Genomic DNA, 115,343 nt, shown 5'->3' with positions numbered 1-115,343 from the left:
TTTGCAGTTTCGCTTTCACTTCGTTTAATTCAGTTCGCAATCGTTTACTATCTAACATCAACCACGCCTCCTTAATGTCTCATAAAAAAAGGCACCACAATCCTACCATCGTAAGGGACGGTAGGTCCGTGGTGCCACCCTTGTTGGTTTGTTTCTACAAACCCACTTTCACAGAATAACGGCCTGGTACCGGTAATCGCTTAAACAAGTTACACTTGTTGTACGCGCACAGCTCCGAGGTGGATTCACTCTAGATACGGGACGGTTCACACTAGCCACCGCCTCTCTGCTATCCGTACTCTACAGTTACTATGCCTCTTCCATCGCTTTTCTCATGTGAGAGACGATGACATCCTTATCGTCATCGCTTCTTTTACCATCTTAAGAAAATAGGTGTGAATTCGATTATCATCGGTTAATTCAGGATGAAAAGATGCTCCTAGTACAAACCCTTCCCGCACAGCTACAATCCGATCTCCTACTTGTGACAACGGCGTAACCGTATCGTCAATACCCGTGATAATCGGGGCACGAATAAACACAGCGGGAAACTCCTCAGCGATTCCAGTCACTTCTAGATCCATCTCGAAACTTTCCCGTTGTCGCCCAAATGCATTACGCTCCACCGAAATATTTAAGAGACCCAGGTGTGCTTGCTCATGTCCCTCAATGCGTGCGGCTAATAATATTAATCCCGCACACGTTCCGAAAAGGGGCTTTTGTTGCTTATACATCTCTAAGATAGGAACAAACAGATCATACTTATGCATTAATTTACTTATGGTTGTTGACTCCCCACCTGGGATCACAAGACCATCTAAGTCTTCTAGTTCATGTGGGCGTTTTACAGCAACAGCATCTGCTCCCGCTTGCTGTAGCAAGCGTACATGCTCAGCTACTGCCCCTTGCAAAGCAAGCACTCCAATTTTCATTACAGTGCCTCCTACCAACCACGCTCTTGCATGCGTTCGCTTTCTTTCAGCGTAGAAATTTCAATTCCTTTCATCGCTGTACCTAGCTCTTTCGAGAGCTCTGCGATGAGCGCATAATCTTGATAATGAGTCGTTGCTTCCACAATCGCACGCGCAAACTTAGCTGGATTATCTGATTTAAAGATACCAGAACCAACAAACACACCGTCAGATCCCAGCTCCATCATCAGTGCTGCATCAGCAGGAGTGGCAACGCCACCTGCTGCAAAGTTAACCACAGGTAATTTGCCGTTCTCCTTCACAAAGAGGAGCAACTCGTACGGAGCACCTAAGTTTTTCGCTTCCGTCATCAATTCATCTTTCGACATCGCACCCACTTTGCGAATCTGACTCATCATCTCTCGCATATGACGAACAGCTTCCACAATATTTCCTGTGCCTGGTTCTCCCTTGGTACGTAACATCGAGGCACCTTCCCCCACTCGACGCAAAGCTTCCCCTAGATTACGGGCACCACATACAAATGGTACTGTATAAGCTTGCTTATCGATATGATAAACTTCATCAGCTGGAGTAAGTACTTCACTCTCGTCGATATAGTCTACACCCATCGCTTCTAATATACGAGCCTCGACAATATGTCCAATACGTGCTTTAGCCATAACAGGAATACTGACGGCATTCATCACTTCTTCCATAATGCGTGGATCTGCCATGCGAGCAACACCGCCCGCAGCGCGAATATCGGAAGGCACTCGCTCCAGTGCCATCACGGCAACTGCACCTGCTTCTTCTGCAATTTTAGCTTGCTCTGCATTGACGACATCCATGATCACGCCGCCTTTTTGCATTTCTGCCATACCCCGCTTCACGCGATCCGTACCGATTTGTTGTTGGTAGTCTGCCATGTATATCCTCCCACTCTATCCTTGATACTTTCATTCAAGGTAAGCATCCTAGTTTTATGCTTATTGTAAACGATTGCGCTACAGGTTGGCAACAAAGCAGAAAAAGGGTTTTTCCTACTACAACACAAGATTATATATGATAGTTAGGTGCTTCCTTTGTAATTTGCACATCGTGGGGATGACTTTCCTTCAACGAGGCACCCGTAATTTGAATAAATTGAGCATCACTTTTAAGCGAAGGTAGCGTTGGGGTTCCACAGTAGCCCATTCCAGCACGAATGCCCCCCACCAGCTGATGCACCGTATCAGCTAAAGGGCCTTTATACGCAACCCGACCTTCTATCCCTTCTGGTACTAATTTTTGTTGATTCTCCTGGAAATAACGATCCTTACTGCCTGCTTTCATCGCTCCCATCGAACCCATGCCCCGATATACTTTAAAGCGTCTACCTTGATAAATTTCCGATTCTCCTGGTGATTCTTCCGTTCCGGCAAATAAACTTCCCATCATCACGGCATCGGCCCCTGCTGCCAATGCTTTTACTACGTCGCCAGAATAACGAACCCCTCCATCAGCTATGATCGGTATACCATATTGATGTGCTACCTGAGCACAATCGTATATTGCAGTCACCTGCGGAACGCCAATACCGGCCACCACCCGTGTGGTACAGATGGAACCAGGTCCAATTCCAACTTTAACCACACTTGCGCCCGCCTCAATCAAATCACGTGTCCCTTCCCGGGTCGCTACATTTCCCGCCACGATTGTAAGCTCTGGATATCGCCCACGTAACTGCGCAACGGTCTCCAATACACCCTTAGAATGACCATGAGCCGTATCGACCACTAACAAATCTACTTCTGCTTCTACCAGCATCTGTACTCGCTCATAAGTATCTTTACTTACTCCAACTGCCGCCCCAGCCAACAAGCGTCCCTTATCATCTTTGGCTGAGTGAGGGAATTGTGTTGCTTTCTCAATATCTTTAATCGTTATTAATCCCTTCAATAAACCCTGTTGATCGACTAGAGGAAGCTTCTCAATCTTCTTCTGTTGCAATATTTCTTGTGCCTCTAGCAATGTTGTTCCCACTGGGGCTGTAACTAAGTTTTCCTTTGTCATCACTTGATGAATGGGGATTTGAAAATTATCGATGAAGCGCAAATCTCTGTTTGTTATAATCCCAACCAATTTCATAGCATGATCCACAATCGGTACGCCGGAGATTCGATATTTTGCCATCAACGCTTCCGCTTCCAACACTTCTTGTTGGGGATGAAGGTAAAAAGGATTGGTGATCACACCACTTTCGGATCGCTTCACGCGATCCACTTCCTCTGCCTGTGCACTGATACTCATATTCTTATGAATAATACCTACCCCACCCTGACGAGCAATCGCAATCGCCATCGGTGCCTCCGTTACAGTATCCATACCTGCACTTATAAGAGGAATCTGAAGTCGAACCCTGTCACTTAGCCGCGTCGAAACATCCACATCACGTGGTAACACTTCTGACTTGGCAGGTACGAGTAACACATCATCAAATGTAAGACCTTGTTTTGAAAACTTATCTTCCCTCATGAACCGCCCCTTCTTTCTTCGTTGACACCAATGTTTTCGGAAAGTTTATCAAACGCCTTTTTTACTGTCAAGGCTGTACTTTTACCGTTCATAGTGCATAACACATTTGTACAAACTAGTAAGGGAAAGAGTGTAAGTATGATTACTCTCAAAAAGGCATATTTACCTTTCTCTTAGAGCACCCTTTCATAACCAACAAACACACTTCCTTTTCTGCATCACATCATCATCAATGCATAGTAATTGTATACAATCACTACATCTCCTTTGAGAATAAGAAAAATATGAGAATCCCTACATTTATATTGTCTATGAGAAAATTATCCCTCCACAAATAAAGGAGAATTTGGTTATGTCCAGTTTGTATCCATTCTTACGCCGTATTCCGTGCGAAGAACCACGAAATAAAATGTGGGATCTCTATCTATTACTGGAGAGCGAACCGCAAGTGATTTCCTTCTTATGCCAAAGATATACTGCCTTAGGAGAAAAAGAAGCGAAAAAGTTAGCCTACCGTGCAGCAGAGCCTCTCATTCACTATATCAAACAAGCAAGACAAACCTATCTTGCCTGTTATCAAGCGGATGTAGCCGTTAAACCTCTGCTTAGTTACTATGGCATGACGTATTTATGTAAAGCATTCCTCCTCCAACATGATCCTTATTATCCACGAAAAGCGGATGTATTGCGCCATGGCTTGACCACTCGCAAACGGAAGAAACGAAATTTCCGCTTCTATGAAGATGAGGTGAAAATACAGCGGGAAGGGCTTTTTCCCTTATTGACACAGGCGCTTCATGCACCTTCATTAGAAGCTGAGTTTATACATATGCGCAGCTGCTACGCGTTGTTACCAGAGCTTCAAGATAGTTATCGTCAAGTATTTGGTGAGAGTACCCTTGCACCTATCCTTGAACTTTCCCCTTCTACACAAGTCGGAACTGGCATGTCCTTTTGTGTGGAGGAATCCATTTTAGACAACCTACACCTTACAAAAAAAGCTTTTCTTCAACGACTTAATCATCACCGTATAAGTAATGATTATCGCTTTACATTGGATCAACCAGCTGTGCGTGGAGGCCGCCTTCACTTGCTCTGGCAACACAATGATATTCCCCATGTCAATCGATGGGCTCATGGGTTTCATCATCCCTTTTTCCGTGAAGATACACAAGGCGGCTACTCCTTGTATACCGGAGATAGCCGCCTTGTGCACGTATCTGAAATCTTGATTCACTTAATCCTGCTGTTTGCGCTAAGCATGGTGTGTCGTTATGAAACCCCACTCTGGGGGGAGATCATAGGTGGGTCTGCTGCTGAAGATCGCATCTTTATCCACGAATTTCTCCGTCTGACAGAGCGGAAGTTCCCCCAGCTGATGCTTCATGCATTTTTTCAAGAGAAAGTATTGTTTACAACTTCCTAACCTTACTCGGTTTCGTTACCTGCTTGTTCCCCATTCACTTCCGTTTCCTCTTCTCCATTGGCAGCCGCGCGAATGGAGCCTTCCTCTAGTTCGTCTTCTTCGGTAAACTGTACGCGCGCTACGGTGGCTACTTCACCCTCGTCTTTCAAAGAGATCAGTTTCACACCTTGAGCGTAACGACCATAACTGGAGATTCCAGCTATGTTCATCCGGATAACTACGCCTTCGGTCGACACAATCATCAAGTCTTCTTCATGGGAGACCACTTTTAGACCTACAATGGGACCATTTTTTTCGGTGATGCTGAGGGTTTTTATCCCTTTACCACCACGGGATTGAACACGGTATTCAGTTAGAGGGGTGCGTTTACCGTACCCTTTAGTCGTAACGATCATAGCATCTTTTGTAGGATCTACAATATCCATTCCAATCACCTGGTCGCCTTCAGCCAAAGTCATTCCCTTTACCCCAGTAGCGGTACGCCCCATCTTGCGTACATCTTCTTCAGAGAATCGGATCGACATCCCTAAACTGGTTCCAAGTAGGATTTCTTGCTCTCCGCTTGTTCTGTATACTCCTACCAATTCATCCCCATCACGTAACTTGATAGCAAATAAACCGTTGCGACGGATGTTTCCGTACTCTTCCAACCCAGTCCGCTTGACGATACCATGCTTCGTGGCAAAGAAAAGGTAGCAATCAGGTGTAAATTCTTTTACTGGGATGATGGTTTGGATATATTCACCTGGTTCAATCTGAATAATGTTAATAACGGGAGTCCCACGAGCACTACGTCCCAAATCAGGTACCTCATATGCCTTCAAGCGATAGACACGTCCTGTATTTGTAAAGAAGAGGAGGTAGTGATGCGAATTGGTGACGAATAGATGTTGAACAAAGTCATCATCACGCGTTCCCATCCCTGCAACTCCTCGTCCACCACGTTTTTGTGCACGGTAGGTAGATAGCGGCATCCGTTTGATATAACCACGATGGGTCATCAAAATAACCACTTCATCTTCTGGAATGAGGTCTTCGTCTTGAATCCCGTCTTCCCCTAATTTAATCCGTGTACGCCGTTCATCGGCAAATTGTTGACGAACTTCTATAATTTCATCACGTACGACAGCACGAATTTTGTTTTCATCAGCAAGAATCGCTCTTAATTCTGCAATTAAGGTTTGTAACTCTTGATACTCCCCTTCAATCTTTTCCCGCTCAAGTCCAGTTAAGCGTTGCAGACGCATTTCTAAGATCGCTTGTGACTGTATCTCTGATAGCTTAAACCGTTCCATCAAGCCTGTACGTGCTTCGGCCGTCGTCTTAGAAGCACGAATCAATTCAATCACTTCATCGATATGATCGAGGGCAATACGAAGACCTTCTAGGATATGTGCGCGTTCTTCTGCCTTGTTCAGATCAAATTGCGTACGCCGACGTACCACTTCGATTTGATGATTGATGTAGTGATAGAGAACTTCTTTCAAATTAAGAACCTTCGGTTGCCCATCTACTAGAGCGAGCATATTCACACCGAAGCTGGTTTGCAATGATGTTTGTTTGTACAGATTATTAAGCGTCACTTTAGGATTTACATCGCGCCGAAGTTCAATGACAACACGCATTCCGTTACGGTCTGATTCATCGCGCAAATCCGTAATGCCATCAATCTTTTTATCACGAACAAGGTCAGCGATCTTCTCCACCAAGCGCGCTTTATTTACTTGGTACGGGAGTTCATCCACAATGATTCGCATCTTGCCGTTGCCCGCTTCTTCAATTCGCGTTTTCGCTCGCATCGGAATCGAACCGCGACCTGTACGGTATGCTTTCTTAATTCCATCTCGCCCAAGGATACTAGCACCTGTAGGAAAGTCCGGTCCTTTAATAATTTGCATCAAATCATCAATCGAGATCTCCGGATCTTCTAGCATTTTTAAAATGCCCTCAGTCACTTCACCTAAGTTATGAGGAGGAATATTGGTCGCCATTCCAACCGCGATTCCCGCCGCTCCATTGACGAGCAAATTTGGAAAACGTGCAGGCATAACAACCGGTTCCATCTGCTGACCATCGTAGTTAGGAACAAAATCAATCGTATCCTTTTGAATGTCGCGAAGCATTTCCGCTGTAATCGCTGCCATCCGCGATTCAGTATAACGCATGGCAGCTGGGGAATCCCCGTCTATTGATCCGAAGTTTCCATGTCCATCAACAAGCATATAACGATAAGAGAAATCTTGTGCCATCCGTACCATCGCTTCATACACAGCTACATCCCCGTGAGGGTGATACTGCGCTGTTACGTTACCGACTACCCGTGAAGACTTCTTATACGGTTTGTCAGACGTCATGCCCAGCTCATGCATCGTATACAAGATACGGCGATGAACAGGCTTTAATCCATCACGCACATCAGGCAATGCACGGCTCACAATCACACTCATCGCATAGTCAAGAAACGCGGTTCGCATCTCATCACTAATATTTACTTCTTGAATCCGCTCCGTATCGTGCGCCATTACTTACCCCCCGCTCTTAAACATCTAGATTCTGAACTTGTTTCGCGTACTCTTGAATAAATTCCCTTCTTGGCCCCACCTTGTCTCCCATCAATGTCTCAAAGACTTGATCTGCATCGATCGCATCTTGTAGTGAAACTTGTAACAAGGTACGGCTTTCCGGATCCATTGTTGTTTCCCACAGTTGGGTCGCATTCATCTCACCCAAACCTTTGTAGCGTTGTATATCAATCTTTCCTTTGCCGTTCATCTCTGCCATTACGACACCTTTTTGTCGATCATTATAGGCATAGCGAATCGTTTTTCCTTGTGTTAACTTGTAGAGTGGAGGCTGTGCGATATAAACATACCCTTCTTCTATCAATGAACGCATATAACGGAAAAAGAAGGTGAGGAGCAGTGTACGAATATGGGCACCGTCTACATCAGCATCCGTCATAATGATGATTTTATGATAACGAGCCTTGTCGATCTGAAAATCTTCGCCTACACCTGTGCCGAGCGCTGTAATAATCGTGCGTACCTCTTCGTTAGAGAGTGCTTTATCTAAACGAGATTTTTCCACGTTAATAATTTTACCCCGCAACGGTAAGATCGCTTGAAACATCCGATCGCGCCCTTGTTTCGCTGTCCCGCCAGCAGAATCACCCTCTACCAGATACAATTCGCTCGAACTTGCATTGCGAGATGTACAATCTGCCAACTTCCCTGGTAAAGAACTTACTTCCAAAGCATTTTTGCGGCGGGTTAGTTCACGTGCCTTTCGCGCAGCTTCACGAGCTCGTGCTGCAGTTAACCCCTTTTGAATCACTTTTTTCGCTTCCTGTGGATGTTCTTCTAAGAAGGTAGAGAAATGTTCGTTAAAGAGAGATTCAGTCACGGTACGCGCTTCACTGTTGCCCAGCTTCGTTTTTGTTTGTCCTTCAAACTGTGGGTCAGGTAATTTCACGCTGATAATCGCCGTCAATCCTTCACGTACATCGTCACCTGTAAGGTTGCTATCTTGCTCTTTTAACAAGTTGTTACGACGAGCATAATCATTGATCACCCGCGTTAGAGCAGATTTAAATCCAGATTCATGCGTTCCACCTTCATGGGTATGAATGTTATTTGCATAGGAGTAGATATGGCTAGAAAAACTGTCGTTGTATTGCATCGCAATCTCAACATTAAGACCTTCACGACTGCCCTCGATGTATACGGGTTGATCGTGCATAACTTCACGATTGCGATTTAAATGCTCGACATAAGAGCGAATTCCACCTTCAAATTTAAAGTGATCCGACTTTCCGTCTGCGCGCTCATCCGTAATATTAATCTGTACGCCACTGTTCAAGAAGGAAAGTTCGCGCAACCGTTTCTGTAAAATACCGTAATCATACTCTGTCGTCTCTGTAAACACCGTTGGATCTGGTTTAAAGTGGATAGCGGTTCCTGTCTCTTCTGTTTTACCGATCACTTTCAAATCTGCTTGTGGAACACCGCGTTCATAGCGTTGAAAGTGAATTTGTCCTTCTCGTCGAACCGTTACTTCCACCCACTCCGAAAGGGCATTTACAACTGAAACCCCTACCCCGTGTAATCCGCCAGAGAAGGTATACCCTTCCCCACCAAATTTACCACCAGCATGGAGCACTGTCATAACTACTTCTACTGCAGGTCGCCCCAATTTGGAATGAATGCCCACGGGAATACCACTTCCGTTGTCCACGACGGTAACAGAGTTATCTTCGTGAATCGTGACGTCTATGACATCACATCGTCCAGCCAATGCCTCATCTATACTGTTATCCACAACTTCCCACACTAAGTGATGAAGTCCGCGACTACTTGTAGAGCCAATATACATACCTGGGCGCTTGCGGACAGCTTCTAATCCTTCCAACACCTGAATCTGTGACTCATCGTATAATTGACGATCCTGTTCTGACATTCGTCGTTTCACCTACTTTCTCGATGCTAGCCTATTAACTGGAGAACAGGGAGACTTTCCCTTGCACCACCTGATAAATCTGGGCGTGCGCGAGGGTCTCCCTGTCAATTCCTTCTGTAGACGTACTTGTGACGAAGGTTTGCACTTTCCCGCGAATAGCCTCGAGCAAATGCGTCCTTCGTAAATCATCCAACTCTGATAATACATCATCCAATAAAAGAATGGGATATGAGCCCGTCTGTTCATGAATTAACTCTAATTCTGCCAATTTGAGTGAGAGAGCGGCTGTTCGTTGCTGCCCTTGTGATCCATAGTGATGTAAATTTGTCCCATTGGAAAACAGACACAAGTCATCACGATGGGGTCCAAAGGAAGTGCTCCCTTTTCTCACTTCATGCGCTCGTACACGGTTCAATTCAGCCATCACTTTATCATACCATGAAGATGGCTCTTCTGCTTTGAGAAGAAATGAGGGTTGATACACTATTTCAAGCTGCTCTTTCCCCTGCGTGATTAAATAATGAATCTCCTCTGCCCAGCTCGCTAATTTATCCACAAAAAGATAGCGCTTTTTCCACAAGCGCACAGCTAATTCCGCCATTTGTTGATCCAAAACATCTAAGAGTGTTGTCTCTGTCTTACCCTTAAATGCTAACTCTTTCAGCAAACTATTACGTTGTATAATCACTTTGTTATACTGCGTCAGATCGTAAACATAACTAGGACTAATCTGTCCTAACTCCATATCGAGAAAACGACGGCGTACCTGCGGACTCCCTTTTACAATCGCTAAATCTTCTGGGGCAAACATAACCGCGGTCAAGGTGCCGATGTAGTCGCTCATCCGCTTCTGTTCGATCCCGTTCTTGATTACTTTTTTTCCCTTAGCATTAAACTGAACCTCTAGTCGTTGTATATAATCCTGTTGTACAATCCGGGACGAAATCTTGGCAAAAGGTTGTTCCCACTGAATCAATTCTTTATGTGAACGTGTACGGTGTGATTTTCCCAGTGCTAACAGATATAACGACTCTAAAATATTGGTCTTCCCTTGCGCATTCTCACCGATAAACAGGTGCAGATCCGCAAAGTTATCCAATTTTAAATAGGGGAGATTGCGATAGTGGACCAGTTCCAGTTCCTTGACGTGCAAACCTTCCCCTCCCATCACTCGTTGTGGATAACGTGAATCACACCAAACTCTTCCACTTCCACTTTATCTCGCGGGACAATTTTTCGACCACGACGTTGATCTTGTTCTCCATTTATCCACACCGCGTACTCCGCTAAAAAGGGTTTGGCTTCTCCCCCTGATGCAATCACATCCGCTCGTTTTAATAACTGACCCAGCGTGATATACGGGGTTGAAATGGATATGGTTACCGTTTGCACACGTCTCCTCCTCTACTTAAAAACAGATCTACTTTCTGCTCTATATAATTTATGTTACCGGGTACGAATGGGAACGATCAGATGAAGCGCATCATCACGATCTGCGGGTTGGATTAAAAATGGTGTCATCATCCCTGTACATAATATACGAATCGAATCACTTTCGATCGTTCGCAGTGATTCCATCATATAGTAAGCGTTAAAGGCAATCGTCATCTCTTCCCCTGTCACCGTAGCCGGAACTTCCTCCGAAACGCTTCCAATCTCTTTATCGTCTGATTGAACTTGAATAGACCCATTCTCTTTTATCGTCCATTTTATCACATTATCGCGCCCATCACGGCTGATAAGTGCCGCCCGTTCAACAGAATGTAATAGCTCTTTGGTAGCAGCAGTAACTTCTGTTTTTCCACCACTAGGAATCACTCGGTTGGTATCAGGATAGTTACCTTCTAACAGACGAGAAAAGAATAAGATGGTCCCAGCTTTAAGTAAGATTTGATTCTCTGAAACAATCACATCCACCCAACCTTCTTGATCAGCTAAGATTTTAGCCAATTCGGTCATGCTTTTACCCGGAACAACGACATTGGATAAAGTAAGCTCTGCTGGTGACTCCACTTGAGCATTTCGTTTAGACAGGCGATGGCTATCCGTTGCGACAAAGGTAAGGTTTCCCTCGCTCAACTGCCACAAAACGCCGGTTAAAATTCCACGTGCTTCTGAGGTTGCCGCAGCAAAACCTGTTTGTCGAATCATCGTTTTGAGGAGATCAGCTGGGAAGCTAAACATTTGATCATCATGTAGTTCTGGTAGATGAGGATATTCGTCCGCATCTAGACCCTTTAGTTGAAATTGAGATTGTTGGGATCTGATCGAGGTAAGGAAGCGCTCTCCTACTTCCACCTCAACTTCTTCTCCAGGTAGCTTTCGTATAATATCGCCAAATATTTTCCCCGGCAATACCACATTACCTATTTTATCCACAAGTACCTGTTCTTTATCATCTTTTCTTTTTTTGATAAATACTTGGATGGTTAGATCCGAATTACTTCCAGTTAAAGTAAGGCCGCTTTCATCAGCGGTAATTTTAATCCCTGTCAAAATGGGGATGGTTGTTTTTTGCGAAACAGCTTTTGATACTTGAGAAACGGCTTCCATGAAGGTTGACCGTGCTATACGAAATTTCATCGAGATCCTCCCTTATTGACGAAAAATTATTCTATCACTTGTGGAGAAAAAGATCTATGTTTTTTATTTGTCCACAGGTAAGTAAAAGTTAAATTGAATGGATGTGAAAGTGAGAAAAATAAATAAGATTGACGAATAATCCTAGCATACCGTGTACGCTCGTATTTTTCTAGCGTGGATTGGTGAAAGTTAAATCATATGTAGGGGGAGATGGGGAGTAAAAAAAATTAGAATGAATAAGCATATATGCAAAACGGCTCTCATATATTATTACTTTAATCTTTTTCGTCGTCATAGTAATAGGGACTGTGGATATGTGTATAAATGTGTCGAACGCTGATTATATAGGAGGAAAGTGATGTGGACAAAGGTGTGCATAAGTGGGTATACCTTATCCACACCATCCACAACTGCTGGGGATTAACCGGTGAGTTGCTTTTTTATATCTTGGATAGTTTGTTGAAGTTCACGGTCTTCTTTCTGTCGTTTGGATATTTTTTCATGTGCATGAATCACAGTTGTATGATCACGTCCCCCAAACTCATGGCCAATCTTGGGTAGAGAGTGTCCTGTCATTTCTCGCGATAGGTACATCGCAATCTGTCGAGGATAGGCGACACTTTTGGTTCGCTTTTTTGATTTTAAATCCTCAATGCGTAGCTTAAAGGTATGGCATACTGCACGTTGGATATCGAGAATGCCGATTTGTTTAGGCCCTGAGTCAGCCACAATATCTTTTAGTGCTTCACGGGCTAAATCGGTTGAAATCGGTTGATTCATAAGAGCGGAATAAGCGACTACTCGAATGAGAGCTCCTTCAAGTTCGCGAATATTGGTATCGATACGGGTGGCGATGTAAGCCATCACATCACTTGGGGTATCCAAATTATCAGCAATTGCTTTTTTGCGCAGAATAGCGATCCGGGTTTCCAAATCAGGTGGTTGAATATCTGTGATTAAGCCCCACTCAAAGCGGGAGCGTAGCCGATCCTCCAAGGTAGGAATCTCCTTAGGCGGTCGGTCGCTTGATATGATGATCTGTTTGCGCTCTTCATGTAAGGCGTTAAAAGTATGGAAAAATTCCTCTTGTGTTTGTTCTTTTCCTGCTAAGAACTGAATGTCGTCGATCAATAAGATATCCACATTGCGATATTTATTGCGAAAGTCGACCGTTTTATTATCTCGAATCGAGTTAATAAATTCATTTGTAAATTTTTCAGATGACAAGTAGACCACCCGTGAGCTAGGTGTGTGCTGCTCTACATAATGTCCGATCGCATGCATTAAGTGCGTTTTTCCCAGTCCTACGCCGCCATATATAAAGAAAGGATTATATGCTTTGGCTGGAGATTCCGCTACAGCTAGCGATGCAGCATGGGCAAAGCGGTTGCCAGACCCGATTACAAATGTATCAAAGGTATAGCGTTCATTGAGCAAACTTGAAACTTGCTCTTCCTCTTTATGGACTGGGGGGGACGGGGGCTTAGGGGCTTCAACTACCTCTTCTTCTTCTGCCTGCGTCATGGTAATAAAATGAACACCGATGACCGAACCGGTCGCTTCTTGTAACGTTTCACGAAAAAGATCCGCATAGTTATTGCTGAGCCAGTTGCGCACAAAATCATTTGGTGCGGCGATTGTTAGGGTTTGATCGCGATATTCAATCGCTTCAGTAGCTTTTACCCATGTTTCGTAACTAGGTTTACTCAGCTTTTTTTGGATCCGTTTTAATACTTGGGACCACAATTCTTGGTAATGCATGTTCATTTCAAACCCCCCTTCAAGATAATCATTTATTTATCCTCTTTTTCATCCACAGAATGTAGACGGACTAGAGTACAGTTTCTCGGATAGTAAAGAAGTTATCCACAGTATCCACAACCAATAAGGAAAAAACCCGTACACAGCTGTGCATAAGCCAGGTTAGACTTATCCACAAGCTGTGGATAAGTCTAACCTGCCTCACCAGTTATTCACATGGAAAAGCATCAATAGGATATCAGATTCTCGTGCTGTTGACAATGGGAACGCATAGACTTATCCACAGTTCACATGGGTGTGGATGAAAGAATCCACAGGGGGATAATATGTGGATAACATCTGAATAGGATGTGGATGAGTAAAAACCGGGTTTTTTCCACATGTGGATAAGTTGGAAATCAAGCTTCCTTGACAATCCCTTTTTAGGGTCGATATAATGGTCTGTAGTCTAATTGTTAAAGGCAGAAGTTTGTCGGGATAGAAAGGAGGAACCCTGGCACCGTTCCACAATGGAGAGGCCAGGTACCGCGAAATGAAACGTACATTCCAACCGAGTAATCGTAAGCGCAAAAACGTACACGGTTTCCGCAAGCGGATGAGCACCAAAAATGGTCGCAAAGTCCTCAGCAACCGTCGTCGTAAAGGCAGAAAAGTATTGTCTGCATAAGATAAGGCCACACTGTTTCAGGTGGCCTTTTTTTCCTATTGAGAAGAAAAAATGGCCCGTTTAAAAAGAGTGTTGATTGTCCTATACTGGAAGGGATCAAGGTGTGGCTGGAAGGGGGCAGTAACAGGTGCAAACGGAGTATCGTTTAAAAAGGCGCAATGACTTTCGCAAGGTATTCCGTACGGGGTCATCTGTTGCCAATCGTCAGTTTGTGGTATATCGGGCGAAGCGGAGTGAAGTAGGAACCATTCGTGTTGGGATTTCCGTAAGCCGCAAAGTGGGAAATGCAGTGACGCGTAATCGCATTAAGCGCTTGGTAAAAGAGGTTGTGCGGGATTGGGCACCTGATTTGCCCAAGAATACTGATATCGTTATTATTGCTCGTAATCCCGCTGCTTCTATGGACTATAAAGAGGTTCAAGCAAGCTTGCGTCATGTTTTCCGTAAAGCTGGGATGTGGTCGAAGAAGGAGAATTCTATCTTATGAAGCGACTCTCTCTCCTGCTCATACATTTTTATCGCACCTTCCTTTCTCCTTTAACCCCTCCTACCTGTCGTTTTTATCCTACCTGTTCGCAATACGGAATCGATGCGATCACGCGTTACGGATTTCTCCATGGGGGATGGTTGACGGTGAAGCGCATCTTAAAGTGTCATCCCTTTCATCCAGGTGGGCATGATCCAGTCCCTTAATCTTTTATGTAGTAAATAGATTTGATGTTTGAAATAAAAAGGAGGCGTCTTCTTGTGCACCGTCGACGCTTAATCGTAATCCTCATGCTCATTGTGGGCGTGCTGATGGTTACCGGATGTAGTCCTGGGACTGTAAGCCCAATCGATGCTGATAATAGTTTTTGGGACAAGTATTTTGTTGCCCCTCTTTCTGACGCGCTCGATTGGTTTAAAGAGTTTCTAGGCAATTATGGTTACTCTATTATTGTGTTAACCATTATTATTCGTTTCTTCCTCTTACCACTGACGTTGAAACAGATGAAGAGTTCAAAGGCGATGCAAAAAATCCAGCCTGAGATGCAGAAGCTAAGAGAGAAGTATAAGAATGATCAACAGAAAATGCAGCAAGAAACGATGAAGTTGTTCCAAAAACATAATGTAAACCCAATGGCAGGGTGTTTGCCTCTCTTGGTGCAAATGCCGATTTTAATTGCTTTCTATCAGGCTATCATGCGGAACGAGCATATTTTTGAAGCCAATTTTCTTTGGTTGGAGTTAGGAAGCGCAGATCCTTATTATATCTTCCCTTTGCTTGCAGCGGTGACAACGTTCTTACAGTCGATTGTTATGGGAATGGGAGATAATCCACAGACACGTCTCTTTTTGTGGATCATGCCAATTATGATTTTTGTTCTCGCTTTCAATTTCCCATCTGCCCTTTCCGTGTACTGGGTGATTAGTAACCTGTTTACCATGGTTCAATATGCAATCTTGGGGGACAAGTTTAAGGCAAAGAAAAGCGAGGCACCAGCGAAATAATAGCTGCTCAGTAAAGAACCAGAGAGATTGAAAGTGAAAAGAATGGATGAAAAAACTCTCCTTAGGGGAGTTTTTCGTTTATATAAGGGTTTATGATAAAATAAAGCGATCGAGATCGAACGTGGATGGAGGTGACGGTATGGAACAAGATACGATTGTAGCAGTGGCAACAGCGATGGGTGAAGCAGGGATCGCGGTGATTCGGATTAGTGGACCAGAAGCGATACCGTTTGCCGATCGTGTCTTCCGCGGACGGACTCCGCTGGCTGAAAGCAAGACGCATACCGTTCATTATGGTTATATACATCATCCGGAGCGAGGAGAGCGGATCGATGAAGTGTTGGTAACTGTGATGCGGGCTCCACGTACTTTTACACGAGAGGATGTAGTGGAGGTAAGTTGTCATGGAGGAACGATTCCCACACAAAAAACACTGGAGGCTTTATTAGCTGCTGGGATTCGTTTAGCGGAACCAGGTGAATTTACCAAACGTGCTTTTCTTAATGGACGTATCGACTTATCCCAAGCAGAAGCAGTTATTGATCTGATTCGCTCAAAAACAGATCGTGCGGCACGTGTAGCTCTGCGGCAAGCGGAAGGACGATTATCGCAAAAGATTCAACAGTTGCGCAACAAAATTGTAGAGACACTTGCTCACCTAGCAGTGAATGTAGATTATCCCGAATATGATGCTGAGGAGATGACAAGTCAGCTTTTGCAACAAAACCTACAAGAAGTGCAGCGGGAGGTAAAAAGCTTACTTACGAGTGCACGTCAAGGAAAAATATTGCGTGAAGGAATTTCTACTGCGATTGTCGGTAGGCCCAATGTAGGAAAATCCTCATTACTAAATGCTTTAATTCATGAAAATAAAGCGATAGTAACAGATATTCCAGGTACGACGCGCGATGTGATTGAGGAGTATGTAAATATTCGAGGGATCCCGCTACGTCTAGTTGATACAGCTGGAATACGTGATACTGAGGACGTGGTGGAGCGAATTGGAGTAGAGCGCTCTCATAAGGCATTGGCAGAGGCAGATCTGATGCTGCTTGTGTTAAATATGGCAGAACCGTTGGCAGAAGAAGATCGCCAGCTCTTACGCCAGATCGATGATCGTACAGCGATAGTGATTGTTAATAAAGCTGATCTTTCACCCGTATTAAACTTGACTGAGGTGCAAAAATTGATAGGTGATACTCCCCTTATCACTACTTCTCTTAAAGCGGAACAGGGGATTGACCAGTTGGAAGAAGCGATCGCATTGCTCTTTTTCCAAGGAAGTGTGGATGCGCCTGATTTGGCTGATGTGAGCAATACACGTCATATTCATTTATTGGAGCAAGCAGATAAGCAATTGAATGAAGCATTGGAGGGCATCTCGTTACAAGTCCCCTTAGATATGGTGGAGATTGACCTAAAAGATGCATGGCAGTCTTTAGGTGAAATCATTGGTGAGGCTGTATCAGAGGATTTGATCGATCAAATCTTTTCCCAATTTTGTCTAGGGAAGTGAGAGGAGGAAGTAAGATGGAAACAAAATACGATGTGATTGTAATTGGTGCGGGTCATGCAGGTTGTGAGGCTGCCTTGGCTTCCGCCCGTATGGGTTCTTCTACACTATTGCTCACTCTGAGTTTAGACATGATTGCTTTTATGCCGTGTAATCCTTCTGTGGGTGGACCTGCTAAAGGACATGTTGTGCGTGAAATAGATGCGTTAGGCGGACAGATGGCCCGTACGATTGATAAAACTCATATCCAGATGCGGATGCTAAATACTGGAAAAGGACCTGCTGTATATGCACTGCGAGCGCAGGCGGATAAAGTGTTATATCAACAAGAGATGAAACGCGCTTTGGAACAAGAGCCTAATGTCATCATGCAACAAAACATGGTGGAAGAGTTGATTGTGGAAAACGGAGAGTGCCGTGGAGTAGTGACACGCACAGGTACTCGCTATGAGTCGAAAGCGGTCATCTTAACGACGGGCACCTATTTGCGAGGCAAGGTGATTATTGGGGACTTGGCATATGAAAGCGGGCCTAATAACCAACAGCCTTCGATCCGTTTATCTGAGCATCTGGAAACTCTCGGCTTTGACTTGGTTCGTTTTAAAACAGGAACTCCGCCGCGTGTACATGCACATACTATAGATACGAGTGAGATGGAAATTCAACCGGGTGATGAGGTGCCACGCGCTTTTTCCTATGAAACGACGGAATATATTACAGATCAACTTCCGTGTTGGCTTACCTATACCAATGAACAAACCCATGAAACCATTCAGGCCAATCTCCATCGTGCCCCTATGTATTCAGGGGTAATCGAGGGAACAGGACCGCGTTACTGTCCATCTATTGAAGATAAAATTGTTCGTTTTGCCGATAAAAATCGCCACCAGGTCTTCTTGGAGCCTGAGGGTAGAAATACGGATGAAATTTATGTACAAGGATTGTCGACAAGTTTGCCAGAAGATGTGCAGTTGATGATGCTTCGGTCTATGAAAGGAATGGAAGAGGTACAAATGATGCGTACTGGTTATGCGATTGAGTACGATGCGGTTGTACCAACGCAGTTATGGCCGAGCTTAGAGACAAAACATCTACCCAACTTATTTACTGCTGGACAAATCAATGGTACCTCTGGATACGAAGAAGCTGCTGGTCAAGGCTTAATGGCAGGGATTAATGCCGTCCGGAAAGTACAAGGGAAAGATCCAGTTATCTTAGATCGTTCACAAGGGTATATTGGGGTAATGATCGACGATTTGGTTACGAAGGGAACGAATGAACCATATCGTCTTCTTACCTCGAGAGCAGAATATCGACTCTTGTTACGCCACGATAATGCAGATATGAGACTAACGGATATTGGATATGAGATAGGTTTGATTCCACAAGCACGTCATCAGAGGTTTACTAAAAAGCGTGCCCAGGTAGAGATGGAGATCGAGCGCTTACGGCGTACAATTATCAAACCGAGTACGGAAGTGAACCGATTACTAGAAGATCGAGGCTCCAGTCCGATTTCGCAAGCGACTGAACTAGCCAATCTCTTACGGCGACCGGAGTTACACTATGAAAATATTGCTACTTTGTCTCCAGCTCCAGAAAAGATGGACGCAGAGGTAGCTGAGCAAGTGGAGATTCAATTAAAGTATGAGGGCTATATAAAGAAATCGCTACAACAAGTGGAGAAAATGAAAAGGATGGAAGAAAAGCGCATTCCCGCATGGGTTGATTATCACAATATCCATGGTATCTCCTCTGAAGCACGCGAAAAGTTGGAGCAGGTACGTCCATTATCTTTTGGACAGGCGGCGCGTATTTCAGGTGTAAACCCTGCTGATATCTCGATTCTCTTGGTTCACATCGAACAAGGTGGAAAATCATTTGCGAAAAATTGAGAGGAGGGCGGTCGATGGCAGAGCATCAACACTGGTTAGCGGAGTCGACCTCGTCAGCACTCGGACTCACTCTGACGGAAGAACAACTTCAACAATTTCATCTCTATTATCAACTACTGGTAGAAACGAATAAGCACTTTAATTTAACTGCTATCACAGAAGAAGCTGAAGTATATCTGAAGCATTTTTATGATTCGCTAGCACTGGCTAACGTTGTGTCCCTCCCTTCTTTGACTTCATTGATCGATATAGGTACAGGCGCGGGCTTTCCAGGGATTCCGCTCAAAATTGCTTTCCCCCATCTCCGCTTATGTCTGGTGGATTCACTAAACAAGCGGATTGGTTTTCTGCAAACCGTGGTGGATGAATTGGGTTTAGAGCAGGTGGAATGTGTTCATGGACGTGCGGAAGACTTAGGGCGTGCCCCTCACTTGCGTTCACAATTTGATGTAGCTACTGCACGGGCAGTCGCCAAGCTAAATGTGCTTGCTGAGTATTGTCTTCCTTTTGTAAGACCGGGAGGAAAGTTTGTGGCATTAAAAGGCCCTAAAGGGGAGGAAGAGCTACAGTCATCCACAGAGGCTGTGGAAAAGTTAGGCGGGGGAAAACCGGAATTAGTGTCATTATCGCTTCCGCAGGATCAAGGTTTACGATACTTTGTGATTGTGGATAAAAAAAGGACGACGCCGAGAAAATATCCTCGCCGTCCAGGTATTCCAGCAAAACAGCCGTTGTAAATAGAAACGATGGAGTAATTAGCTCCATCGTTTCTATTTTTTGTTTGAGATTAACCCAAATTATTGATCAGACTGTGCAGTCCACGTAAGGCAACTTTCCGTTTTTCTTGACTCATAGAAGATTCGCGGTCAAAGGGATCACTATAATCTTCGTGTGCGTTGTACCCGAATGGATCTTCAACTTCGATCGAATCCCGTTTAAGAGAGCTCTCTTGCGCTTTTTTTAGCGGTGGAGGCTTCCTGATACTCTCTTGTCTGGGTTCTCTTTGGATAGGGGGAGGATTCTCCTTTGACCGTCTTGCCTTTTTTGCAGATTTGTTCTCCGCCTCGCTTCTACCCTCTTCCCACACCACTTTTCCACGCTGTCCTTCCCTCTTAGGAAGGATAGATTCTGATAGTGGGGTAGGTGATGTTGGGGAGACAGGAGGGGACTCCTCATGCTGCCTGCGATGTGATCGCTTTTCATCCATATGAATAACAGAAGAATGCTGACGGTGACGTAAGGAGTTTGTGTGCTGTAGCTCTTCTGCATGGGAAGAAGGCTCTTCCTTTGACTTATGTTTAAACTGCTCGAGTGGATCGTGATTTTTTAAGCGAGCGGGTGGTTTTCTTGTTTGACTGCGTGTTAGTTTTTTACGCAACTCCATTTCGCGTTTGCGGAAAGAAGGTGTATTATCTTGTTCCACCTCAACGGTTTCCTCTACTCGTTTGATCCGCGGACGCAAATTTCGTTTTAACATGCGGGAGCGCATATGAAGTTCACGTTCTAAATGCGGGTGAGAGTGATCAGGTTCTTCCAATGAAAGCAGCAGAGGAGCTTTTTCTGTAAGCGCTGTAATGGTATATAAGGCTTGGACACTATTAGCACTCGTACTCTCGTCAGGCAAAGTAAGTTGCAGTCTGGTACGTTCGTAAGTAGGGAGGCTATCATTTTCATCTGGAAAAAAAGCGTGATGAGACAAATCTTTACCAGAATGAATGAGGGAAGCCACTTCTTCCGGACGAATATTAAGCATAAGCACACTCTTTCCATTGTGTACCTGCTCCGTTGCTAGCTGAGTACCCTCTTCCTGATTAGGGCTGATAAGAATCATATCAAATGTCTCAGGTTGAAGTTTCACGGCTATTTCCCTCCTTCTATTAGGATCTTTTCTACGGTACCGTATTTATACAAAACGCAACGTGAAGTCCATACAAGCTAAACGTGCAATGTTCTCTTTTAGTTTCCTATTTATCCCGTTTTTTATTGTTGGATGATTTCCCATTGGTACGTGAAGTAGGAGCTTGAAACTCTTGTTGAATTGAAGCGGCCACTTCTTGATGGTTTGGTGATGGGATAGCCGATTTGTATTTCGATTGAGTAAATTTGCATAACCCAAACGCATTGGCAAATTGAGCATCAATTCCATAATCCTCTGCAAAGATTAATTTATCTTTGAAGCGGTCATGGTAGAAAGGCTTAAAGGGAATGGATGATCCGCCTGTTAAGATGATGTAGGTGATATCATCGCCATAATCAAGTCGGTTCCACACTTCGTCAACAAGAGAGTGACCAATTTCGTTGATACATTCTTCTACGATTTCGGAGACATTATACACTCTGCCCTTAAAGCTGATCTCTTTTGCTTGTACCACCCGATTTAAGCTCCAGATCGGATATTCTTTACCTTGTCCTTCTGGATCGAGCTCACGTGTATATTCATTTAATCGTTTCGATAATAGATTATATACATTAAGCATGGCAAAGCGCGAAGTAAAGCTTTGACGCTTGATAATCGTTTCACCGTGAAGGGTTTCTACATCTGAAGTACCAAAGCCAAGATCGTTAATGCTTACTTTGCGGATAAAAAGATCCTCATTAAGCAATTGACCTTCGCGGTCAAGAGCGATTTGGAAGAGTGTTGCCATCGGTTGACTGATCACATAAAGGTTTTCCGGTTTGATTTCAAATTCTACGCGCCGATAAGGAAGATTTCCTTGTTTCATTTCAAAGGAGTGTTTGCCGATCAAACGGCGCTTTAGTTCGTCTTTGTAGTCGATATAGCTATCGGTAGGTAAAGCGACAGATACGATGGGTTCTTCATCATCGTGTTGCAGCATGAGCGCTGTACTAACACGGAACATGATCTGATATTCGTTTTCTCGGAACCAGGTGGGACTAAATAAACGGCGCTCATGGGAATCGAACAGTTCGTCATCGCCTGATTGCTCTATTGCTAATTTCCCTACAAACCATTCACGATCTCCTTCATCCTCACGATACATGATGTTGTGGGGATCATTATTATAGGTGATTTCCCCTACCCGGTTTGGAACAACCATATTACGAATGAACATCTTATAAAACTTTTCTCCATTGCGACAAACAACTTTGGTTCCGTAGTATCCTTGGTCATTTCCAATATAAACGGGTGTGCTCATTATTATTCTCTCCTTTAAATTTAGTGTGCTGGTGAAGCAAGGTTAGTGCGAGAACTTATACGGGACTGATCATTATAGATATAACAGTGTAAACTTGCAGACAGGCACCGGATAATGAACGAAATTTTTACAAATTTGATATTTTACTCTCACATCTAGCTCTTCTATATCACCAGAATTATGGATTGAAAGACTGAGGTGGTCAAGTTTTCCTGTGATTATAATAGTGATTTTACCAAGTGAAGGAGAAGCAGGTCAACAGAAATGGACTAGTATAATTTTTCAATAAAAATATATGAGGATCTTTTAAATAGTAATTTCTTTGTTTGTTAATAACTACTTATATCTACATTATCTATCTTTGATGTATTTATTTTATAAATAGAATGTGTTTTGTGGGAATGAATGCATAATTATAAAATACGGTTAGCGATCAAGTGGGATAAAAGTTAGAGGATTGTAGATCGCTTGTAGAAGAATGAGGTAGTTGTGTGGAGAGATAAGTGCGAGACTCCTCTTACCATAAATGATTCGCTGTGACGATACTCATTTCCTGTTTATAGACAGCACCTTGGCTATGATAAATAATGATGATTTAGACAATGTAGTTTCTCTACCGGTTTCCATAATAGTGTGGTTTGAGTCAGGCAAGTTTCAACGTGCTCAAATGAAGGGTGTTATGGATATGCTTCATGTTCCACGTGGAACATCTGTAAAAAATAATGTTATCCCATTCAATTGCGAGCAGAGATCATATACAATAGCGATAGAGTAGATAATTTCGTCAAAGGAGGGGAGAGGCGTTCAGGTGCCCGAATAGGTTTGGGCAAGGGCGCTGTTATGCATGAAAGAGCCGTTTTCACGGTGGTTTGGCAAGGAAGGAAAGGATGAGATCGATGAGCTGCGTGAGATTTCAGTTCATGAGATTATTCCTAGTCCTTATCAACCGCGGACGATATTTGATGAAGACCGGATAGAAGAGTTGTGTGAAACGATTCAGAAACATGGCGTTATTCAGCCCATTGTGGTGAGAAAAAATGGCGCTGGCTATGAAGTGGTAGCAGGAGAACGTCGTTTACGGGCCGTGCAGAAATTGAAGATGGACCATATCCCTGCCGTCATTCGTCAATTTGATGATGGACAAGCGGCGGCGATCGCCTTGATCGAAAATCTGCAAAGAGAAGGATTAACGGTGATTGAAGAGGCACATGCCTATCAACGTTTGATGAAATTGCAAGATTTAACACAAGAGGGATTGGCAAAACAACTGGGTAAAGGACAATCGACGATTGCTAATAAAGTTCGTCTGCTCCAGTTACCAGAAGGTGTACAACACTGTTTATTAAAACGGATGATTACGGAACGGCATGCACGCGCTCTATTGCCTCTACCATCTGAGGAAGTGCAGCTTCAAGTTCTGCAAGAGGTATTGGATAAAGAATGGAATGTAAAACAAACGGAACAACGTGTGGAGCAAATGCTGTCAAAAGAGACCCGCAAACGGAAATCAAGACGGAAAGCGGTATCAAAAGATGTTCGTATTGCGATCAATACCATTTTACAGTCGATTGATATGGTAAAACAGACGGGGATGCAAGTTGATACGGTAGAAGAGGATCATACTGATCATTATGAAGTGGTGATACGTATCCCGAAGCAAGGTAAAAGAAAAAATGAAACTAAAGGTGGAGCGTAACCATGGGTAAAGTGATTGCAATTGCAAACCAAAAAGGTGGTGTTGGAGTGCGTCCGTAAGGGATTATGAACAATGCCTGTAAACAGGCTGGAATGCGAGAGGATTCCATGGTTATCTAGCTAACTCAGAGTGGAAACACGAATGAGGAACATAGCATGCTAGAAAAGCGCAAACGTGACTCTAACGAGGAGAGGACGTGTTGTGCAAAACCACACGCAATAATACGGCTAAGGCTATACTGCTTGAAACCTAGTTTCTTTGCCTCAACCACTAGGATGTGTAAACCTCGATTTCTTGCACATGGAAAGGGAGGTTCAGTCCTTTTCCAACTGACTGTAACCCTCTCGCTCCTTTCCCAGCGTATCAAAAGATACGTGAAAGAGACGAACAGGTGGCCTACGTTATTGCAAGAGGTGTTCATAAATCTAAACGGAGATGACCTAAGGCAAAAGAGAAATTTTTTTGCTAAGGTTACGGAGCCTCTATAGTAGTCAGAGATAGGGAAAACCTATTACAGGGCGAAGAGGGGCAGGTTGTTCAAACGATAAGGGGCGGAGGGATGCGAAATGCAGAGAGCCAATGTGGTCTTATCGATACTGAGTCAAAAGGCGCATTCAAAGCATCAATTTGCGAGTGAGCGATGTTATCGCTATTTTTATAATCCCGATTTCTATGCGCAAGCGTATCGCAACCTGTATGGGTCTCATACAGAATTGGAAGATAGAGTAGTGACAGAGTGGATCGAAGTGATGAAAAGGGAAGGATATCAACCATCTACAACGGCGACGCCAACTGTATGGGATGAAGTGATGCAAGAGGTGGTTCGTATGATCATAACCGCTCTCACTTCTTCATATGAGTCGAGGCAAGCTCGTATCATTTTACCTATAAGTAGATTGGAAGCTGTACAGGCGTTGACAAAGCATTATAACGGGGCGGTATGGGCACTATCGGGTGATGTTACCTCCATATTATCATCACTACCTTCTTCGTATTTTCTGCAGCTGCTCGCCCAGCGCATACGTGATGGCCGCTTTATAGAGGTACTTCGTCGAATTCTGAGAGCAGGTATATTGCAAACGACAAAGGGTTTGCAGGTAGCGTTGATCAACATGGTGATGCAAGAGTGGGAAGGTAGATTAGCAAGCAACGCAAACCATGATACCTATGTACGGTATGGAGCCGAATGGATTTTATTTATTGAGGGCCAGCGATCAGAGGCACTCCATAGGATAGAAGAGCTTGAATGTTGCATGAAGAGAGCCTGGCAACGCTCTATTCCAACGCAACTGTGCCGATTGCATCACCTTGTGGATCAGCCTGTGCGCTTTCTACAATATGACGTGACTTGCGAGCGGGAGCTGGGTGAGCATCTGTCTCACTTGCCCTATCCGACTCGTCACTTAAAACTACGTCTGCCTGGGGATATTATCAAAGAAGCATTGCGACCCTTTCGTCGTCACGGAAAACCGACGCATCATTCGTCACGACTTCACCTGTCGATTCCACAAATGATTACGCTATATAATCGGGAAATGGCTGAGTTACATCAGAGTTATTACATGGCTACCAATGCGAATAAAAGGTTGCGCGAGTTTCAATATGTTCACTATCAAAGCCTACTTAAAACGATGGCTCGTAAAGAGAACCGAAGTGTAAAGCAGATTGTGAAGAAGTACGGCATCCCCGTACAAAATCGGGCAGGGACAGGGATGAAGTTGAGAGTGGGCTGGAAAGAACCCCATTCATCTAAGGTAGTGGTGTATTACGACCAGCCTTTGTATCTCCCGCCCGACTCAGTCGCTCGCAAACGGATCGCTTGGTGAATGCCTATTTAGACTCAGGAACAGCTGGAGAGCCGAATACATTGAAAGGTGTACGTTCGGTTCGGAGGGGGGGCATAGAGACCTGTCGTAAGAGATAAGGCGCTATGTTCCTACCCTACAAAACAACCACTTCCATTAATTTAGGAGCTAGTATTGCAACATTAGGGAAGAGAACGTTATTGGTAGATATCGATCCACAAGGAAATACAACGAGTGGACTAGGGGTAAATAAGGCGGATGTTCCAGCATGCATTTATGATGTTCTCGTAAATGATACTCCGATGAAGCAAGTGATTACACCGACCTGCGTTGAAAACTTGGATATTGTTCCAGCAACCATTCAACTAGCTGGAGCGGAAATAGAATTGGTACAGGTGATCTCAAGGGAGAAGCGCTTGAAGCAGGCATTACAACCCTTAATTGAGCAGTATGATTATATATTGATCGACTGTCCACCTTCGCTTGGGGTGATTACGATTAATGCTCTGACGGCGGCTCATACCGTGTTCATTCCTATTCAGTGTGAATTTTATGCTCTTGAAGGACTGGGACAGTTACTTAATACGATTCGTCTAGTACAGAGGCACCTGAATAAAGGTTTAGAGATCGAAGGCGTATTGCTCACAATGTTTGATAGTCGTACCAATCTATCATTACAAGTAATGGAAGAGGTGAAGAAGTATTTTCAAGAAAAAGTGTACGAGACAATGATCCCCCGTAATGTTCGATTAAGTGAAGCCCCAAGTCATGGGTTACCTATTTTATCATATGATCGCCGTTCCAAAGGGGCTCAGTGCTATCTCGATTTAGCGAAGGAAGTGATTCAAAATGGGGAATAAACGCTTGGGTAAGGGTTTGGGTGCTTTATTACCTGCTGTGGAAGCAGATGCAAGTGATGAGCTACAGGAAGTCGTGGTTGCAGAATTACGTCCGAACCCATATCAGCCACGTAAAACATTTGATCCCGATTTAATGAACGAATTGGTAGACTCGATTCGCGAACACGGGATTGTACAACCTTTAGTGGTTCGCAAAAGTATTCGGGGATATGAAATCGTTGCAGGGGAGCGTCGATTTCGTGCTGCCAAACAGTTAAAGTGGGAACGTGTACCGGTAGTCATACGAGAGTTTACGGATGAACAGATGATGGAGATCGCTTTGATCGAAAACGTGCAGCGGGATGACTTAAATCCGATGGAGTTGGCCCAGGCATATTACAAGTTGATGAAGCAATTCGCCATGAAGCAAGAGGATTTAGCGAAAAAAGTGGGCAAAAGTCGTCCCCATGTGGCCAATGTGTTGCGTTTACTCCAGTTACCATCGGTTCTTCAGGAATATGTTTCACGTGGAACATTATCGATGGGACATGCTCGTGCTCTGCTTGGTGTGAAAGATGATGCGTTACAAGCGATGTTGGGTGAGAAGGTGATACAGGAAGGAGCTAGTGTCCGGCAATTGGAACAGTGGATTCAGCAGTTACAAGACTCATCGAAGACTAAGAAAAAGAAAATCCCCCCGAAAACAGATCCAGCTGTGAAACACTATGAAGAGATGTTACAAGAAATTTTTAGTACTCCGGTTCATATTAAGAATGGTAAGCGTAAGGGGAAGATCGAAATCGAATTCTTCTCCTCGCGAGAGTTAGAGCGTTTAATAGAAATCTTACAACAAGAGCGTATGATAGACTAACATATGCGCTTCTCCTTTTCAAAAAACGAAGAGAAAACACCTCTATCTCGAAGGATAGGAGAGAAATCCGTCTGACGATAAGGGGGAGAATGAGATGATTTATGTAGATAATGCGGCTACTTCATGGCCAAAACCAGCAGCAGTAACAGAGGCTATGAAGAGGTGTTTGGATGAGTATGGAGTTAATCCAGGAAGGGGTGCATATCGTCTCGCTTACGAAGCAACCGTCGCAGTTGATAAAGCGCGACAAGCTGTAGCCTCTTTTTTTCACATTTCAGACCCAGCTAATCTGATTTTTTGTCCCAGTGCCACTTGGGCATTAAATCAAGTAGTGCATGGGTTATTACAAAGAGGTGATCATGTGATCGCGACAGGATGGGAACATCATGCTGTAGCCCGTCCATTGGAATCATTAAAGCAATCACTTGGGATTGAGGTTACGTACTTAGTATGTGCAGAAGAAAACGTGTTGGTAGAGTTGCAGGATGCGATCCGATCAGAAACAAAGCTGGTTATAACGACCCATGCATCTAATGTAACGGGAACGGTGATGCCGGTTGCACAAATCGGAGAGCTTACTCGTAAACACGGAATATGGCACGCGGTCGATGCGGCACAAACAGCAGGTCACCTTCCGATAGATGTAGAAGCGATGGGTATTGATCTGCTCGCTTTTCCTGGTCATAAAGGGCTGATGGGACCACAAGGAATTGGTGGGTTATATATTCATCCTGAATGCCCCTTAACCCCATATATACAGGGCGGAACGGGTATCCTTTCAGACAAGATGCATCCTCCACTCATTCGACCGCAGGCATTTGAAGGTGGAACATTAAACACCCCTGGGATCGCGGGTCTGTATGCAGGTATACAATATATCCAAGAGCAAGGTTTAGAGACCATTCATCAGTATGAAATGGGGTTGTTAGAACGGTTAGCTGAGGGTTTACGATCGCTGCAAGGCATTCGTGTGTATGCCCCTTCTTCATGGCAACTGCCAGTGCTGCTTCTGCAGGTGGAAGGATGGGACTGTCAAGAGATAGCGCTCATCTTGGATCAACAATTCGATATCGCTGTGCGCGCAGGTCTTCACTGTGCCCCACGTGCGCATGAACAAGCAGGGACATTAGAAGATGGTGGAGCAGTTCGGATTAGCTTAGGAGCGTTTAACCAAGTAGAAGAGATAGAAAAGATTATTTCTGCTTTGACACAAATTCAACAAGTGGCATGAGGACGTAACCAGTGGATGAGCAGAACAGAATGAAGATGACTAGACTCTATGTGAGATACACATAGCATAATAGGTGGGGTTACATGTACTTATTTATTATCAACCCTGTCTCGGGCAAGGGAGAAGCAGCACAAAAATGGACTTGGATTGAGCATGTGTTGAAAGAGCAAGAAATACCTTATCGAGGTATGTTTACGCAATACGCAGGACATGCGCAACAGTTAACAATAGAATGGAAAGATAAACCTGATGTGAAAGCGATTATTGTGATTGGTGGAGATGGAACGGTAAGTGAAGTAGGCGCATGTTTAGTAGGATCGGCTATTCCACTTGGTCTAATTCCCTCAGGTTCCGGTAATGACTTTGCGAGAACGAATCACATCTCTATGGATCCTATTCGTGCGTTAAAAAGAATGCTATCTCATCAAGTGAAAAAGATTGATACAGCGGCTTGGCAGGAAGGCACGATGATCAACTCGATTGGCATTGGTTTCGATGGAATGGTTACTGAGAGAGCCAATCACTCCCCTTTAAAAAAGCGGATTGGGAAGTGGGTATATGTTGTTGCTACACTGCAAACGTTATTTCGCTATCAACCTTCCAATGTAACGATAGAGGTGGATGAAAGCGTACATCACTATCAGCGAGTATGGATGACGACGATCTGTAATAGCGCTAATTTTGGTGGCGGCATGAAGATATGTCCACGTGCTAAAAATGATGATGGGCATTTGGATTTGTGTATTGTACACTCTCTTTCGCCCATAGGGCTGCTACTCTTTTTTCCGGCTGTTTTCTTGGGTTACCATGTCCATCACCCCGCTGTCTCCTTATTACAGGGACAAAAAGTGAAGCTTAGTTTTGATAGAGAACAGAAAGCGCAGGCGGATGGGGAGGTGCTTCCGCATCAGCCTAAAAAAATAGAGATAGTAAAAGAGTCATTACTCATCTTATAATGAGTTAATTTCTATTTAATGAGGCGGTTGCTTCTGATAGGGTACATCATGATCATGAATCATAAAAGCAATAGCATTGGCGATAATATCAGCCATTTTCATAACAATACTTAAGCGTGTATTTTGCAATACAAAGTATTCCATAAAGCCAGCTACATTGACGATACCTGTAACATGAACCTGCCCTACTTCTGGCAGGTTTTTATTTACGCCTGCTCCGGGTTTGAGTGGACCCAGTCCTACTTGTATTCCACCTACACTACGTAACTGTCCAAGACAAGCATCGATCGCAATAATGAATGGCCGCGAGTGATTCTCTTTAATCTTTATCATTGTTTCTTCGAGATTAACAGCATGAACAGGCTCGTCCAATGTCCCAAATATATGTAACGAAGGAGGGGAAATTTTTTTTAGTTGAGAGCCAACAAGTGGACCTAAGGCGTCACCAGTCGAGCGATCTGTACCAATACAAAGACAGATGAGTTCCGAATAACGAGGATATAGTTGATGAGCATAATGAAGCCACTGCACACAATATTGGAGGGCCGACGGGTCTGTATAAGCGATACGAGCAGGAAATTGCGTTGACGGTGACTGTGGCGGGTAAAGTGGGTCTTGCATGCGCACAATCTCCCCCTTCTCTTATTTTTACCAGTATACGGATAGCTACTGTGAAATATACATCTAGGGACAAACCTTATAGGAGAAAAATATAAACGATGAGAGGAATAATAGGGGGAGAAGAGATGCATTTTCGCGTGGGTGCAGCAGTGAAGATTAGTATGACAATTATAGGGACGACGATAGGAGCAGGGTTTGCTTCCGGGCGTGAAATTTGGGAATTCTTCGGATCGTATGGCACTGATAGTAGTAGTAGTATATTTCTGGCGATGACCTTATTTTGGGCGGTTAGTATCATCGTATTGTATATTAGCTGGCGCTACCAAACGAAAAACTATTCTGAGGTGCTCATACACGTTATGGGAGAAAAACTAGCACGGGTTTTTGATTTGTTTATCCTCGTCTTTCTATTGATCTCCACGCTGGTTATGGTTGCCGGGAGTGGTGCCACTTTTCAACGCTTTAGCGGCTCATTTTTATTTGGATCCGTCTTGTTAGGAATTGCAGTCATGATCGTGCTTCTCTATGATGTAAAAGGACTCATATCGATGAATACGGTGTTGATGCCCATATTGACGGTAATACTCATTGTAGTATGCGTACAGTTTTTGCAATCCCCACCGCTAGATGCGACATTGGCTAGTGAAGAGAGCTCTAAGATGCCGATGTGGCCTTCTGCAATTACATACGCGGCATTTAATATTTTATCCCTCTTGGCGGTGTTATCAACCATGGGCTCACAAGTTAGGCATTCGGGGGAAATCTGGTTAGCTGGTTTTATAAGTACATGTTGCCTCTCTCTGATGGCAGTTCTTTATAATCAATCACTCTTACAAGTAGAAAGTTTAATTCCACAGTATGATATTCCACTATTTGCTTTGATGCGAGATTACTCATCATTATGGGTGTATATGATTTCCTTGGTGTTGTGGCTTGCCATCTATACCACGGCAGTAAGTAATGTTCATGGAGTCGTTCATCGAGTAGGAAAGTATGTACCATTGCCCCATTGGATGATTGGGATGTTCATCTTTATCATGCTGATACCGCTGAGTCAATTGGGTTTTTCTACTTTGGTACAGGTGATTTATCCGTTATACGGGGTATTAAATCTGTTCTTATTATCGACAATTTTACTCTATCCTCTTACAACAAAAAGCAGATGGGAGTAGCAGAGGTGATAGGATAATGGGTAAAATAGAGACAGAAAGGGGGAATCCGCGTGTTATATGGATTCGGCAAAGGATTGATACTATCTGTACTCGCTTTGTATCATCGAGTGGATATAGAAGGAAAGCACCATATTCCCAAAGAAGGCTCATTTCTACTCGTAGGTAACCATGTAAGCTATTTGGATCCTTTTTATATTGGAGCGACAGTACCACGACAAATAAAGTATATGGCGAAAAAAGAGTCATTTGATCACCCCGTAACCCGGTGGTTTCTCCAACAACTAGATGCCTTTTCAGTCGATCGGAGCAAGCCTGATATGGGTGCTATTCGGACAGCACTTAAACACTTGAAAGATGGGAATGTAGTTGGGATGTTTCCAGAGGGAACAAGAAGTGACGAAGGATTGAGCCAACTAAAACAGGGAGCAGCTTATCTGGCAATACGCAGCAAAAGTCCAATTATTCCTGTCCATATTTCGGGAACCGACCGCTGTTTACCACGAGGAAAAACATGGATTAGACCAGCAAAGGTACGCATTGCATTTGGCGAACCGATTCAAATAGAAGAGGGCAAAGGAAAAGATCTTCAAGAAAAAGTAAGTCAGCATATTCTTACCGCTCTGCAGTCACTTGCCCCACAGATGGAAGCTAGAACGGAGTCATAAGAGAGTCGATAGAGGAGGAAATCGGGATGCAGCGTAAATCGTTTGCCCTTGGGGACATTGTTGAGATGAAAAAGAGTCATCCCTGCGGCACAAATGCTTGGAAAGTGATCCGAATGGGAATGGATATTCGCATGAAGTGCACAGGCTGTGGTCATAGTGTCCTAATTCCACGGCTAGAATTTGAACGAAAACTAAAAAAAATAATTGAATCCTCGGGAGAATAAATAAGGAATGAGCCGTATACTACCGGCCACATTCCTTACGGATCTTACCTTTGCTTGCGGAGGAAATAGATTAGTCCCAGTATCATAGCCACAAGGCTTATGCCTATCAGAGGGAAGAGATAGATGGGAGGTGTGTAGTGAGCATGCCATTGCTCAAATGAGCGCTTCCATAGGATAAGAGCATCAGCTCTTTCTAACCTCTCTGTGGTTACAAGAGGAACTTCACTAACATTTGGTACAGGTTGCCCATCATAATAAAGGGTTGCCGTTGCTACTTCAGTTTGGGCGGGGAGAGGAGCATACAGGTTTTTTTGATAATCTACTTTTATGGTGTAGCGATCTCGTTCTGTGCTACGAACGGGTAAGCGGATGGTTTTGCTAGGTACGATTGTTACCTCTTCTTCCACTCCTGCTTTTATACTGATTTGTTGATGGTGAGGAAGAGGATGCTCTTTACGGATAAACTCATGGAGTTGGAACTCCTTAAGACCGTAATCCAATAATGTGGCTGTCTGTGCAAAACGAGCCCTGTTAGTATCTGTTCCCATCACAACTGTAATAAAGCGTAGATCTTTATGTTTGATCGTTCCAGTGAAGCAGTATCCAGCTTCAGCGGTAAAGCCTGTTTTAAGTCCATCTACTCCGGTGTACTCATATGGTGCCCCTTGAAGCATCCAATTTGTATTTTTTAGTGTGAGTGCTTTTACCTCGCCTGGGCGAAAACGCATTTTTGGTATAGCGGAATAGGAAAGGATTTCGGGATAGTCATGAATGAGTTGACGTGCTAAATGGGCAACATCACGGGCAGACATCTGGTGTTTACCAGAAACAACAGGAGGGCGTCGGTAAAAGTCTGGTGGCAGTCCAGTACTATTGCGATAGTGAGTTTTGGTGAGACCTAACTCCTGTGCTTTTAGATTCATCCACTTAACAAAAGTGGTTTCATCACCTGCTACATGAATGGCTAATGAAGAAGCGGCATCATTTGCGGAAAAAACGGACATAGCCATAAAAAGCTCTTTGACTGTTCGTTGTTCCCCCGCTTGCAGATGGACTCCTGACGCTCCTCCACGATTGAGAAGTGCTGCGTCGTGGTCGATGGTGACCACTTCATCCCATGCTAATTGACCTTCTTTTATTTTCTCTAGCACGATGTATTGCGTCATCATTTTGGTCATACTAGCGGGAGGTAGGGCTTGATTACTGTTTCCCTCTAGTAAAAGTGTGCCTGTTTCGTAATCCATCAAAACGTATGCGGAAGCTTTAATTTTTGGAGGAGAAGTAGCGCTCGTTGTTGTGGGAATGAAGCAGGAGATCAGGATGATGATAAATAAGAGTATAGTCGTGCGGTAAGGTAGGTTGCTATAGTTATTCACGGATGATGTCCTCTCACATAAGTAGAACAAAATTTTGTATATGATAACATTGTTTTCCCAATGTTATCATATTTGAATAAGATAATCATCTCGTTTAAACAAGTGATAGACAGCGGGTAGGGGAGTTTATCCTATATAGAATGGACTCCCCCTTCTTTTGATCTAATCGATAATGGTAAACGTTCCTTCTGCGAGTAGGTCTTCTCCACGTAAAACTTGCATTTTATAGTCGCTTTTGGTGTAGAAGCCATTAAATTTGTCATGGTTTGTAAATTCCCATTTCTTGGTTTTGTCTGATGGATCTTGAGATGTGAAATGCATCTCTTCAATAATTCGATTTTCAGGAAGTTTGATCCAGCGGACAGTGTATTTCTTGGTATTAGGACTTTCAAGAAGCTTATATGACATAGCAAATGTCTCATCTCTGCCGAAGTGGGTACGTGCATTGATAACCTCATCGTTATTATCATCTTCTGGATAGTCGCCAAACTTGATTTCCACTACTTTCGCTTTATCTGTTTGAGACTCCTCTGCTCCATCACTGCCGAGTGAACATCCGCCCGCAAGAAGTAATATAGCTAGTAGTAATGGGAAAAGTAATCTTGTTCTCTTGATCATCATGAACCTCCTATGTAAAGAGTTGCTTTAGTCAACGATTGTAAAGGAACCTTCAGCCAGTAATTCTTCTCCACGAAATAGTTGCATGGTATAGTCGCCTAGTTCATAAAATCCATGAAAGTCTCCGCTGTCCGTAAACATCCACTTCCACTGCGTACTGTCAGGACTTTCCTCATCTTGCACCCACTCTTGAATTAAACGGTCATCAGGTTGTTTTACAATTTTGACCTTTACTCTAGTTGTGTCTATTTTTTTACCGAACTTTACAGACATAGAGAACTCTTCTTCCTTACCAAAGTGCTTGCGCTGATTTAATACTTCCCAATTATTCTCGTCACGCGGATAATCACCAAACTTAATTTTTGCTACGCCGTTGTTTGTTTCATTTTTGGTTTTCTCTTCATTCTGTCCTTTATCTTTCCCTTCTTTTGCACTATCCCCCATTAAGCCACAACCACTTCCTAGTAGAAGTAGGCTAAGAGCGAGTAGAAGTAGCCATATCTTTTTCATCGCAACTTCCTCCTTTATTTAGTTCGATAGTTTCCTTTGTTCGGAATCTCGTTGATTGCGAACATAATCTTGAATCTCATCTCGATTCTCTCTTACTTCAGATTGCACATAGTCACGGGCATCGTATGTCCAGCCCTTAATCTGACTTTCACGATCATATAGCTTGCTCTTGGTGGAACTGATCACGTTATAATCGAAGTCACGTTCTTCTTCTAAATATTCGGCTGCGTTCATGAGCTGATAATGCTCTTTATTTATTAGCTCGAGTAGGGCATCTGCTTCCTGCTCAACCTCGTCTAATTTGATACTGGCATAATACTCCGCTTTATTATATTGATCGTCCGCCCACTTCTCCCATTTGTCATAGAGGAGGCGGAATTGACCCTCGAAGTACTCTTTCATTTCGACGTCTGTATCCACTGTTTGATACTCTCCGCCACCAGCATCAGCTACTTTTTGTAGTGCTTGTTGCCCTTTATCATCTACATCGAAGCCAAGAATATTGACGACAGCTTGGATACCAGATTGGTTAAGTTCTTCTGCTATTTTTACAGGATCGCCATCGCAAGTTTCTACTCCGTCACTGACGACATAGATAATATTTTGTACATTGGCACCCCCTAGATGGGAGGAAAGTGTGTTTTTAGCGGATTCCATGGAGCCAGCGAGCGGGGTATACCCGGTAGGCTTTGCTTTATCAAGAGCGGTTTGAAAGGAGTCCTCCTGGTATTCTCCAAGCGGGTAAACCTCTTCTACACCGGCGCATGACACCTTTTTGTCTGCTTCGTTATTAGAACCTTTATGTCCGTAGAGTTGTAGGGACACATTGGCGCCTTGAGGCATATTGGAAATAAAGTTGTGAACGGCTTTTTTAGCAAGGTCCATCTTTTTTCCGCCCTCTACCTTTTCCGCCATACTACCGCTGGAATCAAGGAGAATGACGACGTTTACTTGTTGTCCCGCGGGTACCTTTATTTTTTTCATGGAGTCGGGACTAGCATCTAATTCTGTTACGGACGTATCGTAATTTTGAAAAAAGTGAAAGCTCCTTCTGTAGTCTTCTCCTACTAAGCGAAGGAGCTTTGAATACAGTTGAGCGGAGGAAAGATCTTTAGACCATTGGTCTAATTCAACCCGTACTTTGTTTAGATCGTATTGATCACTGTGTGATCCAGGTCCGGCTAGTAATTCAATATCCTCCAAACGAGTAGGTACTTTGATTTGAGGAGGAGTCTCGCTATGGGAAGAAGCGGAATCGCTCTTTTTTTCTGAGGAATTCACATTTTCTTGCTCAGATTGCTTCCCCGTAGTTTGGAAAAGCGTAGAACATCCGCTCGAAAGGATAAGGATAAATACCAAAACTAGTAATACTACTCTTCGGTTCACTTTTCTCACCTCGTTTCCCTAAGTTTGCAAATCTATTATAACGTAAAATAAAACCAAGGGAAATAATAGAATAGCTTAGAGACAGATATTTCGACAACTACCCAACTTTCATGACAGCGACCTGTGCTTTCGATATAATGGACAAGGATTAAAAAGACGGAATGCTCCATGAGAGGATGACATTGATGGCACTTACAACAGGTATAGTCGGATTACCCAATGTGGGGAAATCCACTTTATTTAATGCAATAACGAAGGCAGGAGCGGAATCAGCCAATTATCCCTTCTGTACGATTGACCCCAATACAGGTGTGGTTGATGTACGTGATCAACGTTTAGAGCGGTTAACCGAAATTGTAAATCCCCAACGCGTCGTGCCGACTCACTTACAGCTGGTTGACATCGCTGGCTTGGTTCGGGGGGCGAGCAAAGGGGAAGGTTTGGGAAATCAGTTCTTAGCCAACATTCGCGAAGTAGATGCGATTATTCATGTGGTGCGCTGCTTTGAAGATGGAAATATTACGCACGTAGAAGGGAAAGTTGACCCCGTCAGCGATATCGAAATTATTGATACCGAATTGGGTCTATCTGACTTGGAAGCAGTAGAGCGGCGGATGGATCGTGTTATGCGCAAGAAGAAAAGTGGAGATGCGGATGCGGGTAAAGAGTTTGAAGTGCTTGAAAAGGTACAAAAAGGCTTAGCAGAAGGTTTATCTGTGCGGCAGTTAGAGTTAGATAAAGAGGAGCGCCAGCTCGTTGACCCACTCAACCTACTAACAGCCAAAAGTGTCTTATATGTAGCCAATGTGGGTGAAGAGGAAGTAGCTGATCCGGAGAATAACCCTCATGTACAACAAGTGCGCGAAATTGCTGCCAAAGAAGGAGCGCAAGTAGTGACGATCTCGGCTCAATTGGAAGCTGAAATCGCAGAGCTGGATGGGGAAGAGCGCCAACAATTTCTTGAAGACTTGGGATTAGAAATGGCTGGCTTAGATCGCCTGGTGCTGGCAGCCTACACCTTACTAGGCTTAATAACCTACTTTACAGCTGGCGAGAAAGAAGTGCGTGCATGGACCATTCGTAAAGGGACAAAAGCACCGGGGGCTGCAGGTGTGATTCACACTGATTTTGAAAAAGGCTTTATTCGTGCTGAAGTAGTAGGGTATGAAGACTTGGTGATGAGTGGCTCTATGAATGAGGCGCGTGAACGAGGCTTGATGAGACTGGAAGGAAAAGAATATATTGTGCAAGATGGCGACGTTATGCACTTCCGCTTTAATGTCTAATATCTTATCAGATAGGGTTGTCACGAAAGAATGATAAAGAGTATGTAAGACGCGGATGCTGAAGGTAAGGGAAACATATCCGTTTACCTTGCTTCTCTGCCACTTTGCTGATAGAATAGTTCAGTGTGGGTTTATTAAAACTCCTTGCTTCATTCAAGGAAAATGAAGCCGCAGTGTCCATGAGGAGGTGAATGCATAATGAAAAAGTATGAGATGATGTACATCGTACGTCCCGATGTGGACGAGGAAACGTTGAAAGCTACGCGTGAAGCGGTTGAAACGACCATCAGCAAAAATGGTGGGGAAAACGTTGCGAGCAAAGATTTCGGTAAACGCCGTTTTGCTTATGAAATCGAAGATGCTCGTGAAGGTTTTTACACAGTAACCACTTTTGACGCTAAAAACGAGACGTTGAACGAGTTGGATCGTATTATGAAACTTAACGACCGTGTTCTACGGAAGATGGTTATCAGCTTAGATGATAAATAGGGCGAGTATCAGGTTTCAAACATTAGGAGGGGATCGAGATGAACCGGGTTGTACTCATAGGGAATTTGGCGCGTGATCCCGAATTGCGTTACACGAGCAGTGGGGTTGCAGTTGTAAACTTTACGATTGCTGTTAACCGTCCTTTCTCCAATCAACAGGGCGAGCGCGAAGCTGACTTCGTTAACGTAGTCGCTTGGCGTCAGTTGGCGGAGAACTGTGCTAACTACCTTAAAAAGGGACGGAAAGCGGCTGTAGATGGTCGACTGCAAACACGCAGTTTTGAAAACCAAGAGGGTCAGCGCATCAAAGTAACTGAAGTGATTGCAGATAATGTTGAGTTTTTATCTCCCCGGTCAGAGTCGAATACTCAGGCGGGTTATAACAACAACCCATTTGAGCAATCATCGTCTAAAGATCCCTTTGCTGATGATGGCAAACCAATTGATATCTCGGATGATGATCTACCCTTCTAATATAAATACCGATACTAATTGAGAAGAGGAGGGAATATGATGATGGCACGTCGTCGTGGAAACAAACGTCGCAAAGTTTGTTTCTTCACAAGTAACAAAATCACATACATCGACTACAAAGATGTAGATTTGCTGAAACGGTTTATCAGTGAGCGTGGAAAGATTTTACCTCGTCGTGTAACAGGTACTTCTTCAAAATACCAACGGCAATTAACACGCGCAATCAAACGAGCTCGTCAAATGGCACTTCTGCCATATGCGACTGACTGAGTATAAAAACAGGGGCCCATTTGTGCCCCTGTTTTTTCCTTTCCACGGTATGAAAAAAGGATTTTGGTGTCGAGTTGTTGAAAGTAGACCTAATCCCTTTACCGAAGGCGAAGGAGGGCATCGATGATGAGTCGGCCAGATCGCAGCGTACATATAGCTAAGAGCGTTAAAGTGATTGATTGGTTAAAGACGGAATTAATCGACCAGCTGGCCAACTTATTTAAAGGACTTCATTATGCCAATCAAACCTTAATAGTGGACAGCCTCGCTAGTTTAATAACGGCTGTCTATGTACTGGCTCGTCGGCTTGGGTTATCATTTCGTGAATTGGACCAAGCTGTGGTGAAGAACCTACAAGAACATGTTGAAGAAGGGCACCAACTTGAGGAATGGTATCAAGACCTTTCCCATTTGGAAAAATATATTGATCGATAATGAGTGGAACAAAAGGGGGAGGCATTTCGCTGATGAAGCCTATAAATAACCAATATGACTGGATCTACAGTGCAGTCTTATTTATATTGATTTTCATATTATCGTTTACACCTTTAGGGGTGGTAAGTATATGGTTTTTACCGTTACCGTTTATGTTATTAGCGGCAAAACAACCACTTATCCCTACACTTATTTTTATTGTAATCACGAATGGATCTCTTCTTTTAGGAATGTATGCGGTGCTGGGGGAAGAAATTGCGACTATGATGGCACTGCTTATACTGCCGACAGTCTTCATAGGGCTGTTAATGGGGCGTCTCTACTCTCATAAAGAGATGAGTGGAAGTGAAGTCGTCCTTGGTGGATTAATGGCTTCAAGTATCGTGATCATTTTGGTCTTTGCGATCTCTTCCTCCGTTTTTGGAGCATATGGAAAGTTACAAGCTGCTTGGGATGGACAATGGATGGAAACGCAGACCTTATTTGCAACGCTGGGAATTGAAGAGATTGGGGAGCCACCGCAGTTACAAACGCTTATTCCTGTTTTGATGGCGATCATTGCGATTCCGATCCCGCTACTTAATTTTTGGGCGGGAAGAAGGTTGTTGCAAAAGAGGATTCCGCTTAAGCGCATCCCTCTCTTTTTCCATTGGCGCTTACCACGTTCCTTTCTTCTTTTTTACGGAGCGATGCTCCTACTTGGTTTGATTGGAATAAGCGGGGGAGAGGATTCCTTTCGCTGGGTGGATGGAGTTCTTTTGCTGCTGCACATGCTATTTTTTCTACAAGGGCTTTCCTTTGTTTCTTACTTTCTCCATTGTAAGCATAAAAATCAAAGCTGGATGATTTTAGTTCTCTTCGTATCATTCATACCCCTCTTATCTCTACTCTTTTATGCTTTAGGGATTCTTGATGTGGGTACAAAGTGGAGGAGCCGGTTGGTAGGAAAGGATTAGTTCTACTGGATTTGGAAAGAGACTACTCAACCTGTGACTCCTGGGTTAAAATAAGTTATGAGTGAAAAAGAACGAGAGTTGAATTAAATTATTCGGTGCAGGTCGAGGGGATGTGACCATGCCAAATTTTCTATTGCGGCGCTGGTACGGTTATCATATGATCGGTGTTCTCTGTTTTACACTCGTACTGATCGCAGGGTTAGCCGTTTATCACCAATATCTAGCTATCGTTGCTTTCAGCGGTTTCCTGTTGTTTGCCGCTTATTTGTATCGCGCGGAGCGTGCGTTTAGACTTGAATTACAAGAGTATATATTAACCTTGTCCCATCGGGTTAAAGGGGCAACGCAGACGACGATTGATGAAATACCGGTGGGTATTCTCTTGTATGATCGACACGATCGGATTGTTTGGCACAATCCTTATATTAAAGAAATGATGGACCAAGATTCTTTGGTGGGAGTAAAGGTAGAGGATGTTTTTCCTCTCCTCTTGTCGAAGAAACAGCAAGCTAACGAGTGGCGTATTTCTGTAGGTGATGCTACGTATCTTGTTTCTCAGTGGGAAGATGAACGTCTCTTCTTCTTTCAAAATGTAACACAATTAGCCATGCTAGAGCAGCAATATGAAGATGAACGTGTCGTATTTGGGTTTTTACACATGGATAATTATGAAGATGCAGGTCAGGGGATGGATGATCAAAACCGTGCGCTTTTGCTCACGAAAGTGACAAATACGATTTCCAACTGGGCACAACAGCATGATATCGTATTGCGTCGGTTTGATTCAGATAAATTCTTTCTAACCATGTCGCGTGCTACCTTAACAGACTTGGTACAAGAACAATTTGAGTTGCTAGATGAGATCCGTGAAATGACCCATCGTAACAAGATTCCAATCACTCTAAGCTTAGGAGTGTCTTCACATGGTACGAAGATGATTCCTCAGATGCAGACGGCACAATCTGCACTCGACATCGCTTTAGCTCGTGGAGGTGATCAGGCAGCCGTACATAACGGCGAACACATCACTTTTTTCGGTGGCAAGACAAATGCGGTGGAGAGGCGCACACGGGTACGTGCACGGGTAATCTCGCATGCGTTAACCAACCTGATTCGTGATAGTGAGCGTGTCTTGATCATGGGACATGCGGAACCGGACATGGATGCACTTGGGGCATCCATCGGTGTGTTGAAGGCGGTGCAGTCCTGCCAACGTGAGGGTCATATCGTTTTGGCAGAATCTAATCCTTCTATTGAACGTCTTCTGCAGTCCGTTTATCATCACGAGACGTTAAGCGATGCGATTCTCTCACCCGATCGTGCGCTCCAGATGTTAGACCGAGGAACGTTGGTTATATTGGTAGATACCCATAAGCCTTCTTTTGCGATCGAACCGCGCCTGATTGAGCGGGCAAACAAAGTAGTGGTGATTGATCATCATCGGCGCGGGGAAGAGTTTGTTACTGATCCAGTCTTAGTCTACTTAGAGCCATATGCATCATCTACCTGTGAACTGATTACTGAACTGCTGCAATATCAGGGTGATCGGATGGAGATGGACACACTGGAGGCCACTTCATTATTAGCAGGAATCGTGGTGGATACAAAAAGTTTTTCGTTTCGCGCAGGGTCACGGACGTTTGAAGCTGCTTCCTTTTTACGAAGCCATGGGGCCGATCTGACAATGGTGCAATCTCTTTTAAAAGAAGACATGGATCAATTTGTAAAACGTGCAGAGATTGTGAAAAACACAGAAGTGATTTACGATAAAGTAGCTGTAGCGATGGGGGAAGAAGGTGTTCGCTACGATCAGCTGCTGATTGCACAAACCGCAGATACCCTTTTAAATATGAACGGAATTGGTGCTTCTTTTGTTATCGGTTTGCGTGAAGATGAAAAGGTAGCGATCAGTGCTCGTTCGCAAGGTGATTTAAACGTACAGATGGTGATGGAACGGATGGGTGGCGGTGGTCATTTGACACATGCTGCTGTTCAGTTAGAAAATAAGACAGTACGTGAAGTACGTGAGCTACTATTAAAGCAATTGAAGAAGTTTTTGATGGAAGGGGAGGACACTTAACATGAAGGTGATCTTTCAACAAGATGTAAAAGGCAAGGGGAAAAAGGGAGAGGTTAAAGAGGTAGCAGATGGTTATGCGCGCAATTATCTATTACCCAACAAATTAGCGGTTCCAGCTTCTTCTGGAAATATAAATGATTTAAATGAAAAGAAAAAGCGCGAGCAGCGCCGAGCAGAAGAAGATTTACAGCAGGCAGAAAAGTTAGCGGAGACATTAGGGAAGTTGGAAATTGTGATAACGACTAAAGCCGGAGAAGGGGGACGCCTCTTCGGAGCCGTTACTTCAAAACAAATTAGTCAGCAGGTAATGAAAGATCACAGCATTAAGCTGGATAAGAAAAAGATTATGCTCGATGATCCGATTCGCCATCTTGGAGTGACCAAGGTTCCAGTGAAATTACACCCCAAAGTAACGGCTACCATTTCTGTCCAAGTGGTTGAGGAGTAAGGGGTAAGGCGCTCCACTTGCTATAGTGGGGCGCCTTTGTAGTTGTGGAGGAATAGAAGATGAGTGATGTATTCGCAGATCGGCTTCCTCCGCACAATGTGGAGGCGGAGCAAGCCGTTATTGGTTCAATTTTGATCGAAGCTGATGTATTGGCACAAGTGATGGAAAAGCTGCGGGCAGAGGATTTTTACCGCCAAGCCCATCAGCGTATTTTTGAAGTGATTGTTTATCTTACCGAACGGGCAGAGCCTGTAGACTTGGTTACGTTGACAGAGGAATTGCAAAACCGCAAGCAATTGGAGGAAGTGGGCGGGGTCTCTTATTTGACCGATATTGCAAATACCGTGCCAACGGCTGCCAATGTGGATCATTATGCACGCATAGTGGAAGAGAAGTCAATTTTACGGCGTTTAATTCGGACTGCAACACAGATTGCTGCTTCTGGATATGCGGCTGATCAAGAAACAGCAACGATTATTGATGAAGCCGAAAAACAGATATTAGAAATATCACAGACGCGCTCCACCAAATCCTTTATTCCGATTAGGGACATATTGATGGAAACTTTTGATCAGATCGAGTCTCTACACGAGAATCAGGGAAAGCTAACGGGGGTTCCATCGGGGTATACGGATTTGGATCGCATGACTTCTGGGTTTCAAAAATCAGACTTCATTATTTTAGCAGCGCGACCCAGTATGGGGAAAACAGCATTCGCCCTTAATGTGGCACAAAATGCTGCGGTGCGTGCAGGGGCTCCTGTAGCCATATTTAATCTGGAGATGTCAGCGTCGCAGATGGTTCAGCGGATGCTAGCCGCAGAAGGGAATATTGAGGCAGAGAAGTTTCGCACGGGTGGTTTTACTGAAGAGGACTGGGAGAAGTTGACGATGGCGATTGGAACTTTGTCAGAGGCAAATATTTATGTAGATGATACTCCGGGTGTTACGGTGTTTGATATACGAGCCAAATTGCGCCGTTTGAAAGCAGAGCATGGATTAGGCCTCGTCATGATTGACTACTTACAGTTAATTAATGGAACAGGAAAAGAGAGTCGTCAGCAGGAGATTTCACAAATCTCGCGTTCCCTAAAACTGATGGCTCGTGAGCTGGATGTACCTATTATGGCCCTGTCACAGCTATCTCGTGCAGTAGAACAACGACAAGATAAGAGACCGATGATGTCAGACCTGCGGGAATCTGGCTCCCTGGAGCAAGATGCAGATATTGTTTCTTTTCTTTATCGAGATGACTATTACGATGAAGAGTCAGAGAAGAAAAATATTGTGGAAGTGTTAATAAGTAAACAGCGGAATGGCCCAGTGGGGAAAGTTGAGCTTCTGTTTCTCAAACAGTACAGCAAATTTCTCAGTTTAGATTTACGTCATGACGAATCTTTAATGTGAACATTAATGTGATTCTTTAATAGATTGTTCGGTTTTTTGTTGACATTCCCGCTTAAAGTTGGATAGACTTAGGGTGATGTTCGGTTTACGGAAATAATCGCCGAAAGGGGAGACAGTTCATGTCGACAGTTGTAGTTGTGGGGACGCAGTGGGGCGATGAGGGAAAAGGGAAGATTACCGACTTTCTTGCAGAAGAAGCTGAAGTGGTAGCGCGCTATCAAGGTGGTAATAACGCTGGTCATACGATCGAATTTGGGGGAAAGCGTTACAAATTACACTTGATTCCGTCAGGGATATTTAATAAAGAAAAAGTATGCGTTTTAGGGAATGGGATGGTTCTTCATCCCGAAGCACTAGTAGAGGAGCTTCAGTACTTGCACGGTCATGGTGTGAAGACAGATGCATTGCGTATCTCTGATCGCGCACACGTCATAATGCCGTATCATATTCTCCTCGATCGTGCAGAAGAAAAGCATAAGGGAACGAGTAAGATTGGTACCACCGGTAAAGGGATTGGTCCTTGTTATATGGATAAGGCTGCGAGAGTAGGTATTCGCGTCTCTGATTTATTAGATGCAGACCGCTTCGCGACGAAGTTGAAACAGATGCTCGAAGATAAGAATCGTCTGTTGGAGCGCCTCTATGGTATAGAGGGTCTTACCTTTCAAGAGGTATATGATCCGTATATGAAATTAGCTGAACAAATTCGCCCACATGTGACGGATACCTCTGTGGTGCTTAATGACGCTATCGACGAGGGTAAGCGTGTTCTCTTTGAAGGGGCACAAGGTGTGATGTTGGATATTGATCAAGGCACGTACCCCTTTGTTACTTCCTCTAATCCTGTAGCTGGTGGAGTATGTATTGGTTCTGGAGTGGGACCAACAAAAATTCATCAGGTGGTTGGTGTGGCAAAAGCGTATACGACCCGGGTGGGAGACGGCCCTTTTCCGACAGAACTATTTGATGAAGTAGGCGATACAATTCGAGAAGTGGGGCGTGAGTACGGTACTACAACGGGGCGTGCGCGCCGTGTGGGTTGGTTTGACTCTGTTGTAGTACGCCATGCTCGCCGAGTAAGTGGAATTACAGGGTTATCGCTTAATTCGATTGATGTTCTCTCTGGATTGAAAGAGATACGTATCGGCGTCGCTTACCGTTATCATGGTAAGATTATTGAGAACTACCCTGCTGATCTTGATATTTTGGCAGAGTGTGAACCGGTGTATGAGACCCTCCCCGGTTGGGATGAAGATATTACGAGGGCAAAAAGCATAAGTGACCTTCCTTTAGCTGCACAACATTATGTGGAAAGGATTACTCACTTAACTGGAATCCCGCTAACGATGTTTTCTGTCGGCCCTGGTCGTGAACAGACGATTCGTGTGCGTCCAGTCTATGCATAATAAATATAGCCATGTATGAGGCTCCCTGTCGCTGGTGGCGACTGTGAGAGCCTTTTTTGTTTGTTAAAAAGTGTATCCATGTAACTCTATTTCTTTTTTGTAGTAGTGAGAAACCAAAGCGCGCTGTTGTGGTGTATATAATGAACGATAATGACGTGTTTGTGGACGGAAATTCCCCTTGGCACGGGGTAGCCAGTTATCAAACGGAACACCAATATTTTTACATATTTTCTGTAAATCTTCATTTAAGTTTTCGAAACGACCGATATAGTCGACAGCAATGGTATCATCGATGGTATAGAGAGGGTAGTTAAACTGTCGTTTATACCAACCCTCGCTAAAAAACTGTTCAAAAGAACTAAAAGAGAACGGAACGGTGGGATCTTCATTCAAGTAATAATAGGAGGAAACTACTTTATCCCAAGGATTGCGATCAAAACAAAACTTGTAGTAGCTGTTCCACACTTTATTACCGACCAATACTTTTACTTCTGAAGCGGGTATATGATTGTATAGCTCTATTCCTTTTAGTGAGTAATTTTGTGCCTGTTTTCCTACAGAGAAGCGAATCTTCTCGTCTGCGAGTGAAATAGGTGTGAGTATATCTTTCGGACCGCAGAATCGAGATAATGATATTTCGATGCTGGTACCCGCTGTCTTCCTCGTTTTTAGAAAGATAAATTTATGGCGATGTGACAAAATCATGGGATATAACCTCCTGCTTGATCACTGATACCATATTTATGTGAGCAATTAGGGGGTTATACGGGGGAAGAGAGGGCAGATAGAGCTACTTATGGTATGTCTCCCCACGGTTAATCTTAAAGGTGCGGTAGATTTGCTCCAGGAGGAGGATGCGGGTAAGTTGATGAGGGAAGGTCATAGCGGACAAGGATAGCTTGAGGTGTGCGACCTTTTTTATTTCCGGGGAAAGTCCATAGGAACCGCCGATGATGAAGTTAAGACGACTATTTCCGTAAGTAGAGAGCTTATCCAGCTGTCGGGCGAGCTTTTCGGAAGAGAGGGATTCTCCTTCGATCGCCAGTGCAATGTGGTAGGTATCGGGAGAGAGATGTTTTAAAATACGTTCCCCCTCTTTCTGTTTGATATGTTGGATCACAGCCTCATGAGGGGGTTCAGTTAGTTTCTCTTCCGCTATTTCTATTACTTTCGTTTTGGAGTAGGCGCTAAGCCGTTTCAGATATTCAGCTTCAGCCTTTTTAAGATAGGATTCCTTTAGTTTTCCTACTGTAATAAGTTGAATTTGCATCGTAACTTTCTCCTTTATCTCATTCAGTAGACGCATTCTTTTATATATCGTTTCTCTCGCTCCAAGTGCATATATATACAGCGATTTTATCACATGTGTAACAGGGATGACTGTTGTTTTCCTCTAGTTTGTCCAATTCAGGGCATGCATGTAGTAAATCAATAATGTCATCTAGGGCAGGTTCAAGGTGTTCGTCACAAGTATATAAGGGTTGTTGAATCATATTCATCTAGTCGTCTCCTAACTATAAGAGGGTATGTAATATCAGAGAAATCCCCCTGCCATGTAAGATGGCGAGGGGGAGTGAAAAAACTACTGTTTTGCTTCCACAAGTGAAAGGGAGGCTGATTTCTTTTCGCCGTTGCGATAGAGGGTAATATTTATTTTTTCCCCTACTTTGGTTTCATCTTGCAAGTGATTACGCAGTTCTGCGATAGAATCAATCGTCGTCCCATTAATACCTACGATCACATCTAATCGTTTCAACCCTGCTTTACTGGCAGGTGATCCGGATTGCACACCATTTACAACAACTCCGCTAACCACTTCATCGGGCAGGTTGAGGCGTGAACGCTGATATTGGGAGAGGGATTGAACATTGATCGGTATGATGCCGATATAAGGACGAACCACACGTCCGTATTCGATCAGATTGGAGATAAGCGGTTCGGCATCTTTAGAAGGAATGGCAAAGCCCATCCCTTCAACTTCTGGTAAGGAAATCTTAATACTATTGATTCCGATCACTTGTCCTGCGGTATTGACAAGTGCTCCGCCACTGTTACCAGGGTTGATGGCAGCATCTGTTTGAATGACATCCATCGTCAACATACCTTGCTCAATTTCAAATGAGCGGTGAGGTGCACTTACGACCCCTACGGTAACCGATTGGGAAAACTCTAGTCCGAGCGGATTCCCGATAGCGATTGCAGGTTCCCCTGCCTTAAGGGCATCGGAATCACCAAACTCAGCAACAGCTGATACGTATTTAGAGGGAATCTCCAATACGGCTAGATCAGAGTTTTGATCAGCTCCCAAAACCTTAGCTTCTACTCGCTGTACTTCTTCCTCACTATCATTCATAAAGACGACTTCTACATAGCTTGAATCCTTGATCACATGGGCATTGGTAACTACGCGAGCAGTATCGCCTTCTTTATAAAACACCACTCCGGAACCTGTGCCCTGTACTTCGCCTGCGCCTGAACTGGGACCGGAGAAGTTTAAAATACCGACGACTGCCGGTCGTACTTTTTCTACTGCCTTAATAATATCTGAGTTCACATCTACGCTCAGCTCTTCTTTTTTGGTTGTAACCTCTTCTTTGTTTCCTTGGTTGGCAGAAGAGATCACTCCTGCTTGCAATAAACCGAACAAGGATCCTCCGACAAGTAAAGCGGCCAGTAGGGCGGAGATCACCCCGGTTAAAATCATCGCTGTCCAGTTGGTTGAAGGTTTGCTTGCATGAATCTCCCTGTGACCTTCGTCAGGTGGTGGGGAGGGTGAAAAATCTTCTTCTGGACTTGGCGGATGCTCTTGTGACGAACGCTCTTTTTCCTTGTTTGGATCGTCGGGATAATTAAAGTAGTCCATTCTACTTCCCCCTTTACCATTCGACTTCATCATTCCCTGGCAAAAACTTGTTTATACCAATTGGAGATGCTCATGGATATTATAACGTTAATTGTGTAAGGGTCGTATACAATTCCTATAAAAAAGTGGTGTTCACCTTGGGCAGCACTAGTCTTAAAATGCTATGAGAGACGAGCAACTGCTTGTCCACGAACCGGCCGCAGAGGAGTGGGGCGATCATGATAAGTGGGATAGAGAAAGAGATCCTCTCCAATGCGTAAATGAGCCTCCTCTAATCGTTCCTTTACAGTCATATGGGCTAGTTCCATCAAATTGTTATCAAGACTGAGGTGGGAAAGGTATACCTGTTCTCCCTCGCCGCGTAAGATTTCTACTAATGCTTCAGCTGCATCTACATTGGAAAGGTGCCCGGTATCACTGAGAATACGACGTTTAATATTCCAAGGATAAGAACCCATTCGGAGCATGTCTGTATCGTGGTTAGATTCAAAGATTAACGTATCTACCCCGCGGACATGCTCTATCATTTGTTGATTTATATAACCTGTATCAGTGATGAGACCGAGCGATGTTTCCTCACAGCTAAAGCGGAATCCTAAAGGGTCTGCGGCATCGTGAGAAATGGAGAAAGGGGTGACGGAGAGCGTGCCAATATTGAAGGTGGAATGAGCTTCAATCAGTTTGCGCAACGAAGGGTCGATCGACCCTACAGATGAGGGGAGTGCATCCCAGGTGCCTTGGTTGATATAGAGAGGGAGTTGATAACGTCGCGATAATACACCCATTCCTTTTACATGATCGATGTGCTCATGAGTGATGACGAGGGCGGTTAGTGAATCAGGCGCAATTCCTATCGAGGATAAATGTTTTTCAATCTGCTTGCCACTCAGACCGGCATCGATCAAAATACGGGTATTAGCGCTTTCCACATAGATAGCATTCCCCGTACTTCCGCTTGCTAAGATACTTACATTCATGCTTGTCCCTCCTTTTATATTAGTTTTTGTCTTTGACGGAGGGTACTGTTTCTACATCCCCGTAAAAGGCATTAACGTAAAAAGCATTTCCTTTTGCAATCGTAAATCGCCACGATGGGAGTAGGTCATACGTCTGTGCTTCATAATTTTTGCCGTGATAGCCAAGACGTATGTCAGAGATGACCGATCCATCAGGAATGTCTCCTCTTTCTATCAGAGCGAAAAGCGCACTTTGTGCTGAATAGATTGCTTCTTTGGAACGGCTCTCTTCTGTAATGTCGAAAGGAACCCAGTGCATGGAAGTGATCTGTTTCTCTTTTAACTGAACGGACAGGGTAGCATCAAATAAGGGGAGATCATCCCACTGTTGCTGGTACACATAGCGACTGGAAGTAGAAGAGAACGTATCAAGTTCGTAATTGTCGAAGTCGGGTACATATTCTTCTAATACTGTCCCTATCTCTTTGCTGTCCTTTACAGCGATCGGGTTTTCAGGCGTCTGTTTAAAATAGTTATCATGAGCCTCCCATGAATCATCGACATTCTTAAGTGTTGCTTTTAATATCATTTCATCTGGTTTCACCTCAGGAAGTTCCGTATCTAGACGGATATTTCCTTCTTCCATCAACTGTTCTAGTTCACGTAGTGTGATGTTATGCGCATCAGTCAGTTCTAGCGTCTTTTCCCACGTCTGATAGACTTGAATCGCTAAAAAGAGGTTAAGTGCAGCAAAGGCGATAATCAGAATGGTTTTTGCTCGATTCCAATCCATTGCTAGTGCCTCCTTAAGACGCGGGGAGTAATTGCTCTGCCCCATTTTGTAAGATGATCACCCATACGGGCTCTAACTCAATCTTTGATTGAGTGATGTTAGCACGATAGCCTGGAAAGAGCTCTCGTACTTGTTCTGTTTTGATTTTTTGAGAAGCAAGGAGTTTTTCCAAATTCTTGCCACCTACCATGGTAGTGATGCTATCCACTTTCTCATCATTGACGAAGTAGAGCAACGAGCGCTTATACTCGATCAATCTTTCCGATGGTGATCCCTTTAGTAGAATGGTGGTGGGTCCTGGAGCCGACTCGTCAGGAGCATATATCGGTTGTCCGTGAGCAATGAGACGGAATTGATAAGCATAGGTGTCATCATTAGGATCACGTTCAATTTTATCGAGATGGTAATCTCCTGTCCATCCATTATGTTTATTGATGGAGCTATTAAGTGCACGCAACTCCTCTGCTAGTGTAGCGGTGGATGGATCTGTTGCAGGAGGATCCTGGAAGTGCATCGTGTTCTTTTTTTCATAGTAAGTAAGCTTTCGATTTTTATAGCGGTATACAACACTGCTTTCAAACGGAAAGCGACTGGCAGCAGGGTCTAGAAGCCAGTTCTTCATATCTTTAATCTCAATTTTTTTGAGTGGATAACTACGAGTTGGTTGTTTTTGCTCTGCTTTAGGTATATAAAAGGCACGTGGATAAAGAACCTGTTGTTCAGATAGTTTTTCTTGTCGCAATGGATCGTTTGTAAAGATAGGCGATACTTCTACTAGCTCTTGACTGCGGAGTGCAGCAAACCATTGGTCTAGATGTTGGATTTTACTTTTTGCGATTAGTACCTGCTCCTCATCATCGGAAATAAACCACGTTTGTACGGAATTTGTCTCCTCGTCAATCGTTATCCAGAGTCGATCTATTACTTTGATTTCATTTATAGATAGTGGTGAATCAAATAGAGCATCAATGGTCTCGATGGGAACTCCGCGGATAAAACGTAATTCAATTCCTTCTTCTTTATTGTAGAGTTGATTCCAGTCAATCGCAGTGGGTCGGTACAACACAGGCGTCTGCTCTAAACGATTGTGATGAATTTTGCTTAACAGATCGAGATATAAACTATTTTCTGTCGTCAAGCGAAATGTGTTTCCACGGTCATGAAAAAACATCTGATGAGGAGCGGTTATTTCGAATAAAGGTTTACTCTCTTTTCCTAATGGTGGACTTAAATAATCGCCCCGAGTACTCTCTTCGTAGGAAGGTGAGCTGTACCATAATGTACCGGTTAATGTAATGCTTAATAGAATGAGGGTTGTCAAAAGGGCTGACTTTAAATGTTCTCTCATGTTCGCACCTCCGCTTCACATGACGGGAGGGTAAACGTGACGGTTGTTCCCTCTCCTTCTACACTTTCAATCCAGATATCCCCTTCATGGGCGTGAATAATTTCCTGGGCAATAGAGAGGCCGAGCCCTGTCCCCCCCATGCTACGTGAACGGGCTTTATCTACTCGATAAAAGCGTTCGAAGATGCGCTTTAGATCAGACTGAGGAATTCCGATGCCAGTATCCTGAATGGAAATTTGTACGGCGCCATCTGCTCTGCGATAGGCGGAAAGGTGAATGGATTCCCCCTCGGGGGTATACTTGACAGCATTGGAGAGCAGATTATCCAACACCTGATTCACCCTATCGCTATCGATGTATACTTTGGGTAGATTTTTTGCGAACGAAAGTCGAAACGTAATCTGCTTTTGTTGTAAAGGAACAGCAAAGCGGTCTGCCACCGCTTCCAAATGATTTTTGATATACATCGGCTGCCGCTGTAAGCGGATTTTTTTGGCATCTAAGCGGGAGAGTTGTAGTAAATCTGAGATTAATCGTGTCATCCTCTCCCCCTCTTGATGAGCGACACCTGTGAAGCGACGAGCAAGCTCTGGATCATCCAAGGCTCCATCTTGTAATGCTTCTAAATAGCTGATGATCGTAGTTAATGGGGTGCGGAGCTCATGAGAAACATTAGCGACAAATTCTTTTCGCTGTTGGTCAAGTCGTTCTTCTTCGGTTACGTCTTGTAAAACCGCAATAAACCCGGCTTCCTCCTGATTAGGACGACGAATAGGAGTAAGGGTAACTTTTATAATGAGAGGATGATCTTCACCTTCCCGTTCTAGCTCTAAGAGAGTTTCCTTATGTTCTAGCAAGGGCAGGGAAGTAAACCCAGGCAACGCTAAGGTGTTAAAAAAAGAGTCGCCCAATCGAAGAGAGCGTTGTAATATCTCTTCTGCCCGTTGATTCCATACAATGAGGTATCCATTTGCATCGGCTGCGAGAACACCATCACTCATATTAGAAAGGACGGATGCTAACTTTCGTTTCTCCTCCTCTTTTTGTGTGAGAGCCTCCCGCAAGTGAGCTGCTAAGTCATTAAAAGCAATACCTAATCGGCCGATTTCATCTACACTTTTAACTTTTACACGACGCTCAAAGTCCCCACTTGCCATCGCAGCCGCTTGATTGGTAATCTCTTTAACTGGATTTGTAATGGTTCGAGCTAATATAAATCCTAAGAGTGCAGTTAACAGTACAGTAAAAATGGTAATGTTGACAAGGATACGGTTGATCCTAAGGATGGTATCATAAACCTCTTCTAACGATGCTTCAATATAGACAGCTCCAATAATTCTACCCTCTTCTTTAATCGGCATGGTATACACCTGTACGCGATTGCCATAACTATTTATGCGAATAGAAGCCTCTTCTTGTCCGTTGATGGCGTTGTTGGCTCGAATATTTCGCTGTCCGACGATCTCTTCTTTTTGTGAAGTTGAGGTTGCCCCTAGAATAATTCCTTCCTGATTAAGTACTTGGAGGCTGGCGCCTCCTTCACTGGATGTGCCCTGACCTAAAACGAAGAGATCATCAATTAAGTCGTTGATCTCCTCTTGTTCGGCATCTTGTGATGTAGGGGGCTTTAAAATAAATTCTTTCAAAGCTTCAGATTCAGATAGCAGATTTGCTTGAAAGTAGAGGTTATTTTTGAACTCCTCGTTGATATAGTAACGCTCTAACTCGCGAAAAAAGTATACACCGATCAATTGCATAGAGATTAAGATCAGTGAAATATATATAAAGACCAATTTCCATTGGACACTATTAAGCTTAGAAAACGCTTCTTTTATTTTGTGTATCATTAGGTAGCAGCCTTTGGATCGCGCATCGTGTATCCGATACCGCGCCGAGTAATAATATATTGGGGATGACTCGGATTTTCTTCTATCTTTTCTCTCAGACGACGAATGGTTACATCGACGGTACGAACATCACCGAAATAATCGTATCCCCATACAGATTGGAGTAAATGCTCTCTTGTCAATACTTGAGCGGCATGTTTTGCCATATAGAGGAGCAACTCAAATTCACGGTGAGTAAGGTCGATTAAAGCCCCTTCCTTCTTAACCGTGTAGCGTCCTTCGTCGATGAGGAGTTCTCCTACTTGAATGGCATCAGCTTCGGTAGAAGGGTGAGTGCCGGTAGAAGATGAAGTAGATGAACGGCGCAAATTTGCCTTGATACGGGCAAGGAGCTCGCGATTGCTAAATGGCTTCGTCACATAATCATCCGCCCCTAGCTCCAATCCGAGTACTTTATCTACCTCAGAGTCTTTTGCAGTAACTATAATAATAGGGAGTGAATACTTTTGTCGTACTTGCCGACAAATTTCAATGCCATCTGCACCGGGTAGCATGAGATCTAGCAATAGGAGATCGGGTGGGTGAGTCATAATTTTTTGTAATGCTTCCTGGCCATCGTGGATACACTCTACTTCATACCCTTCCTTCGATAGGTTGAATTGGATAATGTCTGCGATGGGCTTTTCATCTTCAACAACCATAATGCGTGCACTCATGAGAAGTCCCCCTTATATCGTTCGCTCTCTCCTCGATCCTATCTATTCTCAGTTATAACCAGAAACAAATACTGCTAGTCGGAAAAAGATAGTCGTGTTATTTGTCCTATCATCCCCCTTGGCTGAAGGGAGATGAATAATACTCTCTGGTAGACGAGGTAGTCGATGTGATGATTTCTTATCTCATTTTACCACATTGTTTAAATAGGCGATCAGCTGGGTCCAGAGAAAGAGGATGTGAATAGCATATCTTGATGAAGATGTGTACAAGGAGGGAGAGGGAGAAGCATGAGATATCGAAATTATCGACAAGTGGCATCCAAAATGTCCAAAACGAAAGTGTTAGAAGATAATGCAATGGTGCAGACGTATATACCGGAGACTCAATGGCTAAATGCAGGTTCACTAAAAAATATGAGCGATCGTTACCCGTTACTTTTTGTCAAGCCGGATAAGGGGGGCGGTGGAGTCGGAGTAATACGGATTCGTCGTATTAGTTTGACGCTCTTTGAGGTGCGGTACCGTCGTTTGCAGCAACGCGTTGAAAGAGATGGGCTGTATGAACAGGTGTGGAAGTGGATGTTAAAAGGGAGAAAATATTTGGTGCAACGAGGCATAGAAAGTGTGAGTTATCAAGGGAGACCATTTGATTATCGCATATTGCTGCAACGACCAGCAGGGAAATGGCAAATTTCAGGGATGATTGCTAAGGTTGCAGCTCCCGGTGAAATAGTGACGAATAGCCGCAAAGGGCGCAGTGCTCTTTCGGTTGAAAAGTCACTTTCATATTTCACTCCCAGTCCCGCCTATCAAAAGCTGCTTTGTGAAGAGTTAAGGGATCTTTCATTCAATGTGGCGAGTGTCTTGGAGAAGCGTTATGCAGGATTAAAAGAGCTAGGAATTGATCTTGGTTTGGATCAAGAGGGGCGTTTTTGGATTTATGAGGTGAATACAAGCCCTCAATTCCATATATTTTCTCATTTATCTAATAAAGGGACTTACCATTTAATTATGAAAAATCATCGAAAAATAATCTCGTCTTGAGCGGGAAAAGGGTAGCACAAGGGAGAATGAAATAGTAATCAAATATGCATACAATTATGCTAAAACGACAAAAAAGAATGAGGAGCGAGTGGGACATTTTTTACCGTCGAAAAAAAAATGAGCAAAATTACAAGAATCGAACCAATTCGACAGAAACTATCATTGAAATTATATTATTACAGTTGATAAAATAATGATAGAAAAAAGAATATAATTGGTTTTGTGATTTGTCGCTCTTCATTTTAGTTGGACAACCTATATTCATGAAGATTGAATCGGCTCTAATGAAAAATCGAATGGGGGGATGTACTGTGTCAATCACAGTAGGTGTCTATATTGGAAAAAAGGATCGTTTACTCCGTTACTGGTATGATATGTTGCCAAAAGGTCAATTTTCGATTCTGGTGAAGTATTGTATTCAATCATATTTGCGTGGGAAGTATTTTCCGCTAGACTCGATTACTGATCCGACAGCTTTCATGGAACAATTACAAAAACAAATAAAGCTGGCACCGACGCAGCGCAATGTGACGTTTTCCTCTGAAGACGGATCGCTGTATCAGTGGGTGATGGAATTGGAAAATGGATATCGGAGCGAAGAAATCAAGAACATTTTGAAAGAAACAGTACAGCAAACATTGATGAGTGTGCCTCAAACGAGCCTCCCCACTAATGGAATGCGTCAGGCAACGACAGATCCTGTACGTGATTTTTCTGGAGTGCGCACTCATGAGGTGTCGCAATGGAAAGATTCTTTCGCAGGAAGAGAGGAGACAGCAGCGACAACAGGACAAGGGAATACTCGTGAAATAGAGCATCAACAGATATTGAATCAGTTGGGATAGGGAATATACAATCCTTCTTGTTGAGGGACAGGAAGGGTTTATCTCTTTTTTCTCTCACTCATTTACATTTTCAACTGGTTTAAGTGCTTCCCTTTGTGGTAGTCTGAATCATATGTGAAGGTCAGTATGGATACATAAACACAAAAAGAGCCCAATGTTGCAGCAAGAGAGTATTCTCTTGCTCTTTCGTTGTGTCTTGACGAGAAGCTTTGGCAGGCAGAAGCCCTCTTTAATTGCTTGCGGTATATGAGGGGAACGATTTTATCCAGCTTAAGTGATGAAAAGCAGGGATTGTTAAGGGAGATATGGAAAGGAATTAGAACATATGGAAATCATGGTCATCCTCAAGGAGTGGGAATGTAAATGAGTGGTAACTCCATTGGAGAGGTGATAGGTACTAGTCAAGCGGAACTCATATGGATTTTCTCTGCGCTGGCGCTGGGAATCGGATTCTTGTTGTTTATTTTATGGACAGCACGGGCGGGATATGTGGAGTCATTTCGCATTTCTAGAAAGAGATCATATCTGAGTGTGGGGATCGTCTTATGTATTATTGTTGGCTTTGATTTAGTGGCACCTTTGAGTGAGGCTTGGACCATCGGTCTATATTTGATGATTGCCTCTTTGCTCATGACAACTCTGACACAACCGCCATATTGGTTCATTGGCTCCCTCTTCTATCTTTCATTCTGGGTGATGCGTGGAGTTGAGAACGGGTTTAGTGAAAGTGGCCCTATTTTTTTTATGGGCTCTATCGCACTGTTAGCTATTTTGCTTTGGACAGGTGGAATCATTCAACGCACAAGAGTACAAATACAGCAGATGAAAGTAGAAAACCAAGAGTTATTACAGACTGTGAATGAAGCATATCGGCGACTACATGATTATATAGACGAGTTAGAAGATACTTCGCGTCGTGATTACCTGACAGGACTTTATAATCTGAGTGGATTTCAAGAACAAGTGACCCGCAGTTTAGCGAGGTGTGTATCTGAGCAATCGTATCATGTCATCTGTTTTGATCTGGTTGATTTTCAACAGGTAAATGTGCGGGAGGGCATGGATGCGGGAGATGAGTTACTCGTACGCTTAGCACGCCAATTAAAGAAAGATCTTCCCCCTTATGCTCAAGTAGCACGTTATGACGGTGATCAGTTTGCTATTGGCATTATCGGTGATGAGACAGTTTTGCGACATTGTTTGGAAAAAGTGGAGAACGTTATTGCAAGTATGCGAACGGAACGTACCATTATCAATTACTGTCAAGGAGCAGCTACTTATCCGGAAGAAGCAAAGTCCGCTTCTAATTTAATTCGTTTGGCTGAGAAAAGGCTTTCTATCCAACAGCAGCGTATTCGCCATCAAGTAGAAGAGCGGCGGCGTCACTTAGAAAAACTATCGGCGGTAGGTCAATTGGCTGCGGGATTAGCACATGAGATTCGCAATCCACTCACCTCTATTCGTGGATTTATTCAAATATCAGCTAAAGAATCGGAGGAAATGAGGAAATGGGAGTCGATTATTCTTCCAGAGATTGATCGCATCAATGACTTATTGCGTCAGTTCCTTCATTTAAGCGATAAAAAACCGGCCAAGTTTACATGGATTGAATTAGACTCATTAATTGAGGATGTTGTCCAGTTAATGACTCCAAAAGCTTTTTTAATGGGGCATGAACTGGTTCCTCAGGCTCCGACTCATCCACTTCAAATGGAAGCAGATCCAGAACAATTAAAGCAAGTGATGATAAACTTGATGCAAAATGCACTCGAATCATTAGGAGATCGAGGTGCGGTGTGGATCAGGTGGAAAGAGTTAAGAGATCGGATCAGTATTCGAATTGAGGATAATGGGAATGGAATTCAACCAGAATACATGTCACGTATCTTCGACCCTTTTTTTACTACCAAAGGGGATGGAACGGGAATGGGTCTTTCCATTTGTCATCGTATCGTTTCTGAACACGGGGGACATATTCATGTTACGAGTCAGCCGGGTCGCGGTACCACTTTTAATATTCACTTACCTATTCGTCAGTCTAGTCGAGTACAGACGGATACGAACGGTGCTTCTGAGATGAAGGGGCATGATGAGATGATGTTAGAAGCGTCTACAATGGAATAGCAGGCCGATGAACGCACCTTTTGCATGTACAAGTAGAGCTACGGTACAATCAAGTAAGAAAGGAGGCGTTCCAATATGGCAGACAAAAAGAAGAATCAATTTAATATTCTCCGTGATGATGCCACGACACATGGAGGTTATCATACAGGTACGTTTAATTTAAGTGACTTATCCTCTGTACTGGTAGATCAAGATACGGCTAAGATCGACTTAGGGTTGATTCACGCGAAAAGTCGCGTGGAGCGAGGCATTAAATTTTCACCTGATGAGGAAACAGCTAAAGATGGAAAGACATATTGGATTGTTTGGGTAAGTATTAGTCGTAATGAGGAAGGTCCGTATTATGCGGGTGTGACAGCATGTCCCATGCGGATCAATCATGAAACGCGGCAGGGTTGGAAAAATCTCGCTTACCATGTAAATCGCATGGATGATGCATTAAAAGGAAAAGTCAAGCTGGATGGACTGGATGAGCGTGAAAAAGAGGCTCTTAAGAAATTATTGGTTACAAATGATGAGGCGATGTGGGAGCGTTCACTTGCGGTACAGCAGGCATTACAATAGTAAAAATGAACGCTGTGTGACGAATATCGTCTTTTGCTTGTCGTGGTTAAGGGTTAGCTGTAGACTAAAGAAGAGATATGTGATTAAGATACACTTCCCTTTTTGGAAGTGGAATCACGGAACCACATCATTGCTAGGACACCAAAAGAGCAGGCAGAAGTGCCTGCTCTTTTGGTGTCTAAAAAAGATTGATTTTGTGCAAAAAGTTGAGAGGGAGAACACATTATGAAGTATAAGCGGAATCGCCTTGGGTTCATTCTGTTACTAGTATTATCTGTTCTAACCGGTTGCTCTTCAGGTACAAGTACAAGCTATGTTGAAAAATCTCTCGATCTGTCAGAAGAGGAGGTTATTCGTCACGAGATTAAGATTGATAAAACCGTTCAAGTAGTTGATGGTGACACCATTAAGGTTTTTTTCAATGGGAAAGAAGAGAGCATCCGCTTATTATTAGTCGATACACCCGAAACCTCTCACCCTAAGTTAGGAGAACAACCTTTCGGGCAGGATGCTAAAGACTTTGTCCGAGAAATGATTGCTGCGGGAAGCAATCTTAATATTGAAATTGGAAAAGAAGAGCGAGATAAATATAACCGACTCCTGGCCCATGTTTACGTAGACGATACTAGCATCCAACGAGAGCTTTTGGAAAATGGTCTAGCAAGGGTGGCTTATATATACCCACCCAATACTCGTAACTTAGAAAAATATCAAAGAGCGGAGCAAAAGGCTGAAGAGGCCGAGATTGGTATTTGGGGATGTGAGGGGTATGTTCAAGAGAATGGATTTCACTCGGAAAGTTGTGATGTTGGTTCTGCTTCCGAAGATCCCTCACAAAAAGAAGATTTACCCTCGGAACTTAGTGACAAGGACTGTTCAGATTTCGCAACCCAGGCTGAGGCTCAATCCTTCTATGATCGGATAGGTCCAAAAGATCCACACCGTTTAGATAGCGACGGTGATGGTATGGCGTGTGATTCATTGCGGTAGTTAGCTTACTAAGCTTGTTGCTCTTATATTTGTTAACTATACTAAATGAAAATGTGAAGAAGGTGATCATTGATGAAGCGATGCAATTGGGTAAATAGTGATCCCTTATATATTTACTATCACGACCATGAATGGGGGGTTCCCGTATATGATGATCATAAGCTTTTTGAAATGCTAAATCTTGAAGGGGCACAAGCCGGACTGAGTTGGTATACGATTCTAAAAAAGCGTGAGAACTATAGAGAAGCATTTGATGCTTTCGATCCTCACAAAATCATTCATTATGATGATCAAAAAGTAGCAGAACTTCTTCAGAATGAAGGTATTATCCGTAATAAACGGAAGATCCAAGCTGTTATTGATAATGCGCATGCCTATTTTCGCATTAGGGAAGAATTTGGGTCATTTAGTTTATATATATGGCATTTCGTAGAGGGAAAGCCGATTATAAATCATTTCAACTATCCAGAAGATGTCCCCAGTTCTACTGAGATCAGCTCACAGATGAGCAAAGATTTAAAGAGAAGAGGCTTTAAGTTTGTAGGTCCCACGATATGCTATGCATATATGCAAGCAGTTGGAATGGTAAACGATCATTTAACAGACTGCTTCTGTTATTTAAATGATTGATTAATTCCTTGCTGACAATGATGCTTCTCATCCAACCATAGTTTTCTCATATCGAGAAAGCCAAATCGATCTAAGTAAACATCTTTCATCAAGGTATTAAACATATTGTGTTCAATAGGGTGATCTAAATAAAGCATGAGGTGGTTCGCTCGGATATATGCTTCTAAATCGTTCATGCTTGTTGTGCGCTTATCTTCATCGACTTCAAACTCAATATTTTCTAAATGGCATTGAATCTGCTTCCAATGTTGCACTAAGCCTGTGCGTTGAGATAACAGGGATTGATTATAAAACCAATCTAGAAAAGACAAAATATCATCACTACCTACATCTCGTCCCATGACCAGATCAGCTTGATCATCGCGCGTTTGATTATCGGTTGAACTGTACATGGGGCGGATCTGTATCCCTACTTCTTTCGCTTGTTTCATAAACCATGTTACATCGGGTTCAAAAGTTTGGATTTTGTATGAAAACAGGATCTCCTCCCCTTGATATCCTGATTTTTTTAGTAAGTTCGCTACTTTGTCTCTATCTTTTGGAAGGTAGTGAGATCGAGTAGCAAAATAGCTTGAAGCTGGGGTGATGGTATCTCTTTTCAGTTCTTGAGCCATTTTTTCTATATCAAACAAGTGATAGATCGCTTCACGAAAATAGGGACTGTGTATGATCGAGGAACATTTTTTAAAGTTAAATACGATGAAGCGTACACCAACAGTTATCTTTGTATGATAACTTTCATTCTTATTTTCAATGATTTCGTATTTCATTCCAAAATGCCGTTCATTTGCCAAGGGATAAAAATGAGCCTCATCTAAAAATGGGCGCGGTAAAAAGTGGCGATCAAAAACTTCGAGTGATAGCTTTCCCTCATGCTTTTCTTTGATTCTAAACGGTCCTGTACTAATAAATTGATCCTCTGCAAAAGGGATATCCCGCGGCAATATAACTAAAACATACCAACTTAGATACCGCAAAAACAGATGGTTCGGGTTATGTAAGCGAAAGGTGATGATATAAGGTGAGACACACTTTATATTTGCAATATTCTTTACAATCCAGTGATTGGGAAGAGTAGGATCGCGAAAGCGTTCGAAGGTAAAGCGAATATCTTCGCTTACCAATTCCCTGTGATGGTGAAACAGGACACCTTTACGTAGATAAAATGTCCATTCCACTCCTTCAGTATCTTTTTTCCATGCGTGTGCAATATGCGGTTTAATCGTATCGGTACTAGAATCATAAAGCACTAATGGATCCCCCAAGTGCATAATTAAAAAGCATTCGAATGATGTGGATATATAACGAGGATCAATGCTGTATATGTCTTTATACGCAATGGCTCGAAGGACATCTTTTTTATTTGAAGCTGTCCGAAACCCTAGGAAATCCTGCACCTTCTCCAAAATTTGTTTAGAAAAAGGAGATGGTAGAGGTATTTGTAATATTTTCATGACATCATCCAAATGATCCATTTTGATTAACTGATTCACTTCGTGTTCCAGATCTACTTGTAAAGGACGTAAAAAAGTAATGGTTGAAGCATTGCCCCGCCCTCTTCCTGGAGTGTAGACAATTTTTTCTTGCTCCTGCAACCTCTTTAATCTCAATTTCACATTTTTCCCTGTGCAATTCCACAACTGCTCTAATTCTTGAAATTTAAAGTTGGCTTTAAGTCCTTGCTCGCGCTCATACAGGTATCCTCTCATCTGAAAATACGGGATTAACTTTGCCACCACAATCCCTCCTAATAAAAGGGGAAGTATTGAATGTAAAGATTCTCTTTTTAACCCTTTTAGAGTATCTCATAATGAATTTTAGTACAAGGAGGGGATCTAAATGTTGAAGCATCGCCATCCCAATATTCGCATTCGGTTGTTTATTACTTTCTTAACACGGTGGGTTCATGCCATGCTCCTACCTTTTATGGCCATTTATTTGTCTGATCATTTTGGAGAAGAGGTCGCCGGTCTGTTATTAATACTGATGTTTATCCTCTTATTCCTCTCTAGTATCTATGGTGGACAACTGACAGATGTGATAGGTAGAAAAAAGACGATGGTCATCGGTGAAACGATTAACGTTTTCGCCTTTTTCGGATTGTTGATGGTGAGTACCCCTTTATTTGCCTCTCCCATCATGACCTATCTGATGGTTGTCATCAATCAAATCTGTACGGGATTGATTTCACCAGCGTCTGAAGCCATGTTGATTGATGTCAGTAAGCCGGAAGATAGAAGTTATATTTTTTCACTAAACTATTGGGCGATTAATCTAGGCATGGTAACGGGTTTATTGATTGCTATCTTGTTATTTGAAAACTACTATTTCTACATGATTATCGGTATTTTTGCTATATCGCTTTTCACTCTGTGGTTAACCAGTATGAAGATTGAGGATACATTCCATGTTTATCATGAAAAAAGAAATCCTACCGGCATATGGAGCCTAAACTCACTCTGGAGACACTACACTACCGTCATCAAAGATATTTCCTTTCTGTTTTTTACGCTAGGCGGGATTGCGATCGCCTCCATCGAACCACAATTATATAACTTCATCTCTGTGCGCATAGAAAAAGAGTTTCCTACTACCTTTTATTCTCTATTCGATCTTCATTTCGCATTGGATGGTATGAAAGTGTATGGTTTGATTATTGGATTAAATACTGTATTAATCATCAGTTTCATTACGTTGGTAACAAAGAAGTTCGCAGGGAAATCACGCGAAGTTCTACAATATACAGGGTTTGCTCTGTTTGGATTAAGCTTTGCCTATCTCAGTTTTTCAAACTTTTTACCTGGGATTATTCTTGCTGTTGTGCTTTATACACTGGGTGAGCTCCTATTCATCCCAGCCCGGCAAAGTTTATTAGCTGATATGATTGAGCCCTCTCAAAGAGGTGCTTATTTAGCTGTCAATGGTTTTATTCTTCATTTTGGAAAGCTATTTGGTGCAGCTGGATTAACCATTGGCGCACTAATCGGTAGTACTGGGATGTGTATGCTGATCTTATTTGCCACTTTACTAGCGATTCTCTTTTCGCGTTTTGGCTTGCAAGGACGAAAAAAGAAAGGTGAAACAGAGGACATGGTTGCTCCCTCTCAATCGTAAGGAGTATTAATCCAATTAGTGAAGGCAACCACCTTTATCCCTTCTGTTTTTCTTCTAACTTTCTAATACTTTCTTCACACCATTGGATCGTGGCCTTTACAATGCATTGACCATGGGATAACGTCATCATCCAATAATCGAAGTGAGGATCCTCTTTCCTTTTGGTAAGGAGGAAATGTTCTGTCGTATTTAAAGATTGGAGAATGTCTTCCATTTTCTGTTTATATTGAATGACTTGTGCGATGTTGTGTCTGATATCAAGATGTTGTCCATAAAAAAGCTTTAGAAGTAGTTCGTTTTTGTGGATAGGTATTTTTTCAATCGGCTTTTCCAACCAATTTATAAATTGGCTTTTTCCTACTCCCGTAATTGTATACACTTTGCGATCTGGCTTTCCATCCACTTTTTCAATGTGAAAGTCAGCAAAGCCGAGCTCTACAAGTTTTTTTAAGGTCGGATAGATTTGACCATAACTTTCCTGCCAGAAGTGTTTAATACTACTCTCAATGGTTTTTTTTATTTCATAGCCAGTTAAGGGTGCATACATCAGAAGGCCAAGTAAGGTATACATCGTTTTATTTTCTCTGGACATTTTTCAACCCCGTTTCACTTGTTGATGAATTCCCATAGTATAGCACACTTTTTATTTTGACATTTTCAAATCTTATCTATATAATTGTATCACACAGCTATATATCTTTTTGATATAAGAGGAGGATAAATGATATGTCGAATTATGACGTATTAGTCATTGGTGCCGGTATTGGTGGACTTTGTACTGCTGCACGATTATCCCAGTTAGGTTATAAAGTGGCCGTTTTTGAACATCACGTGCGTCCAGGAGGCTATGCGACTAACTTCCCACGAAAAGGAAAATATGAATTTGATGTATCCTTACATGCAATTGCCAGCTTAAATGAAGGGGAAATCTGTCATGAGATATTCTCAAAATGTGGGATTATGAACCGTATTACTCCTCTCAAAAAAGAACATCCCTACACTGCTGTATGGGAAGGTGAGAAGATAACAATTCCCCAAGATCATGAGCAGTATTTGGCTCTGCTACAAGATATGTTCCCACAGGAACGAGAAGGGGTGGCTAAGTTATTTAACGCTTTATATGCTTTTGCGCAAGAGATGGCTTTTCTACAAGATTCGTCGATCCCCAAAGCAGAAAAACAAGAGCTATTTCCGATCAAGGCCCCTTTGTTTATTCAATGGTCACAGATGACAACAGCAGAAGTGATGAAGCAATATGTAGATGATGAAGCTCTCATTTCATTTTTCACTTTACTATGGCCTTATTATGGTGTTCCCCCGCAAATGCTTTCCGCTCATTACTTCTTTGTGCCTTGGATAGGCTACCATCTTGAGGGCACTTTCTATATCAAAGGTGGTGCACAAGCTATTGCTGATGCATTAACTGAGGTTATTCATGAGCATGGTGGCAAGGTATATCTGCGGCAAGAAGTAACCGAGATCATTGTAAAAGATCAGAAGGCCATAGGGATTAAGACGAAAAAAGAAAAAACCTTTACAGGGAATTGGATTGTTTCAAATGCTTCACCGCAAATAACATTTTCAAAGTTAATGAATGAATCAGTTACAGAGTCATCATACCGTGAAAGTTACGAAAAATTAGAGATTGGTCCCTCCATTACTCAACTGTATCTCGGACTAACAGAAGACCCAGCAAATTTTCAACTCGTTGACGAAGATATTGTATTTGTGAAGGAAAAAGATCCAAGTAAAGATTATCAGTATTTAAAGAGCGGTGATTACCAACAGGCCAATTTCGGAATCACCAATTATTATAAATTAGATCCTGAGCTTAGCCCGAATGGAAAACCGGTTATTGTGGCAGCCTTTATCGACTTTATAGAAAATTGGCCCGAGAATAAGGAAGATTATAAGAAGAGAAAAGAAGAGGTAACACAGTATTTGTTGAGTCAACTAGAAGAACATTATCCAGGAATTACACAGGCGATCGAAGTGCTAGAATTAGGTACACCGAGAACGATGCAAAGATATACAAAAAATCCCGCAGGTGCTGTTTATGGATTTGCCCAGACAGTTAATCAATCCGGGCTACATCGTTTACAGCGAAGCACACCGGTAGGTCAGCTCTCATTAGTGGGGGCATGGACGCGTCCAGGTGGGGGCTATCAGGGTGCAGCAGTATCTGGAATTAGTGAAGCAGAAAAAATCCATAAGAAACTAGGTCTTGATAAGGAAGTAACACAGCTTTCGTAGAGCGAAAGTTGACCGCAACTTAAGAGATGTAAAGCGATTAAGATAAGTTTTGACAAATAAAGTGCATCCGTCAAATCCAAATGCTTTAGTAAGTGAGTAACGTAAAAGCATAAAGGGATTTCGGATGCACTGAAATTATATCGATTATTTTAAAGCAACCAGAGAGTGATACCCTTCCTTCTCTTTCGCCTCAGTTTATCCTACCAGGTTAAGCTTATATCGGTACCGTCAAACTTCACATCCGAATCATATACATACTTCAAAGTACCTTTCCAGAACGATCCATGCCACTCCCAGTCTGCGTCATAATCGACTTCAGTTAGCACTTTGGTTGTGAACTCGTTAAAGCTACCGTATTTTTCTTCTGTTCCCACAATGGTGACCCAGGTTTGTTCGGACCAATTGCAGGTGATTTTATCAGAATCTCCATTTCCACAGGGATAACGGAGAGCTACATATCCATCATCTTCTTTTCCGAATTTCCAATTTCCTTCTCTCTTTTCTTCATCAAATCCATCAGGCCAATATAACCAAACATCCGGCTTCCCGTGATAGGCCTTAATTTCGGTAAGCGGATTATATTGAATGACCGCTACGTTATTTTTTTGTTTGATTTTGGGGAGGTGATCATTTTGCATTGTTGTGTTACTACTATTCCCTGCTTGTGTCCACACAGATAAGCTTCCAGTTGTAGCAATCCATGGATTTTGTTGATAGCCTTGGTATCCTCCTCTATACTCTTGCAAGGAATGTAACATCGTTCCGCCATCTTTGTACATCGCCAAATTAGCAGAGGAAAGGACAGAGCTCCGACTAAAAGCGGCTCCTGCCTTGGCTGCTGCTGGTGCGGCCCCCTCTGAAAGTCCAAGGAATCGATCAAATGCCTTTAAAGCATCATAGCCTTCTAATTGATATTTACTGGCGAACCAAGCGGTATCTGCCGCAACATCAGGGTGGAAGTAAGCACCCTGACTCCAGTAAAAGGGTACTCGTTCATCACGAGAGAAGTCTTTGTAGATGGTATTGATGGCAGTATTTAAAGAGTGACCATTGGTATAATTCATGTTTATCTCTTTACCGAAGTATTTGAATACATCATCTGTAATGGGCAGTTGGGATGTGGCTAAAAATACACCAATAGGGCTACTGGAAAGATTTTCTTCTTCTTGCAATCCGGTCAACAGGTAAATCACCTTATTGATGTTATGTCCTGTACCACTCTCTTTATATCTCATATATGTTCTTCCGGCTGCCGAATAAAATGAACCCTCATCATTTGTGACTAGCAATACATCTTGCAACAGACGTTGTGATGCGCCGATGGCGAGTTGACGAATCTCTTCATCTTCTGCAAAATCAACCAAGTTTAATAGACCGGATAGTGTGTAAGGCAAATAAACACCGGAATAAAATTCATAAAAGCCGTATTCATTTTTGACTTCCAAATATCTTTTAAGACGTTCATAGGTCCGTTTATCTTCAAACATCCCATATTTTTCTTGCAACAGAAATTGAGAAGATGTATACATGAGCATATGGTTTTCGGAAGCGAACACATGGTCTCCTGTGCTTCCTTCTTTAAACCAGAAATGAAAGCCAGCTAGTGCTTCAAATAAATCATCCTTGATTTCGGGGCGTAGCATTAAAACACGAATGAGCTTTGTAAGATCAAAATCTGCGTTTTTTACGCCCCCATTGCGCATTTTATCCAGATAGTGATTTAATGCTTTTTGATTCAACTTCTCTCCTTTATAAGCTTGTAATATGAGAGCTTCATAAGAATCAGACGAAAAGACTTGATCAATATAGAGTGCTTGCCTTTCTTTGTAAGCGCTTTCATCAAAAACAAAGGTGGATTCTTCTGCATACGTCGTTACATTCGATGGAAACAGACTGAGTACCATCAATGTACAAGTGAAAGAAATGAGCCATCTTTTCAATATTACCCTCTCCTCATATTCAGATTTTTTTAACACCAGTATCATTATACAATATAATTTTAAAAATTGGTTTAAAAATAGAGAAGATAATTAAGAAGCGAAAAATAGATTTAGTGTGTGTATGTCAAATAGACGAACGTGATCCAGGAATCGCATACACTTGGGTACTTTCGGGAAGGCTTGATTTTTGGGGTTGGTACACATTAGAGAGGCTTTTGTATGAGAATTCTCTTTATTGTATGAAGTATTTCTTTATCGTTCGAGAAAGATAGTCTTCTTTACACATAGTGATGAGACTTCATATTAAACTGAATATATCACTAGAAAATAGTTGAATATTACTATCTTATTCTGTTTCGCTTAGTAAATTAAATAAGTGTAGAAATAAACAAGAGGGGCCGTGAAGATATTAAGTTTATGTGTTGAGGATTTGAGCTCCAGATATTTTTGAGCAGGATTGATCAATATATCGACTTTTTTATCTTTGAATTCAGATTAGTGTACTAGGCTTATCTTTATGGCATTTGAATATGCTTTGACTAGAAAGAGATAAGTATAAAGCTTTCTATCGGTTGTTCTTGGATCGTCTTATCTTAGATTTATTACTTTGATTAAGACCGGTTATTTCTGCTTATGCTAACATCAGATGGACTATAAGCGAAGGTGGCGATGAAGATGGAAGAGCATCATGATCACTTTGCTCGACACGGTGGGGTTCATTTTACGGCAAATGTCTCTGCCGATCAAATTAATCAGTTTGTAAATGACTTACCATCTGAGAAGCGAAACAGTTTGTATGAAGTAATGAAGCATTTGGACGAGGCCGGTTTGATTTCGTTATATAATGACGGTTTACTAGCTGATGGTGACGGTGAGGTTGGTGGGAGTCAAGAGTGTTAAGGAAAATTGGTGGTCTGTTATTGAGACCACCAATTTTTAATACTCTCCCACAGTTTGAGGGGACTGGTCTCATCAGTGGGTAGCGGGCGATGGTGTTTACATACTTTAAGAGGCTCTGTTCCGGCGAGAAAGTACTCAGTATGGGTTTGTGGGCAAGTAGATGTCGCCAGCATGCCCGTTTCTGAATCGATCTTTACCTTACTCACTCCATCAGGAATGGAGAAAGCAGGGGTGTGCGCAGGGGATTCTGCCTGTTTGATGTATGTTCCCCAAATATATTGGGATAGACGTGATTGTTGGTACGGTAGCTCTTTTGCTTGGTCGTAGCCTATCCAGACACTGGTGGCGATATCAGGGGTATAGCCGACAAACCAAGAATCCCACCTGGTTGTACCTGTTTTACCAACTGCGGGAATGGAACCGACTAGCTGTTTGACCCGATTACCCGTTCCGCCTGTGTGCAGTACGCTCTTTAGCAGATCGGTGATGAGAAATGCTTTCGCCCTGGAAACAACACGCGTTGGGGCAACAGCAGGCGTGGAGAGGGTATGACCTTGTGCATCTTGAATAGCGATTATACTGGTAGGTTGAGCCCGGATTCCTTGTGCGGCTAGAGTGGCATAAGCATTGGCCATTTCAAGTGGAGTCACTGTCTCTGAACCAAGAGCAAGGGATGGATGCGCTTGTAGCTTAGAGGTAATTCCTAAGCGTTGTGCCATCTCAACAGTCTTCTCTCTTCCTATCTCAAAGTGAGTGCGAACAGCGTAAATGTTATCTGAACGAGCAATTGCTTCGCGCATGGAAATAGGACGATCTGCATAATGGTTGTGGAAATTATGCGGCTCATAGGTTCCATTCTCGTAAGTGAACCGAGTGGGTTTGCTCATCAGTTTTGTTGTTGCTGTTCGACCTTGATCCAGAGCGGCAAGGTAAAGAAAGGGCTTAAAAGTAGAACCCGGTTGGCGATGAGCCAGAGCGCGATTATATTGTGAACGACCGTAGTCGGTGCCTCCTACCATAGCAATAATATACCCAGTACGAGGTTCTATAGAGACGAGCGCACCTTCTAGACCCTCTTGTTTTACATACTGTTTAAAAGCATCTACGGCGGCATGTTGCTTTTTTAAATCTAACGTTGTGATAACGGTGAATCCGCCACTGCGTAGATCTGTCTCGTTTATGCCAAAGCGTTGACTAGCTTCCTTGATCACATAATCACGGAAATAAGGTGCTTGAGCCGGTATGGGTGTCGGTGGCGGCGCAAAGCTGAGGGGGGTTTGTTCTGCCTCGATCCGCTGTTCTTTACTTATATAACCGGTTTGCTCCATCGTACGTAAGATAACTGCTTGCCTCTGCTTCGCACGCTTTTCATTTTCGATGGGGGAGTAGTATTTGGGTCCACGTGGAATACCAGCAAGAATAGAACTTTCTGCCAAAGTTAATGCGCGGGCAGGTTTATGAAAATAAAGGTGTGAGGCCCTCTCAATTCCGTAAGCTCCATGACCATAATAAATATCGTTTAGGTACATGGTTAAAATCTCATCTTTGGTATAATGAAGCTCTAGTTGGATAGTATAGAGTGCTTCTTTCCATTTGCGTGTCCATGTACGCTCATGGGAGAGGTATAGATTACGCGCTAATTGTTGTGTAATGGTACTAGCTCCTTGTGAGAGTTGACCATTCCGCATGTTTACCCATATGGCACGGGTGATTCCACGAAGCGAAAATCCCCAGTGTTCATAAAAAGAGTGATCTTCGGCAGCGAGAGTGGCTTGTATGAGAGATGAATCAATATCTTTTAGCTTCACAGCGTCACGGTGTTCTCCGCGATCAAGCTGATCGATTCGTTCCCCATGTTGATCCACAATGGTAGTGGTTAGAGGAATATCAGGAATTGGTAGTGGGCGTGAGTAAAGGTAAAGGGTAAGGAGCAAGATGCAAGTAAGGATTATAGCCAATCCCCACATGCAAGCGATCGTCGTACGCTTTATCCATGTAGTGCCTCGTTTGTTTGACCGTTGTCTCGAGGGTATGATGTTGGTTGGCGGATCTCCTGGTTTTCCCATAGATAAGCTCCTTTGTTTGTGGAAGTATGCTAGTTGATGGACAGGTTTGTTAGTAAAAGATCTCGATTATTGTAATCCGCTTCAAGGAAGAATATACCTTATCACATTTTTTTTGCGAAAGGGTGAAAAAAGATTGAGGGAGCGGGTCTGCAAGTAGTATGCTAGTGAGGATTTATGAGGTTCTCTTTATTTTGTGTAGAAGAAAAGGAGTAATGATTAATGAGTGAGCATAACAATCAGTTGGATTTATGGTATACAGAAAAACAAACCCCTGATCATGGGATTACAAGTAAAATCACACGAACCTTGCATCACGAACAGACTGATTTTCAATCATTAGATATCATTGAGACGAAACAATTCGGCAATATGATGGTATTAGACGGTATGGTGATGACAACGGATCAAGATGAGTTTGTGTATCACGAGATGTTAACGCATGTAGCGATGAATACGCACCCGAATCCAAAGCATGTACTGGTGATCGGTGGAGGCGATGGTGGGGTTATTCGGGAAGTGGTAAAGTACGAGCAAGTAGAGACGGCCACCCTCGTTGAGATTGATGGACAAGTGATTGAGGCGGCCAAAACATATTTCCCGCAAATTGCAAGCGGATTAGCTGATCCTCGTGTCACTGTAAAAGTAGAGGATGGTATTAAGTTTATTGCAGAGCATCCCAATCAGTTTGATGTGATTCTAGTTGATTCAACTGAGCCGGTAGGGCCTGCGGTTGGGTTATTTCAAAAACCGTTTTACGAGGGGATACATGAAGCGTTAAAAGAGGATGGGATTATGGTGGCACAAACAGAATCACCTTGGTTTAATCGTGACTTGATCCGTCGAGTTTACCAAGATATCTCTACCCTTTTTCAGTACACGCAGTTATATACGGCTAGTATCCCTACGTATCCGAGCGGTTTGTGGAGCTTTACGATGGGATCGAAGAAGTATGACCCCTTACACTTACATGAGCAAGAAAATTTGTTGGATACGAAGTATTATTCCCGCGAGTTGCATCGCAGTTTATATCAATTACCAAACTTTGTAAAAGAATTGACAAAATAGGAGCGATAGATGATGCGCTTTGATGAGGCATATTCAGGCAATGTATTTATCGGTGCGACCGATCAGCTAGAAGAGGCAGAGGCAGTCATATATGGAATGCCGATGGATTGGACAGCCAGTTTTCGAGCAGGCTCCCGTATGGGTCCGAAGAGAATCCGTGAGGTCTCCCTTGTATTAGAAGAGTATAGTCCTGCCCTCGATCGAGACTTATCGGAAGTAAAGTATTACGATGCCGGCGATATTCCGTTGCCGATTGGCAATCCAGAGAAGAGTCAAGAGCAGATTGGTCACTTTGTGCGCCAGGTGATACAGCAAGGGAAAACCCCGATTGGTTTAGGCGGGGAACACTTGGTAACGTGGCCAATTATCCAGGAGTTAGTGCAAAAACATGGGGATTTAGTGGTATTACAATTGGATGCTCATGCGGATTTGCGTACTGATTACGAAGGGGAAAAGCATTCTCATGCGACACCGTTACGAAAAATTACGGAATTGATCGGTGCAGAAAATGTATTCCAATTAGGGATTCGCTCGGGTACGCGAGAAGAGTTTCACTATGCTAAGGAAGCTGGTATTCATTTTTACCCCTTTGAGGTATTGACTCCACTCAAAAAAATCTTACCTCAACTCAAAGGTCGACCGCTATATGTTACGATTGATATCGATGTACTAGATCCTGCTTATGCACCTGGAACAGGCACGCCAGAACCAGGTGGTATTTCATCGAGCGAATTATTGGCAGCGGTAAAGGAATTGGCGTTAGCTGACCTTCAGATTGTGGGTGCTGATTTGGTAGAGGTAGCACCACATTATGACCAGACAGAGCAGACTGCGGTTGTAGCGGCTAAGGTGATTCGGGAAATGTTGCTCGGATTCCTCAAAGGGTAGTTGACGAAGGGAGAGAGAGCGGTGAAACCGGTATGTGTCACGATCTCTTCCACCATCGACCGGGATGGGATGGAGGAGAAAGAAGTGATTCAACAAACGGTGACAGGTCAATTCGAAAATAAAGAAGAGCGTTGGTTCTTACGTTATCGTGAACAGGAAGGTACGGAGGAGGAGACACGGACAACTGTGAAAGCTAACCACGATGAAGTGGTTCTCATACGGCATGGTGCGATCTCCTATCGACAAACATATCGACCGGGGAGTAAGAGTAGTTCATTAATGAAAATCCCTAATGGAACCGTGGAGATGATTGTTCATACTCATACTTATGAACGCACACTGGTGGATGGGAGAGGGGTCATTTCATTCTCTTTCGCATTAACAGTAGGAGAAGAAGCACTAGGGGAGTATCGTTTAAAAATAGAATGGATGGAGGTATCTGATCTCGATGAGTGTGTTGGAAAAGGTGCATGAACAGGTAAAAGAGGCAATACGGGAGGCCATTATAAAGGCCGACCTCGTTAGTGTAGACCAGATACCTGAGATTACGTTAGAAACGCCACGAGAGAAACAGCATGGGGATTTAGCGACCAATGTGGCGATGCAGTTGGTGAAGGTGGCACGTAAAAGTCCACGGCAAATTGCGGAGGCGTTGGTGGCAGAAATTGACCAGCGTAAAGCGTTCATTCGCAAGCTGGAGATTGCTGGACCTGGTTTTATAAACTTTTTTATGGATCGGTCTTATTTAGCTAACGTTGTTCCCACAGTGTTAACAGAAGGGGACTCGTACGGTCAAACAGCGACAGGTGCAGGTAAAAGTGTGTTATTGGAATATGTGAGTGCCAATCCAACAGGGAGCCTACATCTGGGTCATGCACGAGGAGCTGCAGTTGGAGATGCGTTAAGTAACATATTAGAGCTTGCCGGTTATAAGGTGACACGCGAGTATTATATTAATGACGCTGGCAACCAGATGGATATGATGGCGCGTTCTCTGGAAGCTCGCTATTTAGAAGCATTGGGAAAAGAGAGTCATCTTCCTGAGGATGGGTATCGAGGTGAAGATATTCGTCAGTTGGGTATGAAAGTTGCCGCTGAGGAAGGAGAGCGTCTTCTCGCATTGTCGGCACAAGAGCGGTTAGGGGTTTTACGCACCAAAGGTCTGGAACAACTTTTGGTGAAGATTCAGCAGGATTTGGGTCGCTATCGCGTCCGTTTTGATCATTGGTTTAGCGAGACTTCATTGTATCAATCAGATGCGATTAAAGAAGTATTAAAGGAATTGCATGTGAAGGGATATACGTATGAACAGGATGGAGCGCTGTGGTTTAAGTCAACGCAGTTTGGTGACGACAAAGATCGGGTACTAGTAAAGCAAGATGGTTCATATACGTACCTCACCCCTGATATGGCATATCACCGAGATAAATTCGAACGTGGCTTTGATCGTGTTGTAAATATTTGGGGAGCCGATCACCATGGTTACATTGCGCGTATGCGCGCTTTTATCGAGGCGATGGGATATGATAGCGAGCGCTTTGATGTCGTCATCACCCAGATGGTGAAACTGTATCAAGGTGGCGAGCTGGTAAAAATGTCAAAACGAACGGGTAAAGCGGTCACCTTAACCGAGCTATTAGATGAAGTAGGGATCGATGGGACACGCTATTTCTTTACGATGAGAAGCCCTGATACACATTTAGATTTTGATATGGATTTGGCTGTATCTCAGTCGAATGATAATCCCGTTTTTTATGTACAATACGCTCATGCACGTATTTGCAGTGTGATAAAACAAGCAAGTGAGCAAGGCATAACCCCAGATGCAGATCAGATTGATTGGGATTTATTAACAGAAGAGCAAGAGTATGATCTTTTAAACAAGCTGGGTGAATTTCCGGCTGAAATAGCATTAGCTGCAGAAAACATGGCACCTAATCGCGTGATTCGCTATATCTTTGAATTAGCCTCGCTGTTCCACAGCTATTATAACGCCCATCGCGTCATTGGAGATGATCCTAGTGTGACACAGGCGCGACTTGCCCTATATCAAGCGATACAGCAGGTGTTGATCAATGGATTAAAAAGCATAGGTGTATCTGCACCAGAGAAGATGTAAAACAAAAAAGGGAGCCGAGAGGCTCCCATTTCCTAATATACTTACATGTAAGGTGCTGGATTAACACGCTGATTATTCTTTTGAACTTCAAAGTGGAGATGGGAACCGGTAGATTGACCATTGTTACCCATTTTGCCAATCACCTGTCCTTTTTTTACATATTCTCCTTTTTTGACGGTAACATCCCAAGACCACATGTGCGCATATAAGCTAACGATGCCTTCTCCGTGATCGATTTGAACGACATACCCGTACCCAGATGCGGGCTCACTGCGGACGACAATGCCTTCTGCGGCGGCATAGATGGGATCCCCAGTATCTCCGTTATAGTCGATACCTGCATGCATCTGTGGATAGGGATTTGTACGCCAACCATAGTTAGAACTGATGGGGGCATTTGCGGGCTTCTGCATAGGCCCTTTAAACTTGAAGTTTCCAGACTTAATCTCCTGGATCCGGATTTTCTGTAAATCAGCTTCAATATTATTCTCTTTCTTTTCTATACTGGCCAATTCAGATTTGCTTTTGGTGAGCTTATCTTTATACTCTTCAAAGGATTTTTTACCCTCAGCCTGCATTTTCTTATACTCTGTCTGCTCTTCTTCAAGCTTTTTCTTAATTTTCACAATCGCCTCTTCTTGCTTACGCTCTTTTTCAAAAAGATTTTCGTCTTTGTCCAGTACGAGTAAGATTGTTTCGTACGTGCTCAGAAATTCAGAGAAGGAGTCCGCTTCTAATAACGTGGCTAAATCCGCCATCTCCCCTCTTTTGTAAATGTCGGCAAGGCGACCATGTAGAACCTTACGGTATTTTTCAACTTGTTTTTGACGTTTCTTCAACTTTTCTTCTTGGCTGTCAATCTCTTTTTGTTTATCGTGGATCTGCTGTTCTGTTTCTTGCAGCTGCTTTTTTTGCTTATCTAGGTTGCTTTCAATCGACTTAATATCCTCTTGCTTTTTGTCTTTATCCCCTTGGATCTCTTGTAGCTCATCTTCGATCTTTTCCTTACCTTCATTAGCATAAGATAGGGAAGAAGGAAAGGTAGAGGATAAGAAGCAAACCGTAGCAATGATTGCAATGAAATTTCGTTTTTTCATCCAATCCTCCTCTGCTAGGGCGGCCGATTCTATCATAGTTAGAATATCGTTTTAGGTGGAAACAATAGATATTAACATCTATTGCCTAGTTGCCGCACACATATTTATCTATATTCTATTTAAACATGTTTTCACTAAAGTTGTCGACCCCTTGAAGAAGTTTGAGAAAAATGTTTTAAGATTAGTCAAATAATATGCTGAAATTCGTTATGTAAGGGAAAATTTTCAATATAATTATGTAAGAGAATGGGAGCATAAAAAAAGAGCCTAATGAAGTGGATCCCCCTTCTTCATTAGGCGATGAACGTGCGAATGGCGACAAAGAATAGTAGCCAGAGCGGGAAACTAAAGGCTGAGGCGTAGCAGAGTCCAATCACTTGGTTCATTATTTTCAGCTCCTCTTAATTATTTACTATAAGTACATTATAGCTGGTATAGAGAGCGTTGTGACGAGAAACATGGAAACGTAAAGTCGATGTAATGTGACTGTAATGTAATGAGAAAAGGGGAGAATTGTAGCTAATGATGCAATTGGACAGCCTTTGCTGAATAGAATGGGACAAAGGGGGGTGAGAGAATGCGATTTCGTAAACGTCCACGCCCAGTTCGTGCACGTCCCTTCATTCGCTTGCACTTTCATCCTATGCGGATTCGAAACCCATTTAAACTGCTTGTCTTTTGTGGTTTCTTTCTGTTTATACTCTCCTTTCCATTTATATATATATTTGAACAAAAGGTAGAGGAGACGCTCGTTAAAATGGCGCGCTCAGAAGTGAAACAAATTGCGCAAGGAGCCATGAATAACGGTGTAAAGAAGATGAAAGAAGACATAGGTGAAAAAATGAATGAGGCGATGGTGGTTGACAAGGATGAAGAAGGTATAGTGAGGAGCTTGCAAGTAGATCAATATTTACAGTCTCAAATATATGAGAGTATAACAGAGGGGGTACGAGAGGAGTTAAGGAAAGCGAGCATGAAAGATATGGGGATTCCGATTGGATCGATCACAGATAGTGCTTTTTTAGTGGATAAAGGCCCAGAGATCCCTTTTCAGTTCTGGCCTAAAGGGTCTTCTCATGTAAACATGGCAGCCTATTATGAGCCGGTCGGTATCAATATGGTTGCGGTTCGGATTGAAGTAAAAGTACGTGCAGATTTGGAAATTCTTTTTCCTAGTCATGAAAATAGCAATCTTTCGATAGAGTTTGATTATCCTATTGCTCAACATGTAATCGCGGGTGAAGTTCCCGATAATTATTATAATTATCAAAACGAAGGGGAAGAAAAGGGTACAGGAGAGAGAGCTCCTATCCCGATTGTACCCGTTCCATAAGATAGTGTGGCGAAAGGGCGATGGCTCCATAAGGCTATCGCCTTTTTCTCATGCTAATCTTATGGAAGAGAGGAAGCTTCTCCGTTGGTGGAGAAGCTATCTAGATAAAGTGTGACAATATTTTGGCACCTAGTGCTAATAAATGAGCACAAGAGGAGGCGAGGAAGGTGACAGGAAAAGATGAATGGATCAATCAACTATATCCATTGGTATTACAGCGTATTGATGATGGTATTCACATCGTAGATAAAGAGGGGATAACCCTTTTCTACAATGATATGGCAGCTACATTGGACGGATTAAGTGTAGAGGAAGTAACAGGAGCGTATATTTTAGATGTGTTTCCTTCACTCAATCAAAAAACGAGTACCTTGTTACAAGTCCTCGACTGTGGACGAGCAATTAATCATCAACAGCAAATGTATACGAATCGTTATGGAAAACAGATTGTAACGATCAATAGGACGGTTCCACTTTATATTGAAGGAAAATTGGTAGGGGCGCTGGAGATTGCAAAAGATATCACGTATGTGAAAAATCTATCCGAACAAGTTAGGCAGCTACAGACTGAGATTAGGGAGAGAGGGAAGAAAAAACGGGTTTTCATGCAGTCGGGCGCTGTTGATCGTGAACCTATCATCACTCAGAGTGAAAAGATGGAGCAGGCATTGGATCGAGCACAAAAAGCGGCGCAGACAAGCTCGCCGGTATTGGTAGTTGGAGAGACGGGAACGGGCAAGGAGTTGATTGTGCAAATGATTCACCGTCTCTCAAATGAGCGACATACGTCCCTTGTTGTACAAAATTGCGCTGCGATACCGGCTTCCCTACTGGAGGGGTTATTGTTTGGAACGGTGAGGGGAGCATTTACAGGAGCGGAGGATCGTGCGGGTTTATTTGAGTTAGCAGATGGTGGCACTCTTTTTTTAGATGAATTACATGCCATGCCCATAGAATTACAAGCAAAACTACTGCGGGTATTAGAGGAGGGCGTCGTGCGTCGAGTGGGTGATCTTAAAGAACGGACTGCACGAGCTCGTCTCTTGGTTGCCACCAATCAGGATCCAGAGGAAAGTATTCGCACCGGTCAGTTGCGGTCAGATCTCTACTATCGTATTCAGGTGGTTCGAATCACCCTGCCACCTCTGCGTGAGCGAATGGAGGATTTGCCTTTATTAACGCGTTTTTTTATCTCTTCGTACAACGAACGCTTTCAAAAACGTGTGCGAGGTATCACTACCGATGTGGGTCAAATCTTTCAGCGCTATGACTGGCCTGGGAATGTGCGCGAGCTAAAACATGCTGTTGAAGGGGCGATGAATTTGGTGGAGGGGGAGTGGATTGAGTCAAAACATTTACCTGCTCATATTGTACACTCCCCGGAAGAAAAACGACAAAAGACGTTATCTTTTCAGCCACTACGAGAAGCGGTGCAAGAGCTAGAAGAGAAAATGATTCGACAAGCGTTGCAGAAAGAGGCAGGCAATATTGTTAAAGCGGCACAAGTGCTGGAGATACCGCGACAAACACTGCAGTATAAGATGAAAAAGTGGGGACTCTCTAAGGAAAAGAGTACAGACTGAAAATCAATGCTTAATTTTCGGCAGTAAGGAAAGAGAAAGAGACGCATGAGTGGAGATATGGGTGCAAAAAAAGGGTTAACGAAAAACCTTAGAGGTGAAAAAAGGAGCGGTGTGGGAAGGGATCGAGAAAAAATATTTCAGTCCCTCATTTATTGGCATTATTCTTGCAATATTAAGATTAATGAAAGATCCAAATGGACCATAGATGAGAGGTGAAAGGATGGGACTAGGGGATAGGTATGGGCTTCATCGGGTAGTGGAGCCCATAGGCGTATTACCGCAACCAGCATGGAAGTTGGATGCAACGCCTATTTGTCATGATAATGAACTGTTACTGGACGTGGAGCGGCTAAATATTGATTCCGCTTCCTTTGTACAGCTGAAACAGGAGGCGGCTGGCGATTCTGAGCAGGTAAAAGAGAAGATTCTTCAGATTGTCTCCGAACGGGGGAAAATGCATAATCCTGTTACTGGCTCAGGGGGGATGTTGTTGGGGCGAGTGCTGGAAAAGGGTACTCATTTCCCTGGCTCACAGCTACAGTGCGGTGATACCATCGCCACCCTGGTTTCTCTTACGCTTACACCCCTACAGCTAGACCAGATTGATGAGGTAGATATGAACACGGGTCAAATAGCAGTAAGGGGAAAAGCAATACTGTTCGCGAGCGGACCGTATGCACGCCTTCCGCACGATTTACCAGAACGGGTGGCATTAGCTGCTTTGGATGTATGTGGAGCTCCGGCTCAGACAGCGCGCTGGGTACGCGCAGGTCAGACGGTCGCTGTATTAGGAGCAGGAGGTAAATCGGGTCTTTTAAGTTTATATCACGCGAAGAAGCAGGCTGGGCTACGAGGGCGAGTCCTCGCATTGGAAGCTCATTCGACTGCATGCAGGGAGATAGCCGAGCTCGATCTGGCTGATGAGGTATTACACGTGGATGCCACTGATCCCGTAGCTGTCTTGCAGGCAGTGCATGATGCTACCGCAGGCGAATTAGCGGACATCACTATCAATTGTGTTAATGTTGCAGATACTGAACTTTCTTCGATTTTGGCAACACGCACAGGGGGGGCGGTTTACTTCTTTAGCACAGCGGTTCGATTTACTGCTGCTTCGCTTGGAGCGGAAGGAGTAGGAAAAGATGTACACCTCCTGATAGGAAATGGTTATGCTCAGGGGCATGCGCAGTTAGCATTAAACACGTTGCGACAGCACCAGGGGTTACTCCATTTGTTTAGAAGGCGCTATGGCGTTGCGGATGGCGTGAATCCTAGATAACGGAAAAAAGAGAGGGGAATGAATGATGAGAGATTGGCGTGAAATAGAACTTTGGAAAGATGTAACCGAAGAGCAATGGAATGATTGGTTATGGCAACTGACGCACACGATTCGAAACATGGATGATCTGCAAAAAGTGATCAATCTGACACCAGCAGAGACAGAGGGAGTAAAAATCGCCAAGCAGACAATTCCGCTTAACATTACGCCCTACTATGCACTTCTCATGGATGAAAACGATCCCAATGACCCGGTGCGCATGCAATCGGTTCCTATCTCAGGAGAGTTGATGCAGACGCAATATGATATGGCGGATCCTTTGTTAGAGGATACGGATTCCCCAGCGCCAGGATTGACACATCGTTATCCGGATCGGGTTCTCTTCCTTATTACGAATCAATGCTCGATGTATTGTCGCTATTGTACACGCCGTCGTTTTTCAGGACAAATTGGTATGGGTGTTCCTCGCAAACAGATGGATGCTTGTATTGAATATATTCGTAACACCCCAGAGGTACGTGATGTACTTTTGTCTGGGGGCGATGGTTTGCTGGTTAATGACAAGATATTGGAGTACCTCTTAAAGAACTTGCGTGAGATTCCCCATGTGGAGATTATTCGCATCGGCACGCGCGCCCCAGTTGTATTTCCGCAACGCATTACTGAAAATTTGTGCAATCTCTTGCGTAAATACCATCCCGTTTGGCTCAATACTCATTTTAACCACCCCAAAGAGTTGACTCCTGAGGCGAAAAAGGCGTGTGAAATGCTAGCTGATGCAGGAGTACCATTGGGTAATCAGACGGTTATTTTAGCAGGTATTAATGATTGTCCTCATTTGATGAAGAAGTTGATGCAAGAGCTCGTTAAAATTCGGGTGCGTCCATATTATCTATACCAATGTGACTTATCAGAAGGGATTGGACACTTCCGGGCCCCGATTTCCAAAGGGTTGGAGATCATGGAGTATTTACGGGGACACACTTCGGGGTATGCTGTCCCAACCTTTGTAGTGGATGCTCCTGGTGGTGGTGGTAAAATTCCTGTCGCACCTAATTATATCGTCTCACAAAGCTCGGACAAAACCATTTTACGCAATTTTGAAGGGGTGATCACTTCTTATCCTGAACCGAGCTCCTACAAATCACATGATGCTAGTGAGTGTGAGTACTGCGCTCAATCGAAAGGTAAGACGACAGGGGTTGCTGCATTGATGACGGAAGAAGAGCTTAACTTGGAACCGAAGCAGTTAGATCGGGAGAAGCGTCGTCCTCAGCAAGAAACTGAGTCTGAGTTGACGAAAGCATGATCCGTTATGTTGCGTTCCCTTTTAGCTGAAGAGATCCCGACCTCCGTTGCAGTAATTGGTTTAGCGAAAAATGTGGGGAAAACGACGGTGGTAAATGCGTTAGTCGAAGTGGCGAAACAAAGTAGCATTCCGCTAGGTGTGATGAGTATTGGAGTGGATGGGGAAGAGCGCGATGTGTGGAGTGGGAAAGAAAAGCCTGCTATTCGTGTGCCAGTAGGAACTTTAGTTGCAACAGCTAGTCCGTACTTGGAACGCGAGCGCGGAAACTGGGAGGTGGTCGCCTCCCTCCCACTCATCTCCAGCGTGGGACAAATAATCATTGCACGCGCCAACCATCCGATTAAGCGAGTTACCTTGGCAGGGTTAAGTAATAGTAAAAGTGTGCAAATGGTGAAAGAACGATTTATCAAAGCAGGGGTTAAGTTAACACTGATAGATGGAGCATATGATCGTAAAGCAAGTGCTAGTCCTTTTCTCACAGATCAGGCTGTGCTCGTGGTTGGCGCCAGTATGGGGCGCTCGCTGGCTGCTGTTGTGCGGCAAACGAGGGAAGCGCTAGCACTCTTCTCCTTACCCACCATTACAGAGGGGAGTTGGCAGAAAGCAGGGGAGTTGGCAGTAGAGTGTGGGAAAGTAGTGTTGGTGCGGAAGGGGAAGGTGGAGGTGACTCCCTATTCATCTTTGCTTACGCAGACAGAGGAATTGTTTATCGACATGGTTCAGAAGCAGGATATTGAGGGATTGGCTTTGCCGGGGGTACTGACGGAGCGGATGTTAGTTCGTATGATGCAGGTGAAACGCTCCTTAACGATTTTGGTATGTGATCCCACACGATGCTTTCTTTCGCATGTGCTGGTACGGCAGTTCTTTCGAGCTGGACATCGTTTAGGATACTTGCGCTCATTGCCATTACGGGCCGTTGCCATCAATCCATATGCTCCTCAAGGATATCGTTTTGATCCGGTTCAGTTGAAAAGTGAGATGGTAGCGGCTTGTCCTGGAATCCCGGTCATCGATGTCCAGCAGGATGCATGGTATGAAGATGATGAGGGAGGGGATGGCGATGTTTATTACTGAACAAACAAGCTCTGCCATCGGGTTTGCTTCCCTTTGGTCGCGATTACGGCCACTCACCCCGATGGGGAGACAACGAAAAGGGGAGCACCTCCCTTTTCTTCCTGGTGAAGAGGAAAGGTGGCAACAGTATCTCGATCAACAACAAACTTTGTGGAAGACAGTAAGTCTGGAGAAGTCGTGGGGGCGGTCTATTGAACATGTATTGAGTCAGGTCCCAGATGTGGAACCGATCTTACGTAGACTGGATAGTACAGGACAGTTGGCACTTGCCGATTGGTTTGGGTTGAAGCAATTTTTATGGCAGGGAGAACGCTTGGCTATGTTGTTAAAGCAGGAGGAATGTGTTGCTACTGCTTTCGCGGTGGCGTCACTCCCGTGGCAGTCCCTGTTGCGTATTCTCAATCCAGCTCCTAAGCTTACCCCTACTTTTTCTGTGGATGCTTTTGCGGATTCGTCACTGCAACGATGGAAAAAAACTTGCCGTCAGTCGGAGCAGGCATGGAGAACGTGCCGTGAAAGGGAAATAAAGGCAGTGGAAATGGATTATGATCTGCGGCGTACTAGGGATGAAGAGTGGATAGTGGCACGGGAATCTCCTCACTTAGAGAGATTGAAGCAGGATGCTCGTTTGCGCGTCCAACGGGAAACCATGTTTGATGTCATCTTTATTTATGTGAGTAGTGAAGAGGTACGTGCAAAACAACTAGCGTGGGAAGAGGCGGAAGCGGATAAAGAAAAGGCGGAACAACAGGTGCTGGCCCAACTTTCTCTCTCCTTTCGTCCTCATCACATGGTGTTGCTGGAAGCAGTTGAAGCGGTTGCCCGCTTAGACTTGCAGTGGGTGCGTATGAGGATGGCTATGACGTGGGCAGGAAGAAGGCCATTATGGGAGCGTGAACAAATTGAATTACAACAAGCATATCATCCTCTCCTGAAAGAGGTGATGGATGCGCAGGGCGGAAAGATCACTCCCATCGATATCTGTGTACGGCGAGGGGGAACAGTTATTATCGGCCCCAATATGGGTGGCAAAACAATGGTGCTTAAGACGATTGGTCTTATTTGCGCACTTTCTCAATATGGTTTCTTCGTCCCAGCGCAAGGGTGTCATCTCCCGCTCCTTCCCTATATTGAAGCGTTAATAGGTGATGATCAAGATTTTCATCAAGGGTTATCCAGTTTTGGTGCACAAGTGGTGCGCTTAAAAAAAGTGTTAGCGCGAGAAAACGAGGGGCTCCTTTTATTAGATGAAATTGGGCGTGGGACCAACCCAGTGGAGGGAGCCGCACTTTCAACAGCTATCACCGCTTTTTTAAGTAAGAAAAGGCATTGGACGATTCATATCACCCATTACCATGACGTGTTAACGGTTTTTGGTATTGCTCGTTATCGTGTTGCTGGTTTACGTGCAACGAAGAAGGGAGAACGGGATAAGGAAGAGGAATGGGTGAATCGGCTACAGGCATGTATGGATTATCGCTTGCTCCCTGTTACGAGTGAAGAAAGTGTTCCCTATCAAGCGTTGCAAATCGCTTTGCGTTTGGGGTTACCAGCGGAGATTGTAAGTGAGGCAGAGATGAGGATGAAAGAGGGGAGGAAGGACTGATGCAAGAGCAGTTGCAGTTGGATGAGCATCTGATTACAAGGGCACGACAAGCGGCGGGGCGGATTGCGGGGCAAGTGGATGCGATGGTGGCAGAACGAACGACGGTGGCGGTAGAGCGTACGATCTTACGGTTGTTTGGTATAGATGGTATTGATGCAGACGGGGTGCCGCTCCCCAATGTTGTTGTCGATCAGTTGGCGGAAAAAGAACAGTTGGGGCAAGGGGTAGCTCGCTGGATGATTCAAGCGGTGGCACAGACGGGGCTTCGTCCACAGCAGGTAGCTGAACAAGTGGCGACAGGAGCATTGGAATTAGAAAACCTCGAGCCTTTAGATGATACTCTATTGCGAAAATTGGGGAAAGAGATGGCGAGCGCATCGCTTACTCGCATTGAACAAAATCGCAAGCATCGAGAGGAGTGGATTAGGCGGGCAGGCGATCGACCTCGTCCTTATCTATATGTCATCGTTGCTACCGGCGATATTTATGAAGATGCGCTGCAAGGGAAGTCAGCGGCACGACAAGGTGCGGACGTGGTAGCGGTTATTCGTAGTACGGGTCAAAGTTTGCTCGATTATGTTCCGTTTGGGGCGACGCGGGAAGGGTATGGCGGTACTTTTGCCACACAAGAAAACTTCCGCATCATGCGGCAAGCACTAGATGAAGTGGGGACGGAATTGAATAGGTATATTCATCTGTGTAATTACTGCTCAGGCTTGTGTATGCCTGAAATTGCTGCTATGGGTGCGTTGGAACGGCTCGATATGATGCTTAACGATGCCTTGTACGGTATCCTATTTCGCGATATTAATATGCAACGGACATTAATTGATCAATCCTTCTCACGCATGATTAATTCCTTTGCTGGTATCACTATTAATACAGGGGAAGATAATTATTTGACGACAGCTGATGCGGTAGAATCTAGTCACACAGTCATCGCTTCACAGTTTATTAATGAACAACTCGGTTTTCTCTCTGGACTTCCTTCCAAACAGATGGGAATCGGGCATGCTTTTGAAATTAATCCCGATTTGGAGGATGGGTTATTATTAGAGATTGCTCATGCTCAATTATCGAGACAACTTTTTCCAGATGCTCCACTTAAATATATGCCGCCTACTAAACATATGACAGGTAATATATTTAAGGGCCATGTACAAGATGCGATGTTTAACTTGGTTAGTATCTTGACAGGACAAGGGATTCAGCTTTTAGGAATGATGACAGAAGCGATGCATACTCCACATATGCATGATCGTAAGCTAGCGATAGAAAACGCGCAATATATCTTTAATAATGCTCGTCATCTTGGGGATGAAGTCGTTTATCGCAGTGGTGGTCGAATTGAACAGAGGGCACAAGAGGTGCTACAACAGGCCGTCATTATGTTAGAAGATGTTGAGCGTACCGGATTGTTTACAGCGATTGAGGAAGGTCGCTTTGCTGATGTAAAACGACCGCGTTTAGGTGGCAGGGGCTTGACGGGTGTGATAACACGTGAACAAGGCTATTTTAACCCTTTCGAAGAAATCTTGCGTCAGCGTCTTGCGTTGGTGCAGCGGGAGGGGGCAGAAGCGTGACCATCGACTTTACCAATGTAAGACCGTATGGGGATACTTCTAATGATGGGGCTGTGCAAATCAGCTTCTCTCTTCCGGTTCCGTATGGAGAGGAGGCGCGTGAAGCAGCTCGCCAACTTACAGCAAAAATGGGGTTTGCTGAGCCCCAGGTGTATCATATGGCAGATCTAGGAGAAGGTTTCACCTATTTTATTGTGTATGGACGCTGTGAGCAAGGAATCGATTACGCTAAGATTCAGGTACCTAAACTAGAAAGCGAAGAGATGAGCTTTTATGAAATTAATGCTTTCATTCGCGAGCGCATCGGACGAAAATTAATTGTTTTAGGGGCGTGTACGGGGACAGATGCTCATACTGTAGGAATTGATGCCATTATGAATATGAAAGGCTATAACGGGGAGTACGGGTTAGAGCGTTATCCTGAGATAGATGCATATAACTTGGGAAGTCAGGTCCCCAACGAGGAGTTGTTAGCGGAAGCGATTCGAAAAAATGCTGATGCTCTGCTCGTCTCTCAGGTGGTGACGCAGAAAGGAGTTCATATCACTAATCTGACCGAGTTGGTTGAGTTAGCTGAAGCGGAAGGTGTTCGTGAACGCTTTCTCCTCATTTGTGGAGGGCCACGTATCAATCATGAGATGGCACTGGAACTAGGGTACGATGCTGGATTCGGACCTGGCTCTCTCCCCCCTCTAGTCGCATCCTATATCGCGCAAGCAGTAGAGAGGAAAGAGCAGACATAAGTAGAACAGCCCAGCTATAGGGATAGCTGGGCTGTTTATTTAACTCTTACTTCCGTCCAAGCCACAAACTTAAGGAGATCAAGAGAAAAGCAGTGAATGCTAAAAATGGAATGGTGATAAAACCTAACCAGTTAATATACTCGCCATCACAGGGAACTCCACTTGAGCATTGTGCAACAGCAGCTAAAGCGGGGATTTTTTGCTCTGCATAATGGAATAATGAAATACTTCCCCCGATTAGGCTAAGTGGTAGAGTATAACGTATGATCTGTTTATCATCGCGAAAGGCAGCAATTCCGAGTAGGAGAACCAGAGGATACATCAAGATCCGCTGATACCAACATAGATTACAGGGGATAAAGCCACGAATTTCACTAAAGTATAAACTCCCTAACATCGCGATGAGCGCAATCAACCAAGCGAGGTATATACCATACGTGGATATAAACAGACGAGCATTTTTCATGACTTTCCCCCTTCAATAAAGAGAAACGCATTATTTTAATTCGGCTTCAATCATGGTCCGCAGCGAGTCAAAATCATACGGATCTTCTACTAGCTTGCCGTTAACAAACAGGGCGGGAACACTTTTTAGGCCTGCTTTAGTCGCCTCTTGTTTATCAAGATTTACTTCTTTTACATATGTTTTTTCATCGAGGGCTTCGGCAACCTTATTTGCATCAACATCTAGTTTTTCTTTGTTAATCACGTCTAGAATATACTCCTTCGTTGCCCAAATCTCATGGGGATCCCCTTGATTGCTATATAGATAATCGTAATACTTCCAGAAGGCGTCTGGGTTTTCAGCGTAGATCGCTTCTCCCGCTTGTGCAGCTGTGTTGGAGTCTTCCGACACCACAGGTAGATTCATAAATTGAAACTTTACTTTCCCTTTATCGATATACTCTTCTTGTAGCTGTGGAAGGACACTATCATAGACAGTTTTACAATGAGGGCATTTAAAATCACCAAATTTTACTACAGTTACAGGTGCGTTTTCTTCCCCTTTAAACTGCTGGTTATCCGCTGCAAAAGTAAAGGCAGGCGCATCTGCGGCGTCTTCTTGAGAGAAGACGAGAAATGCGATTGCGGCCACAAGTACAATCACAATGGTGCTAATCATCATGGTTTGCATTCGTCGTTTGCGTGCGGCCTCTTGTTTCTTCTCCAAGCGCTCTTTTTTATTGGACATGTTGTCACCTCGTTTAATTATATGGTTTAAAAGAAAGTCTATTGATTTTGTGAGAAGGTATCATTACGAGAGTGAATCGAATAGACTGAAAGTAGGCTATAATACAATTAGGAGGGTAGGGTATATAATAGGAATAGAGACCTCCCTTTATCTCATTTTCTAGTATCGCATATTTAATAGAAAAATCCAATCATAAAAGGGCATAGGATACAAATGGTTGCTAGAGAGCTAGTAGTTTAATGAGCGTAGGTGGCGCGATAGGGAGGGACGTGCATGGGAATTTGGTGGAGTATAGTAGCACTACTGTTAGTGTTATTACCTTTAACATATATTGGTGTTCAATATTGGTTACGTCTAGGTAGAATGCAGAAAAAAGGAGGAAATAACGCCGTACATAAGCCTCATCCAGCTGTATGGAAGGATGAAGAGGTGACTGTTACGTGGATTGGACATGCTACTGTGTTGATCAACTTCTTTGGAACGAAGATTCTCACAGATCCTGTTCTGGGGGAACGTATAGGGATTCACGTGGGGGCAGGGATACAGATGGGGCCCAAACGAATTACTCCCGCAGCATTATCGATCGAAGAGGTGGGAGAAATCGATCTGGTATTGTTGTCGCATGCGCATATGGATCATCTCGACTACCCCACGCTGGATAAGATATTGCACAAGGAGATAGAGGTCGTGATTCCCAGCGGCATCGATAAGTTGCTTCGTCGCTATAAGTTTGCCTCCATCCGTCAGTTGCAACATCATGAAAAGGTAGCGTGTGCGGATGGGATTACAGTAACTGCCATCCCGGTTCGTCACTGGGGAGAACGCTTTCCTTGGAGTCGAAACCTAGGATACCAAGGGTATGTGCTTGAGAAGAGAGGGGTACGCCTTTTCTTTGCTGGAGATACGGCGTATACACCTACGTTTGGTGCGCTACAGGCAGAGGGTGCAATAGATGTCGCGTTTATGCCTATCGGGGCGTATAGTCCTGATTCCTATCAACGTAACCACTGTACCCCTGAACAGGCGTGGGAGATGTTTAAACATATAGGGGCTCGTTGGATGGTACCTATCCATCACAGCACATTTATACTTTCCCAGGAGCCAGTAGAAGAGCCACTGGAGAGGCTATATGCGATAGCGGGGAGTGAGGTAGATCGCATTAAGGTTCACAAACAGGGAGAGGTGTTTACCATCCCTGCCAAAGATGCAGGTTTAAAACAAAAGATGGGTGAACAATAATGGGATAGTGTCTCATATTCCCTTTGAAAAAGAGAATGAATGCCCGCTCATTTTGTGATACAATGATGCTATGTGTGATTATAAAAACGGAACCGTTTCTTAGTGTGTGAATGATGATACTTTGAAGAAGATGAAAGAAAGGAGCGACAACGAAGATGCCTATGTTACAGATCATAAACCTACTTCTCTTTTTAGCAGTCGTGGGTTATGCCATCTATTTGGTTTCCTACATCCTCTACAGTCGGTATATGTTCGTGAAGCTGGGTAAACCAGCCGATCTTAAAAAGGATTTGGGTCAGCGTGTTAATCAGACGATGGTTAACGTTTTTGGGCAGAAAAAGCTTTTAAAAGATACCAAGAGTGGTATCATGCACGTGGTGATGTTTTATGGATTTATCGTGATCCAGTTTGGTGCGATTGATCTATTTTATAAGGGTTTATTCCCTGGGAAGCATTTACCGCTCCCAGCGTATGGAGTATTTACATTTATTCAGGAGTTTGTTGTTTTCTCCGTATTGTTGGCAACAATATACGCTTTTTACCGTCGTTACGTCGAGCAATTGGCGCGCCTTAAGCGTGGATTTAAAGCGGGGTTAGTTATTATTTTCTTAACCTCACTGTTAACATCTATTTTATTTGCAGCAGCGTTTGAACAAATTTGGTTAGGAATTGAACCTTCATGGGAAATGCCAATTTCGTCGCTATTAGCCTTCCCATTTGCAGGTTGGATGTCGGCGACAGCTGCAGCGGTACTGTTTTATATCTTCTGGTGGATTCACCTTATTACAGTTCTCGCTTTCGCCGTCTATGTACCGCAATCGAAACACTTCCACTTGATTGCAGGGCCGATCAATGTGTTCTTGAAGCGTACGGATCCCCCTTCAAAGTTGCGGACAATCGACTTTGAAGATGAGTCACTAACCGAATACGGTGTAAGTAAAATTGAAGATTTCCATGAAAACCAACTGATTGATTTATATGCTTGTGTGGAATGTGGACGCTGTACCAATATGTGTCCCGCTTCCAACACGGGGAAAATGCTTTCACCGATGGATTTATTGGTGAAAATGCGTGATCACTTGACGGATAAAGGGGCGGCAATTACTTCGCGTACACCATGGATGCCAGCTTTTGCATTTAGTGGGGCGAACGAAGCAGCACTAAACGTAGGTGTGACCAAAGAAGAAGATGGTACTTATAAGTATCCGATCGACTTGATCGGTGACGTGATTACGGAAGAAGAGCTGTGGGCGTGTACTACGTGCCGTAACTGTGAAGACGCTTGTCCGGTCTCCAATGAACATGTGGATAAAATCATGGATATGCGTCGTCATCTCGTATTGACTCAAGGAAAGATGAGCCCAGAAGTGGCGCGTACCTTCCAAAATATCGAACGTCAGGGCAATCCATGGGGATTAAGCCGTAAAGATCGTGCCAAATGGACTGAGTCGGCTGATACTGATGTACCATCGGTAAAAGAGAAGAAAGAATTTGAGTATCTGCTATATGTAGGTTCGATGGGTTCTTACGATAATCGTAGTCAAAAGATCACGCATTCATTGGTAAAACTCCTCAACCAAGCGGGAATTGACTTTGCGATTCTCGGAAAAAAAGAGAAGAACTCTGGAGATACGGCTCGCCGCCTTGGAAACGAGTTTCTCTACCAACAGTTTGCGATGGATAATATTGCGTTGTTTGAGAAGCATAACGTAAAGAAGATTGTTACAGCTGACCCTCATGCATATAATGTCTTCAAGAATGAGTACCCAGATATGGGCTTAGAAGATATTGAAGTGATGCATCATACGCAGTTGTTGGCACAGTTGATTCGTGATGGACGTCTCACCCCTACCAAAGAGGTGAACGAGCGTGTCACGTTCCACGACTCTTGCTACCTGGGTCGCTATAACGATGAATATGAGGCGCCACGCGATATATTCCGTGCTATTCCAGGGATCGAGCTCGTGGAAATGGATCGTAATCGTGAAAATGGAATGTGTTGTGGAGCAGGTGGCGGCTTGATGTGGATGGAAGAAGATAAAGGTGTGCGTGTCAACGTGGCGCGGACGGAGCAAGCGTTAAAGGTCACCCCATCTATGATCGGTAGTGCTTGTCCATACTGCTTAACCATGTTAAGTGATGGTACGAAGTCGAAAGAGATGGAAGAGCAAGTGAAGACGATGGACGTAGCGGAAGTATTAGCGATGTCAATCGAATTTGATGAGCATATTGAAGTTGCGGACGGTGTGCATTAAAAACGGATGCTTTAAGCTGATAAAAAGAGGTCGCGGGTTATTGACGCGACCTCTTTTTTTGTTGGTGGTAAATCTGGTAAATGGCACTGGTTGCGAGATTAACGTTCAACTACATAGAAAATCGTGTTATAATGGACAAGTCTTTTAGTGGAGCGGGTGCAATTATTTTTTATAAGCGAAGTAGATGCTTCTTCATAAGGTGCTTTGCTACTGTGTGAGGAAGATTGCTTCGTGTGCGGCTTGAAGTTGGATAATGATACGTCAATTTCGAACCAACGAGGTTCGTTTTTATTTTTGTGGATAAATATAGGTTCGGCTAGTGAATGAATCTACTAGAAAGAGGGATGATGTTTGGAAAATAATATTAGTCGTTATATGCAGCAATGGACAGGTAACATTCGTGGCGATGTATTGGCTGGGATGACGGTGGCACTTGCCCTGATTCCAGAAGCGATTGCATTCTCCATCATTGCTGGGGTCGATCCCATGATGGGATTATATGCATCTTTTTGTATTGCGGTGATCATCGCCTTTGTTGGTGGTCGCCCAGGGATGATTTCAGCGGCGACAGGGGCAATGGCCCTGTTAATGGTGACGCTGGTAAAGGAGCATGGAGTAGAGTATTTGTTAGCAGCGACTGTGCTGACGGGCATTATTCAATTTATTCTCGGGCTTCTTAAAGTGGGTCGCTTTATTACGTTTGTTCCTCATTCTGTTATTATCGGTTTTGTTAATGCACTTGCTATCTTAATTTTTATGGCTCAACTCCCTCATTTTGTGGGTGCATCATGGGTGATGTATGCGATGGTAGCGGTAACGTTGCTTATTATTTATTTGTTACCGCTTATTACAAAAGCTGTGCCATCACCATTGATCGCGATTATTGTGATGACAACAGTGGCGATTACGATGAAGCTAGATCTTAAAACGGTTGGCGATATGGGAGAAATTACACAAGCGCTCCCGTTCTTTAAGATTCCTGATATTCCCTTCAACTTAGAAACCTTAAAAATTATTTTACCTTATTCCATTCCACTCGCTTTGGTTGGGTTGCTGGAGTCATTGTTAACGGCTACGATCGTAGATGAGGAAACGGATACAAAGAGTAACAAGAATCAAGAAGTACGAGGACAAGGGATGGCAAACGTCGTTACAGGTTTCTTCGGTGGCATGGCAGGTTGCGCCATGATCGGACAGTCGGTGATCAATGTGAAATCAGGTGGACGAGGTCGTCTTTCTTCCTTTGTAGCGGGTGCTTTTCTGCTTTTCCTCATCCTTGTCATGGGTGATATTGTGAAGCAAATTCCTATGGCAGCCTTGGTTGGGGTCATGATCATGGTATCGATTGGAACTTTTGATTGGGGTTCAGTACGAAGTATTGCACGTATTCCGCTGACCGATGCAGTGGTAATGGTAACTACAGTCGCTATTGTGGTTGTCACACATGATCTTTCCAAAGGTGTAATCGCAGGAGTTATTATGAGTGCACTCGCTTTTGGATGGAAAGTGGCGAAGTTGCATACTGCGGTATCAGAAGAGGCAGGGAAGAAAGTGTACCACGTATCTGGACAACTTTTCTTTGGTACAATGAGTCACTTTGTGGATCTCTTTGACTACCAAGCAGATCCAGAGCATGTTGTGATTGATTTCACGACGGCGCACGTTTGGGATCAATCTGCTGTTGAGGCGATTGCCAAAGCACAAGCCAAATATGAAGGTCGTGGCAAAAAAGTGACGATTCGTGGTTTAAACGATGAAAGTGAAGCCTTGGTGCGGCGGATAGGGTTATCTACATCAGGGCATTGATAAAAAAGAGCTAGATTCATAGGCCAAGTAGCGACCTTACTTCTAGAAGCAAGGTCGCTACTTGGGATTATAACTTCTATTGGCTGGCATCAAAGGTTTTCACTACATAAGTTAATCGGATTGTTAAGCTACTAGTGCGGTGGATCGAGCTATCCCAACTAAAGATCATTACAAAATAAATTCTCCTAAAATTCTTAAATAAATCACATGTAATGTGAGAAAGTGTAATAGCATTTGAGTATTATAATGAGAGTACCTACTGCCATTTTGCTTGCGGTAGGTACTTGAATGCTTATTGAAAGGCTGTGAATATGCACATGGTGCACCAATTAAAAGTTGAGATGATGAGAATGATGTCTCACAGAAGATTGTTTATATGGTTAATCATTCTCTTGGTCCCCTCTCTCATACAGTATAATATGGTTAAAGAGGGGTATGTATACTTTAGACCGGTTGAGTTTTATCAAGAACTCCTCTCAGGATTTATCCCTTTGTTATTTCCGCTTTTTATGATTGTAATTTATGCGGATAATATTGTTAGTGAACGTAAACATGATTTTATATTGTATACACGAACACGAATTTGGCTCCCATCTTATATCTGGAGCAAAATCATTGTTAATGCGCTAATGTCCTTTGTTCTATCTTTCTTACTTGTTTTTCTGCCTTTTCTTTTTGTCTTTTATATTGAACCTCATTTATCATTTGTCACATACTCCCCAGTGGGAACGAACACATTATCTGCTACTACATTTGATCAACTGTTATCATATGGAACCTTTATTTATGGAGTGACCTATGCAAGTTGGGTTGCTGTAAACGGAGTAGTGTATGCTACGCTTACCATGCTATTGGTGCTTGCCATTCGCAATCCGCTTCTCTCCCTGGCACTTCCTTTTCTTTGGTACCACATATCAAACTTTGTATTCGCGATACTAAAGATTGAAATTTACTCGCCTCTGTTTACTATATTTCCTTTCGGTATAGAACAGCAAGAATTATGGACCATTCTTATCCCATATTCGATCTTATGCTTATTCATTGGAATAACAGCCCTATACCTCTATAAGAAACCGTACGAATGGATGAATTAAATGACAAAATTAAAATATGAATGCTCCACCTTCTTACATAAATTCATTTCATATAGGTGGATATTTATTTCTATAGTAATTTTTGTATTCGGATTAAATATAAAGAGAGAGTTAATGAACGAGGCGTTGCAAAATCAAATGCACTTTAATCAGTGGGATATGATTTTAACTTTGTTAAGCGAGATTTATTTAATCATATTCTTCATTCTCCCTCTTATTCTTTATATTATGATACGGAATATTATCCTTGATTTTGAGTATCACACCCTGATCAGAGTGGGCTCCTATAAAAAGTGGGTGTATCGGGTTCAGAAAGACTTTTCATCCTCTTTATTTATCCTCTTATTTGTATGGACGTCCATTTCGTTTTTTCTCACTATCGGAGTTCCTGCGGAAAGCGGTTGGAGTCAATTAAGTCAAGTTGAATCAAATTTTAATACAGTTTCATGGACGTTACAAATGTTCTTCGATCGTCCGGTTTTTGCAGCTTTGGGGCAGTTAATATTGTGTGCCTTGGTCTTATCCTTCATTCACCTATTGCTTGCTCTTGCCTACACCATAGCGAAAAGCAAAACATTCATATACATGATGGGAGTAGCAGTGTTTTTGGGGGCTATTATATCATTTAAAATTTTCCCCCCAACTTTAGAATGGATTTCATTGGCAAACTATCTTACGCTCGCGCATGGAGCAACAAATCTAGGCTCACCGTATTTTGTTTTTATGGTCCCATGTATGTTACTAATCCTTGCTCTGTTTGTATTACATCATATCGATCTAAATCTGCGAAGTTTTATTACTCTCATCTCCTCTATGGGTGGTTATATCTTATATATATTTTTGTGCATATCTGGGGTTATTTCCACTTCGTATAGTCTGAAGCAAGAAGAGATTACGATTTGGGATGCGTGGCTACTTACGTTTTATGGCTCTACCAATGAAAGCTTTCAGATTCTTTCGTTCATGTACTACTTAATTGTATTTTTTGGTTTTCTTTACTTTATACAACTCTATTTTCAAAGAGAGTTGTCTGAAATAGGCTTTTACAAGATTATACGCTACCAATCTCTAAACAAATGGGCGTATGTTTGTTTACGGAAAATAGTGCTCGCAACGTTCGCGTTTCTGCTCATATTGTTTCTTATATCCATAGTAATCCTGTGGTTGTTTGGATTTTCACCCATGGCGGAATTGCGAGTTTTCCCAGACCTTTCGTTGCCGATGTTGTTTTATCAATACTTTATCGTCGGCTTTCTACAATTGTTTGTTTACACGTTGATGGTTTTTATTGTTTCATGGAGCAGTAAAGAGGGAAGTCATAGCTTGTTTTTAGTAGGAGCACTTATCGTGCTAATGCTCCCAGGGCTTAATATCGGGTACCTTCTCCCTGTCGGTCAAAATGCTTTAGGACTTGCTGCTGTGGGTATTCAATGGGGACATTCAACCTTCGTCTTATCCTGTACGCTTATTATCGAAGCGATCATTATTTATTACCTACTTAACAAGAAAGATATACAAATCTAAGCAGAAGGCGTGATCACAGTGGCTTTAATTGAGATCGTAAACGTTAGTAAATCATATAAAGGGAATACCTTATTTGAAAATATAGACTTAACAATAGAAAAGGGACATATCTACGGTATTGTTGGCAGTAATGGCTCCGGAAAGTCAGTGTTGTTTAAAATGATGTGCGGCTTTGTCTTTCCAGATGAGGGCACTATTCGGGTGAGAGGGATGGAGCTAGGAAAAAACAAACGATTTCCCGATGGTTTTGGTATCATCATTGACCGTCCAGGTTATATGGATAATCTCACAGGTTTTGATAATCTAAAAGCTCTTGCGATGATTAAGCAACAAATCTCAGATGAACAGATTAGCTCAGTCATGAAATTAGTCGGTCTTCAGCCGCACGCAAAACAAAAGGTGAAAAATTATTCTCTTGGTATGAAACAAAAACTTGCTCTCGCTCAAGCAATAATGGAGGAACAGCAAATTTTGATTCTCGATGAGCCCTTTAATGCCTTAGATCAAGAGAGTGTGGACAATATCCGTCAGTTGTTGCTCACCTTTAGAGAAGAAGGACGGACTATTATTTTAACCAGTCATAATCAAGAAGATATTCATTTCTTATGTGATCATATCTATCGAATACAGAATTACAAATTAATCGCTCATACCCAATGATAGTCATCCAGTAAACACGAATGCTTTAATAGAGGTACTTTATACCGATGTGTTATGAGGCATGGCACGGGCTACGACTTTACTTCTGAAAAATAAAGTCGTAGCCTATTAGCTAGCTCTTTTTTATGCATGTGTCCGAGCTAAACGTCGAAGTATTCACTTGTCGAGAAACCAGAAAAAGAAAGCGGCGAGGGTGGCCGTTAAAGGGCGACGAGGGGGCATTCGTTTGCGGTGATGAGTTGTTCTATTTTCATAAACTTTAGTTTCCTTTTTCCACTGCGTGAGGGCTTGTTTACGGTATTTGGTTTCAAATAGCATCATGACATCCTCCCGAGGTAGAAGTGGTCTACTTCTTAGCTAGTCGTGCTGTCGAGAATCGTTCACCTGCTGTTGACCGTATTATAATGAAGTTTTCCTCGCTTGTAAACGCTTACAAAAAGAATATAGTAAGGTCATTATACAATGACGTTACCGCTAATATAAAATAACGGACTGCAGAAAAATTTACAAACTTTTATATTTAAAAGATAAAATCAAAGAAAAAAGATATTCAATTTTGAATCGGATGTATATTCATCTTCAAGTGATTATATCATGAGTAATTTCAGTCTATTTCGAGTATATTGCGATTAAATCCTCTTAAATCGATCTTCTAATATAATACTAATGTCTATAAAAAAATTAAATGTCTAAATATACAAATATCTCGAATTGTTTTTTGGTCATTGACAAGTAAATATTCATTATAAGATAATATTTACATCCTACAAAGAAAGGAAGATATCTCATGAAAGACAAGAAATTAGCAACCATTCATATTAAAAAGTCTCAGCAAGGTCTTGTTCTATCTGCAGTTGGTGCTGGTCATAGCGTTAAGAAATAACTGAAATTAAGGGCAGTTTCAAACTGCCCTTATAAAAGGAGTTTTCTTATGAATCAGATTCCTTATCAGAAGAGTATGGGCGGCATTGTAGCAATGCTACCTGATGGTAGGGTTGAACTGTTAAAGCCCGAGTTTGAAGATACAATTACATCTCTACATAATCAAGATATTACTATAACAGATATAGATTTCGATTCGTATATCTTGGAAGAATCGGTTGTGGACTTAAACAAATTTCATCTGAGTTCTCCCGTAATTGCATTTATAGAGATAACAAATCTTTGTAACCTTAGGTGCAAGCATTGTTATGCTGATTCTGCAGTAAAGCGACCGAATGAGATGTCAACGGAGGAGATTTTTTCTCTCATCGATCAGTTGGCTGATATGGGAGTATTACAGGTTTTTCTTACTGGAGGAGAGGTCTTCTCGCATAAAGATGCAGTGCCAATCATTCGTCATGCTATGAGTAAGCCCTTTTTGACTCAAGTATTTACTAATGGATTATTAATTACTGAAGAAAAGTTAGCTCAATTACCTCCAGGAGTTTCATTTTTTATTAGCTTTGATACCGCCGATCCAGAACGTACGATTAGGGGAGGGATGGATTTTCCCAAATTACGTAAACGATTTGAATGGATGGACAAGTACGGACATAGTTTACGGACGGCTATATCTGTTCATCGGAATAACTTAGATGATGTTGAAGAAATCTTTCAATGGTGTGTAGATAACGGATATCCACGGCCTCAATGGCTGGAGACGCATCCCATTGGACGGGCGCTTTTACATCCCGATATTCTTTTGCAACAAGAAGATATTGATAAGGTATTTGATATTTATAAACGCTGTATGGATCGTTTCAGTCAAGGACCAGATGATCAGGATCTGTCTACCGCAGATGCCGAGGATGAGATTTATTCTGTTCAGACTATTAACTTTGCTCAACGTTTGGAAGAAGCAACAGGTCAAGAAAAGTGCGGTCGTTCAGTAGTTTATATTAATAGTTCAGGAAACACTTATCCTTGTAGCAACTGTATGAGTAATGGCATGTATTTGGGAGGAAATATAAAAGAGGATCCTTTTCAATTGATTTGGGAAGATGGCTTTGATGACTTTCGCTCAATTACTTTTGACGACTTCAAGTCATGCCAAAACTGTGAGATATATCAGTCAGATATCTGGTGTCAGTTTCGATGTCCTCCACTAGCAAAAAATGTTTCCAAAGATGAACTAGGTTGCGGTGCAACAGAGTATATTAAACAGTTTATGCTGCTTACGAGGGGCTATTGGGAAGAAAGACAGAAGAATGAATTAGGATTGACTCTAATAGGGAAAAGGAGTGAATATTAATGAAAAGTCATACATTTACCTCGACAGGTGAATTAAATTTAGGTAAGCTTTTGGAACGTCATCCAGAACTGCAAATTGACCGCGACAATTACAATATTAATGTTACTGCAAATTATGGAGCAAAGTTATCATCCGAGGAGTTATTTCAACGGTATGTTGAGCATGATGGTTATGGTAAGCCGGCTCATCTTTATTTCCATGTTCCCTTGTGCTCTTATATTTGTCACTTCTGTAACTATGTAAAGAAGCTCCTTCCAAACAAAGAAGGAAATGATGAGATTTTGAATGAGTGGACTCATTTGCTGATCGAAGAGTCTAATCGTTATTTAGCACGTGTACCCTGGTTACCAAAAGCGCGGATAGAATCTTTTTATATTGGAGGAGGAACGGGTTCTCTTTTAAAAGCTGAACAATTATCAAAAATCATGGATCATGTAAGAGAAAATTATTATTTAACTCCAGACTGCGAAATTTCCTTAGAGGGTAATCCAGATAACTATCAGAATGATGAATTGGAACAAGCTATTTCCCTTGGGTTTAATAGATTTAGTGTGGGTGTTCAATCTTTACAAGATGAAGTTAATCAATTTGTTGGTCGTAAGCACGATAGTAAAATGTCACTAGATGCTATTAACAAGCTTTTAGCAACAGAGAAACCTTTTAACGTAGATATCATGTTTGGTTTGCCATTTCAAACTCCACAAAGCGTTGCTAATGATATTCGTGTTTTATGTGAACTAGGTGTACCTACCATAACGATATATCGACTTCGAAATGCAGATCGTCAAAGTATGGGGATTGGAAATCGGTCTTTATGGAATGTTCCAAAACATAGGGAGAGATTGGAAAGAGAAGGCTTGTTTCCCACGCTAGATGAAACTTATCAAATGAGAGAAGCTGTCTTACAAGTCTTTTTGGAGTTTGGGTATCATCCCAGTCCATGTGGTTGGTGGAGCAAACCTGGGGTTTATCCAGAAGGGAATATTCCACGTGTATCACGGAATAAATGGCAAAGATACGACTCCATGATTGCATTTGGTCCTGGGGCATATGGTTGGTTAACCGGTGGGAAGAATGAAATCCTCCAAACACATAACATATCTGATATTAATGCTTATGTTGAACATATGAAGGAGAGTAAGCAGGTTCCTTTATCTTTTGGCCGTAATTTGACTGAGCATGAAGCGGTTTCTACTACATTAGGATTTAACTTTAAGTCAAATCAACCTATCGTTTTTAAAAGATATCTCGAACAATTTGGTGTGGATTTACTAAGTGATGCTCCCTATAAAGATGTGTTTGAAGATCTAAGAAGCAAAGGGTTAATTGAGCAAACAAGTGACGCTTTTATCCCTACGTTGGATGGTGAATCTCTTCATGAAGAAATAATTAGTGTTTATCTTCATCAGCGGATTGGTTCGTTCAGTGAGCCTATTTGTAGGAGAGTATAAGGTGTTCGAAACCATTTCAACTGTCCGGGTTCAGTCTTACCATTCTCGTATTCGAATGCGAATACCTGAGCAGTATTCAGGTTGTTCTGTTTTAATTTCCCCATCGGGACAATTTGGTAAGCTTGATGAAAATGGAGCGGAAGGGGAACTCGAATTTTATAATCAAGTCACAAATCAGCTTATGCAAAGAAATGTTGGGATAATCGAATTTGATCATCCCCTACGTTCTAATTTAGATGAGCCAGCAGACGATCATCACCTTCATCTTCGTATGAGTCTCTTAAGAGAAGTTATTCGCCATGCCAGTTTAGAACATACGCTGGTTTATCTAGGGGTGTCATTGGGGGCTCATGTTCTCTTGGATGTTCCTGAATTACCTGGTGCTGGAATGATTCTTATTGGAGCAGTTTTTGAACCAACGGATGCATCTCAAAAAAGGCGATATCATAAGCCACTCCATCTTATTTATGGGTCAGAAGATTACATTGGATACGGTGAGGATTTAAACTCAATTGAAATTATATCCCCTGAAGAATATATCCCTTGGACGGTCCAAAACCTGAAAGACGCTGGATTTTCAGCGGTAACACCTCATATATTACTTGGATATGGCCACACGTTAGCCAAGGAAGGTCCAACCAATGAATTTCCAGATCAAAAGGTAGGGGACATCGTTCATTTAATGATGAGGGATAAAGCCGTCAAGAAATAAGACAAATAAGTGGGATCAGCAGTGCCTGATAAAGAAGACAGACACTGCTGAACAGCTACTCTTAAAGAGTTGAAGGTAAGAGATGATCCGTTACTTATACCTGCGTCGTCGATTCTTACCCTACGATAGAGGGGAGATTTTAAATGATAGACAAAAGAAGTGCGAAACGGTTTAACCATTTAGCAGAGCATTTCCTTACAAGCGAGGTTCATCGTACTAGCCCTACTATCGGTCTTCTTCATCGCTTGCTTGAAAATGATTGGATGGACTCTATTTGTGATGTTGCTTGTGGAGCGGGTCATCTAGGGATATCTTTTTCTGGGAGAGCAAAATATTTGGTCGGTGTTGATCCCTCTGAACGCATGTTAGAAAATTTTGTTAAATTAGCGAATGAAAAGAAGATTCCATCGAAAGCTGTGCAAGATTATGCTGAAAATATATCCTTGAGCGATAGTAGCTTTGACTTGGTTACCTCTCGTTTAGCTGCACACCATTTCTACGATATTCAGCTGGCAGTTAAGGAAATGGCAAGAATAGCTAAGAAAGAGGGGAAAGTTGCCATCATTGATTTAGAAGGATATGAAGATGTTGAATTAGATGAGACGAATCATCAACTAGAAACGATTCATGATCCAACGCATGTACGCAGCTATACTGCAAAAGAATGGCAAGGTTTTTTTAACAAAGCCGGTTTGAAAAATGTGAGTGTCTATCGGGGCTTGTGTGAGTTTCCTTCTGGATTAGCTACTCATAGGTGGTGCGAGATTGCAGATTCAGGAGCTGGGGCTAACGACAGGATTAAAAAAGTTATTTCTCAATTACCCCAGACTCAATTAGAAGAGATGAATATTACTGAACGAAATGGTGAGTTTTATTTATCTATAAACACATTACTAATAATTGGACAAAAGTGATAGAGGGAAGATGTATCTATGCCAATCATTCATCTGTATAGTAAGGAAGGAAATCCTCCTAGTGGTTTGTTAGAAAAAATAGCGGAGGAAGCTCTCTGCTCTCTTCAGTTGCCGCCGAACCATGCTTGGGTATTATGGCACTCGATCTCTTTTGCATATAAACCTGGATGGGAGAAAGAAAGAGCGGCACCAATTGTAGACATAGTCTGTAAAGAAATATATAGTAAAAAACAAATTCATCACCTTTTATTCAGAGTACAAGAGGTTATATCGAAATCTTTTTACTGTTCACCAGATGAAGTTTTCATTACCGTAAGACGCGTTACGTCTGGTCACCTTTTAGCTAGAGGAACTATTTGGACCTAAAAATGGGGGTTGCGAAATGGGAGAGATCGTGTTAAATCCAATTGGTCGAGTATCTTCACCGCGAAAAGATATGGAAGATGATTTTTGGGGAGGCATTGAGTCAACTATCCAACTAGATGAGCAGCAATTTGATGAATTATCCATTAAGGGTATTGAAGACTTTTCTCATATCGAAGTGGTCTTTTATATGCATCGTGTTCCTAAAGAAAAGGTTAATCTAGGTGCAAGGCACCCAAGAAATCAAAAGAAATGGCCGCAGGTAGGGGTGTTTTCACAACGGGCGAAAGCGCGTCCCAATTTCATAGGAGTTTCTCGCTGTCAACTGATAAAAGTGGAGAAGCTAACATTGACTGTTAAATCTCTTGACGCTATTGATGGTACACCTGTGTTAGATATAAAACCATATATGCGTGAATTTGGTCCAATTGGAGATGTCGTTCAACCTGACTGGTCGAAGGAAGTGATGAAGTGGTATTTCATCGAAAAGGAGGTTTAAAATCTTCTGCTTGGCGTGAAAGGAGAGAGGTTCTTTCTATAAGAGCCTATCTCCTTTACTTTTTAGGTACTTCCATCTCATTTCTAGGGACTGGTATGCAGTTTATCGCTAATAGTTGGCTTGTACTTGAGATGACAAACACGAGTATGTCAGTAGCAATACTTCTCATTTGCTCAACTGTACCAGGGTTGATTGTATCCCCTTTTGCCGGAGTTATTATTGATAGGATCGATAGAAGAAAAATAGCTTATTTAATGGACATATTTCGGGCGATGGTCTTGTTCTCTGTTCCAGCCCTTTATTTTGTTGGACAATTGGAGGTGTGGCATCTTTATCTCATGGCATTTTGCCTTTCAATAGGTGATATCATCTTTCAACCAACTGTGATAGCACTTATTAGGGAAGTGGTTCCTGAACGGTTACTTCTAACTGCAAATACGACAACACAAGTAACTGCACAAGCGGGTGCTCTTATTGGTACGGGTATCGGCGGGATAGTGGTTGCTTTTTACTCACCCATTTGGGTTATGGTTATAAATGGAGTAACGTTCATCCTCTCTGCTGTTTGCTTATCAAAAATGAGAAAGAATAAAAAAGTTAGTCCCAGTACGTCTTCTTATAAATTAAATGAGCTGTGGATGAACTATAAAACAGATTTAGTAGATGGTGTACATTATCTTAAAAGTCACCGATCCATTGTTGTTCTCTATACCCTCCTTTTAACTTTTCCTATCACGTTGCGCCTGATCAATGTATTGCTACCCTCATTTTCTAAATATGTTTTAGAGGTGGGAGCGGATGGATTTGGCTATATCGATGCGTCTTTCGCAGTAGGTGGTGTGTTGGGGGGATTATACTTAACGACTATTACAAAAAGTGCAGGAAGGAATTTTACTATGATAGCAGGAATGGGTTTTTTAGGATTAAGTATTCTTATGTTTGCTTTTTCCTCGCATCTATGGGTAGCTATCATAGGGTATTTCTTTATCGGGTTAACATTCCAAGTGAGAATATTATATATAACAACGATTCAACAAACGGTTGATAACGTGTATCAAGGAAGAGTACATTCAGTATTTACAACCTTTGTTACTTCGATTTCACTGGTAATATATATTGTAATGGGCTACTTAAGCGAAGTGTTTTCTCAACGCTGGCTATATGCATCCCATGGAATATTTATTCTGGTTGTTACTTTCATTGGGTTAATGGTTCTTAGGACGACAAAGGATGAAGTGAGGAAGCCTTATGTTAAAGAAGCATAAACGATTAGTATTTATCGGTACGCGAAATGATGTTTTAGAGCAAGCTAATCAACTTGGAATAGAAGCGATATTAATTCAGAAGAGGGAACATTTACGCTCACACCATTACAAATTAGCTGATCGTGTATATGTATTAGATACACATGATGCTACCTCTATCATTTCGTTAATAAAAAGGATGCATCAAGAATCCCCTCTTGATGGAGTAGTCTCATTTGTTGAGGAAGCATTAATTACTGCTGCCCAATGTGAAGAGATGATGGGTATTAAAAGAAACTCTGTTGACACAGTTAAAACACTTCAAGACAAAGGGAAGATGCGATCTTTGCTTCAGTTATCGCATTTTCCATCCTGTAAATACAGAATAGGATCATCTATAAAAGATTTATACTCGTTTCCCTTTCCTTTTATTGTAAAACCTTTAGATGGGAATGGTAGTCGGGATGTATTTGTAATAAAGAGTAGGAAGGATTTAGAAAGTCTCGCTCCCATTATTTTAGAGAAACTGCCGACCTTTTTGTTAGAAGAGTATTTACGTGGTATTGAAGTTAGTGTAGAGTCATTTAGCTTTAATGGTAAACATATGGTTTTAGCAATTACTGATAAAGTGCTATTTCCCAATTTTGTAGAGCGTGGGCATGCGATGCCCAGTTTACTCCCTAGTAGGGTGCAGTATCAAATCATAGAGTATGTAAAATCATTTTTAGATCTCGTAGGCTTACAGGAAGGTCCATCTCATACAGAACTTTTTCTTACCCCTGAAGGTCCTCGTATCGTGGAGTCACATAATAGATTAGGCGGTGATAAAATTAATGAATTATATAAGTATGCTTATGGAGAAAATATGCTTACGCTGTTTTTAGCCTGGACGGCTGGAATTATTTCTCCTTGGCTTAAGCCACCCCGTGCTACTAGTGGAGCAGCCATCCGGTTCTTTGCTCCTGCTCCAGGGCGAGTTCTTAGTATTTCAGGAATAGAGAGAGTCTCTCAAGATCCGTCGATTCCATTTATAGAATTAAAATTGAATGAGCAAGATACCGTTACTGAAATATTCCACTCTTTTGATAGGGTAGGTTGTTTAATTGCTACTGGGGAAAACACTGAGGATGCAGTAACTAAGGCGGAGAGCGCAGTTCAGGATATAAAAATTATTACAGAGCCTGTTAGGGAAAATAGAATTTAGTTCGATCTAGTGTTTTCCTCAGTCACCTATCACGGCGAAGGGAAGGTGACGTCGTTTACTTTCCAACGAAAACAGTAGGTGGTCTCCATGAGAAACCGAAAAGCATACGTGGAGGTGTAAACGACCTATCCGCTCACGCTCCTGGTTTTTTGTATTAAAGCTTGAGAGAATCACTAAAGTATACCCTTTGTAAAGGACATTTTAAAAAAGCCTAGGCAGTCTTAAGAAGATGATCTCTGTATTGAACAGGGCTCATCTTCTTTAAATTCCATTGGTGTCTATAGTGATTGTAGTAGGTCATATAGCTCTTCACCTCTCTTTTTAAGTCCTCCAAGGATTCGCATTGCTTGATATAGGTCTCATCTTTAAAATGACCAAAAAACGATTCCTGTGGTGCGTTATCCCAACGATTTCCCCGTCTGACATAGGTTGTCCGAATCTGTATTTTTTGACCATCTTCTGATATATAGGACTTGTGTAATGAACTCCTTGATCAGAATGAATAAACGCCCCTTCTGCCATTTTCACTTTTTTATTCTCTTTTAGTTTTGTCAGAGTAACCGTTGCGATATCTAATGTGATGCGATCAGAAACATGATAGGCTAGAATCTCATTGGTCGATCCTGGCCCTCTAAGGTCATTTTGATTTGGCGAGCTCCTTTGTTACGCTTTCTAAAGTGATAGGCTTTCAGGATATTTTCTCTTAACTTCTCGTCTGCTTCCTCTTTCTGCTTTCTTTGTTCTCTTGCTTCTAGAGAATGATATCGATAATATCCTGAGCGTGAAACCCCTGAAATCGCACATAAGTATCTCACCATGTTGGTTAATTTGTATTTTTCGATAAAAAACGAATCAGAAGATACTTTTGTTCAACTAGCGATTTTAACGACTTCGTTTCGCCCTCCTTTCCATCATTTTCATCTTTTTTAACAATTCATTTTCTGCCTTTAATAAGGTGTTTTGAGCTTACTCATTTGATAATCCCCAGTCTTCGTTTTCTCTTTATTGTACAGAAAAGCACCCCATAGGATAGACTTTTTTTGGTGTCTACTCTATAGGGTACACTTTAATATGGGACCCCTCACGGCTCTTTTCTAGTTCAGCGAGTCTTTTAGCTGTTTCCCTGGTTTAAACGCAGGAACCTTACTTGCTTTTATCTCGATCTCTTCCCCTGTTTGTGGGTTGCGCCCCTTTCGTGCCGAACGCTCCCGCACTTCAAAGTTTCCGAAGCCGATTAGTTGCACTTTATCCCCTTCACGAAGCGCATCTGTGATAGAGCCAAGCACAGCATCAACCGCTTCCGTGGCATCCTTCTTGGTTATGTCAGCTTTCTCCGCTACTTTTCCTATGAATTCCGCTTTGTTCATGGTATCACTCCTTTTTCATAGCATAGCAGAGCAAAACCGTGGTATCTAGGTTTTTTTCAAGGAATGGTACTGGATGGGGTCACGGTACCCAAAGAAGAAAAATACACGTTTAGACATATTTTAGACACAATTAAGCTGACTACCTATACGCTAAGAGATAGTCAGCTCTTCATTTTATTTACCAAAAGACTTCTTCTCACGTAGAGGTCGTAAATTATCAAGAGAGACCTCCTGTTTTAGATTCCATATATAATCTCCAACAAGATTAATATGCTCCCATCCCAATGGTGAAAGGTGGTTCAAGTATTCTTTGGGAATATCAATTCCTCTTGCTTTTAAGACCTCTACTGCCTTGGAAATATACACCGTATTCCATGTAACAATTGCAGTCATAATTAACTGAATCCCTTTCGCCCTATAAGATTGATCTTCATAGGATCGATCCCGTATTTCCCCTAATCTATTAAAAGCTAAAGATCTTTTTAGAGCATTTCCTGATTCGCCTTTATTCAAGCCGATTTGAATTCGTTTACGGAATTCCGGATCTTGCATCCATGCTAGAATATGTAAACTATGTTCAATACGACCTAACTCACGCAAAGCAGTAGATAATCCATTTTGCCGGGGATACGATCCTAATTTCTTTAAGATCAATGATGCGCTTACCGTCCCACGAACGAGAGAACTGGTTAAATGTAACATATGATCCCAGTTTTTCCTGATTAGATAGGGCTTTAATGATTGGTTACTCATTAAAAAAGATAGTTCAGGATATTGATTGGATTTCTGGAATGTATAGATTTTATTTGCTCCTAGACTGTTTACTCTAGGAGCAAATCGGAATCCTAGTAAACGACACATTGCAAAGATGTGGTCAACAAATCCAGTGTATCGCTTGGATTCCGGAATCAAGACTAGGTATAGATATTTCATATATTTTAAATATCGTATCAAGTAGGGGTAGAGGGAGCAACGACCAATTTTACCGCCGAACAAGAAATAAATGGAAAATGACTTGATATAGATTCGTCAGTTGAAATATCTCTTCACATACCCTCATACTCTTTGATCATCTTATAGGAGTAGTGACAGGGTTACTGTTCCAATTTGGAAATATTTTCAGATGTGGCGGTTCAATCTGCTTTTGGTGTTCGTACCCCCTAATATACATTTTCACAGAATTGTGCAAAAACATATTTAAATAAAAATAATTCTATTATTTCTAAATATATTTTCATTTGAAATGTATTCTTATTACCTGTATTGTTAATAGTGGGGAAAGGTTCTGGCGCAAAAATAATAAGGACCATTCATAATAGAGGAATAACATGAAAAAAGGATTCATGCGAAATGAAGAAGCAAATTAATGATTTCAAATGATCGCATAAATTCCAGCCGGCCTCATCAAGAACAAATATGGAAACGAACAATAAATGATTTAACGATCATATCGCGCACGAATGGAAGAGGGATTATTTGTAGCGACGGAAAAGAATACATAGATTTCATGTCATGTTCTTATCTTGGATTGAACGGCACCCGAGATTAATCAACGCCATTAAAGATTCTGTAGATAGATTCGGTGTTCAATATGCAGCAGCGAGAACCCGCGCAAAATGTGATATTTTTGATGAGCTGGAAGAAAAATTAAACACGATTTTTTTCAATTCACACACAGTTATATTTAATTCAGTTGGTGCTGCGCATCTCGCAGTGCTCCCTGTACTTGGGTCAGGAGAACTTCCAGGTTATAGTATTAGTAAAAAAGGGATAAAGTGGATTGTTGATAAAACAACACATGCATCCATCCAAATACTTAGAGGAATTCTAGAGCAGTTTGGCAGTTTTGAAAGGGTTAGCTTTTCTGATCAGGAATTAATCAATGATGCGTTAAAAAAATGTAGGGCTGAAGGAAAAACCCCCATCCTCATATCAGATTCTTTAGGATCAATGGGTGGGAGCAATAATGTTGTTGAATTAACCAAGCTAGTAAAAGAATTTGAAGGTTATTTCTATGTCGATGATGCGCACGGCACGTCAATAATCGGTAAACATGGATGTGGGTATACGCTGCACAAGTTAGGTGAGTTCAGCGAAAACTTGATCTTGTTGTCATCACTTTCAAAAGCCTTTGGTTCTCATGGTGGCGCTGCATCTTTTAATAATTCGCAAACAGTCTCGACCATAAAAAAATATGCACTAAATTACATTTTCAGCGGCCCCCCTTCATTGCCGGGTATTGCAGCATGCGTGGCATCTGCGAATATACATCTATCGAGTGAAATCACCGAACTACAAGCGAAACTGAAAGAAAATATCCAGTTTTTTGACAGCTCAGTATTCAATGTAGAAGTGAAAGAAAAAACAAGCCCAATTCGCACAATCCATATAGGTTGCGAAACTGAGGCCATAAATACCTCTGCAAACCTTCAGATACAGGGTTTTCTCGCTACAGCAGCCATGTACCCGACGGTACCAAAATCACAAAGTATTGTTCGGGTAGCTATCTCTGCAGCACATTCAAAGGAAGAGCTTAAACGGTTTGCAGATTCAGTTAACGCACTAAGTAAGGCACTCAGAGGCGAAACGGTATGCTAATTAACGTAATAACTGCATATAGACAATCCGTAGCACTTCATACGTTTGTTAAACTGGGCATACCCTTTTCTTTAGGACAAAGAAGGGCGTTGACCTTGCATGAATTGTCTACTCACTGTGAACTTGATGGTAATCGTCTTTCTCGTCTACTTGATGTCATGCTTGAACTCGGCATTGTCCGATTAGATAACTTACGGTATTCACTGACTGAAGACGCAGAAGTTCTGGCTGATGAAAATAGTCTGGAGACATTGTGGATATTATGCGAATTGGGCGAAGATTACTGGAATATGTGGCCTCATTATGCATCTTCAATGCGCTCGTACACTTCAGCTTCAGCCTTTGAAAGAACTCATGGAACTCCATTTTTTTCATATCTAAGCCATAATCCGGATTTAAAAGATACCTTTGACAGACTAATGGCCAAAATTACAGAGAACCTCTCTACCGAGATCATCGAATACATTGAATGCGATGAGCATTCTGACGTTGTTGATATCGGTGGAGGGAAAGGGGTTCTGATGAAAAAACTTCATCAGAAGTACAACCTAAAATCTGCAACTGTTCTTGATCTTTATTCTGAAAATAGCAGAACTGAGGATGGCATAGAATACGCTAATGCTGATTTTTTCAGAAGCATAGTCGCAGGTAAAGAAATCTATATCTTGAAAAATATCATCCACGACTGGAACGATGAGCATGCTCTAAAAATTCTTGAAAACTGTCACCGTGCCATGAGTAACGAATCCAGGCTATTTGTCATTGAAATTATTAAGAAAAAGGATAGTAGCAAAGGTAAGACACTAGATTTACTGATGGACGCTCTCTCTTTTGGGTAAGGAGAGATTTTATCATGAGTATGAAAGCCTGGCACAAGCAACCGGATTCATTATAGAAAGAACAATATCAACATCACTACCACAATCAATCATGATATGGAGAAAGGAAAACAAATGAATTTATACTGGATAGTCGCAAGGGAAGAATATGATAATGTTGAGGACATTGAGAGGTCGTATGCTCAGTTTACACTCGAATTTGAAAAGAGGGATATTGCGTTTAGCTTTCTCGCACTGGAAGATTGCATTGTTACCACACATCCAAATTGCGAAATGAATTTAACATATAAAGGAAATGTTTTGGATGAGTCCAACTCCACTTTCATTATTTCCCAGGCTAATCTTAATGCGCAGGCCCGATCAATCGCATCCACACTGCGGCATTATCTTCGAGCGAAAGGCGCGCGTTTATTAAATGGAAGCATTGCCGGAATTGAAGCACTTGAATGGAATAAAGTGGCTCAAATGACACTGGCATCGGTTCATGGCGCTCCTGTGCTCCCGTTTACTATGCTCGGATATCATCGTCACGTAGTCCCAGCCATTCAGCGTTTTGCTTCTAACTACAGCGGAGAGTATATTTTCAAACCTACAGGAACAGGCATGGGTTTTGGCGTTATTAAATCTTTCAATTTGCAGCATGCAGTTAGTACCGGAAATTTAATATCTGCATCCTCAGTTGAATATTTCATGACACCTTATCTTGCTGGAGCCAGAGATGTCCGGTTTTTCTTTATCGCAAATAAACTAGCATTTATTAAATTCCGTATACCACTTGGTAACGGTTATATTGGTAATGTTGCAAGTGGGGGGGAACAGTTCACTCTGTCAGAAAGTGAATTTCTAGAGCAATATGACAATGAATCCTATTTTCAACAAATGCGTCATTTATCAATAAATATAGCAGCAAAATCAGGCTGTACTACGTTAGCTGTAGATTGGCTGATGAACGAGTCCGGTTTTTATTTTAATGAGATGTCCACAGCAGAGACTGACTTAACAACTCTTCCTGATGAAATAAGGACAGAAGTTTTCGATCACTTAGCGAAAACAGTACATGGATATTATGAGTAGTTATAAGACGACGTATTTTATATATCTGGCAGTTTTTCTGGCTGAGTTTTCTTTCTTTTTTTCTTTACCTCTGCTAGGAATGTCTCCAGATATCAGCGCCGCCAGTGTTGGTACCTGTTTAGCAGGCGCCATTATACTGGAAAGTTTATTGATGTTTACAACTACCGGATATCTTGAGTATTTTTCAAGAAGGAAACTTATTTTTGTTTCATTCTTACTGAGAAGCCTTGCGTTTTTGTCAATATATATGTCCTTATCTCTGCTCTCATGGTTGATGTTTTTTTTACTCATATCTGTATCCAAATCCATATCAAAACCGTTTTTAAGGGAAATTCTTGCAGAAAGTCTATCGGGTACACATCTTAAAAAAGCAATGAACACATTTTCATTATCTCAAAATATTGCTGTTTTTATTGCCCCTTCATTGGCTGCATTGGCTCTGAAATATAATTTCATGAATGAAGTTATTCTGCTAGTAATTTTATCCAGTTCCGCTATGGCAATTGCTGCACTCACAATAAATCATACTCTCTCTAGAAATAAGAGTAATCCTACATTTGCCTCACCATTGGTTGGTCTGCTTTACGCATTTCGTGGGAATATGGCTAAAGAGGTGCAGAGCATACTGCTCGCATCATTCTTTTGCTTCCTCATCATGGGAATTTTCATCACGTCTACGACGCTTCTTGGTAAAATAAGCCCAGAACTTGAAGGGTATTCCGGTTTCTTTTTCTCTATTGTTGGGGTCACTATCTGTCTATGGCAGGGCGTTGTTGCAAAATTAAAGACATTTAATGAGCGTTGGATCTCGAGATTTATTGTGATATGTGGTGCTTTTTCTTCTATTTATTTGCTTGGTTCTGTATATATAGCCGTCATTGCTTTGGTTGCATACAGTATTTATGAATCAGTGATTATCCCTGAAATTTATGTTAAGGCCAGTGGCATTAATTCAGAAATTCCATCTGGAGTATTGTTTAGTTATATAGTTATCTTATCAAATGCTGGCTCAGCATTTGGTTCATGGATTACAGGTGTTGCAATCGAAAATATACCAGAACATGTTCCTTCATTTATATTTATTGCAGTGTTTTCTGCAGCAATTGCTTCATTCATTTTTTTAAAAAGGGTCATCACAAAGGAGGTCTAGGTCCAATGTCGGTCATAGTATTTGCAACCGGTGGGACTACGGGGAAATCCCGAACTGTCGAACATCCATGGGAGAATTATCAGTTTGTAACTTCCACGGCGGCCAAAGTCTTGTCACCTTTGTTTAGAGATCTATCAGTTTCGTCTGTCGCTAACTGTCTGGGTGCTGCTGGTAACCTTTGGGGTGGTTTTCTATTTGCTCATGAGATTTGTCGTTTGCTCCAAGTAGAATATTATCCTTTTGCATCTATTGTTGATAAAGATGCTTTATGTGAGGCTATAGACACATTCTCTATTGACACAATCATTTGCCTTCCCAGTTTTTTGAACCGTCTTTTGTGTTCTGAGAATAAATCTCAACTATCCTCCTTGAAAAAGTTCAGACACTAATTCCAGGGGTTTGCATTAAGCCTCTTGCCTACACATCTCAGGAGACCGGACCTATAGGATTTCAGTGTTCATCTCTTGCTGGTAATGACTATCATATTTATGAACATGTCGAGTTATCTAGTAACCCGGTTAACCATGAGCTTAGTGTAACTGTCCGACACCCAAACCAGAGCCATTTATATAATCATAAGATGAGTGATGTTGGCGAACTTGAAAAAGGTGTCTTATGTCCTTGTGGGTACAGGGGAGACGTTTTGCATTTACATGGTCGAGTGCCTACATCAAGAAACATCCTTGGAACGTCGATTTCAATCTTTGAGTTTGTGCGAGTTCTTTCGGTTGCCTCAGAAGAGCAACTCACGGAAGCTGATCTGCAACTGATAGAATTAGACCATGAAGAGAAAGGGATGGGCTTGGTTCTAATGATTTCCCATAGAATAGGACTTTCAACGGACAAAGTCCCTGAGATTTTAAACTCATCCCCCCTGATAAAGGAATTGATAAGTAAATCAATTTATTTTCGTATCCTCATTACAGATAAGAATGATTTTTTGAAATCCGAAATCACGCAAAAAATAAAAACCTTTATAACAGCCAAAAAAATTCCTGATATTGAAAATTAAATCAAAGTGATTATTAAACAAGCAGCTCGACAATATGATATCAATTAGGCATCGTTTGGGATGAGGGTAATATCATACTGTAAACCTGTTATTAGAACAGGTTTACCTATCGGTCGTGTACTTATGGTGTGTTGGGGTTTGGGGAGTAACGGAACAGTAAAATCCGTTAAGCGGTCATTTTAAATAGCCAAAAATTAACCAGCCAATAGGTTGGTCTGGTGTATAAAGAAGAAGCGAAAAAATTATTGGATGATAATATGATTTAGCTACCTTCACACGATGCCAGTATTATTAAGACATTATCAGAGGTTGGCTTTACTCGCGCGGACATCATACAAACGTGCAACAAATTCTCTCCAATGAAGGGCCACTGTGCCCTTTTTACACTTTTTGGGTACCGTGACCCCTGGATTTCACTTTCATCAATCTACGGCTTTGGAAGGGTTCTTTTTGGTGATTAGAGAAATCAGTTAGCAACTGTGGGGCTGGTGAGAGAGTTTACGGTAGGGGAGCGACGGATCAAACATGAGAAAAATAAATTTGGGAAGGATGAAAGCGGTAGTTATGTCATCGCTTATGATGGCATTACCTCTGTTCATCATCTACACGCTTTATAAGCATCCCACGACGGGCTACAACATTGCACGTTTTGAGGCGGAGAGTGAGGGTGTTTCACTCCAACTGGCTGGGTATTACTTAGGAGCGTTTGCATCGACATTCACTGTCGTAATGATTTTTTGGTTTTGTCGAAACAAACTCCGAGGGGTTCATCAAAATTGATTAGTGCATGAGGAACGTTGAGAAATCAGCGTTCTTTTTTGTTGACTTATACAAGGGAAGATAGAAGGCATCCCACCTAAGACGAGAAAGGACGGATGGCGGATCACGGATGAGGCTCTTCAAGCGTTCATCGATAACAATGCACCCGCCGTAAGGGACCTTATGGATAAGAATGAAAATGCAATCCAACTTGCAAATGAGCTTCGAGAGCGAGTGGAGCAGTTGGAGGTGGAGAATGAACGGCTTCGAGGCAACACAACGGAAGTAGTAAATGAAAAAGCGATCATCCATCAGGCTAAGGAGGGCTAAAGAAGGTCTGGACGTGCCGTGATGGGCATGTAGATCTAGGGAAGGGACATATCCGTGAAGCCTGCAAGCATCGGCAACTGGAGAAGCACGTTGTTGATCGGCTGTTATGGTTCATATTTGAGAAGTGGAAGCCCGTTACGTTACAGCAAGGGAAGTTGCGATTCTATTACATGGATGGCTACGTCTACTTCTACGACAAGGATTACAGGCTACCCTTTGAGGGGATCGTTCCAGAGAAGGGCGAAGTGGCTTTGGGGCTGATGGACTATGTACTAGAAAGGAAGAAGATATGGGATGAGTGATACAACAAACCACTTTACTCATGGTATCTATCCTCTATCATAATAAGAGCACGCTTGGTGTCCCTTGTTGTATAGTAGTAAACTAGATATTGAACCTAATGTTAAAACTAAGAATAATATCCACCCATAAGTTTGAATGGATAGCATTTCACCCCCGAATAATATATTATTTGTCAACTAATATTTAGAATTTATATTTTAGTGTGCAATGAAAGGAGATGGAATAATGAGTAAAATAAACTCAGACAAGAAGGAAGTAATAAGAAAGTGGTTTGATCGTACCTATCCGATTATTATAATAGCTTGTGTAATAATGGCAATGTGGTCAAGTAATTTAAATTGGGTATACTCTATGCTTGCCTACTTATGTCTGTTTGGTTTTTTGCAAAATGTTATTTTCATAAGGAGGGAAAGGGGCTTTGATTTAGCGATGAGCATTGTAGGAGCCACACTTACTGGAAGTGCAACGGTAATTTTACTTATAGAAATATTTTCTTAAAGGGGAGACTTGACTGATGTTTTGAGCTGTCCGGTTGAATATTTGAATTATCTAGGGATATAATAAGCTCAAGAGACAAAAGCTAAAAATAATGATATAATGACGGTATAATGAAAAGTGGCAGGTGTTCGCGCACCTGCCACTCACGGAGAAATTGCATGGACACAGAGCGGCGTTAAGCCGAACCTATCAGGGTAACGACAAAAAAGTAATCTTCCCCTTTAGGTTTGGGAGACCACGGGCGGATAGATTACTTTTTTCGTATGTTGAGCATAAACTCAGCCACTTTGATAAGTAAACCGAGGAGCAACACAACGAAAGTCAGTATTCCTAGCACTTCGTTTGCTGACATAGGCTCCACGCCGCCCGGATCATATGTCCAATTCTCGTAAATAATTATATCACAGTATTCCATCTCATAGGGTGAATAGAAAGAGATATGAGAGAGTATACTATGACTAACTATAATTAACCCTTTTGATAACTTACGTGGAAAAAGCCGGAGAGACTCGTTAAAGTAAAGTATACCCTTTGTAAAGGACATTTTAAAAAAGCCTAGGCAGTCTTAAGAAGATGATCTCTGTATTGAACAGGGCTCATCTTCTTTAAATTCCATTGGTGTCTATAGTGATTGTAGTAGGTCATATAGCTCTTCACCTCTCTTTTTAAGTCCTCCAAGGATTCGCATTGCTTGATATAGGTCTCATCTTTAAAATGACCAAAAAACGATTCCTGTGGTGCGTTATCCCAAC

The 115,343-nt window shown here is 42.6% G+C and carries 107 protein-coding genes, 2 pseudogenes and 1 other annotated feature (1 of these 110 running past the window's edge); of the genes and pseudogenes, 71 read left to right on the top strand and 38 right to left on the bottom strand.

Annotated elements, in window-relative coordinates; all coding sequences use genetic code 11:
• From serS to guaB, 4 genes are all read right to left on the bottom strand, one after another.
• Window positions 1-58: the beginning of a serine--tRNA ligase gene (serS, locus tag NXZ84_RS14295; RefSeq protein ID WP_258841024.1), read on the bottom strand. Its footprint begins 1,223 nt before the window's first position; the window shows 58 of its 1,281 coding nt (coding positions 1-58); the start codon lies at window positions 56-58; the stop codon falls past the left edge of the window.
• A gap of 52 nt (window positions 59-110) precedes the next feature.
• Window positions 111-333 (bottom strand) — a binding site (T-box leader).
• On the bottom strand, window positions 333-932 hold the full coding sequence (gene pdxT, locus NXZ84_RS14290) for a pyridoxal 5'-phosphate synthase glutaminase subunit PdxT (protein ID WP_258841023.1): 600 nt from the start codon (window positions 930-932) through the stop codon (window positions 333-335). Its footprint overlaps the feature before it by 1 nt.
• An 11-nt stretch (window positions 933-943) precedes the next feature.
• Complete coding sequence (gene pdxS, locus NXZ84_RS14285; RefSeq protein ID WP_258841022.1) at window positions 944-1,840, bottom strand: pyridoxal 5'-phosphate synthase lyase subunit PdxS; 897 nt, start codon at window positions 1,838-1,840, stop codon at window positions 944-946.
• Window positions 1,841-1,970: 130 nt separating this feature from the next.
• Window positions 1,971-3,428, bottom strand: a complete 1,458-nt coding sequence (gene guaB, locus NXZ84_RS14280) for an IMP dehydrogenase (protein WP_258841021.1) — start codon at window positions 3,426-3,428, stop codon at window positions 1,971-1,973.
• Window positions 3,429-3,780: 352 nt separating this feature from the next.
• Here guaB and NXZ84_RS14275 point away from each other — a divergent pair, with 352 nt between their 5' ends.
• Window positions 3,781-4,854 carry a YaaC family protein gene (locus NXZ84_RS14275; RefSeq protein WP_258841020.1) on the top strand — a complete coding sequence of 358 codons (1,074 nt, stop codon included), beginning with the start codon at window positions 3,781-3,783 and terminating at the stop codon, window positions 4,852-4,854.
• Between the two features lie 2 nt (window positions 4,855-4,856).
• On the opposite strand, the gene gyrA is transcribed toward NXZ84_RS14275, so the two are convergent.
• The 6 genes from gyrA to dnaA form a co-directional block, all read right to left on the bottom strand.
• Entirely contained in the window at window positions 4,857-7,376 is a 2,520-nt protein-coding gene (gene gyrA, locus NXZ84_RS14270; protein ID WP_258841019.1) for a DNA gyrase subunit A, read from the bottom strand.
• Window positions 7,377-7,392: 16 nt separating this feature from the next.
• Window positions 7,393-9,309, bottom strand: coding sequence for a DNA topoisomerase (ATP-hydrolyzing) subunit B (gene gyrB / locus NXZ84_RS14265; RefSeq protein WP_258841018.1), 1,917 nt, complete (start codon window positions 9,307-9,309; stop codon window positions 7,393-7,395).
• Window positions 9,310-9,343: 34 nt separating this feature from the next.
• On the bottom strand, window positions 9,344-10,462 hold the full coding sequence (gene recF, locus NXZ84_RS14260; protein ID WP_258841017.1) for a DNA replication/repair protein RecF: 1,119 nt from the start codon (window positions 10,460-10,462) through the stop codon (window positions 9,344-9,346).
• Window positions 10,463-10,476: 14 nt separating this feature from the next.
• Window positions 10,477-10,701: a S4 domain-containing protein YaaA gene (gene yaaA / locus NXZ84_RS14255; protein ID WP_258841016.1), complete on the bottom strand. Its 225-nt coding sequence runs from the start codon at window positions 10,699-10,701 to the stop codon at window positions 10,477-10,479.
• 54 nt (window positions 10,702-10,755) lie between these two features.
• Window positions 10,756-11,892: a DNA polymerase III subunit beta gene (dnaN, locus tag NXZ84_RS14250; protein ID WP_258841015.1), complete on the bottom strand. Its 1,137-nt coding sequence runs from the start codon at window positions 11,890-11,892 to the stop codon at window positions 10,756-10,758.
• A 420-nt stretch (window positions 11,893-12,312) separates the two neighbouring features.
• Window positions 12,313-13,659: a chromosomal replication initiator protein DnaA gene (gene dnaA / locus NXZ84_RS14245; protein ID WP_396654048.1), complete on the bottom strand. Its 1,347-nt coding sequence runs from the start codon at window positions 13,657-13,659 to the stop codon at window positions 12,313-12,315.
• A 526-nt stretch (window positions 13,660-14,185) separates the two neighbouring features.
• On the opposite strand from dnaA, the gene rpmH reads away from it, so the two are divergent.
• From rpmH to rsmG, 7 genes are all read left to right on the top strand, one after another.
• Window positions 14,186-14,320, top strand: a complete 135-nt coding sequence (rpmH, locus tag NXZ84_RS14240; protein ID WP_258841014.1) for a 50S ribosomal protein L34 — start codon at window positions 14,186-14,188, stop codon at window positions 14,318-14,320.
• Window positions 14,321-14,447: 127 nt separating this feature from the next.
• Window positions 14,448-14,807 carry a ribonuclease P protein component gene (gene rnpA, locus NXZ84_RS14235; protein WP_258841013.1) on the top strand — a complete coding sequence of 120 codons (360 nt, stop codon included), beginning with the start codon at window positions 14,448-14,450 and terminating at the stop codon, window positions 14,805-14,807.
• Window positions 14,804-15,013: a membrane protein insertion efficiency factor YidD gene (yidD, locus tag NXZ84_RS14230; RefSeq protein WP_258841012.1), complete on the top strand. Its 210-nt coding sequence runs from the start codon at window positions 14,804-14,806 to the stop codon at window positions 15,011-15,013. Before rnpA ends, yidD begins: the two co-directional genes overlap by 4 nt.
• Window positions 15,014-15,097: 84 nt before the next feature.
• On the top strand, window positions 15,098-15,811 hold the full coding sequence (gene yidC / locus NXZ84_RS14225; protein ID WP_258841066.1) for a membrane protein insertase YidC: 714 nt from the start codon (window positions 15,098-15,100) through the stop codon (window positions 15,809-15,811).
• A 139-nt stretch (window positions 15,812-15,950) separates the two neighbouring features.
• Entirely contained in the window at window positions 15,951-17,327 is a 1,377-nt protein-coding gene (mnmE, locus tag NXZ84_RS14220) for a tRNA uridine-5-carboxymethylaminomethyl(34) synthesis GTPase MnmE (protein WP_258841011.1), read from the top strand.
• A gap of 14 nt (window positions 17,328-17,341) precedes the next feature.
• Window positions 17,342-19,219 carry a tRNA uridine-5-carboxymethylaminomethyl(34) synthesis enzyme MnmG gene (mnmG, locus tag NXZ84_RS14215; protein WP_258841010.1) on the top strand — a complete coding sequence of 626 codons (1,878 nt, stop codon included), beginning with the start codon at window positions 17,342-17,344 and terminating at the stop codon, window positions 19,217-19,219.
• Between the two features lie 14 nt (window positions 19,220-19,233).
• A complete protein-coding gene (gene rsmG, locus NXZ84_RS14210) occupies window positions 19,234-19,956 on the top strand; it encodes a 16S rRNA (guanine(527)-N(7))-methyltransferase RsmG (RefSeq protein WP_258841009.1) in 723 nt (240 codons plus the stop codon).
• Window positions 19,957-20,006: 50 nt separating this feature from the next.
• On the opposite strand, the gene NXZ84_RS14205 is transcribed toward rsmG, so the two are convergent.
• Together NXZ84_RS14205 and NXZ84_RS14200 are read right to left on the bottom strand one after the other, a co-directional pair.
• Window positions 20,007-21,077: a hypothetical protein gene (locus tag NXZ84_RS14205; protein WP_258841008.1), complete on the bottom strand. Its 1,071-nt coding sequence runs from the start codon at window positions 21,075-21,077 to the stop codon at window positions 20,007-20,009.
• A 106-nt stretch (window positions 21,078-21,183) separates the two neighbouring features.
• Window positions 21,184-22,377 (bottom strand): ParM/StbA family protein, encoded by a 1,194-nt coding sequence (locus NXZ84_RS14200; RefSeq protein WP_258841007.1) that lies wholly within the window; start codon window positions 22,375-22,377, stop codon window positions 21,184-21,186.
• Between the two features lie 844 nt (window positions 22,378-23,221).
• Between NXZ84_RS14200 and noc the strand changes: the two genes are divergently transcribed.
• The 6 genes from noc (at window position 23,222) to NXZ84_RS14170 (ending at window position 29,775) form a co-directional block, all read left to right on the top strand.
• A complete protein-coding gene (noc, locus tag NXZ84_RS14195) occupies window positions 23,222-24,073 on the top strand; it encodes a nucleoid occlusion protein (RefSeq protein WP_258841006.1) in 852 nt (283 codons plus the stop codon).
• A 566-nt stretch (window positions 24,074-24,639) separates the two neighbouring features.
• The gene (locus tag NXZ84_RS14190; protein ID WP_258841005.1) at window positions 24,640-25,899 is read left to right on the top strand and encodes a group II intron reverse transcriptase/maturase; all 1,260 of its coding nucleotides are present in this window, start codon (window positions 24,640-24,642) and stop codon (window positions 25,897-25,899) included.
• A 104-nt stretch (window positions 25,900-26,003) separates the two neighbouring features.
• The gene (locus tag NXZ84_RS14185) at window positions 26,004-26,738 is read left to right on the top strand and encodes a ParA family protein (RefSeq protein ID WP_258841004.1); all 735 of its coding nucleotides are present in this window, start codon (window positions 26,004-26,006) and stop codon (window positions 26,736-26,738) included.
• Window positions 26,728-27,588, top strand: coding sequence for a ParB/RepB/Spo0J family partition protein (locus NXZ84_RS14180; protein WP_258841003.1), 861 nt, complete (start codon window positions 26,728-26,730; stop codon window positions 27,586-27,588). The genes NXZ84_RS14185 and NXZ84_RS14180 overlap by 11 nt, the downstream gene beginning before the upstream one ends.
• Window positions 27,589-27,682: 94 nt before the next feature.
• Complete coding sequence (locus tag NXZ84_RS14175) at window positions 27,683-28,819, top strand: aminotransferase class V-fold PLP-dependent enzyme (RefSeq protein ID WP_258841002.1); 1,137 nt, start codon at window positions 27,683-27,685, stop codon at window positions 28,817-28,819.
• Between the two features lie 83 nt (window positions 28,820-28,902).
• Window positions 28,903-29,775, top strand: a complete 873-nt coding sequence (locus tag NXZ84_RS14170; protein ID WP_258841001.1) for a diacylglycerol/lipid kinase family protein — start codon at window positions 28,903-28,905, stop codon at window positions 29,773-29,775.
• A gap of 15 nt (window positions 29,776-29,790) precedes the next feature.
• On the opposite strand, the gene yyaC is transcribed toward NXZ84_RS14170, so the two are convergent.
• Complete coding sequence (gene yyaC / locus NXZ84_RS14165) at window positions 29,791-30,396, bottom strand: spore protease YyaC (RefSeq protein ID WP_396654050.1); 606 nt, start codon at window positions 30,394-30,396, stop codon at window positions 29,791-29,793.
• Window positions 30,397-30,521: 125 nt separating this feature from the next.
• Here yyaC and NXZ84_RS14160 point away from each other — a divergent pair, with 125 nt between their 5' ends.
• Genes NXZ84_RS14160 through NXZ84_RS14150 form a run of 3 tightly spaced genes read left to right on the top strand, consistent with a single transcriptional unit; the run spans window position 30,522 to window position 32,457 of the window.
• Entirely contained in the window at window positions 30,522-31,568 is a 1,047-nt protein-coding gene (locus NXZ84_RS14160; RefSeq protein WP_258840999.1) for a YkvI family membrane protein, read from the top strand.
• A 50-nt stretch (window positions 31,569-31,618) separates the two neighbouring features.
• Entirely contained in the window at window positions 31,619-32,233 is a 615-nt protein-coding gene (locus tag NXZ84_RS14155; RefSeq protein WP_258840998.1) for a lysophospholipid acyltransferase family protein, read from the top strand.
• 26 nt (window positions 32,234-32,259) lie between these two features.
• Complete coding sequence (locus tag NXZ84_RS14150) at window positions 32,260-32,457, top strand: DUF951 domain-containing protein (protein ID WP_258840997.1); 198 nt, start codon at window positions 32,260-32,262, stop codon at window positions 32,455-32,457.
• A gap of 44 nt (window positions 32,458-32,501) precedes the next feature.
• Here NXZ84_RS14150 and NXZ84_RS14145 read toward each other — a convergent pair whose 3' ends face one another.
• From NXZ84_RS14145 to NXZ84_RS14130, 4 genes are all read right to left on the bottom strand, one after another.
• Window positions 32,502-33,833 carry a D-alanyl-D-alanine carboxypeptidase family protein gene (locus NXZ84_RS14145; protein ID WP_258840996.1) on the bottom strand — a complete coding sequence of 444 codons (1,332 nt, stop codon included), beginning with the start codon at window positions 33,831-33,833 and terminating at the stop codon, window positions 32,502-32,504.
• A gap of 162 nt (window positions 33,834-33,995) precedes the next feature.
• Complete coding sequence (locus NXZ84_RS14140; RefSeq protein WP_258840995.1) at window positions 33,996-34,451, bottom strand: hypothetical protein; 456 nt, start codon at window positions 34,449-34,451, stop codon at window positions 33,996-33,998.
• Window positions 34,452-34,478: 27 nt separating this feature from the next.
• Window positions 34,479-34,961, bottom strand: coding sequence for a hypothetical protein (locus NXZ84_RS14135; RefSeq protein ID WP_258840994.1), 483 nt, complete (start codon window positions 34,959-34,961; stop codon window positions 34,479-34,481).
• 18 nt (window positions 34,962-34,979) lie between these two features.
• On the bottom strand, window positions 34,980-36,347 hold the full coding sequence (locus NXZ84_RS14130) for a vWA domain-containing protein (protein WP_258840993.1): 1,368 nt from the start codon (window positions 36,345-36,347) through the stop codon (window positions 34,980-34,982).
• 185 nt (window positions 36,348-36,532) lie between these two features.
• Here NXZ84_RS14130 and ychF point away from each other — a divergent pair, with 185 nt between their 5' ends.
• The 10 genes from ychF (at window position 36,533) to NXZ84_RS14080 (ending at window position 45,596) form a co-directional block, all read left to right on the top strand.
• On the top strand, window positions 36,533-37,633 hold the full coding sequence (ychF, locus tag NXZ84_RS14125; RefSeq protein WP_258840992.1) for a redox-regulated ATPase YchF: 1,101 nt from the start codon (window positions 36,533-36,535) through the stop codon (window positions 37,631-37,633).
• Window positions 37,634-37,831: 198 nt separating this feature from the next.
• Window positions 37,832-38,122, top strand: a complete 291-nt coding sequence (gene rpsF / locus NXZ84_RS14120; RefSeq protein ID WP_258840991.1) for a 30S ribosomal protein S6 — start codon at window positions 37,832-37,834, stop codon at window positions 38,120-38,122.
• A gap of 38 nt (window positions 38,123-38,160) precedes the next feature.
• Window positions 38,161-38,595: a single-stranded DNA-binding protein gene (gene ssb / locus NXZ84_RS14115; protein WP_258840990.1), complete on the top strand. Its 435-nt coding sequence runs from the start codon at window positions 38,161-38,163 to the stop codon at window positions 38,593-38,595.
• Between the two features lie 42 nt (window positions 38,596-38,637).
• Window positions 38,638-38,865, top strand: a complete 228-nt coding sequence (gene rpsR, locus NXZ84_RS14110; protein WP_258841065.1) for a 30S ribosomal protein S18 — start codon at window positions 38,638-38,640, stop codon at window positions 38,863-38,865.
• 126 nt (window positions 38,866-38,991) lie between these two features.
• A complete protein-coding gene (locus tag NXZ84_RS14105) occupies window positions 38,992-39,300 on the top strand; it encodes a MazG-like family protein (RefSeq protein WP_258840989.1) in 309 nt (102 codons plus the stop codon).
• A 32-nt stretch (window positions 39,301-39,332) separates the two neighbouring features.
• Entirely contained in the window at window positions 39,333-40,256 is a 924-nt protein-coding gene (locus tag NXZ84_RS14100; protein ID WP_258840988.1) for a YybS family protein, read from the top strand.
• 118 nt (window positions 40,257-40,374) lie between these two features.
• Window positions 40,375-42,336: a DHH family phosphoesterase gene (locus NXZ84_RS14095; RefSeq protein ID WP_258840987.1), complete on the top strand. Its 1,962-nt coding sequence runs from the start codon at window positions 40,375-40,377 to the stop codon at window positions 42,334-42,336.
• Between the two features lies 1 nt (window position 42,337).
• Window positions 42,338-42,784, top strand: a complete 447-nt coding sequence (gene rplI, locus NXZ84_RS14090) for a 50S ribosomal protein L9 (RefSeq protein ID WP_258840986.1) — start codon at window positions 42,338-42,340, stop codon at window positions 42,782-42,784.
• 59 nt (window positions 42,785-42,843) lie between these two features.
• The gene (gene dnaB, locus NXZ84_RS14085) at window positions 42,844-44,190 is read left to right on the top strand and encodes a replicative DNA helicase (RefSeq protein ID WP_258840985.1); all 1,347 of its coding nucleotides are present in this window, start codon (window positions 42,844-42,846) and stop codon (window positions 44,188-44,190) included.
• 119 nt (window positions 44,191-44,309) lie between these two features.
• Window positions 44,310-45,596, top strand: a complete 1,287-nt coding sequence (locus NXZ84_RS14080; RefSeq protein ID WP_258840984.1) for an adenylosuccinate synthase — start codon at window positions 44,310-44,312, stop codon at window positions 45,594-45,596.
• A gap of 63 nt (window positions 45,597-45,659) precedes the next feature.
• On the opposite strand, the gene NXZ84_RS14075 is transcribed toward NXZ84_RS14080, so the two are convergent.
• The 9 genes from NXZ84_RS14075 to yycF all read right to left on the bottom strand — a co-directional run bounded on the left by NXZ84_RS14075 (window position 45,660) and on the right by yycF (window position 54,119).
• Window positions 45,660-46,301, bottom strand: coding sequence for a sulfotransferase family protein (locus NXZ84_RS14075; protein WP_258840983.1), 642 nt, complete (start codon window positions 46,299-46,301; stop codon window positions 45,660-45,662).
• 85 nt (window positions 46,302-46,386) lie between these two features.
• On the bottom strand, window positions 46,387-46,866 hold the full coding sequence (gene rlmH / locus NXZ84_RS14070) for a 23S rRNA (pseudouridine(1915)-N(3))-methyltransferase RlmH (RefSeq protein WP_258840982.1): 480 nt from the start codon (window positions 46,864-46,866) through the stop codon (window positions 46,387-46,389).
• A 40-nt stretch (window positions 46,867-46,906) separates the two neighbouring features.
• Window positions 46,907-47,089: a CxxH/CxxC protein gene (locus NXZ84_RS15255; protein ID WP_396654049.1), complete on the bottom strand. Its 183-nt coding sequence runs from the start codon at window positions 47,087-47,089 to the stop codon at window positions 46,907-46,909.
• Between the two features lie 89 nt (window positions 47,090-47,178).
• Window positions 47,179-48,459, bottom strand: a complete 1,281-nt coding sequence (locus tag NXZ84_RS14065) for a S1C family serine protease (RefSeq protein ID WP_258840981.1) — start codon at window positions 48,457-48,459, stop codon at window positions 47,179-47,181.
• A 161-nt stretch (window positions 48,460-48,620) separates the two neighbouring features.
• Window positions 48,621-49,436 (bottom strand): MBL fold metallo-hydrolase, encoded by an 816-nt coding sequence (locus tag NXZ84_RS14060; RefSeq protein WP_258840980.1) that lies wholly within the window; start codon window positions 49,434-49,436, stop codon window positions 48,621-48,623.
• A 19-nt stretch (window positions 49,437-49,455) separates the two neighbouring features.
• On the bottom strand, window positions 49,456-50,208 hold the full coding sequence (yycI, locus tag NXZ84_RS14055) for a two-component system regulatory protein YycI (protein WP_258840979.1): 753 nt from the start codon (window positions 50,206-50,208) through the stop codon (window positions 49,456-49,458).
• Window positions 50,209-50,221: 13 nt separating this feature from the next.
• Entirely contained in the window at window positions 50,222-51,556 is a 1,335-nt protein-coding gene (yycH, locus tag NXZ84_RS14050; RefSeq protein ID WP_258840978.1) for a two-component system activity regulator YycH, read from the bottom strand.
• Complete coding sequence (locus NXZ84_RS14045) at window positions 51,553-53,403, bottom strand: cell wall metabolism sensor histidine kinase WalK (RefSeq protein ID WP_258840977.1); 1,851 nt, start codon at window positions 53,401-53,403, stop codon at window positions 51,553-51,555. Before NXZ84_RS14045 ends, yycH begins: the two co-directional genes overlap by 4 nt.
• On the bottom strand, window positions 53,403-54,119 hold the full coding sequence (yycF, locus tag NXZ84_RS14040) for a response regulator YycF (protein WP_258840976.1): 717 nt from the start codon (window positions 54,117-54,119) through the stop codon (window positions 53,403-53,405). Before yycF ends, NXZ84_RS14045 begins: the two co-directional genes overlap by 1 nt.
• 288 nt (window positions 54,120-54,407) lie before the next feature.
• Between yycF and NXZ84_RS14035 the strand changes: the two genes are divergently transcribed.
• The 6 genes from NXZ84_RS14035 to NXZ84_RS14010 all read left to right on the top strand — a co-directional run bounded on the left by NXZ84_RS14035 (window position 54,408) and on the right by NXZ84_RS14010 (window position 60,316).
• Window positions 54,408-55,163, top strand: coding sequence for a YheC/YheD family protein (locus NXZ84_RS14035; protein WP_258840975.1), 756 nt, complete (start codon window positions 54,408-54,410; stop codon window positions 55,161-55,163).
• A 311-nt stretch (window positions 55,164-55,474) separates the two neighbouring features.
• Window positions 55,475-56,008, top strand: a complete 534-nt coding sequence (locus NXZ84_RS14030; RefSeq protein WP_258840974.1) for a hypothetical protein — start codon at window positions 55,475-55,477, stop codon at window positions 56,006-56,008.
• Between the two features lie 363 nt (window positions 56,009-56,371).
• Window positions 56,372-58,132: a sensor histidine kinase gene (locus tag NXZ84_RS14025; protein ID WP_258840973.1), complete on the top strand. Its 1,761-nt coding sequence runs from the start codon at window positions 56,372-56,374 to the stop codon at window positions 58,130-58,132.
• A 75-nt stretch (window positions 58,133-58,207) separates the two neighbouring features.
• Complete coding sequence (locus tag NXZ84_RS14020; RefSeq protein WP_258840972.1) at window positions 58,208-58,696, top strand: YwhD family protein; 489 nt, start codon at window positions 58,208-58,210, stop codon at window positions 58,694-58,696.
• A 225-nt stretch (window positions 58,697-58,921) separates the two neighbouring features.
• Window positions 58,922-59,686, top strand: a complete 765-nt coding sequence (locus tag NXZ84_RS14015; RefSeq protein WP_258840971.1) for a thermonuclease family protein — start codon at window positions 58,922-58,924, stop codon at window positions 59,684-59,686.
• Window positions 59,687-59,758: 72 nt separating this feature from the next.
• Window positions 59,759-60,316, top strand: a complete 558-nt coding sequence (locus NXZ84_RS14010; RefSeq protein WP_258840970.1) for a DNA-3-methyladenine glycosylase I — start codon at window positions 59,759-59,761, stop codon at window positions 60,314-60,316.
• Here NXZ84_RS14010 and NXZ84_RS14005 read toward each other — a convergent pair.
• Window positions 60,301-62,052, bottom strand: a complete 1,752-nt coding sequence (locus tag NXZ84_RS14005; protein ID WP_258840969.1) for an ABC transporter substrate-binding protein — start codon at window positions 62,050-62,052, stop codon at window positions 60,301-60,303. The two genes, NXZ84_RS14010 and NXZ84_RS14005, sit on opposite strands and share 16 nt — an antisense overlap.
• Before the next feature lie 103 nt (window positions 62,053-62,155).
• On the opposite strand from NXZ84_RS14005, the gene NXZ84_RS14000 reads away from it, so the two are divergent.
• Window positions 62,156-63,430 carry an MFS transporter gene (locus NXZ84_RS14000; RefSeq protein WP_258840968.1) on the top strand — a complete coding sequence of 425 codons (1,275 nt, stop codon included), beginning with the start codon at window positions 62,156-62,158 and terminating at the stop codon, window positions 63,428-63,430.
• A 34-nt stretch (window positions 63,431-63,464) separates the two neighbouring features.
• On the opposite strand, the gene NXZ84_RS13995 is transcribed toward NXZ84_RS14000, so the two are convergent.
• On the bottom strand, window positions 63,465-64,022 hold the full coding sequence (locus NXZ84_RS13995) for a PadR family transcriptional regulator (protein WP_258840967.1): 558 nt from the start codon (window positions 64,020-64,022) through the stop codon (window positions 63,465-63,467).
• 134 nt (window positions 64,023-64,156) lie between these two features.
• Here NXZ84_RS13995 and NXZ84_RS13990 point away from each other — a divergent pair, with 134 nt between their 5' ends.
• Complete coding sequence (locus tag NXZ84_RS13990; RefSeq protein WP_258840966.1) at window positions 64,157-65,683, top strand: phytoene desaturase family protein; 1,527 nt, start codon at window positions 64,157-64,159, stop codon at window positions 65,681-65,683.
• Between the two features lie 200 nt (window positions 65,684-65,883).
• Here NXZ84_RS13990 and NXZ84_RS13985 read toward each other — a convergent pair whose 3' ends face one another.
• A complete protein-coding gene (locus tag NXZ84_RS13985; protein WP_258840965.1) occupies window positions 65,884-67,623 on the bottom strand; it encodes a hypothetical protein in 1,740 nt (579 codons plus the stop codon).
• Window positions 67,624-68,298: 675 nt separating this feature from the next.
• On the opposite strand from NXZ84_RS13985, the gene NXZ84_RS13980 reads away from it, so the two are divergent.
• The gene (locus NXZ84_RS13980; RefSeq protein WP_258840964.1) at window positions 68,299-68,523 is read left to right on the top strand and encodes a hypothetical protein; all 225 of its coding nucleotides are present in this window, start codon (window positions 68,299-68,301) and stop codon (window positions 68,521-68,523) included.
• A gap of 17 nt (window positions 68,524-68,540) precedes the next feature.
• On the opposite strand, the gene NXZ84_RS13975 is transcribed toward NXZ84_RS13980, so the two are convergent.
• Entirely contained in the window at window positions 68,541-70,589 is a 2,049-nt protein-coding gene (locus NXZ84_RS13975) for a transglycosylase domain-containing protein (RefSeq protein WP_258840963.1), read from the bottom strand.
• 240 nt (window positions 70,590-70,829) lie between these two features.
• Here NXZ84_RS13975 and speE point away from each other — a divergent pair, with 240 nt between their 5' ends.
• Genes speE through argS form a run of 4 tightly spaced genes read left to right on the top strand, consistent with a single transcriptional unit; the run spans window position 70,830 to window position 74,661 of the window.
• Entirely contained in the window at window positions 70,830-71,654 is an 825-nt protein-coding gene (speE, locus tag NXZ84_RS13970) for a polyamine aminopropyltransferase (protein WP_258841064.1), read from the top strand.
• A 12-nt stretch (window positions 71,655-71,666) separates the two neighbouring features.
• Window positions 71,667-72,542, top strand: coding sequence for an agmatinase (gene speB, locus NXZ84_RS13965; RefSeq protein WP_258841063.1), 876 nt, complete (start codon window positions 71,667-71,669; stop codon window positions 72,540-72,542).
• Window positions 72,543-72,563: 21 nt separating this feature from the next.
• Window positions 72,564-73,016, top strand: coding sequence for a YwiB family protein (locus tag NXZ84_RS13960; RefSeq protein ID WP_258840962.1), 453 nt, complete (start codon window positions 72,564-72,566; stop codon window positions 73,014-73,016).
• Window positions 72,985-74,661, top strand: a complete 1,677-nt coding sequence (gene argS, locus NXZ84_RS13955; protein ID WP_309495966.1) for an arginine--tRNA ligase — start codon at window positions 72,985-72,987, stop codon at window positions 74,659-74,661. The genes NXZ84_RS13960 and argS overlap by 32 nt, the downstream gene beginning before the upstream one ends.
• A 41-nt stretch (window positions 74,662-74,702) precedes the next feature.
• On the opposite strand, the gene NXZ84_RS13950 is transcribed toward argS, so the two are convergent.
• Complete coding sequence (locus NXZ84_RS13950) at window positions 74,703-75,758, bottom strand: murein hydrolase activator EnvC family protein (RefSeq protein WP_258840960.1); 1,056 nt, start codon at window positions 75,756-75,758, stop codon at window positions 74,703-74,705.
• A gap of 577 nt (window positions 75,759-76,335) precedes the next feature.
• Here NXZ84_RS13950 and yunB point away from each other — a divergent pair.
• The 8 genes from yunB to kamE all read left to right on the top strand — a co-directional run bounded on the left by yunB (window position 76,336) and on the right by kamE (window position 86,271).
• Window positions 76,336-77,091, top strand: a complete 756-nt coding sequence (yunB, locus tag NXZ84_RS13945) for a sporulation protein YunB (RefSeq protein ID WP_258840959.1) — start codon at window positions 76,336-76,338, stop codon at window positions 77,089-77,091.
• Window positions 77,092-77,258: 167 nt separating this feature from the next.
• Window positions 77,259-78,674 (top strand): sigma-54 interaction domain-containing protein, encoded by a 1,416-nt coding sequence (locus NXZ84_RS13940; RefSeq protein WP_258840958.1) that lies wholly within the window; start codon window positions 77,259-77,261, stop codon window positions 78,672-78,674.
• 220 nt (window positions 78,675-78,894) lie between these two features.
• Entirely contained in the window at window positions 78,895-79,953 is a 1,059-nt protein-coding gene (kdd, locus tag NXZ84_RS13935) for an L-erythro-3,5-diaminohexanoate dehydrogenase (protein WP_258840957.1), read from the top strand.
• A gap of 22 nt (window positions 79,954-79,975) precedes the next feature.
• A complete protein-coding gene (kamA, locus tag NXZ84_RS13930; protein ID WP_258840956.1) occupies window positions 79,976-81,262 on the top strand; it encodes a lysine 2,3-aminomutase in 1,287 nt (428 codons plus the stop codon).
• Window positions 81,263-81,268: 6 nt separating this feature from the next.
• Entirely contained in the window at window positions 81,269-82,339 is a 1,071-nt protein-coding gene (gene kamB, locus NXZ84_RS13925; RefSeq protein WP_258840955.1) for a lysine 5,6-aminomutase reactivase subunit KamB, read from the top strand.
• Window positions 82,299-83,945, top strand: a complete 1,647-nt coding sequence (gene kamC / locus NXZ84_RS13920; protein ID WP_258840954.1) for a lysine 5,6-aminomutase reactivase ATPase KamC — start codon at window positions 82,299-82,301, stop codon at window positions 83,943-83,945. The genes kamB and kamC overlap by 41 nt, the downstream gene beginning before the upstream one ends.
• Window positions 83,945-85,528: a lysine 5,6-aminomutase subunit alpha gene (gene kamD / locus NXZ84_RS13915; protein ID WP_258840953.1), complete on the top strand. Its 1,584-nt coding sequence runs from the start codon at window positions 83,945-83,947 to the stop codon at window positions 85,526-85,528. The genes kamC and kamD overlap by 1 nt, the downstream gene beginning before the upstream one ends.
• Window positions 85,525-86,271, top strand: coding sequence for a lysine 5,6-aminomutase subunit beta (kamE, locus tag NXZ84_RS13910; RefSeq protein WP_258840952.1), 747 nt, complete (start codon window positions 85,525-85,527; stop codon window positions 86,269-86,271). The genes kamD and kamE overlap by 4 nt, the downstream gene beginning before the upstream one ends.
• A gap of 46 nt (window positions 86,272-86,317) precedes the next feature.
• Here kamE and NXZ84_RS13905 read toward each other — a convergent pair whose 3' ends face one another.
• Together NXZ84_RS13905 and NXZ84_RS13900 are read right to left on the bottom strand one after the other, a co-directional pair.
• Entirely contained in the window at window positions 86,318-86,737 is a 420-nt protein-coding gene (locus NXZ84_RS13905) for a disulfide oxidoreductase (protein WP_258840951.1), read from the bottom strand.
• Between the two features lie 30 nt (window positions 86,738-86,767).
• Window positions 86,768-87,463 (bottom strand): DsbA family protein, encoded by a 696-nt coding sequence (locus tag NXZ84_RS13900; RefSeq protein ID WP_258840950.1) that lies wholly within the window; start codon window positions 87,461-87,463, stop codon window positions 86,768-86,770.
• Between the two features lie 273 nt (window positions 87,464-87,736).
• Here NXZ84_RS13900 and NXZ84_RS13895 point away from each other — a divergent pair, with 273 nt between their 5' ends.
• The 6 genes from NXZ84_RS13895 to NXZ84_RS13870 all read left to right on the top strand — a co-directional run bounded on the left by NXZ84_RS13895 (window position 87,737) and on the right by NXZ84_RS13870 (window position 96,041).
• Window positions 87,737-88,702 carry an MBL fold metallo-hydrolase gene (locus NXZ84_RS13895; protein ID WP_258840949.1) on the top strand — a complete coding sequence of 322 codons (966 nt, stop codon included), beginning with the start codon at window positions 87,737-87,739 and terminating at the stop codon, window positions 88,700-88,702.
• Window positions 88,703-88,857: 155 nt separating this feature from the next.
• Window positions 88,858-90,957, top strand: a complete 2,100-nt coding sequence (locus NXZ84_RS13890) for a heterodisulfide reductase-related iron-sulfur binding cluster (RefSeq protein WP_258840948.1) — start codon at window positions 88,858-88,860, stop codon at window positions 90,955-90,957.
• A 375-nt stretch (window positions 90,958-91,332) separates the two neighbouring features.
• Window positions 91,333-92,763: a SulP family inorganic anion transporter gene (locus NXZ84_RS13885; RefSeq protein ID WP_258841062.1), complete on the top strand. Its 1,431-nt coding sequence runs from the start codon at window positions 91,333-91,335 to the stop codon at window positions 92,761-92,763.
• A gap of 368 nt (window positions 92,764-93,131) precedes the next feature.
• Complete coding sequence (locus NXZ84_RS13880) at window positions 93,132-93,857, top strand: ABC transporter permease (protein ID WP_258840947.1); 726 nt, start codon at window positions 93,132-93,134, stop codon at window positions 93,855-93,857.
• A gap of 114 nt (window positions 93,858-93,971) precedes the next feature.
• Complete coding sequence (locus tag NXZ84_RS13875) at window positions 93,972-95,381, top strand: hypothetical protein (RefSeq protein ID WP_258840946.1); 1,410 nt, start codon at window positions 93,972-93,974, stop codon at window positions 95,379-95,381.
• Window positions 95,382-95,399: 18 nt separating this feature from the next.
• On the top strand, window positions 95,400-96,041 hold the full coding sequence (locus tag NXZ84_RS13870; protein ID WP_258840945.1) for an ABC transporter ATP-binding protein: 642 nt from the start codon (window positions 95,400-95,402) through the stop codon (window positions 96,039-96,041).
• 156 nt (window positions 96,042-96,197) lie between these two features.
• On the opposite strand, the gene NXZ84_RS13865 is transcribed toward NXZ84_RS13870, so the two are convergent.
• Complete coding sequence (locus NXZ84_RS13865; RefSeq protein ID WP_258840944.1) at window positions 96,198-96,359, bottom strand: hypothetical protein; 162 nt, start codon at window positions 96,357-96,359, stop codon at window positions 96,198-96,200.
• Window positions 96,360-96,972: 613 nt separating this feature from the next.
• Here NXZ84_RS13865 and NXZ84_RS13860 point away from each other — a divergent pair.
• The 7 genes from NXZ84_RS13860 to NXZ84_RS13830 all read left to right on the top strand — a co-directional run bounded on the left by NXZ84_RS13860 (window position 96,973) and on the right by NXZ84_RS13830 (window position 104,661).
• Entirely contained in the window at window positions 96,973-98,274 is a 1,302-nt protein-coding gene (locus NXZ84_RS13860) for a radical SAM protein (protein ID WP_258840943.1), read from the top strand.
• Window positions 98,274-99,725, top strand: coding sequence for a coproporphyrinogen-III oxidase family protein (locus NXZ84_RS13855; RefSeq protein ID WP_258840942.1), 1,452 nt, complete (start codon window positions 98,274-98,276; stop codon window positions 99,723-99,725). Before NXZ84_RS13860 ends, NXZ84_RS13855 begins: the two co-directional genes overlap by 1 nt.
• A 1-nt stretch (window position 99,726) precedes the next feature.
• Window positions 99,727-100,437 carry a hypothetical protein gene (locus NXZ84_RS13850; RefSeq protein ID WP_258840941.1) on the top strand — a complete coding sequence of 237 codons (711 nt, stop codon included), beginning with the start codon at window positions 99,727-99,729 and terminating at the stop codon, window positions 100,435-100,437.
• 143 nt (window positions 100,438-100,580) lie between these two features.
• Window positions 100,581-101,351, top strand: coding sequence for a class I SAM-dependent methyltransferase (locus NXZ84_RS13845; protein ID WP_258840940.1), 771 nt, complete (start codon window positions 100,581-100,583; stop codon window positions 101,349-101,351).
• 382 nt (window positions 101,352-101,733) lie between these two features.
• Window positions 101,734-102,213: an SAM-dependent methyltransferase gene (locus NXZ84_RS13840; RefSeq protein WP_258840939.1), complete on the top strand. Its 480-nt coding sequence runs from the start codon at window positions 101,734-101,736 to the stop codon at window positions 102,211-102,213.
• Window positions 102,186-103,478 carry an MFS transporter gene (locus NXZ84_RS13835; protein WP_258840938.1) on the top strand — a complete coding sequence of 431 codons (1,293 nt, stop codon included), beginning with the start codon at window positions 102,186-102,188 and terminating at the stop codon, window positions 103,476-103,478. Before NXZ84_RS13840 ends, NXZ84_RS13835 begins: the two co-directional genes overlap by 28 nt.
• Window positions 103,462-104,661, top strand: a complete 1,200-nt coding sequence (locus NXZ84_RS13830) for an ATP-grasp domain-containing protein (protein ID WP_258840937.1) — start codon at window positions 103,462-103,464, stop codon at window positions 104,659-104,661. Before NXZ84_RS13835 ends, NXZ84_RS13830 begins: the two co-directional genes overlap by 17 nt.
• A 211-nt stretch (window positions 104,662-104,872) precedes the next feature.
• Here the strand turns inward: NXZ84_RS13830 and NXZ84_RS13825 are convergent.
• The 3 genes and pseudogenes from NXZ84_RS13825 to NXZ84_RS13815 form a co-directional block, all read right to left on the bottom strand.
• Window positions 104,873-105,627 (bottom strand): annotated as a pseudogene (locus NXZ84_RS13825) (IS3 family transposase); the annotation flags it as partial.
• A 128-nt stretch (window positions 105,628-105,755) separates the two neighbouring features.
• Complete coding sequence (locus tag NXZ84_RS13820) at window positions 105,756-106,028, bottom strand: HU family DNA-binding protein (protein ID WP_258840936.1); 273 nt, start codon at window positions 106,026-106,028, stop codon at window positions 105,756-105,758.
• 174 nt (window positions 106,029-106,202) lie between these two features.
• Window positions 106,203-106,913: pseudogene (locus NXZ84_RS13815) on the bottom strand (Tn3 family transposase); the annotation flags it as partial.
• A 627-nt stretch (window positions 106,914-107,540) separates the two neighbouring features.
• On the opposite strand from NXZ84_RS13815, the gene NXZ84_RS13810 reads away from it, so the two are divergent.
• The 10 genes from NXZ84_RS13810 to NXZ84_RS13765 all read left to right on the top strand — a co-directional run bounded on the left by NXZ84_RS13810 (window position 107,541) and on the right by NXZ84_RS13765 (window position 114,591).
• Window positions 107,541-108,626, top strand: coding sequence for an aminotransferase class I/II-fold pyridoxal phosphate-dependent enzyme (locus tag NXZ84_RS13810; RefSeq protein ID WP_258840935.1), 1,086 nt, complete (start codon window positions 107,541-107,543; stop codon window positions 108,624-108,626).
• Window positions 108,620-109,465, top strand: a complete 846-nt coding sequence (locus NXZ84_RS13805) for a methyltransferase (protein WP_258840934.1) — start codon at window positions 108,620-108,622, stop codon at window positions 109,463-109,465. The genes NXZ84_RS13810 and NXZ84_RS13805 overlap by 7 nt, the downstream gene beginning before the upstream one ends.
• A 96-nt stretch (window positions 109,466-109,561) precedes the next feature.
• Window positions 109,562-110,539 (top strand): ATP-grasp domain-containing protein, encoded by a 978-nt coding sequence (locus NXZ84_RS13800; RefSeq protein ID WP_258840933.1) that lies wholly within the window; start codon window positions 109,562-109,564, stop codon window positions 110,537-110,539.
• The gene (locus NXZ84_RS13795; RefSeq protein WP_258840932.1) at window positions 110,523-111,689 is read left to right on the top strand and encodes an MFS transporter; all 1,167 of its coding nucleotides are present in this window, start codon (window positions 110,523-110,525) and stop codon (window positions 111,687-111,689) included. Before NXZ84_RS13800 ends, NXZ84_RS13795 begins: the two co-directional genes overlap by 17 nt.
• A 5-nt stretch (window positions 111,690-111,694) precedes the next feature.
• Window positions 111,695-112,078, top strand: a complete 384-nt coding sequence (locus tag NXZ84_RS13790; protein WP_258840931.1) for a long-chain fatty acid--CoA ligase — start codon at window positions 111,695-111,697, stop codon at window positions 112,076-112,078.
• Between the two features lie 191 nt (window positions 112,079-112,269).
• Entirely contained in the window at window positions 112,270-112,701 is a 432-nt protein-coding gene (locus NXZ84_RS13785; protein WP_258840930.1) for a hypothetical protein, read from the top strand.
• Window positions 112,702-113,180: 479 nt separating this feature from the next.
• A complete protein-coding gene (locus NXZ84_RS13780) occupies window positions 113,181-113,318 on the top strand; it encodes a hypothetical protein (RefSeq protein ID WP_258840727.1) in 138 nt (45 codons plus the stop codon).
• Between the two features lie 325 nt (window positions 113,319-113,643).
• A complete protein-coding gene (locus NXZ84_RS13775; RefSeq protein WP_258840929.1) occupies window positions 113,644-113,790 on the top strand; it encodes a hypothetical protein in 147 nt (48 codons plus the stop codon).
• A gap of 170 nt (window positions 113,791-113,960) precedes the next feature.
• Window positions 113,961-114,092, top strand: coding sequence for a hypothetical protein (locus NXZ84_RS13770; protein WP_258840928.1), 132 nt, complete (start codon window positions 113,961-113,963; stop codon window positions 114,090-114,092).
• Window positions 114,093-114,318: 226 nt separating this feature from the next.
• Entirely contained in the window at window positions 114,319-114,591 is a 273-nt protein-coding gene (locus NXZ84_RS13765) for a hypothetical protein (RefSeq protein WP_258840927.1), read from the top strand.
• 555 nt (window positions 114,592-115,146) lie between these two features.
• On the opposite strand, the gene NXZ84_RS13760 is transcribed toward NXZ84_RS13765, so the two are convergent.
• Window positions 115,147-115,343, bottom strand: a 197-nt coding sequence (locus NXZ84_RS13760; protein WP_258840926.1) for an IS3 family transposase, incomplete at its 5' end; no start/stop codon positions are given.

The organism is Mechercharimyces sp. CAU 1602 (genome assembly GCF_024753565.1).
Lineage (GTDB): Bacteria > Bacillota > Bacilli > Thermoactinomycetales > JANTPT01 > Mechercharimyces.
Note: the sequence above shows the minus strand (reverse complement) of the source record. Positions and strands in the feature narration are given on the sequence as shown.

Coding starts and splice junctions, on each gene's coding strand:
- mnmE (WP_258841011.1), top strand. CDS start 15,951: ATGGAACAAGATACGATTGTAGCAGTGGCAACAGCGATGGGTGAAGCA.
- NXZ84_RS13820 (WP_258840936.1), bottom strand. CDS start 106,028: ATGAACAAAGCGGAATTCATAGGAAAAGTAGCGGAGAAAGCTGACATA.
- NXZ84_RS14170 (WP_258841001.1), top strand. CDS start 28,903: ATGTACTTATTTATTATCAACCCTGTCTCGGGCAAGGGAGAAGCAGCA.
- NXZ84_RS13980 (WP_258840964.1), top strand. CDS start 68,299: ATGGAAGAGCATCATGATCACTTTGCTCGACACGGTGGGGTTCATTTT.
- pdxT (WP_258841023.1), bottom strand. CDS start 932: ATGAAAATTGGAGTGCTTGCTTTGCAAGGGGCAGTAGCTGAGCATGTA.
- rsmG (WP_258841009.1), top strand. CDS start 19,234: ATGGCAGAGCATCAACACTGGTTAGCGGAGTCGACCTCGTCAGCACTC.
- ssb (WP_258840990.1), top strand. CDS start 38,161: ATGAACCGGGTTGTACTCATAGGGAATTTGGCGCGTGATCCCGAATTG.
- kamD (WP_258840953.1), top strand. CDS start 83,945: ATGCAAGAGCAGTTGCAGTTGGATGAGCATCTGATTACAAGGGCACGA.
- rpsF (WP_258840991.1), top strand. CDS start 37,832: ATGAAAAAGTATGAGATGATGTACATCGTACGTCCCGATGTGGACGAG.
- kamC (WP_258840954.1), top strand. CDS start 82,299: ATGAAGATGATGAGGGAGGGGATGGCGATGTTTATTACTGAACAAACA.
- NXZ84_RS13975 (WP_258840963.1), bottom strand. CDS start 70,589: ATGGGAAAACCAGGAGATCCGCCAACCAACATCATACCCTCGAGACAA.
- yunB (WP_258840959.1), top strand. CDS start 76,336: ATGCGATTTCGTAAACGTCCACGCCCAGTTCGTGCACGTCCCTTCATT.
- NXZ84_RS14095 (WP_258840987.1), top strand. CDS start 40,375: ATGCCAAATTTTCTATTGCGGCGCTGGTACGGTTATCATATGATCGGT.
- gyrB (WP_258841018.1), bottom strand. CDS start 9,309: ATGTCAGAACAGGATCGTCAATTATACGATGAGTCACAGATTCAGGTG.
- rpmH (WP_258841014.1), top strand. CDS start 14,186: ATGAAACGTACATTCCAACCGAGTAATCGTAAGCGCAAAAACGTACAC.
- yidC (WP_258841066.1), top strand. CDS start 15,098: ATGCTCATTGTGGGCGTGCTGATGGTTACCGGATGTAGTCCTGGGACT.
- ychF (WP_258840992.1), top strand. CDS start 36,533: ATGGCACTTACAACAGGTATAGTCGGATTACCCAATGTGGGGAAATCC.
- NXZ84_RS13840 (WP_258840939.1), top strand. CDS start 101,734: ATGGGAGAGATCGTGTTAAATCCAATTGGTCGAGTATCTTCACCGCGA.
- NXZ84_RS14105 (WP_258840989.1), top strand. CDS start 38,992: ATGAGTCGGCCAGATCGCAGCGTACATATAGCTAAGAGCGTTAAAGTG.
- NXZ84_RS13875 (WP_258840946.1), top strand. CDS start 93,972: ATGAACGAGGCGTTGCAAAATCAAATGCACTTTAATCAGTGGGATATG.
- NXZ84_RS14185 (WP_258841004.1), top strand. CDS start 26,004: ATGTTCCTACCCTACAAAACAACCACTTCCATTAATTTAGGAGCTAGT.
- NXZ84_RS14275 (WP_258841020.1), top strand. CDS start 3,781: ATGTCCAGTTTGTATCCATTCTTACGCCGTATTCCGTGCGAAGAACCA.
- kamA (WP_258840956.1), top strand. CDS start 79,976: ATGATGAGAGATTGGCGTGAAATAGAACTTTGGAAAGATGTAACCGAA.
- NXZ84_RS14080 (WP_258840984.1), top strand. CDS start 44,310: ATGTCGACAGTTGTAGTTGTGGGGACGCAGTGGGGCGATGAGGGAAAA.
- kdd (WP_258840957.1), top strand. CDS start 78,895: ATGGGACTAGGGGATAGGTATGGGCTTCATCGGGTAGTGGAGCCCATA.
- NXZ84_RS14150 (WP_258840997.1), top strand. CDS start 32,260: ATGCAGCGTAAATCGTTTGCCCTTGGGGACATTGTTGAGATGAAAAAG.
- NXZ84_RS13795 (WP_258840932.1), top strand. CDS start 110,523: ATGGATATTATGAGTAGTTATAAGACGACGTATTTTATATATCTGGCA.
- NXZ84_RS15255 (WP_396654049.1), bottom strand. CDS start 47,089: ATGATTCAACAACCCTTATATACTTGTGACGAACACCTTGAACCTGCC.
- NXZ84_RS13765 (WP_258840927.1), top strand. CDS start 114,319: ATGAGTAAAATAAACTCAGACAAGAAGGAAGTAATAAGAAAGTGGTTT.
- NXZ84_RS13895 (WP_258840949.1), top strand. CDS start 87,737: ATGGGAATTTGGTGGAGTATAGTAGCACTACTGTTAGTGTTATTACCT.
- NXZ84_RS14000 (WP_258840968.1), top strand. CDS start 62,156: ATGTTGAAGCATCGCCATCCCAATATTCGCATTCGGTTGTTTATTACT.
- NXZ84_RS14135 (WP_258840994.1), bottom strand. CDS start 34,961: ATGAAAAAGATATGGCTACTTCTACTCGCTCTTAGCCTACTTCTACTA.
- NXZ84_RS14200 (WP_258841007.1), bottom strand. CDS start 22,377: ATGAGCACACCCGTTTATATTGGAAATGACCAAGGATACTACGGAACC.
- NXZ84_RS14025 (WP_258840973.1), top strand. CDS start 56,372: ATGAGTGGTAACTCCATTGGAGAGGTGATAGGTACTAGTCAAGCGGAA.
- pdxS (WP_258841022.1), bottom strand. CDS start 1,840: ATGGCAGACTACCAACAACAAATCGGTACGGATCGCGTGAAGCGGGGT.
- NXZ84_RS13900 (WP_258840950.1), bottom strand. CDS start 87,463: ATGTCCAATAAAAAAGAGCGCTTGGAGAAGAAACAAGAGGCCGCACGC.
- NXZ84_RS14180 (WP_258841003.1), top strand. CDS start 26,728: ATGGGGAATAAACGCTTGGGTAAGGGTTTGGGTGCTTTATTACCTGCT.
- NXZ84_RS13805 (WP_258840934.1), top strand. CDS start 108,620: ATGCTAATTAACGTAATAACTGCATATAGACAATCCGTAGCACTTCAT.
- NXZ84_RS14020 (WP_258840972.1), top strand. CDS start 58,208: ATGGCAGACAAAAAGAAGAATCAATTTAATATTCTCCGTGATGATGCC.
- NXZ84_RS13885 (WP_258841062.1), top strand. CDS start 91,333: ATGCAGCAATGGACAGGTAACATTCGTGGCGATGTATTGGCTGGGATG.
- NXZ84_RS13800 (WP_258840933.1), top strand. CDS start 109,562: ATGGAGAAAGGAAAACAAATGAATTTATACTGGATAGTCGCAAGGGAA.
- NXZ84_RS14140 (WP_258840995.1), bottom strand. CDS start 34,451: ATGATCAAGAGAACAAGATTACTTTTCCCATTACTACTAGCTATATTA.
- dnaN (WP_258841015.1), bottom strand. CDS start 11,892: ATGAAATTTCGTATAGCACGGTCAACCTTCATGGAAGCCGTTTCTCAA.
- NXZ84_RS14100 (WP_258840988.1), top strand. CDS start 39,333: ATGAAGCCTATAAATAACCAATATGACTGGATCTACAGTGCAGTCTTA.
- NXZ84_RS13860 (WP_258840943.1), top strand. CDS start 96,973: ATGAATCAGATTCCTTATCAGAAGAGTATGGGCGGCATTGTAGCAATG.
- rpsR (WP_258841065.1), top strand. CDS start 38,638: ATGGCACGTCGTCGTGGAAACAAACGTCGCAAAGTTTGTTTCTTCACA.
- NXZ84_RS13775 (WP_258840929.1), top strand. CDS start 113,644: ATGGATAAGAATGAAAATGCAATCCAACTTGCAAATGAGCTTCGAGAG.
- NXZ84_RS14045 (WP_258840977.1), bottom strand. CDS start 53,403: ATGATACACAAAATAAAAGAAGCGTTTTCTAAGCTTAATAGTGTCCAA.
- guaB (WP_258841021.1), bottom strand. CDS start 3,428: ATGAGGGAAGATAAGTTTTCAAAACAAGGTCTTACATTTGATGATGTG.
- NXZ84_RS14175 (WP_258841002.1), top strand. CDS start 27,683: ATGATTTATGTAGATAATGCGGCTACTTCATGGCCAAAACCAGCAGCA.
- NXZ84_RS13855 (WP_258840942.1), top strand. CDS start 98,274: ATGAAAAGTCATACATTTACCTCGACAGGTGAATTAAATTTAGGTAAG.
- rlmH (WP_258840982.1), bottom strand. CDS start 46,866: ATGCAAATTCAACTTATTACAGTAGGAAAACTAAAGGAATCCTATCTT.
- NXZ84_RS13865 (WP_258840944.1), bottom strand. CDS start 96,359: ATGCTATTTGAAACCAAATACCGTAAACAAGCCCTCACGCAGTGGAAA.
- rplI (WP_258840986.1), top strand. CDS start 42,338: ATGAAGGTGATCTTTCAACAAGATGTAAAAGGCAAGGGGAAAAAGGGA.
- yycF (WP_258840976.1), bottom strand. CDS start 54,119: ATGAGTGCACGCATTATGGTTGTTGAAGATGAAAAGCCCATCGCAGAC.
- NXZ84_RS13845 (WP_258840940.1), top strand. CDS start 100,581: ATGATAGACAAAAGAAGTGCGAAACGGTTTAACCATTTAGCAGAGCAT.
- NXZ84_RS14190 (WP_258841005.1), top strand. CDS start 24,640: ATGCAGAGAGCCAATGTGGTCTTATCGATACTGAGTCAAAAGGCGCAT.
- NXZ84_RS14065 (WP_258840981.1), bottom strand. CDS start 48,459: ATGGACTACTTTAATTATCCCGACGATCCAAACAAGGAAAAAGAGCGT.
- NXZ84_RS14075 (WP_258840983.1), bottom strand. CDS start 46,301: ATGATTTTGTCACATCGCCATAAATTTATCTTTCTAAAAACGAGGAAG.
- NXZ84_RS14015 (WP_258840971.1), top strand. CDS start 58,922: ATGAAGTATAAGCGGAATCGCCTTGGGTTCATTCTGTTACTAGTATTA.
- NXZ84_RS13990 (WP_258840966.1), top strand. CDS start 64,157: ATGTCGAATTATGACGTATTAGTCATTGGTGCCGGTATTGGTGGACTT.
- NXZ84_RS14010 (WP_258840970.1), top strand. CDS start 59,759: ATGAAGCGATGCAATTGGGTAAATAGTGATCCCTTATATATTTACTAT.
- yyaC (WP_396654050.1), bottom strand. CDS start 30,396: ATGCAAGACCCACTTTACCCGCCACAGTCACCGTCAACGCAATTTCCT.
- NXZ84_RS14160 (WP_258840999.1), top strand. CDS start 30,522: ATGCATTTTCGCGTGGGTGCAGCAGTGAAGATTAGTATGACAATTATA.
- NXZ84_RS13890 (WP_258840948.1), top strand. CDS start 88,858: ATGCCTATGTTACAGATCATAAACCTACTTCTCTTTTTAGCAGTCGTG.
- speB (WP_258841063.1), top strand. CDS start 71,667: ATGCGCTTTGATGAGGCATATTCAGGCAATGTATTTATCGGTGCGACC.
- NXZ84_RS13905 (WP_258840951.1), bottom strand. CDS start 86,737: ATGAAAAATGCTCGTCTGTTTATATCCACGTATGGTATATACCTCGCT.
- noc (WP_258841006.1), top strand. CDS start 23,222: ATGAAAGAGCCGTTTTCACGGTGGTTTGGCAAGGAAGGAAAGGATGAG.
- NXZ84_RS14060 (WP_258840980.1), bottom strand. CDS start 49,436: ATGAATGTAAGTATCTTAGCAAGCGGAAGTACGGGGAATGCTATCTAT.
- dnaA (WP_396654048.1), bottom strand. CDS start 13,659: ATGAACATGCATTACCAAGAATTGTGGTCCCAAGTATTAAAACGGATC.
- yycI (WP_258840979.1), bottom strand. CDS start 50,208: ATGGATTGGAATCGAGCAAAAACCATTCTGATTATCGCCTTTGCTGCA.
- yycH (WP_258840978.1), bottom strand. CDS start 51,556: ATGAGAGAACATTTAAAGTCAGCCCTTTTGACAACCCTCATTCTATTA.
- mnmG (WP_258841010.1), top strand. CDS start 17,342: ATGGAAACAAAATACGATGTGATTGTAATTGGTGCGGGTCATGCAGGT.
- NXZ84_RS13770 (WP_258840928.1), top strand. CDS start 113,961: ATGGATGGCTACGTCTACTTCTACGACAAGGATTACAGGCTACCCTTT.
- yidD (WP_258841012.1), top strand. CDS start 14,804: ATGAAGCGACTCTCTCTCCTGCTCATACATTTTTATCGCACCTTCCTT.
- kamB (WP_258840955.1), top strand. CDS start 81,269: ATGTTGCGTTCCCTTTTAGCTGAAGAGATCCCGACCTCCGTTGCAGTA.
- NXZ84_RS13785 (WP_258840930.1), top strand. CDS start 112,270: ATGAGTGATGTTGGCGAACTTGAAAAAGGTGTCTTATGTCCTTGTGGG.
- NXZ84_RS13810 (WP_258840935.1), top strand. CDS start 107,541: ATGTTCTTATCTTGGATTGAACGGCACCCGAGATTAATCAACGCCATT.
- gyrA (WP_258841019.1), bottom strand. CDS start 7,376: ATGGCGCACGATACGGAGCGGATTCAAGAAGTAAATATTAGTGATGAG.
- NXZ84_RS13790 (WP_258840931.1), top strand. CDS start 111,695: ATGTCGGTCATAGTATTTGCAACCGGTGGGACTACGGGGAAATCCCGA.
- NXZ84_RS13950 (WP_258840960.1), bottom strand. CDS start 75,758: ATGAAAAAACGAAATTTCATTGCAATCATTGCTACGGTTTGCTTCTTA.
- dnaB (WP_258840985.1), top strand. CDS start 42,844: ATGAGTGATGTATTCGCAGATCGGCTTCCTCCGCACAATGTGGAGGCG.
- NXZ84_RS13995 (WP_258840967.1), bottom strand. CDS start 64,022: ATGTCCAGAGAAAATAAAACGATGTATACCTTACTTGGCCTTCTGATG.
- NXZ84_RS14035 (WP_258840975.1), top strand. CDS start 54,408: ATGAGATATCGAAATTATCGACAAGTGGCATCCAAAATGTCCAAAACG.
- NXZ84_RS13830 (WP_258840937.1), top strand. CDS start 103,462: ATGTTAAAGAAGCATAAACGATTAGTATTTATCGGTACGCGAAATGAT.